The sequence below is a fragment of the Posidoniimonas polymericola genome (genome assembly GCF_007859935.1).
Lineage (GTDB): Bacteria > Planctomycetota > Planctomycetia > Pirellulales > Lacipirellulaceae > Posidoniimonas > Posidoniimonas polymericola.
The window spans coordinates 1-84,871 of the sequence record NZ_SJPO01000016.1 but is presented as its reverse complement, the minus strand read 5'-3'; the positions used below and the strand labels follow the sequence as shown (position 1 = coordinate 84,871).

General features: G+C 66.8%; 78 protein-coding genes. 37 read left to right on the top strand and 41 right to left on the bottom strand.

Translation table 11 applies throughout. The annotated features are described in order from the left end of the window. Window positions 1–449: 449 nt before the first annotated feature. From Pla123a_RS23430 to Pla123a_RS23420, 3 genes are all read right to left on the bottom strand, one after another. Complete coding sequence (locus Pla123a_RS23430; RefSeq protein WP_146591601.1) at window positions 450–1,529, bottom strand: hypothetical protein; 1,080 nt, start codon at window positions 1,527–1,529, stop codon at window positions 450–452. Window positions 1,530–1,745: 216 nt separating this feature from the next. Continuing rightward, window positions 1,746–2,849 (bottom strand): serine/threonine-protein kinase, encoded by a 1,104-nt coding sequence (locus Pla123a_RS23425; protein ID WP_146591599.1) that lies wholly within the window; start codon window positions 2,847–2,849, stop codon window positions 1,746–1,748. A gap of 163 nt (window positions 2,850–3,012) precedes the next feature. Then, window positions 3,013–4,005 (bottom strand): D-2-hydroxyacid dehydrogenase, encoded by a 993-nt coding sequence (locus tag Pla123a_RS23420; protein WP_146591597.1) that lies wholly within the window; start codon window positions 4,003–4,005, stop codon window positions 3,013–3,015. A 319-nt stretch (window positions 4,006–4,324) separates the two neighbouring features. On the opposite strand from Pla123a_RS23420, the gene Pla123a_RS23415 reads away from it, so the two are divergent. Further along, the gene (locus Pla123a_RS23415; protein WP_146591594.1) at window positions 4,325–5,434 is read left to right on the top strand and encodes a DoxX family protein; all 1,110 of its coding nucleotides are present in this window, start codon (window positions 4,325–4,327) and stop codon (window positions 5,432–5,434) included. 66 nt (window positions 5,435–5,500) lie between these two features. Then, on the top strand, window positions 5,501–7,306 hold the full coding sequence (locus Pla123a_RS23410; RefSeq protein WP_146591592.1) for a Gfo/Idh/MocA family protein: 1,806 nt from the start codon (window positions 5,501–5,503) through the stop codon (window positions 7,304–7,306). A 359-nt stretch (window positions 7,307–7,665) separates the two neighbouring features. On the opposite strand, the gene lipA is transcribed toward Pla123a_RS23410, so the two are convergent. The 3 genes from lipA to cysK all read right to left on the bottom strand — a co-directional run bounded on the left by lipA (window position 7,666) and on the right by cysK (window position 10,133). Beyond that, window positions 7,666–8,577, bottom strand: a complete 912-nt coding sequence (gene lipA / locus Pla123a_RS23405) for a lipoyl synthase (RefSeq protein ID WP_197528231.1) — start codon at window positions 8,575–8,577, stop codon at window positions 7,666–7,668. 71 nt (window positions 8,578–8,648) lie between these two features. Continuing rightward, window positions 8,649–9,146: a hypothetical protein gene (locus Pla123a_RS23400; RefSeq protein ID WP_146591588.1), complete on the bottom strand. Its 498-nt coding sequence runs from the start codon at window positions 9,144–9,146 to the stop codon at window positions 8,649–8,651. A 45-nt stretch (window positions 9,147–9,191) separates the two neighbouring features. Beyond that, window positions 9,192–10,133, bottom strand: a complete 942-nt coding sequence (gene cysK, locus Pla123a_RS23395; RefSeq protein WP_146591586.1) for a cysteine synthase A — start codon at window positions 10,131–10,133, stop codon at window positions 9,192–9,194. Window positions 10,134–10,659: 526 nt separating this feature from the next. On the opposite strand from cysK, the gene Pla123a_RS23390 reads away from it, so the two are divergent. The 5 genes from Pla123a_RS23390 (at window position 10,660) to Pla123a_RS23370 (ending at window position 14,932) form a co-directional block, all read left to right on the top strand. Further along, complete coding sequence (locus tag Pla123a_RS23390; protein WP_146591584.1) at window positions 10,660–11,718, top strand: DUF1559 domain-containing protein; 1,059 nt, start codon at window positions 10,660–10,662, stop codon at window positions 11,716–11,718. A gap of 117 nt (window positions 11,719–11,835) precedes the next feature. Beyond that, entirely contained in the window at window positions 11,836–12,129 is a 294-nt protein-coding gene (locus Pla123a_RS23385; protein ID WP_146591582.1) for a hypothetical protein, read from the top strand. A gap of 151 nt (window positions 12,130–12,280) precedes the next feature. Next, window positions 12,281–12,817 carry an RNA polymerase sigma factor gene (locus tag Pla123a_RS23380; RefSeq protein ID WP_197528230.1) on the top strand — a complete coding sequence of 179 codons (537 nt, stop codon included), beginning with the start codon at window positions 12,281–12,283 and terminating at the stop codon, window positions 12,815–12,817. A 3-nt stretch (window positions 12,818–12,820) separates the two neighbouring features. After that, entirely contained in the window at window positions 12,821–13,735 is a 915-nt protein-coding gene (locus tag Pla123a_RS23375; protein WP_146591580.1) for a hypothetical protein, read from the top strand. Window positions 13,736–13,867: 132 nt separating this feature from the next. Then, window positions 13,868–14,932 carry a hypothetical protein gene (locus tag Pla123a_RS23370; protein WP_146591578.1) on the top strand — a complete coding sequence of 355 codons (1,065 nt, stop codon included), beginning with the start codon at window positions 13,868–13,870 and terminating at the stop codon, window positions 14,930–14,932. Window positions 14,933–15,003: 71 nt separating this feature from the next. On the opposite strand, the gene Pla123a_RS23365 is transcribed toward Pla123a_RS23370, so the two are convergent. Continuing rightward, window positions 15,004–16,032: a hypothetical protein gene (locus tag Pla123a_RS23365; protein WP_146591576.1), complete on the bottom strand. Its 1,029-nt coding sequence runs from the start codon at window positions 16,030–16,032 to the stop codon at window positions 15,004–15,006. Window positions 16,033–16,632: 600 nt separating this feature from the next. Here Pla123a_RS23365 and Pla123a_RS23360 point away from each other — a divergent pair. Then, window positions 16,633–18,141, top strand: a complete 1,509-nt coding sequence (locus Pla123a_RS23360) for an alkaline phosphatase D family protein (protein WP_146591574.1) — start codon at window positions 16,633–16,635, stop codon at window positions 18,139–18,141. A gap of 13 nt (window positions 18,142–18,154) precedes the next feature. Here Pla123a_RS23360 and Pla123a_RS23355 read toward each other — a convergent pair whose 3' ends face one another. After that, entirely contained in the window at window positions 18,155–18,877 is a 723-nt protein-coding gene (locus Pla123a_RS23355; RefSeq protein ID WP_197528229.1) for a sialate O-acetylesterase, read from the bottom strand. Window positions 18,878–19,378: 501 nt separating this feature from the next. Here Pla123a_RS23355 and Pla123a_RS23350 point away from each other — a divergent pair. Continuing rightward, window positions 19,379–20,701: a reverse transcriptase family protein gene (locus tag Pla123a_RS23350; RefSeq protein ID WP_197528228.1), complete on the top strand. Its 1,323-nt coding sequence runs from the start codon at window positions 19,379–19,381 to the stop codon at window positions 20,699–20,701. Between the two features lie 632 nt (window positions 20,702–21,333). Here the strand turns inward: Pla123a_RS23350 and Pla123a_RS23345 are convergent. The 9 genes from Pla123a_RS23345 to Pla123a_RS23305 form a co-directional block, all read right to left on the bottom strand. Continuing rightward, window positions 21,334–22,497 (bottom strand): glycoside hydrolase family 172 protein, encoded by a 1,164-nt coding sequence (locus Pla123a_RS23345; RefSeq protein WP_146591570.1) that lies wholly within the window; start codon window positions 22,495–22,497, stop codon window positions 21,334–21,336. A gap of 52 nt (window positions 22,498–22,549) precedes the next feature. After that, a complete protein-coding gene (locus Pla123a_RS23340; protein ID WP_146591568.1) occupies window positions 22,550–23,953 on the bottom strand; it encodes a Gfo/Idh/MocA family protein in 1,404 nt (467 codons plus the stop codon). 49 nt (window positions 23,954–24,002) lie between these two features. Further along, the gene (locus Pla123a_RS23335; RefSeq protein WP_146591566.1) at window positions 24,003–24,944 is read right to left on the bottom strand and encodes a glycoside hydrolase family 43 protein; all 942 of its coding nucleotides are present in this window, start codon (window positions 24,942–24,944) and stop codon (window positions 24,003–24,005) included. Between the two features lie 28 nt (window positions 24,945–24,972). Further along, entirely contained in the window at window positions 24,973–26,367 is a 1,395-nt protein-coding gene (locus Pla123a_RS23330) for a BNR-4 repeat-containing protein (protein WP_146591564.1), read from the bottom strand. Between the two features lie 114 nt (window positions 26,368–26,481). Then, window positions 26,482–27,444, bottom strand: coding sequence for a hypothetical protein (locus tag Pla123a_RS23325; protein WP_146591562.1), 963 nt, complete (start codon window positions 27,442–27,444; stop codon window positions 26,482–26,484). 147 nt (window positions 27,445–27,591) lie between these two features. Continuing rightward, window positions 27,592–28,059: a CbiX/SirB N-terminal domain-containing protein gene (locus Pla123a_RS23320; RefSeq protein ID WP_146591560.1), complete on the bottom strand. Its 468-nt coding sequence runs from the start codon at window positions 28,057–28,059 to the stop codon at window positions 27,592–27,594. Window positions 28,060–28,155: 96 nt separating this feature from the next. Continuing rightward, window positions 28,156–29,391 (bottom strand): M16 family metallopeptidase, encoded by a 1,236-nt coding sequence (locus Pla123a_RS23315; protein WP_146591558.1) that lies wholly within the window; start codon window positions 29,389–29,391, stop codon window positions 28,156–28,158. After that, window positions 29,378–30,622 (bottom strand): M16 family metallopeptidase, encoded by a 1,245-nt coding sequence (locus Pla123a_RS23310; protein ID WP_231956611.1) that lies wholly within the window; start codon window positions 30,620–30,622, stop codon window positions 29,378–29,380. The genes Pla123a_RS23315 and Pla123a_RS23310 overlap by 14 nt, the downstream gene beginning before the upstream one ends. A gap of 50 nt (window positions 30,623–30,672) precedes the next feature. Next, a complete protein-coding gene (locus tag Pla123a_RS23305; RefSeq protein WP_146591556.1) occupies window positions 30,673–31,233 on the bottom strand; it encodes a GNAT family N-acetyltransferase in 561 nt (186 codons plus the stop codon). Between the two features lie 313 nt (window positions 31,234–31,546). On the opposite strand from Pla123a_RS23305, the gene Pla123a_RS23300 reads away from it, so the two are divergent. The 4 genes from Pla123a_RS23300 to Pla123a_RS23285 are packed head-to-tail and all read left to right on the top strand — an operon-like array spanning window position 31,547 to window position 36,008. Next, entirely contained in the window at window positions 31,547–32,584 is a 1,038-nt protein-coding gene (locus tag Pla123a_RS23300) for a metal ABC transporter solute-binding protein, Zn/Mn family (protein WP_231956610.1), read from the top strand. Next, window positions 32,581–33,348 carry a metal ABC transporter ATP-binding protein gene (locus tag Pla123a_RS23295; protein ID WP_146591552.1) on the top strand — a complete coding sequence of 256 codons (768 nt, stop codon included), beginning with the start codon at window positions 32,581–32,583 and terminating at the stop codon, window positions 33,346–33,348. The genes Pla123a_RS23300 and Pla123a_RS23295 overlap by 4 nt, the downstream gene beginning before the upstream one ends. Beyond that, window positions 33,348–34,679 (top strand): metal ABC transporter permease, encoded by a 1,332-nt coding sequence (locus tag Pla123a_RS23290; RefSeq protein WP_146591550.1) that lies wholly within the window; start codon window positions 33,348–33,350, stop codon window positions 34,677–34,679. The genes Pla123a_RS23295 and Pla123a_RS23290 overlap by 1 nt, the downstream gene beginning before the upstream one ends. Before the next feature lie 51 nt (window positions 34,680–34,730). Then, a complete protein-coding gene (locus Pla123a_RS23285) occupies window positions 34,731–36,008 on the top strand; it encodes a metal ABC transporter permease (protein WP_146591548.1) in 1,278 nt (425 codons plus the stop codon). A gap of 12 nt (window positions 36,009–36,020) precedes the next feature. Here Pla123a_RS23285 and Pla123a_RS23280 read toward each other — a convergent pair whose 3' ends face one another. Further along, entirely contained in the window at window positions 36,021–36,881 is an 861-nt protein-coding gene (locus Pla123a_RS23280; RefSeq protein WP_146591546.1) for a deoxyribonuclease IV, read from the bottom strand. 581 nt (window positions 36,882–37,462) lie between these two features. Here Pla123a_RS23280 and Pla123a_RS23275 point away from each other — a divergent pair. The 4 genes from Pla123a_RS23275 (at window position 37,463) to ndk (ending at window position 40,308) form a co-directional block, all read left to right on the top strand. Next, window positions 37,463–37,696, top strand: a complete 234-nt coding sequence (locus Pla123a_RS23275) for a hypothetical protein (RefSeq protein ID WP_146591545.1) — start codon at window positions 37,463–37,465, stop codon at window positions 37,694–37,696. Window positions 37,697–37,779: 83 nt separating this feature from the next. Beyond that, a complete protein-coding gene (locus Pla123a_RS23270) occupies window positions 37,780–39,231 on the top strand; it encodes an alpha-L-fucosidase (protein WP_146591543.1) in 1,452 nt (483 codons plus the stop codon). 100 nt (window positions 39,232–39,331) lie between these two features. Then, on the top strand, window positions 39,332–39,721 hold the full coding sequence (locus Pla123a_RS23265) for a DUF4345 family protein (protein ID WP_146591541.1): 390 nt from the start codon (window positions 39,332–39,334) through the stop codon (window positions 39,719–39,721). Window positions 39,722–39,849: 128 nt separating this feature from the next. Beyond that, entirely contained in the window at window positions 39,850–40,308 is a 459-nt protein-coding gene (gene ndk, locus Pla123a_RS23260; RefSeq protein WP_146591539.1) for a nucleoside-diphosphate kinase, read from the top strand. A gap of 89 nt (window positions 40,309–40,397) precedes the next feature. Here ndk and Pla123a_RS23255 read toward each other — a convergent pair whose 3' ends face one another. Further along, window positions 40,398–40,934, bottom strand: coding sequence for a chemotaxis protein CheX (locus Pla123a_RS23255; protein WP_146591537.1), 537 nt, complete (start codon window positions 40,932–40,934; stop codon window positions 40,398–40,400). A 168-nt stretch (window positions 40,935–41,102) separates the two neighbouring features. Next, the gene (locus tag Pla123a_RS23250; RefSeq protein ID WP_231956609.1) at window positions 41,103–43,151 is read right to left on the bottom strand and encodes a sigma 54-interacting transcriptional regulator; all 2,049 of its coding nucleotides are present in this window, start codon (window positions 43,149–43,151) and stop codon (window positions 41,103–41,105) included. A 411-nt stretch (window positions 43,152–43,562) separates the two neighbouring features. Here Pla123a_RS23250 and Pla123a_RS23245 point away from each other — a divergent pair, with 411 nt between their 5' ends. The 5 genes from Pla123a_RS23245 (at window position 43,563) to Pla123a_RS23225 (ending at window position 50,236) form a co-directional block, all read left to right on the top strand. Continuing rightward, window positions 43,563–44,897 (top strand): DUF1598 domain-containing protein, encoded by a 1,335-nt coding sequence (locus tag Pla123a_RS23245; RefSeq protein ID WP_197528227.1) that lies wholly within the window; start codon window positions 43,563–43,565, stop codon window positions 44,895–44,897. Window positions 44,898–45,046: 149 nt separating this feature from the next. Continuing rightward, window positions 45,047–45,304 carry a hypothetical protein gene (locus Pla123a_RS23240; RefSeq protein ID WP_146591533.1) on the top strand — a complete coding sequence of 86 codons (258 nt, stop codon included), beginning with the start codon at window positions 45,047–45,049 and terminating at the stop codon, window positions 45,302–45,304. A gap of 32 nt (window positions 45,305–45,336) precedes the next feature. Continuing rightward, the gene (locus tag Pla123a_RS23235) at window positions 45,337–47,655 is read left to right on the top strand and encodes a hypothetical protein (protein WP_146591531.1); all 2,319 of its coding nucleotides are present in this window, start codon (window positions 45,337–45,339) and stop codon (window positions 47,653–47,655) included. After that, window positions 47,652–48,596 (top strand): ABC transporter ATP-binding protein, encoded by a 945-nt coding sequence (locus Pla123a_RS23230; RefSeq protein WP_231956608.1) that lies wholly within the window; start codon window positions 47,652–47,654, stop codon window positions 48,594–48,596. Before Pla123a_RS23235 ends, Pla123a_RS23230 begins: the two co-directional genes overlap by 4 nt. After that, on the top strand, window positions 48,593–50,236 hold the full coding sequence (locus tag Pla123a_RS23225; RefSeq protein ID WP_146591529.1) for a hypothetical protein: 1,644 nt from the start codon (window positions 48,593–48,595) through the stop codon (window positions 50,234–50,236). The genes Pla123a_RS23230 and Pla123a_RS23225 overlap by 4 nt, the downstream gene beginning before the upstream one ends. Here the strand turns inward: Pla123a_RS23225 and Pla123a_RS23220 are convergent. The 14 genes from Pla123a_RS23220 to Pla123a_RS23155 all read right to left on the bottom strand — a co-directional run bounded on the left by Pla123a_RS23220 (window position 50,233) and on the right by Pla123a_RS23155 (window position 61,644). Further along, entirely contained in the window at window positions 50,233–50,685 is a 453-nt protein-coding gene (locus Pla123a_RS23220) for a hypothetical protein (RefSeq protein ID WP_146591527.1), read from the bottom strand. The genes Pla123a_RS23225 and Pla123a_RS23220 overlap by 4 nt on opposite strands. A gap of 139 nt (window positions 50,686–50,824) precedes the next feature. After that, window positions 50,825–52,843, bottom strand: coding sequence for a secretin N-terminal domain-containing protein (locus Pla123a_RS23215; protein WP_146591525.1), 2,019 nt, complete (start codon window positions 52,841–52,843; stop codon window positions 50,825–50,827). A 32-nt stretch (window positions 52,844–52,875) separates the two neighbouring features. Next, window positions 52,876–53,487: a hypothetical protein gene (locus Pla123a_RS23210; protein ID WP_146591523.1), complete on the bottom strand. Its 612-nt coding sequence runs from the start codon at window positions 53,485–53,487 to the stop codon at window positions 52,876–52,878. After that, window positions 53,471–55,048: a hypothetical protein gene (locus tag Pla123a_RS23205; RefSeq protein WP_146591521.1), complete on the bottom strand. Its 1,578-nt coding sequence runs from the start codon at window positions 55,046–55,048 to the stop codon at window positions 53,471–53,473. Before Pla123a_RS23205 ends, Pla123a_RS23210 begins: the two co-directional genes overlap by 17 nt. Before the next feature lie 12 nt (window positions 55,049–55,060). Then, window positions 55,061–55,435: a hypothetical protein gene (locus tag Pla123a_RS23200; protein WP_146591519.1), complete on the bottom strand. Its 375-nt coding sequence runs from the start codon at window positions 55,433–55,435 to the stop codon at window positions 55,061–55,063. Between the two features lie 11 nt (window positions 55,436–55,446). After that, on the bottom strand, window positions 55,447–55,932 hold the full coding sequence (locus Pla123a_RS23195; protein WP_146591517.1) for a hypothetical protein: 486 nt from the start codon (window positions 55,930–55,932) through the stop codon (window positions 55,447–55,449). A 10-nt stretch (window positions 55,933–55,942) separates the two neighbouring features. Continuing rightward, window positions 55,943–56,401, bottom strand: a complete 459-nt coding sequence (locus Pla123a_RS23190; RefSeq protein ID WP_146591516.1) for a type II secretion system protein — start codon at window positions 56,399–56,401, stop codon at window positions 55,943–55,945. A gap of 94 nt (window positions 56,402–56,495) precedes the next feature. Continuing rightward, entirely contained in the window at window positions 56,496–56,993 is a 498-nt protein-coding gene (locus tag Pla123a_RS23185) for a type II secretion system protein (RefSeq protein ID WP_146591514.1), read from the bottom strand. 13 nt (window positions 56,994–57,006) lie between these two features. Further along, entirely contained in the window at window positions 57,007–57,336 is a 330-nt protein-coding gene (locus Pla123a_RS23180; protein WP_146591512.1) for a competence type IV pilus major pilin ComGC, read from the bottom strand. 145 nt (window positions 57,337–57,481) lie between these two features. Beyond that, a complete protein-coding gene (locus tag Pla123a_RS23175) occupies window positions 57,482–57,811 on the bottom strand; it encodes a type IV pilin protein (RefSeq protein ID WP_146591510.1) in 330 nt (109 codons plus the stop codon). A gap of 2 nt (window positions 57,812–57,813) precedes the next feature. Continuing rightward, on the bottom strand, window positions 57,814–58,980 hold the full coding sequence (locus Pla123a_RS23170; protein WP_146591508.1) for a type II secretion system F family protein: 1,167 nt from the start codon (window positions 58,978–58,980) through the stop codon (window positions 57,814–57,816). Between the two features lie 14 nt (window positions 58,981–58,994). Further along, complete coding sequence (locus Pla123a_RS23165; RefSeq protein WP_146591506.1) at window positions 58,995–60,683, bottom strand: GspE/PulE family protein; 1,689 nt, start codon at window positions 60,681–60,683, stop codon at window positions 58,995–58,997. A gap of 37 nt (window positions 60,684–60,720) precedes the next feature. Beyond that, a complete protein-coding gene (locus Pla123a_RS23160; protein ID WP_146591504.1) occupies window positions 60,721–61,113 on the bottom strand; it encodes a response regulator in 393 nt (130 codons plus the stop codon). 135 nt (window positions 61,114–61,248) lie between these two features. Then, window positions 61,249–61,644: a CBS domain-containing protein gene (locus tag Pla123a_RS23155; RefSeq protein ID WP_146591503.1), complete on the bottom strand. Its 396-nt coding sequence runs from the start codon at window positions 61,642–61,644 to the stop codon at window positions 61,249–61,251. A gap of 222 nt (window positions 61,645–61,866) precedes the next feature. Here Pla123a_RS23155 and Pla123a_RS23150 point away from each other — a divergent pair, with 222 nt between their 5' ends. The 7 genes from Pla123a_RS23150 to Pla123a_RS23120 all read left to right on the top strand — a co-directional run bounded on the left by Pla123a_RS23150 (window position 61,867) and on the right by Pla123a_RS23120 (window position 68,999). Then, window positions 61,867–63,012, top strand: a complete 1,146-nt coding sequence (locus Pla123a_RS23150) for an ACP S-malonyltransferase (protein ID WP_146591501.1) — start codon at window positions 61,867–61,869, stop codon at window positions 63,010–63,012. Window positions 63,013–63,059: 47 nt separating this feature from the next. Then, window positions 63,060–63,848: an SDR family NAD(P)-dependent oxidoreductase gene (locus tag Pla123a_RS23145; RefSeq protein WP_146591499.1), complete on the top strand. Its 789-nt coding sequence runs from the start codon at window positions 63,060–63,062 to the stop codon at window positions 63,846–63,848. Between the two features lie 22 nt (window positions 63,849–63,870). Next, window positions 63,871–65,277 carry a DUF6513 domain-containing protein gene (locus Pla123a_RS23140; protein ID WP_146591497.1) on the top strand — a complete coding sequence of 469 codons (1,407 nt, stop codon included), beginning with the start codon at window positions 63,871–63,873 and terminating at the stop codon, window positions 65,275–65,277. An 81-nt stretch (window positions 65,278–65,358) separates the two neighbouring features. Then, window positions 65,359–66,798, top strand: a complete 1,440-nt coding sequence (pabB, locus tag Pla123a_RS23135; RefSeq protein ID WP_146591494.1) for an aminodeoxychorismate synthase component I — start codon at window positions 65,359–65,361, stop codon at window positions 66,796–66,798. Next, window positions 66,795–67,391: an anthranilate synthase component II gene (locus Pla123a_RS23130; protein ID WP_146591492.1), complete on the top strand. Its 597-nt coding sequence runs from the start codon at window positions 66,795–66,797 to the stop codon at window positions 67,389–67,391. The genes pabB and Pla123a_RS23130 overlap by 4 nt, the downstream gene beginning before the upstream one ends. A 4-nt stretch (window positions 67,392–67,395) precedes the next feature. Continuing rightward, window positions 67,396–68,022: a DUF447 domain-containing protein gene (locus Pla123a_RS23125; RefSeq protein ID WP_146591490.1), complete on the top strand. Its 627-nt coding sequence runs from the start codon at window positions 67,396–67,398 to the stop codon at window positions 68,020–68,022. Then, the gene (locus tag Pla123a_RS23120; RefSeq protein ID WP_146591488.1) at window positions 68,019–68,999 is read left to right on the top strand and encodes a beta-RFAP synthase; all 981 of its coding nucleotides are present in this window, start codon (window positions 68,019–68,021) and stop codon (window positions 68,997–68,999) included. Before Pla123a_RS23125 ends, Pla123a_RS23120 begins: the two co-directional genes overlap by 4 nt. On the opposite strand, the gene dapA is transcribed toward Pla123a_RS23120, so the two are convergent. Then, window positions 68,984–69,871: a 4-hydroxy-tetrahydrodipicolinate synthase gene (dapA, locus tag Pla123a_RS23115; protein WP_146591486.1), complete on the bottom strand. Its 888-nt coding sequence runs from the start codon at window positions 69,869–69,871 to the stop codon at window positions 68,984–68,986. The two genes, Pla123a_RS23120 and dapA, sit on opposite strands and share 16 nt — an antisense overlap. Window positions 69,872–70,033: 162 nt before the next feature. Next, window positions 70,034–70,759: a pyridoxine 5'-phosphate synthase gene (locus Pla123a_RS23110; RefSeq protein WP_146591484.1), complete on the bottom strand. Its 726-nt coding sequence runs from the start codon at window positions 70,757–70,759 to the stop codon at window positions 70,034–70,036. A gap of 490 nt (window positions 70,760–71,249) precedes the next feature. Here Pla123a_RS23110 and Pla123a_RS23105 point away from each other — a divergent pair, with 490 nt between their 5' ends. Further along, entirely contained in the window at window positions 71,250–71,585 is a 336-nt protein-coding gene (locus tag Pla123a_RS23105; protein ID WP_146591482.1) for a hypothetical protein, read from the top strand. A 17-nt stretch (window positions 71,586–71,602) separates the two neighbouring features. On the opposite strand, the gene mgtE is transcribed toward Pla123a_RS23105, so the two are convergent. Further along, on the bottom strand, window positions 71,603–73,012 hold the full coding sequence (gene mgtE, locus Pla123a_RS23100; RefSeq protein ID WP_146591480.1) for a magnesium transporter: 1,410 nt from the start codon (window positions 73,010–73,012) through the stop codon (window positions 71,603–71,605). 413 nt (window positions 73,013–73,425) lie between these two features. On the opposite strand from mgtE, the gene rnc reads away from it, so the two are divergent. After that, window positions 73,426–74,169: a ribonuclease III gene (gene rnc / locus Pla123a_RS23095; protein WP_231956607.1), complete on the top strand. Its 744-nt coding sequence runs from the start codon at window positions 73,426–73,428 to the stop codon at window positions 74,167–74,169. Between the two features lie 191 nt (window positions 74,170–74,360). Continuing rightward, window positions 74,361–75,602, top strand: coding sequence for a hypothetical protein (locus Pla123a_RS23090; protein WP_146591476.1), 1,242 nt, complete (start codon window positions 74,361–74,363; stop codon window positions 75,600–75,602). Between the two features lie 13 nt (window positions 75,603–75,615). Here the strand turns inward: Pla123a_RS23090 and Pla123a_RS23085 are convergent, their stop codons facing one another. The 4 genes from Pla123a_RS23085 to Pla123a_RS23070 are packed head-to-tail and all read right to left on the bottom strand — an operon-like array spanning window position 75,616 to window position 78,915. After that, window positions 75,616–76,506: a hypothetical protein gene (locus tag Pla123a_RS23085; protein ID WP_146591474.1), complete on the bottom strand. Its 891-nt coding sequence runs from the start codon at window positions 76,504–76,506 to the stop codon at window positions 75,616–75,618. Between the two features lie 6 nt (window positions 76,507–76,512). Next, window positions 76,513–76,764 (bottom strand): hypothetical protein, encoded by a 252-nt coding sequence (locus Pla123a_RS23080; RefSeq protein ID WP_146591472.1) that lies wholly within the window; start codon window positions 76,762–76,764, stop codon window positions 76,513–76,515. Next, entirely contained in the window at window positions 76,761–77,336 is a 576-nt protein-coding gene (locus Pla123a_RS23075; protein ID WP_146591470.1) for a hypothetical protein, read from the bottom strand. Before Pla123a_RS23075 ends, Pla123a_RS23080 begins: the two co-directional genes overlap by 4 nt. After that, window positions 77,329–78,915 (bottom strand): hypothetical protein, encoded by a 1,587-nt coding sequence (locus Pla123a_RS23070; RefSeq protein WP_146591468.1) that lies wholly within the window; start codon window positions 78,913–78,915, stop codon window positions 77,329–77,331. The genes Pla123a_RS23075 and Pla123a_RS23070 overlap by 8 nt, the downstream gene beginning before the upstream one ends. A 229-nt stretch (window positions 78,916–79,144) precedes the next feature. Between Pla123a_RS23070 and Pla123a_RS23065 the strand changes: the two genes are divergently transcribed. From Pla123a_RS23065 to Pla123a_RS23045, 5 genes are all read left to right on the top strand, one after another. Then, complete coding sequence (locus Pla123a_RS23065; RefSeq protein ID WP_146591466.1) at window positions 79,145–80,341, top strand: FtsX-like permease family protein; 1,197 nt, start codon at window positions 79,145–79,147, stop codon at window positions 80,339–80,341. Between the two features lie 224 nt (window positions 80,342–80,565). Further along, on the top strand, window positions 80,566–81,750 hold the full coding sequence (gene devC, locus Pla123a_RS23060) for an ABC transporter permease DevC (protein ID WP_146591464.1): 1,185 nt from the start codon (window positions 80,566–80,568) through the stop codon (window positions 81,748–81,750). A 280-nt stretch (window positions 81,751–82,030) separates the two neighbouring features. Next, window positions 82,031–83,176 (top strand): ATP-binding cassette domain-containing protein, encoded by a 1,146-nt coding sequence (locus Pla123a_RS23055; protein ID WP_146591462.1) that lies wholly within the window; start codon window positions 82,031–82,033, stop codon window positions 83,174–83,176. A gap of 432 nt (window positions 83,177–83,608) precedes the next feature. After that, complete coding sequence (locus Pla123a_RS23050) at window positions 83,609–84,169, top strand: hypothetical protein (protein ID WP_146591460.1); 561 nt, start codon at window positions 83,609–83,611, stop codon at window positions 84,167–84,169. A gap of 127 nt (window positions 84,170–84,296) precedes the next feature. Further along, window positions 84,297–84,758, top strand: a complete 462-nt coding sequence (locus Pla123a_RS23045) for a VOC family protein (protein WP_146591458.1) — start codon at window positions 84,297–84,299, stop codon at window positions 84,756–84,758. The last annotated feature ends 113 nt before the right edge of the window (window positions 84,759–84,871 follow it).

Genomic DNA, 84,871 nt, shown 5'->3' with positions numbered 1-84,871 from the left:
CCAGGGCGCAACCTCGACTAGATCGCCTCGCAGTGACGAATTGGCGTGCGCAAATCGCGTGCCGAACAGTATTGGGACAGTCTTGACTTATGACCGAGCGGACAAGCGTGAGAGTCGGACCTGTACGCCCAGTTTCCGTCCAGTGCGTGGCGAATCACCAGCAAATCCACCACGCCCTTTCAGGGCGTGCCACCCGTTCATTGCAGCTTGGCGCCTTGGAGGTTCACCCGTTTTACCTTGGCCAGCGCGCTGGCGTCCGGTTCTTTGGGCGTGAAGAGCAACGCAGGCCGCTGCGGCGGTGAGCGCCGAGCCGGCGGCTTCCGCTGGCATTGGCTGGGCGGGGGCTCGCCGTGCTGGACGCTTCGGACCGGGGGGCTAACGCCCTGCGGCTGGTGGCCGCGTCGCGGGTCCGCGTGTGCCGGTAGTGACAAGGTTCAGGCGGGACGCGGCTACTGCAGCCCGCGGCGGAAGGTTTGCGGGCGGGTGGGCGGCATGCCGGCCGCGGAGGACTGGGCCGAAGAGGTCTGCGGCGCTGACGCTGTGCGGGTGCGTTCGACCAGCATCGCGACCAGCCGGCCGGTGGCGATGTTGCCCGGCGTCGAGAGCTCGGTGTAGCGGGTGATCTGGCGGTTGTAGTCCTTGGCGATCTGCACGAACGCCCGCCGCTGCAACGCGAGCAGCTGGAACGCCTTGAGCACGCCCTCACCGCCCACGCTCTGCTGGTTGACGTCCTGCAGGAAATCCTGCAGTCGGCTCACCTCGGCCGCGGCGGATGCCAGTTCGGCGTAGCGGAGCGGGATGAGTTGGTCGAGCACGCGGGCCTCCTGCGAATCGCGGCCGGCAAACGCCTGGGGGTATTTGGTGTTGTACTCGCCGCACAGCGGGAGGTCTCCGGGCAGCGGCAGCGAGCTGGCGCCCATCAGCGCCGCCAGCCGGCGCTGGGCGGCGACCGCGGCGAGCTGCGACGTGCCGATGCGGGTCTGCCACTGCTGCGCGGCTTGGCTGATCTCGGCGTTGCGGCCGCCGAGTCGCTGCTGGTGCCGGTTGAGTTCGCTGGCCTCGTGCAGGCCAAGGTAGTAGTCGGCGACCGACGAGCAGAGGTCCCAGTAGGCGTTGATCCGCTGCGTCTGCTGCGAGCGGTCGCCGCCGCTGGCGACCACCTGCTCGAGCCGAACCGGCGTGCCGGAGAGGTTCGAGGAGCCGGGCCGCTTCATGATGCCGGTCATCAGCTCGTCGGTGTGGTAGACACGCGACGCGGATGAGCCGGAGCCGCCAGTGGGGGCGGTTGCCGTGGGCGTGCGGGTGACAGGCGGGTACTGCGTCGCGGGCCGCTGGGCCGGGGGCGTCGCGGTGGCGGGGGGCGGCGAGCTGGTCGTGCTTGGCAGTCCGGGGACGGGAAGCGGCGGCGAACCCGCCTGGCCACCGCCGTAGGGCGAAGCGCCAAACGGGGTCGATAGATCGGAATCGCCGGGCGACGCGGCCCCGCTCGCGGCCGGCAGCCCTTGCCCACCGGAAAATGCCTGGCTCATCGGGGGAAGCTGGGGCGAATCGCCGTACCGCTGCGCATACGAGGAAGCGCTGATGAGAAGCAAGAGTAAGCAGGCGGCAGTGGTTCGCATCGTGCGACTCCATGCGCGGTGAGGCGGGTTTGTCCATAAACCGCTCACAACGTGCCAATTGCTGGCACTGGAGTCAAGATCAATCCGCGGCTGCCTGCAGGAAGGCGTGCTAGCAGCGACGAGCGGTCAGTCGAGCTCTTCGAGCCAGACCCGCAGCTCGTTCTCGTACTCGCTGGCCAGGTCGCCGCGGACGAGCGTGCGCTGGAACTCGGCGAGGCCGTCGAGGCCGGTGTCGGCGTCCTCGGCGCTGACGTAGCGGAGGGTCGGGTCCGGCGCCGTGAGCCGCCGGCAGATGGTCATCAGGAGGTCGCTGTGGCGGACCTCGTCAGGGAGGATCTTCTTGAGCCGCTGCGGCAGCGTCCGCTTGGCCTCGAGCAGCTTGGCGAAGTCGTTGATGCCGGCGAACAGCGGCTGCCCGGCGAGGATTTCGATCAGCACATACCCCAAACTGCACAGGTCCGAGCGGGGCGACTGCTCTTGCCGCTCGAGCACCTCGGGCGCCGCGTACTGCGGGGTGCAGGTGCGGTCGAGCGGCAAGTTCTTGAGGTCCACGGCCGAGCCGATGTCGATGATCTTGGCGTTGCCGGTCCGCTTGACCATGATGTTCGACGGCTTCATGTCGCCGTGGACGATCTCCTCGCGGTGCAGCGCGGCCAGGCCGGCCAGGCACTCGCGGATAATGGCGACCGCCATGCCGGGCTTGAGCCGCGGCCGGACCGGGCCGGCCGTGACGATCACGTTGTTGATGTACTCCCAGCGGCGGTTGCTGACCCGCTCGCGGGCCCGCTCGAGCATGCCGGCGGTGAGCAGGATGTCGAGGTCGTAGCCGTCGATCCACTCCATCTGCAGGATGCGGATGCGGTTCCGCTCAATGAAGTTCTGCACGTCCAGCAGGTTGTCGTGCTGGATCTGGGCGACGCGGCTGTTGATGGCCGCCATCTGCCGCATTGCGTCGACGTAGGCCCGTTCGTCGAGGTACCGCTCGGGCGAGAAGAACTTGAGGGCCACCGGCAGGGTGAACTGGTCGGAGCCACGCTGCTCGGACAGGTACACCACGCCCTGACCTCCGGACCCCAAGATCCTCTTCATCCAGAGGTGCTCGGTCCAGCTGAGCTTCTCTTGCTGGATGAGGTCGTCGTAGCGGGCGTACAGCTCATTCGGGCAACGGTTGCCCTTCTGATCCCCTTGGAAAGAGATCGTCCGGGTTTGCTGCAGAATGGTGGTGGTCATGAAGAGAGATCTCCGCCGGGGGGTCGTTGTCTCCGTACCAGGCCAACTCTGGTGAGGCCTGAATCGTCGCGTGCGCTTCCTTGCTAGTCGACCTCGACTGCCCTAATTCTAGTTCTCCTAAAACTGCGCCGTCTACATAAGATTTGTCACAAACAGGTCCGATTTAAATGCAATTCCGCATGAATGTCCGCAAAGAGTCCTCTGGCGTCGGGAATCCGAGCCGCTTGTCGACCAGATTGACGAGCCGCTCCCCAGCGAAGTACCGCTTCAGGTTCAGGCAGAAGAGATCGGTCATGTCGTCGATGCGGGACGCCTTCTGCCCACCCACATGGGGAGTGATGAGCGTGTTCGGCGCGTCCCACAGGCGGCTGTCCTGCGGAAGCGGCTCGATTTCGGTGACGTCGACCGCGGCGCCCCCCAGGTGACCCGACTCGAGTGCGTCGACCAGGTCCGACTCGACCACCAGCGGGCCGCGGGCCACGTTGACCAGCACCGCGCCTGGTTTCATCTGGGCGAGCTGCTCAGCGGCGATCATGCCGCGGGTCTGGTCATTTAGTGGGGCGGTAAGGATGACGATGTCGCAAGCCGGCAGCAGCTGGTCGAGCGCGTCGTGGGGCAGCAGCTCCGCCACGCAATCCGGTTTGTCGCGGGGGTAGTAGTCGGTGGCAATCATCGTGGTCTTGAAGGGCGCGAGCACGTCGGTCAGGCGGCGGCCATTGGCGCCGAGCCCGACGATGCCGACCTTTGCCCCGCACAGGTCGCGGGTCGGCAGGCGGATGAATTCCCGCTTCTTCTGGGCCTCAACGAATTCTGGGATCGAGCGCAGCAGCCCGAGCAGCAGGGCCATCGTGTGGTCGGCCACCTGGTCGGCCAGCACGCCCGACGCGCTCGAGACTGGGATCTCCGTGCCAATGACCTCGGGCGTCAGGCAGTGGTCCATCCCGGCCGCGGACGATTGGATCCACTTCAAGCGGCCAGCCGCGACGACCTCGGGCCAGGGGACCGGCACTTTGGCGTGACCGCAGTAGATGTCGGCGGTCGGGAGCAGCTCGGCGATCCGCTCCTGGCCGGCGTCGACGATCTCACAGTCGGCCGCGGCGGCTTGGATCCGGGCGACGTGCTGGGGTTGGACTGGGTAACAGAGGACAATTCTCACGGCGGTTTTGCGTTTTTGGGCAATCGGCTTCGTTGTAAAACTTCGCCGACTGCGGGTATGTGTGGTTTTCTTGCGTTTGTTCGACTACAATCTTCGATTGACGCAAGCAGCCGCGGTGGGCGGTTTCTTGGCGTCGAACGATCCTACCTGCCTCGGCGAAGCTCGCCTAGCGACTAGAGTAGTAGGTGCAGGGCGCAAACGAGTTCTGGCAAAGCTCGGACGGGCGGTCCTCTTGCCATTTGGCGTCGCACCTTGGGTCCGCTTCGCGCGGCTGCCCCCCTAGCCGAGGCAAATAATCCTGGGAGTGAAACGGTTGGGCATGACTAAGGCTCAATTAGGCGGCGCTACCGTCTTGTGCATCGTGCTGATGCGGCTCGCGGCTGGTTACCACTTCTTCTCCGAAGGGATGAAGAAGTTCGATCCCAACTACGTCAAGGTGACCGAGGGGTTCCTCCGCGGCGCTACCGGGCCGCTGGCAGATCAGTTCCACTCGCTCGCGCCCGGCCCGCACCAGGTCTACGAGCTGCTCGCCGAGCCTAAGAAGTGGGACAGCCTGGCCGAAGAGGAACAGGCCGAGATCAACAAATGGCAGGGCGAGTACTCGGCGTACCTGGCCGAGGTCCGCAAGAAGAACGCCGAGATTGAGAAGAAGAACAAAGCCGAAGAGACCAACAACCCGCTCGAGCTAGTCGACACGCAGTTCCCGCCGCGGGGCTCCTACTCGAAGTGGGCCAACCAGATCGCCGCCGACTGGCAGGACCAGCTCGACGCCTTCGCCAGTGAGGCCTCGCTCGACGACGAGCAGAGCGAGCGGGCCCGCCGCGCCTACCTGCGGGCGAAGATCAAGCTCGGGCAGTACTTTGAGGACACGGCCGAAGAGATCGAGGAGTACCAGCACGAGCTGTGGCGGCTCGAGGAGCTGAAGGCCGAGGTCCAGAACGAGGGTGGCACGCTCCCCTACATCGACGACCGGATCGCCCAGCAGGAGGCGGAAGCCAACACGGCGCCCCGCCCCTGGATTTCCGAAGTCGCGGCCATCGAAGACCGCTACCACGGAGAGCTGCGTGACTTGGCCGCCGACGCCGACCCCACAGAGGTCAACGAGGCCCTCAACCCGCCGAGCGAACTGAGCCGCGTGAACGCGATTGTCACCTGGGTAGTGGTCGGCTCGGGCGCCCTGCTCTTCCTGGGGCTGTTTACCCGGGTGGCGGCGGTCGTCGCGGCCGGCTTCCTGCTGTCGGTAATCGTGACCCAGCCGCCGTGGGTCTACGGCGCCAACACGCAGTACTTCTTCTACCAGCTGTTTGAGGTCACCGGCCTGCTGACGCTGGCCGCTGTTGGCGCCGGGCGGTGGCTCGGCATCGATGGCCTGCTTGGCGCGTGCTGCTGCAGCGGCGGGCGGAGCGGTGACCAAAACAAGAATTCCTAGCGTAGTACACCTAACTCACCTCAGGCGGTCCCGCGGCCGCTTTCCTGGCTCCCCGGAGGCTAAACGATGCATCTGACCGACGAAGAACGGAAGATCGGCAAGGACAACTACGACCGTGTCGTGGGCACGACGCGTCGCGACTTCTTCAAGAACGTCGTCGGCGCCGGCGCCGTGTCGGCCGGCGCCGCGGGTGCGTACTACTTCAACTACGGCGACACCATCGGCGGCGACCGGGTGCGGATCGGCGTGATCGGCACCGGCGACGAGGGCAACGTGCTGATTGGCGCCCTCAACCCCGAATACGTCGAGGTCAAGGCGATCGCCGACCCGCGTCCCTACAGCCAGCACCGCGCTTTCCACGGCGACCAGTACAGCCCCTCGGCCGCCGCGGCCCGCAAAGGTCTGATGGCGGTCTATGGCTGGAAGTCCGAGGACGAGGCCCGCAAGAACGTCGACGTCTACTCCGACTACAAAGAGCTGCTCGAGCGCGATGACATCGAGGCGGTGATTATCGCCACGCCGCTCTTCCTGCACGACGTCGTGGCGATCGACGCGATGCGGGCCGGCAAGCACGTGCTGACCGAGAAGCTGATGGCGCACAGCGTCCGTCAGTGCAAGGAGATGGCCCGCGTCGCGGAGAAGGAGAACAAGCTGCTGGCGACCGGCCACCAACGCCACTACAGCATCCTCTACGCCAACGCGGTCGACACCATCCGCAAGGGCGTGATCGGCGACATCCACCACATCCGCGCCCAGTGGCACCGCGGCAACCTGCCGGGCAACGACAGCTGGCGGCCCGACCTGCCGACCGAGATGATGTCTCCCCAGCAGATTTCCGAAGCCGAACGCGCCGCCAAGGCGGCCGGCGGCGCCGCCGGTCTGGCGGCTTGGCGGGACGAGCACCACATGCTGCGGGAGCTCGCCGCCTGGCAGAAGAAGCTGAGCGAGCTGAAGGACAACCCGAAGTCCAAGGAGTCCGACATCCTGGCCTGGGAGAAGAAGGTCGCCCAGAAGGAGGCCCAGATGGACGACTACGGCCTCGAAGCCACAAACTACGGCTACCGCAAGTACCAGGTGCCCGAAGGGGGCTACGTCTGCTCGCCGATCGAGGAGATGATCCGCTGGCGGCTCTGGAACCGCACCGGCGGCGGCCTGATGGCCGAACTCGGCAGCCACCAGCTCGACGCGTCGGGCATCTTCATCAGCTCGCAGTTCGACGGGCACACCAAGGTCCGCCCGCTGAGCGTCACCGCGGTCGGCGGCCGGCACATCTTCCCCCCCAACCGCGACGTCGACGACCACGTCTACTGCTCGTACGAGTACCCGGGCCGCGGCTACTTCGAGGGCGACGACCCGGCCTCCGAGTCGATCGCCGATGAGAACAAGAAGGTGGTGGTGACCTACTCCTCCATCAACGGCAACGGCTACGGCGGCTACGGCGAGGTCGTGCTCGGCACCGAGGGCACCCTGATCCTCGAGCGTGAGCAGGAGACCCTGCTGTTCGGCACCCGCGGCGCGTCGACCAAGGTGAGCGTCGACAAGGACAACGCCCTGACCGCCAGCTACGAGACCGGCGGCGCCGCGGTCGCCCAGGCGACCGGGGCCCTCGCCTCGGCCGACGTCAGCCGCGGCTACACCGAGGAAATCGAGCACTGGGCCTACTGCATCCGCAACGGCCTGCCGCCCGAGACCCTGCACTGCCACCCGAAGGTCGCCCTGGCCGACGCGGTGATCGCTCTGGTGAGCAACCAGGCCATCCGCGACAAGACCCGCATCGAGTTCGACCCCGAGTGGTTCGACCCCATGAGCGACGCCGTCCCCGAGGGGCCGGCGCCCAAGAAGGCCGACGACGTGAAGGTGTCCGTGACCTGATCGTTGGGCTTGCAGAACGCTGAAACGACGAGAGGCCCGGGCGGTTCGCCCGGGCCTCTTGTTGTTGGCCACGAAAAGGCACAAGAAGACACAAGAGCATCTTGCCTGTGGAAGGTGTCTCTGAGGCCGCGGGCGGCCAATCCAGTCTGCCTCTTGTTGCTTCGCAACCCCGACTACCGCTCGAACGACTCGGGCCCGCTGGCGGCGCCAACCGCTCGTGAAAGTCGCGGCCACACAGGTCTTTCTCTTTGTGCTCTTTCGTGCCTTCTTGTGGCCAAACAATTGCCAGGAAAAGGCACGAAAACATCTTGCCTGTGGGAGCCCCCCCTCCGAGGCCGATGATGCGTGCCGAAGCGACGCTAGGCCGAAGCCTTCCGCAGCAGGTCGCCCGCCTTGTACGAGCTGCGGACCAGCGGGCCGGAGGCGACCCCCTTGAAGCCCAACTCGCGGGCGGCGTCGGCCCAGGCGTCGAAGGTGGCGGGCGGCACGTAGCGGTCGACCTCGACAAACCGCTCGCCGGGCCGGCCGGGGGCCAGGTACTGGCCGAGCGTCACGAGGTCGACGTCGACCTCCCGCAGCCGCCGCATGGCGTCGACGATCTCGTCGTCGGTCTCGCCGAGGCCGACCATCAGGCTGCTCTTGGTGATCATGTCGGGCCGGATCCGCTTGGCGCCGCGGAGGATCGCCAGGCTCCGCTCGAACGACGCCCGCGGGTCGCGGACGTGCTTGTCGAGCCGCTCGACGCACTCCACGTTGTGGGCAAAGACCGAGAGCGGCGAGCCGACCAGCAAGTGTTCTAGCGCGGCCTCGTCGCCGCCGAGGTCGCTCCCCAAGAGCTCGATCGTGGTCTGGGGGCAGCGCTCGTGCACCGCCGCGACGCACGCCCGGTAGTGCTCGGCGCCGCCGTCGGGCAGGTCGTCGCGGTTGACCACCGTAATCACGACATGAGCCAGGTTCATCCGCTCGACCGCGGCGGCCAGGGTCTGCGGCTCGTCGGCATCGGGCGGCTCGGGCGCCTTGAGCGTCTGCACCGAGCAGAACCTGCAGCCGCGGGTGCACTCCTTGCCGGCGACCATGAAGGTCGCGTCGCCGCTGGCCCAGCACTCGTTGAGGTTGGGGCAGCGGGCTTCCTCGCAGACCGTGTGCAGCGCGTTGGCCTGCACCACGTTGAGTGTCTTGTTGTAGATCGGCAGGCCGCCGCCATTAGGGGGCTGCCGGCGGAGCCACTCGGGGAGTCGCGGGCGGGGCGACGCTTCTGGTGTAGTGTTCACCTCGACATCGTAGAATTGTTTTCGTCCGCCGCCAAGACGCTTAGGCCAAGGGGAGTCTTTGCGCAAACTGGCTAGTTCTCTCTTCGCCCTTCCCACTCCGGCTCGCCGGGAACCACGAAGATGCGGTATCGTTCGAGGTCGTGCCGGGCAGCCAGCTCACTGTCCGATAGGTTGGATTCTTCGCCCAGTGAAAGCTGGTCGACGCCGAGATTGTTTGCGGCTACGTAGAGAGCGAAGTCGCCCTGGCCGCAGTCAATCGACAACATTGCTTCCGAGTCGACGATGGACTTTACGTACGCGTAACCGGTGTCCGAATGAAACGAGCAGCACGTGACCCGTTCCCACTTCGACGCATCTGGAGAGCGTTCCGAGAGAACTAGCTCAACCCAATGGTCATTTAGGTCCGCTTCGGTACCCACCATGCGAAAGCGTGGGCTGCCGGCAAATCCTGCCTTGGAACCGGTGTCCCCCCAGTTATGCCCTTCGTCGAATGACCCTGATGGGTCATCACAGATCACAAGCTGGTAGTGGCTCGCAAAGACACGGCCTTGGGCGTTCGAACGTGCCATGGTGCCTCGTTGACGCAGTAATTCGCCGATCCCGCTCCTAACCGATTAGCCCGTCAGCCCCTCAAACAGCGGGGTCGACAGGTACCGCTCGCCGAGGCTGCACATGATCGTGACGATCCGCTTGCCGGCCATCTCGGGGCGGGCGGCCAGCTTGGCGGCGGCGCACATGTTGGCGCCGCTCGAGATGCCCGCCATGATGCCCTCTTCCTTGGCCAGGCGGCGGGCCCACAGGAACGCCTCCTCGTTGCTGACCTTGATGACCTCGTCGACGATCGAGGTGTCGAGGTTCTTGGGGATGAAGCCGGCGCCGATTCCCTGGATCTTGTGCGGGCCGGGGTCGCCGCCGGAGATGACGGGCGAGTCTTCCGGCTCGACCGCGATCGCCTTAAAGGCCGGGTTCTGGCCCTTCAGGTACCGGCTGGCGCCGGTGATGGTCCCGCCGGTGCCCACGCCCGCCACGATGGCGTCGATGTCGTGGCCGCTGTCTTCCCAGATCTCGGGGCCGGTGGTGGCCTCGTGGATCGCCGGGTTGGCGGGGTTCTCGAACTGCTGCGGCAGGAAGGTGTTGTCGCCCTCGGCCGCCATCTCGGTGGCCTTGTTGATGGCGCCCTTCATGCCCTCGGCCGCCGGGGTCAGCACCAGGTCGGCGCCCATCGCGCGGAGCAGCGCCCGCCGCTCGAGCGACATCGACTCCGGCATGGTCAGGGTCAGCTTGTAGCCCTTGGCGGCGCAGACAAATGCTAACGCGATGCCCGTGTTGCCGCTGGTCGGCTCGATGATGTGGGTGTCGGCGTTGATCTTGCCGTCCCGCTCGCCGGCCTCGATCATCGCGGCGCCGATACGGTCCTTGACGCTGTTGAGTGGCTGGAAGAACTCGCACTTGGCGAACACCGTGGCGTGGCCCTCGGGCACCAGCCGGTTGATCTTGATCATCGGCGTGTCGCCGATGCAAGTGGCGGCGTTGTCGTAAGTGCGATTGCGTGGCATGGCAGACAGTCCCTTATAGTTCGATGAGTCCGTGTCGTCTCGAGCCCGAGATTATCGGGTTTTTGCCGGTGCTGACAAGGCGGCCGCCTTGCCCGAACGCAGCCGTCCTGACGCGGAGGATACACGGCGCCGCGACGCCCAAAACCTAGCGGTCGGGGCGCGTGTGTCCGGCCCCCGGCCTCGCACGCTGTGGCGGCCGGCTCGACCCGCGCCACCCGGAAGAGGCGCCAGGCCTGGCAGCCGGCGCCCAAGCGTGGCGGCGGGAGGAATGCGGCCGGAGTGTCCGGCCTCCGCCAAGTCCGGCTCGGCCCGGGCCGTTACAGCCGGCAGACCTTCACCCAGCGGGAAAAAGCCGATTCGGGGGTGCGTATCTGCGCGAAATGCGTGCGCACAATCGCGTAGGAGCGCAGCGAGTGTACGCCTAGACTGCAAGGGTAGAAGAAGTTCGGAGCAATCGGACAGGACACGAAGGATTTGCGGTCAGGGGCTCACCCCCCGACCGGCATCACTTAAATAGGAATGCCCTATGTTTGGCGCCAACAAACGACACCAACGTGGATTCACGCTCGTCGAGCTGCTGGTGGTGATCGCCATCATCGGCGTGTTGATTGCCCTGCTGCTGCCGGCAGTCCAGTCGGCCCGCGAGGCTGCCCGCCGGATGAGCTGCACCAACAGTCTTAAGAACATCGCGCTTGCATGTTTGAACTACGAGTCGGCCAACGGGACGCTTCCGCCCGGCAGCGTCAACACTTCGGCCAAACAGACCAGCGGCCTAGGCTGGCCAGTGCACATCCTGCCCTACGTTGAAGAGGCGTCCGTCAGCAAAGAGGCGATCGACCGCTACACGGCCGCGCCGGACGCCTACGGCAGCAATATGGACGCACTCAACATGCTGTTGCTGCCAATGTACCTCTGCCCGTCGGACCCGGAGTTGGCGAACCAGCAGGAGAAGTACGGCAACGCGGCCCGCAAGGGGATGAGCTACGCGGGCGTCTCGGGTTCCTACTACGCCCGGACCAACCAGTGCCCCACACTCCGCGAGCCCGACCATTACTGTGTCAGCCAAGACCTGTCATTCTTGGGCCCTAATAACTACGACGGCCTGATCGTCATGGACTGGAAGATCAAGCTCGCCAAGGCGACCGACGGTCTCAGCAAGACCTTCATGATCGGCGAGCGGACGTACCAAATCCGCGCATGGATGATCGGAGCCTACTGGAACGGCAATACAATCCCGCCGAACCCGGGTGGGCGACGCGGCAGTGCTGAGTTTACCCCGACGGGGCCGCAGCCCACGGCCGCTTGCTTCGCGATGAAGAATCTCAGCGACGTGTACTTGCTTAACCACGACCCGCTCACCGCCGCCTACGCGGGCCACGACAACAACGCCGGCGACCGCCCCGCGATCCTGCCCGACACGCCGAAAACCATCGCGGTGAACGACCTGCCCTTCGCGAGCCAGCACACCGGCGGCGTAAACTTCTGCTACGGCGATGGCAGCGTTCACTTTGTCCAAGAGAACATCGACGTGCCCGTCTACCTCGCCCTGGGCTCCCGCAACGGCGGCGAGACCGTTTCCGAATAGCCCGAGTTGGGATGACTGCTTGCTATGTATCTTTGTCGAGTGCTGGCTGGGATCCCGCTGCTGGTCTTTGCCTTGGGCTGTGCCGATGGGTCTAGTACCCAGACGGTCACCGGGTCCGTGAGCTACCAAGATCAGCCAATCAACAGCGGCGCAATCGCCTTTTACCCCGGTGAGAGCCGGCCGATCCAGGCCAAGCTGAACCCCGGCGGGGGCTACTCCGCCGAGTTGCCGCCCGGCGACTACAAGGTCACGGTCATCGTTGGCATCGATCTGCCCGAAGGCTGGAAAGAAGGGGACCCTACGCCGCCTCCCGCTGTCAGGCTCCCGCCGCAGTTCACCAGCCGCCTCCGCACGCCGCTGACCGCCACCGTCGCGCCGGACCAGTCCGAGCCGATCGACTTCAAGCTGTAGCGGCTGAAGCGTCACTCCGGGGCCAACCCGGCTCTCGACCCCTACCGGGGGAGAAATCCCCTGCTTTTTCTGTCCCCTCTGGGCCCGCGGCGCGCAAGGATAGGTAGGGCCACCCCGTGTCGGCCCGCTTACCCCTTGGTGGATTCCGACGTTGGCCATCGACGCGAAGCAGCTGTTTGAGATCCTCGTGCGTGAGAACGCCGACATGCTCATTGCGTACCTGCGGGCCGCGGTGCGGGACGCCGCGGTCGCCGATGACCTCTTCCAAGAGACCATGCTCACCGCCTGGCGGCGCCTCGAGGACTACGACCGCGCCCGGGCCTTTGGTCCCTGGCTACGCGGCATCGCCGCCAAGCTGATCCTCGCCCACTACCGAGCCTCGGTGCGCGTCGCGGCTCCGCACGAGCCGGCGGTGCTCGAGCACCTCGGGCAGCGGCTCGACCAGATCCACACGCTCCAGGGCGATGCGTTCAATGACAAGCTCGACGCACTCCGCAAGTGTGTTGACGCGTTGCCGGACAAGTACGGCGCGGCGGTGCGGATGCGGTACCACCGCGAGCTCGGCCTCGCAGAGATCGGCGAACAGCTGCAGCTCACCGCCGAGGCGGTCAAGAAACGGCTGCAGCGGGCAAAGGCCCGGCTGACCGACTGCGTTGAGCGTAAGCTGGCCGTAGCGGAGGGCGCCTGAGCGATGGCCGATTCCACCCCCACACCGAACGACCCGTTCTCCGAGGCCAACGACGCGCTGCTCGACGAGCTGCTGCGGCAGTCGCTGCAAGGGGCCGCCGACGGCCAGGACGCGCGGGTCGAGCGGGTGATCGCCAGCCTCGACGATTTGCCGGCGATTGCCGACGCACCCGCTGCTGCGCAGGCCGTGCGGCGGCGGACGATGTTCTACCGGCTCGCCTCGCTGGCGGCGGTGGTGCTGATCGGCCTGTTTGTCTGGGGCTCTGCCGGCGGCGACGCCCAGGCGACCGTGCTGCGGTGCCTGGAGCAGGCGACCCGTTTCGGCGTGCGGTGCTACCAGCAGACCACGGTGATTCAGCGGCCGCTCGTCGGCGACCTCGAGCGCCAGTCGGAGCTGTATGTCGATGGCGCCAACCGGTTTGTCATCCGCCGCGACGCCTTCCGCCCCGGCGCCCAGTTGTGGCTCGGCTGCGACGGCGAGCAGTGCTGGCTAGCCCCGCCGCGGGGGCCGATCATCCTCACCGACGGCCCGGCGATGGAGCGCTGGCTCGAACGGGGCGCCCCGGACGACCCGCCGCTGCAGCTCGCCGGCATGCTGCGGCGGTTGTCGAACCACTACGACCTCCAGCAGCTGCCCGACGAGTCGATCGACACGCCCGCCGGTGAGGCGGCCTGCGAGCGAATCGCCGGCCGCGTGCAGGACGACGCGCCGCTGCAGCTGCCGGCCACTATCGAGCTTTGGGCCGACAAGCACTCTGGCGTCGCCCGCCGGATGGTGCTGGACTGGGGGTTGGGCCCGGGCGACCGCGGCCGGTCGCGCGTCACGATCGAGCTTGCGCCCACGCCCGAGCTGCCCGACGACTGGTTCGAATACTCCGCCCACAGCGACGGCCGTCCTGTCCGCCGTGAGCTGCCGTAGCCGACCGGTTGCGACCCCTGGTCAGAGTTTGCCGGATTCTCGTCCCCTTTCGGACCCGCGGCGACAACTACTCCTGTAATGCGGTACCAGGCGTCCGCTCAGGGGCTGTTCATTTTGCCAGAGGAGTCAGGCATGCGTTGCTTTTCGTTGTTGTGTAATCATGACGCCAGCCGCAAGCCGGCGTCGGCTCGTCGCGACCGACGGACTTTCGAATCCCTCGAGAGCCGCGAGCTCTTGGCGGCCGACCTCGACCTCGCCGAGACGCTAGCCAGCCGCCGCGACGCCCTGCCGGACCGCCCGGCCGAGACCCGCGTCGAGCGGGGGCTGTTCCGGGCGGCGCCACGGGTCGCATTCCCCGACCTAAGCTCGCTCCGCACGCCCCACATCAGCGACGCGCAGAAGGAGAACCTCAAGCAGCTCCGCGCCGACCTGCTGGCGATCCGGGCCGACTCGGAAGTGACGCCGGAGATGGTCGAGCGGCTCGCAACGGACCTGGCGGCCGCCGCGGAGGTCGCTTCACGCCCCTCGGAAGAATCGGTCGCCACCCTCCGCGCGGCCATCGCCGAGGTGGTCGAGGATCAAGAGCTGACGGCGGTCGAGGTGAAACAGCTGCAGGCCTCCTTCGCTGACGTGGTCACCAGCACCGGGATCACCACAGAATTGGCCGAGGCCATCAAGACCGATGTACAGGAAGTCTTCGCGGCCTCGGGCGTTGACCAAGCGGACGTGAAGATCATCCTCGCAGACTTCCGAGCGATCGCCGCCGAGTTGCAGAACCGCGACCCGCTGATCTCCGACGCGCAGCAGGAGAACCTGCAGAAGCTGGCCGACGACCTCGCCGATGTGCGGTCGCAACTGACATTAACGCCCGAGCTGGTCGAGGAGATCCAGTCCGACCTGGCCGCTATCAAGCACGGCGCGACCCCGCCGGAGCGTTCGCTCGTGCGGGCGCTGGCCACCCAGGTCCGCGACGCCCGGGCCGATGGCCTGGTGACCGCCGAAGAGCGGGCGGGCATTGCCAACGCGTGGGACGCGGTGCTCACCAGCGCCACTATTCCGCCGGAGGAACGCGACGCTTTGTGGGAGGACCTTTCGGCGACCGGTCTCACCGCGGCGGACGTGCACCTGGTCGCGTCCGACCTGGCCGCGATCCGCGAAGAGTTCGGCGCCAACCACCCGCGGCGTGGGCGGCGGTAGACATCGGGCATGGCGGTCGCGTCCGGGCTCAACGGGCCGCGCCGCCATGCCGTTTCGATGTCGCGTTCTCGTTAGCGGCGACGGGAGAAGATCCCCCAGCCGCTGGTTTTGTTGCTCCGGCTCGAGCCGCCGCTCGCCACGTTCTGCCGCGAGCCACGCTTGCGGTACAGGTTCTCGACCGTCTGGCCGGCGGGCGGCTGCACGAAGATCTTCGGGTCGTCGATTACCCAGGGCGTCGACCAGCTGCGGCCGTTGTCCCAGTTCGCGACGTTGAAGAAGAAGTTGTTGAACGTCTGGCACCGCCAGCTGTAGGCGTACGCGCTCATCAGGTGGTCTTCTGCGGTCAGGTCCTCGGTGCCCTCGTGGGCGTAGTAGTGGACCATGCCGTCCGGCGTGAACGACATGCCCATCGTAATCCAGCCCGACTCCTTGATCTCAAAGCTCCGCGCGTCCTGACCACGGTTGTTGGCCCGCACGGTGATCTGAGCGTAGTCGGCCTCGACGTTACGCGATGTTTCGCTGCGGAACAGGATGAACATGCCGGGCCAGTAGGGCTCGACGTCGCCGTCCGGCTTCTGGCCGCGGCAGTCGGCCCGCATCCCGAAGGACGCGCCCGAGCGGTTTTCCCACTGGTCGAACGGCGGCAGATAGACCCGCACCGTGCAGCTCGGCTGCCAGCTCACGGGGATCGATCCGCCGAGGCGGCGGTCAAACTTCATCAGCAGATCGTCCTGCATCTGCTCGTTCGACAGCTTGCCCGGCACGCCGGACAGGCGGGTCTGCATCATCAGGGCGCCGGTGCTGCCCAGCAGGCCGCCCGGCGGGGTGTCGACGCGTTTCACGACGTCGGGGGTGCCACGCTTGCCCCCCTCGTGCCACAGTTTGTTGTTCGAAAAGCCGCCCGGCGAACGCTGCCGCTCGTCCTGCTCGTAGCTGCTCTTGGGCAGGTTGAGCGTGTAGGACCAGTCGGGGTCCTCGAAGTCGTCCGAGCACTTCTCGAGCCACACGCCCGTGCCGGGGACGAAGGTTTCGGCGGCGGCCGGCCAGGCGATTGCAGCGGCGGCCAGCGTTAGCAACAAACGGTATTGGTACTGGCGCATCCCTGCGTTCCCCCCAGATTCGCGTATCACGGCGGCGCCCTGTGATGCATCCATGCACCGGCGCCGTTTCTCCTATCGGCACAAAGCGACCGTGGTTTGAGCCCTGTCGGCCGGAACGGCAAAAGCCGGCCACGCTAGCACGACAGCTTGGCGGCGTCCGCAAGCGGTGGAACGCTGGTGATCCCGGGGAGAAGCTGCGGAGGTTGTTGGAGCTGCTCGACCGGGATCGCTGAAGTGGGCTGTCGGTCTGCACCGCACAGAAACCGAGGTAAGAACACGCACGCCATAGGCATAGGTCCGCGCCGGCGGGTTCTTCATCTTCAATCTGCCGCTGGACCAAAGAAACGCGGTCTTTGGGTTCTCCTCTAGCGTGGCGGTCGAGCAAGTCGCGACAATCTCACAAACAGCGAGCAAGGATGGTGGCTAGCCGACCGATCGGCGACTATCATCTCGCTAGGCCCGAGTTCTTCTTCGGCATCTGCATCCACCGTCGCCGGTCTGAAGCTGACAACGCGGGCGCCAAACGGCATCTTCATCGCGGATGAGGGTCGACGCTGCTTCCGGTTGCACGACGTTTGCCAGCTCAGGAGTAAACAAGGCATGTACAAGGCAGTCGTTCTGTCGTTGGTCTCACTCGCGCTGACTAACGGATCGCTTGCCCCGCGGGCTTGTGCTGAAGCGATTGTCGAAGAGCCGATCTACGAGGTGACGATCGGCCAGGCCCATCAGGGCTCACTCAAGTTCGATACGCTGCTGCTGGACAGCTACGGGCGGCCTTCTGATCCGCAGCGAGAGTTCTACCTCGCCGCTCGAAAGATCCTTACCACCTCGGTCAACACAAGCCCGTGGGATCCGCGGATCGTTCAGGCGGCTCAGGAGCAAGAACTGCCGCTGATCAGCGGCCCTATGCTGGGCAATCTAACTTCGAGCGGCGTGACGGTTTGGGTGCGGCCCGCCCGACTCGACTCGTTGAACGTGCAGGTTCGCCCGAGAGGCGGAGAAGAGCGGGTCTTCACCGCCGCCGCCGACCGTCCCGGTGCGGCCACGCGAATCGACCTAACCGGACTGCCTCCCGACACGCCGCACGAGTACCGGATCCTGAGCGGCTCTGGTCGGGAGTTGGGCAACGGCGCCTTCCGCACGGCCCCTGCTCCGGACGCCGCTGAAACGGTTCGCATCGGATTCGGGTCGTGCTTCCACAAGATTGGCGTTCAGAACCCGAACCTCATGCGGCGGGTCGCCGAGCGAGGCAACCACGCCGTGCTCTTGCTCGGCGACCTGGCAGTCGACGATCGCGACGCGGATCTCAATCTGCATCAGGCAGACTACCTGCTTCGGGACGCCTCGAAGGCGTGGCGGGCGTTCTCGGCCAGCATCCCAATCTACGCGAGTTGGGACGATCACGACTACCTAAACAACGACAAGTCCGGGCTGCAGGAGGGCCAGATTGACGACGCTCAGCGCGACGCTCTACGCAAGCTCTGGGAGGAGAACTGGGCCAACCCGCCCACCACCGTCGAGGGTCGAGGAATCTACTTCAACACGGTCATCGGCGGAGTTGAGGTGATTATGCTCGACACCCGCTCCTGCAGGCGTTGGGATCTGCGGAATCAACGAGGCTCCTACCTTGGCGATGCCCAGAAACAGTGGCTGCTGAGAACGCTAAAAGCCTCCACCGCCAAGTTCATTGTCCTGACGAGCGGCACGATGTGGAGCGACTGCATGTCGAAGGGCAAGGACTCTTGGGGGACGTGGGATACGCAGGAGCGGGAAGAGCTGTTCGGGTTCATCGAAGCGAACGGCATCGGCGGGGTCGTGCTGCTGAGCGGCGACCGGCACGGGGCCCGCGGGTTCCGGATCGAACGGCCCTCGGGGTTCACCTTCTACGAGTTCGAGGCCGCCACGCTGGGCGGCGTCCCCGGCCCGGAGGCCTTTGCCCCGGACGCGTCGACGCAGATCTTCGGCTACGCCGCCGGCCTGAAGGCGTTCGGCGAGCTCGAGTTCAACCTTGGGAAGCCCGATCCGGAGCTGACCTTCTGCCTGGTCGACGAGCAGGGCGAGGAACTCGAGAAGCACACCCTCACCCGCTCGCAGATGACGCCCAAGTAGACGCCGTCTGGGCTTAGGGCTGGGGCTCTTCCTGAATGAGCTTGATCGCTTGCTCCGCAAACCGCTCGCCCAGGATCTTGTACCCGTCGGGCGTGTAGTGCAGGTCGTTCTTGAGCAGCTTGCCCTTCTTGCTCAGGCCGTCGTTCAGGTCGTCCGTATCGACCCACGCTGCGTGTGGGTCGCTTTCGGCAACCTCTACTTGAGCATCTCGAACGACCGTCCAGTGCCGGTACCTTGTGTTGCTCAGGTCAAAGTCACTAAGCCGTCCGATCACAAGATTGACGTGGTCTCGCCCGAGGTCCTTGGATAGCTGATCGACCAGCCCCCTGAGGCTCTCCGCGTAGACCTCGCCATGCTGCTCTTTGGCGTCCCGCTCACCCTGCATCCACACAAGCGTAACGGTATCGAAACGCCGCTCCTGGATCGCTTCGTGAACCTGCTGCATCAACCGGTCGTAGAGGTCGCCAGTTGAACCTGGAGGGGCGCCGTGAGCGGGCTTCCACCCCTTATACCATCGACGGATCGGCTGCCCGCTTTGGGCGTCCTTTACGACAACGACGCGTTCCCTGCCGAAAGCGGCTTCGACTGTTGGCGTGAAGCTCAGGCCCGGGTCGAGCCTTTCCATGTTCGACTGGCCGGAAAGGATAAGCAGGTGATTCTCGGCCGCGTTCAGTGATACGCCAAACTCAAGAACTACAAGCCACGCAAGGCACAGCGTCTTCATTTCGAATGCCATGGGTCGATGATCTTGAGACAAGGAGGCAGCCTCCGATTGAGTCTAGGCTGCTTTGCCGGCATGCGTCGATCGCATCCTACACTCTTCGTTCTCCTTCGCCTACGCTCCGAAGTCATCGCGAGGTTAGAGACGCGGCAGGCGCCTTGCCGCGAAGGCTCGGAGCGGCGTGATCAAGGCGGCGCTAGCGGGGCCCTGAAATTGGGTTCCTGGGGCCGCGCCGAGTGCACGCCAAACCGATGTCCACGGTCAGAGGCCACATTCGCCCGCCGTCGCCGGCTGTGCTACCATGGCGCCACGCGGCGGGACGCCTCAAGCTTGCTGATCGTTGGTTCGTCCGCGGCTCGGCTCTCTGGGGCTACCCCAGGGGAGGTTGAAGGGTTCGACGTTCGTCGCGTGAGGCGCCATGCCCTCCGGTGCATGATTCCTCACGCCAGACCAGACTCGTTGGGCGTCCCGCCGTATGTTTTGCGTCGCTTACGACTACGAGGGGACCCCTTCCGCGTGGAGACCGACATCCAGAGCGTCGCCCGCGCGCTGGCCGCGGCGTTTGCGGCCGGTCCGCTGACCGCCGACCGGCTCGTGGGCTGCGGCGAGCGGACGCTCGGCCGTCGCTACCGTTGGCTGCGTCCGCTGGCGTGGCGGGTCGAGGCCGAGTTCGCCTATGGACCAAGGCCCCGTGCCGACCACATCGCCGACTTCCTGCTGCTCGACGAGCGGTTCCGTGTCTACGCGGCGCGGCACGACGCAGCCGCCGTCAGCCGCGTGCACGACCCGGTCGAGTTCTGCCCCTTCCCCGCGGCTCAGGCGTGGCCGGTCGCCCGGCTGCGGACGCCGGGCCAGCTCGCCGGCTGGCTCGACACCCCACCCCAGCAACTCGCCTGGCTGGCCGATGTCCGCGGGTGGGAGCGCCGGCGGCGCCGCGGGCCGCTGCGGCACTACCACTACCGAGCGCTGGCCAAGCGGTTCGGCGCCACCCGCCTGATCGAGGCGCCCAAGCCCCGCCTGAAGGCGGTCCAGCGGCGACTGCTGGCAGAGATCCTACACCACGTCCCGCCGCACGACGCCGCGCACGGCTTCCGCCCGGGGCGTTCGATCCGCACGTTTGCCGCCCCCCACTCTGGGCAACGCGTGGTGCTCAAGCTCGACCTGGAGGACTTCTTCCCGTCGACGCCGGCCGCCCAGGTGAACGCCCTGTTCCGCTCGCTCGGCTACCCCGAGGCGGTGGCCGACCTGCTGACCGGGCTCTGCACCAACACGGCGCCCGCGGCTGTGTTCTCCCCGGACTCAGCACGAGACTGGCGGGCAGCGCTGCAGCGGGCCCGCTACGCGCAGCCGCACCTGCCGCAGGGCGCGCCGACCTCTCCTGCCCTAGCCAACCTGTGTGCGTACCGCCTCGACTGCCGGCTGGCCGGCCTGGCGGCAGCGGCGGGCGGCGTGTACACCCGCTACGCCGACGACCTCGCCTTCAGCGGCGGCGCCGAGTTCGCACGCTCGGTGCACCGCTTCCGCACGCACGCCGCGGCGATTGCCCTGGAGGAAGGCTACCGCGTCAACCACCACAAGACCCGCGTGATGCCCACCGCCCAGCAGCAACGCATCGCGGGGCTGGTCGTCAACGCGCAGCCCGCCGTCAGCCGCGCGGAACGCGACCGCCTCAAAGCCGTACTAACGAACTGCGTGCGCCACGGCCCCGCCAGCCAGAACCACACCGGCCACACCGACTTCCGAGCGCACCTGGGCGGCCGGATCGCGTTCGTCGAGATGGCCTGCGCGCGGCAGGCGGCCAAGCTGCGGCGGGTGTTCGAGCAGATTGAATGGGGGTAAGCGGATAGAGGCTTGCGACCGGTTCCGACAGCGATTCGGGTCTGGCGGCTAATTGCGGCCGAGCAGGTAGCGTCTGCGCCCCTGAGTTTTGCTCGCGGAACAATTGTCGCCACCGATTGATGGCAATCGGTGTTCGTAGTTGTTCCTCCGTGAAACATCGAGCCGGCAAGCGTTGGCGTCCGGTTTTTCAATCGCAATCGGCTGCGATCCCAGCCCCGTCGATGCCGCCTTCTCACCGGTTTTCAATCGAAATATGCCACGCCCTGTGATCCAATAGTGGTTGGGCACGGGGCTTCGACCGCGCGGGGAACTAGCTATTCATGGCTGCGCGGCGAATGAACCCGCCGCATTGAGCCTGCTCACACGGAAACCGGCCTTGCGTTGGTCGGCCTCGGTCCATTGGCGGCGCAGGGATCAATAGTACGCCACGCGAGAGTTTTGTCCCCTGAAGCGTGCAGAATCGGACAAAAGTCCGACGGCCGCTAACACGGCGGTCGCCACAACGTGTTGTATTGTTGGGGCTTAGGGAATGCAGGGCCCGAAACGGGCTACGACTTTTGTCCCTATGAATCGATGTCGCTACAGGGGACAAAACTCAGCGGGGGCAAAAGTCGCGCGGATGACGCGTGCGGCTACGGGTCGAGCAGCGGCGCCAGGTCGGCGGTTCGATCCTCGTTCGAGGGGAACGGGCCGAGCGGCTCGCTGGGGACCGGCTCGTACCAGAACGACGCGGTGGACCAGTCGTCGTCGCGTTCGTAGTAGCAGCAGCCGATCTGCTGGATCGTGATCCGGCACTCCGTCTTCCAGTAGATCGGGTCGGGGAGGTGCCAGCGGTACATCGAGATGTACTCGGCGGGCGTCTCGACGGTTTCGTTCTGGGGGATATCGAGCTGCGGGAACTTGGCCTTCGATTTCTCAAGCAGGCTGCAGCCGTGGTAGCGGTGGGTGGTGTTTTGCATGCCGTACGAGAGGCCGACGTAGTCCTCGCTGCCGGTGCCGCAGATGGTAGGCAGCTTGTCGTCGCCGTCGAGGTAGGCCTTCATCTCGCCTTCGCCCCACCAGCCGGGGTGCAGCGTGCGGACGCCCATCACGGCGCCGAGGAAGCGGCCCTTGCCGGTCCGCTTGGGGAGGAGTTCGAAGTCCTCGCCGGGCGTGGTGGGGTTCGCGCGGCGGAAGTTGGCGTGCATCCGCCCAACGTTGTCGGGGTGGTTGTCGCCGAGGGTGTAGTCGACTTGGTAGTAGATGGTGACGTCGAGGTCGCTGTCGTTGGTGATCGTCAAGCGGGCGCGGCTGGTAAACGGCATCGGCAGCCAGAAGTTGAACGCGGCGCTCTCGCCGACCGAGTGGGCCGCCGACTGGTAGGCGACCGACTTGCTGTGGGCGCCGCCCATGAAGTCACCGATGGGGCACTCGATGCTGGGGTGCTCCTGGCCGTCCCAGTACCCGCGGAGGACGACCGAACGGAGCACCGTAGTCCTACGCTGGTCGTCCTGCTGCCAGGAGCCGGTCATCCAGATGTGCCGGATCGAACCGTTTCCCTCAATGTCGCAGAGCTGATGGGTCTCGCCGGCGGGGAGCCTGAAATTGGGAGCGCCCTTCCGGCCGGGGCCGAGGGCGCTCGCCGCCTGGCCGCCGGCGCCCGGCTCGCCGGTGGGGTTTTCGGCCGTGACCGCCCGGGACACCAGCGGCGTGCTGAGGTCGTACAGCGCGAGCGGCTCCGGCGGCTGCGCCGAGGCCGGACCGGTCGTCGGCGCCAGCGAGACAAACAGCAACAGCGTCGTCAGACTCGATCTCATGGCAAGCACACTTGGGGGATCAATAGAAATGAGCCGATTGGGGCCGCATGGGCTAGGCCGTTTCGTACCCCTTGCGCTGCTCACGGGCGACAAACGAGTTGGCCTGCTTGTCGCCGACAAACGACTGGGTCGCCGGGTCGTAGGTCAGCGTGCGTCCGAGCCGCATCGCGATGTTGACCGCGTGGCAGACGTTCAGCATGCGGTTGTGGCTGGGGACGTCCGAGATCGGCTGCGTGCGGGACTTCACGCAGTCGAAGAAGTGGTCCATGTGCGACTTCGGTTTGGCCTGGCCGTAGAGCGTCTGGAACGGGTCCGCGGGCAGCGGCCGGTCGCCGAGCGCCTCGACCGGGGCGCCGACCAGCTTGCCGCGGTTCACCAGGAAGCGGCCCTTGTCGCCGGTGAACATGACGCCGTTGTCGAAGCCGAGGTCGTCAACGGCGTTGTCGCGGATGTCCATCTCGATCCCGTCGGCGAACGTGCAACGCACGTTGAACGCGGTGGCGGCGTTGAAGCGGTCGTCCTGGGCGGGCATGCCGTCGACGAACTCGACCGGGTGGGTGACCGAGATCGGCTCGATCTTCACATGCCCGATGTCGTCGCGTTGCTTGTCGAGCGCGAGCATCGCGATGTCGACGTGGTGGGCGCCCCAGTCGGTCAGCTTGCCGCCGGAGTATTCGTACCACCAGCGGAAGTAGTGGTGGGTGCGGCTGAACGGGTGGCCCGCCCCCCAGCCGCTGGTGTCGGTGATGGTAGGAGACTCACGGTAGTCGACCATCGGGCACTGGCCGAGCCACTTGTCCCAATTAAGCTGCTTTGGCGGGGCCGTGACCGGCAGTGGCTCCGCGTCGCGCGAACCGCCGATGCAGACGGTCACTCGTTTGACGCCGCCGACGCGGCCGTCGCGGACCATCGCGGCGGCGGTGGTGAACATCTGCCCAAACTCGGTCCGCTGCTGCGTGCCGACCTGCACGATGCGGCCGGTGCGGGCGATCGCCTCCTCGATCTGCCGCCCCTCGGCGATGGTCAGCGTCAGGGGCTTCTCGCAGTAGACGTCCTTGCCGGCGTCGACCGCGTCGATGACGTGCTTGGTGTGCCAGTGGTCGGCCGAGCCTACCACCACGACATCGATGTGCTTGTCGTCGAGGACCCGCTGGTAGTCCTCGTGCACGGTCATATCGATCGGCCGGCCGAGGTCGCGGTGCAGGTCCATCACGGTCTGCCAGGCGCGGCCCGCCTGGGCGGCGTCGACGTCGGCGATCTTGGCGCAGGGGCCGAGGGCGGTTGCCTGATGGCCGAGCGCTGTGTGGAACCGGATGCCGGTCCCGATGAAGCCGACCACCGGCTGCTCGTTGGGCGAGGCGGTCGCCGGCGCCGCCAGCGAGACGCCCGTGTGGAACAGGTTGGCGGCGGCGACCGCGCCGGTAGAAGCCAGGAAGCCGCGTCGGTTGATGCCCATTTATTTGCTATTGCCTAAGGAGCCACGGGGTAGTTGGAGTTGACTTCGATTAGTTGTCGAGGCCTTCGGAGGTCTGGACGATGCGTTTCATGAGGCCGTTGTCGTCGTAGTACAAGCGGTCGATGCAGACCGAGCGGCGGAAGCTGCCGCCGGTATTGGGCGCCTGGACCATGCCGTTGTGGTAGAAGAAGTAGTCGGCGCCCTGGAAAGAGATGATGCCTTGGTGGATCGTGTTGCTGTTGGGGGCCCCCTCGGAGAGCAGCCCGCGGGGCTCCCACGGCCCAACCAACTGCTTGGAGGTCGAGTAGGCGATCTTCTCCGGGAAGCCGGTCGCGTACGAGAGGTAGTACGTGTCGCCCCGCTTGTGGATCCAGGGCGCCTCGGTGAAGGCGCCAAGCTGCTCGTCCGGGATCACGTGGATCTCGCCGTCGAGCTCGGTCATGTTCGGCTTCAGTCGGGCCCAGTAGCACTTCTGGTTGCCCCAGAACAGCCACGCCTGGCCGTCGTCGTCGATCCAGACGGTAGGGTCGATGTCGTCCCAGCTGATCTGGGTCGCCTTGGTCATGTCGTTGGTGACGAGCGCCGAGCCGCGGGCGTCAACGAAGGGGCCGGTAGGCGAATCGGACACCGCGACGCCGATTGCCTTGCCGTGGTGCGACTCGTTGTGCTGCACCGTGGCGTAGAAGTAGAACCTGCCGTCGCGCTCGATGACCTGCGAGGCCCAGGCGTCGCCCATGGCCCACTCGAAGTTCTTTGGCGCGAGCGGCGAGCCCTCCGGCTTCCAGGACTTGAGGTCCTGGCTCGAGAAGCAGAGCCAGCGGAACATGCGGTAGTGCTCGTCCGGCTTGGCCTCGTCCTGACCGCAGTACAAGTAGACGGTGTCGCCGACAACCAGCGGCGCGGGGTCCGCGGTGAAGACCTCCGTGATGATCGGGTTGGCCGCGTTGGCGACCGCCGCCCAGCTTAGCAGTATGGCAGAAAACAGCTTCATAAGGTGTGAACACAGCTTGAGGAGAGCTCTAGTGCGACGAGGGATCCTGCAGCGGGTCGATCAGCAGCACCACCTGCTGATCGTAGTTCTGAGAGGTCCGCATGGTCCCGCGGTTCCAGATCAGGGCGGTCCGGCCCGGCTTCCAGCGCGGGATGATGGGGCGGAGGTTGTCGGCCTTCGAGTCGTGGGTCACCGCCCGCCACCGCCAAGATCTGCCGCCGTCGGGCGTGCGGCCCTGGAACAGCTCGTGGTGCGCGAGTCGGTCGCTGCTGTTAGGGTCCACCGAAGTCGAGATGTACACGGTGCTGGGGTCGTTGGGATCGATCGCCGCCAGGCCGGTGTAGTCCTCCTCGTTGCGGAACAGGCGCCCGCCCGCCCTGGCGAGGGGGAAGGCCCGCCATTGGCCGTCGCGGAAGACGCCGTAGAAGAACTGGTGGTCCTCAATCGAATCGTCGACGCGCGCCTTGAACAGGGCGACGACCGCGCCGTCGGCGAAGCGTTCGAAGTCGAGCATCCAGCAGTGCGTCATGGGGACGCCGTCGACATTGGTCCCGGCGGCGAACACCTGGGTCAGGTCGGTCGCCTGGGCCGCGGCGTCGGCGTCGAGCTGAGTGTCGACCGCCTTGCCATCGGCGGCGTGCAGCACGCCGCCCTCCAGGTAGCCGTGGTACAGGCTGTTGTTGAAGTTGCGGGGGTGACGCTCGGTTGCGATGAGGTCGACGCGGTCGCCCCGCTGCGAGTACTTCAGGTAGCCGTTAACGTACAGCCCGGTCGCGCCGTCGGCCTCCGAGGCGCGCACCAGCTGGCCGGCGTACTCCCACGTCTGCCCCATATCGTGCGAGACAATCGCGTTGGGGCACCGCTCGTGATTTCGCGAGATGTTGTAGATGGCGCCATCGGCAGGCAGGTAGAACAGGTTGTTGTAGGTGCAGTTGAACGTGCTGCCGCCCGGGATCGCGGCGTTCCAGTCGAACACGCGTTCGGAGTCCCACTGCTGGGAGTCGGGGTCGTAGGTGCGGAAGTAGGTCTGCGAGTTGTTGTTGTGCCCGGTGTACGCCGCCAGCACCCGCCCGTCGGGGAGCAGCAGCAGCGAGGGGACGTTGTGGTCGTCGCCGCCGCCGTAGGAGGTCAGGGCGTCACGGAGCACATCGGTTGTCGCTTCGCCGCTGGAGAGGTCGACCCGCGTCACCTCGACGTCGCCGTCCTTTTCAGGGCCGCCGTAACCTGCCCGGTTGGCGAGCGAGCCGACGTAAAGCAGGTTGCGGTCGGCGTCGACCACCGCCCGCTCGTCGCCGAACCAGCTCCAGCCACCGTTCGGGTTGATGACGACCGGACCCGGAAGCGTCGTTCTGTTGAGCGTCTCCTCGGCTACTGCAAGCGGTGGCAACAAGAGCGACAGCAGAATAGCGAACAAGCAGAACATCGTGGGGACAGCCGGATTGCTGGGAAGAGCGGTCCAGAGAAAAGCACCTGCGCAATCCACAGCATAGTTGGCTGCGCCGTTCGAAAACAGCCCCGTCCTGCGGGGACCCGAGCCTCAGAACCAAATCCTCAGCCCCAGCATCGGCCCCTGGAGCTCGGCCTCGCCGACGCGGCGGTAGTCGTAGCCGCCGAACAACTCGAGGCGGTCGGTCATCACGCCGACGGTCGCCGCCCCGTGGAGGGTCTCGGCGTGGCCGACGGTCCCCATGTCGAGTTCCGTCGACACGACCACCGGACGCCATGGGGCGAAGTCGGCCTTAATCGTAAAGTTGACGCCCGTGTCCGTTTCCACAGCGTCGCCCAGGAAATTGACGCCCATGCCGACGCGGATCAGCGACCGCTCGGTCTCGACTACCCGGTACATGGCGTTCACGTCGGCGATGCGGAGCTCGTCGTAGCCGCCGCCGGGGAGCGATTCTCGGTAGGTGTCGTACTTGAAATCAAGCGCCCAGCCGAGGCTGCCTTCGAGCTGCACGCCGAGCCCGGAGCGAGACAACCCGTCCAGGTCGCTGCCGATTTCGAACCGCACAGCGCCGAGCCATGGTTTCGCAAAACCCACCGGCTGGAGGTCGGCGAATCCTTGGTCGCCGGCGTGCGGGAAGCGGGCGAAGGTGCGGCGCAGCTCGGGCGTGATCGGCTGCTGAGGCGCCGGCGCCCAAGCTGCGGGAGCGGGCGCCGCTTGAACGATGGTCGGCTGCTCAATGATGCAGGTGGTGTGGCGAGGGATGCTCCACAGTCCCGCCCCGGCGAAGGACCATGCGCCGCAGTAGGGCGCCGCGTGGCCATGCGACGGACGGCGGAGGTCGTCGTGGTGCTCCGAACGCGGAGGACGAGCGGCCTGGCGGGCGTTGTCGAGCTTGCCGCTGCTGGGCTCCGCCTGCGGCTTTGGTGCGGATTCGGATCCGCGGGCCGCGGTGCGGGCCTTAGCGAGTTGCCCGGCGCCAGCCTGCCCGGCAGTCGTAGCGACGAGCGCGGCGAGGTAGCAGACTTGAATCAGCAGAACCTTGTGACGACGCATGGCAGCACTCCGTTGCCCGACCAAACTGTGAATGCTTGGTGTATGGCAACTAGCGCGCCATTGGCGGCGGTGCACGAAATCCTCGTATTATACACAGGTCTCCGTTCATGCTGCCGCGCGCGTGTCATCACCCGGAGGACGGGTGTCTCACGGCAGGCGGCCGCTAGCATCGACCTGCCCGAGCACGCCCGCGATGCGGCTTGCTAGCACCTCGGCCATTGCCGGGTGCTGGCCCATCGGCTCGGCGATGGCGAACGGGGTCCCGCCCTGTTGAGCCGCGGCGGCGCGGGTCAGCTCGGGGATGTCCTCGTTCCAGTGGCGGCCCGGCGCCAGAAAGAAGGGGGCGACAATCACCCGCTTGGCGCCACGCGCAACGAGCCGGGCGAACGCGTCGGCGATGCTCGGCTCGGCCAGTTCCATGTGGGCCGGCTCGACCAGCTCGACGCCGGTCTGGCCGCTGAATGACGCGACCACCTCCAGCAGCAGGTCGTTGCTTTCGGGGCGGCGCGAGCCGTGGTCGACGATGATCACGCCGATCGGCTCAGCGGCGCCAGACTGCTGGAGCAGGTCAGCCAGGCGGCGGGCGGCGTGCTGGGGAGCGGGGTCGGAGGTCATACGCGGGTGACACTACAGACTGGGCAAACGGCGGGGCAGCAGAGCCATATTGTTACCAGCGAGTCCGCCATGACCAGCCGCCACGAGCTGCGGCGATTAAGGCCAAGCGATTTTTTCACGCGGACCAACCGTCAGCGTCGCGCCGGAGGTCAGCGGGTACCGCTGCAGCACCCGCCGTACGTCGGCCGCCGTGACCGCCTCGAGCGCGTCGAGGTCTTGGCGGGCCGTGCGGTACTCGCCGCGGTGGATCCAGTTGACGCCAACGCTGAACAGCCGGCTGCGGGGCCGCTCGTTGCCGATCACCACCCGCGACTTGATCTTGCTGCGGGCGCGGTCGATCTCGTCGTCGGTGAGGCCCTCGTCCTGAGCCTGCTGCAGCACGTCGTCGAGCCGGGCGAGGTTGGCCTCGAGGTCCTGCGGCGCGCAGCTCATCCAGGTGTAGTACATGCCGAGGTCCTGGTACTCGTAGTGACCCAGGCTGGCCGACTCGACGTGGCCCGGGTCGACGAGCTCCCAGTACATGCGGCTGCCGGAGTCGTCGCCCACCGCCATGGTCAGCAGCTTTGCTGCGTAGCGGTCGTCGTCCGACGCATCAGGCCCGGCGGTCAGCTTCAGCAGGTACTGCTGGGTCGCGGTCGCCTGGGTGACGTGCTGGCGGCCGTCGGCGACCTTGGTCTCGTGCGGCGTGCGGGCGCCGTCGGTGGGGTCCCAGCCACCGCAGGCGTCTTCGACCTGCTTGACGAGGTCGTCGAAGTCGACCTTGCCGCTGGCGACGAACGTCACGGTGGACGGGCCGTACCGGCCCTCGAAGTAAGCCCGCATCGCATCCGGCGAAAGCCCACTGACGCTTTCCGAGGTCCCCAGCACGCTCCGCGCGATCGGGTGGTCGCCGAAGCAGAGCAGCTTGACCTGCTCGTCGGCCCCGTAGGGCGGCTGGTCCAGGTACATCTGGATCTCTTCCAGGATAACCTGCTTCTCCATCTCGAAGTCTTCGGTCCGCAGGCTCGGGCGGACGATGTCGGTCAGGAGGTCGACGCACTGCCGCTGGTACTCGGGCAGCACGGTGCCGTAGTAGACCGTGTGCTCCTCGCTGGTGTACGCGTTGTAGTGGGCGCCGATCTCGTCGAACTCGCGGTTGACGTCCTCGGCCGAGCGGCGCGGCGTGCCCTTGAAGGCCATGTGCTCCAGGAAGTGGCTCACGCCGGCGACCTCGTCGGTCTCGTCCCGCGCGCCGGCGCAGACGAAGGCGCCCAGCGCAGTAGACAGCGCCAGCTCGTTGCACTCCGCGACGATCTGCAGCCCGTTGGGCAGGGTGTGGCTACGAAATTCCAACGGGCGACTCCAGGGGTTCGGGGCCGAGCGTCACCAGGGTGAAGTTCTCGGGGGGCTGCTTCTCGAGGAACTGGTTGATGCTCTCGGCGGTGATCGCGTCGACAATGGCGGACAGCTCGTCCACTGGGCGGACGCGGCCCAGCCGGTACCAATCGTGGGCGAGCGAGCTGCTGCGGCTGCTCGACGATTCTTGCTGCAGGATCAGGCTGCTCTTGATGCGGGCCTTCAGGCAGTCGAGCTCGTTCTGCTTGATGCCGTCGCGCAGCTTGACGAGCTCCGCGTGGGTGACGTCGAGCGTTTCCTGGGCCCGCTCGGTGGTGGTGCCGGCGTAGCAGAACACCGCCGCGCGGTCCTTCTGTGACTGGAGCGATGCGCTCACCGTGTAGCACAGGCCGCGTTTCTCGCGGACCTCGGTGAACAGCCGGCTGCTCATGCCGCCCGACAGCACGCCGACCGAGGCCCACGCCTGGAAGTAGTCTTCGTGGTTGTACGGCACCGAGTCGTAGGCCAATCCGATGTGGCACTGGTTGGAGTCGTACGGGATGTGGCTGACGGGCGTGATCTCCGGCGCCGTGGGGGCTTCGGCGTCAGCGGGCGCCTTCCAATCGCCGAACAGCCGCTGCACCAGGTCGGAGATCTCGTCCCAGTCGAAACCGCCCGCAACGGCCAGGATTGCGCCGTCGGGCTGGTAGCGAGCGCGATGGAACGCCTCGACGTCGTACGGGGTAAGCCGCTCGACGGTTTCTACCTCGCCCTGGCTCGGCGTGCCCCAGGGGCTTGGGTAGTGCTGCCGCCGCAGCTCCTGCATCAGCTTGTGGCTTGGTTCGTCCTCGATGCCGCGGAGCTCCTGCAGGCAGACCATGCGGCCGGCCTCGATCTGCTCAGCCGGCAGATGCGGGCGGCGGAGGATGTCCGCGTACACGCCCAGCGCGGGGGCGAGGGCCTCGGCCAGTCCGCACGCACGGAACGACGCCTGCGAGACCCCGACCGACTCGCCGCGGTCGATGCCCAGGGCGTCGAGGTCGTTGATCAACGCTCGCCCGTCCCGCTCGCCGGCGCCACGCAGCGCCATCTCACAGGTCAGCGACGCCAGCCCTGCCCTGCCTTCGGGGTCGTGCCGACACCCCGCCGGGACGAGCATCGTGAACGCCGCCGACTGGAACGACGGGTTGGGCTCGCCCAGCAGCACCAGGCCGCTGGGGAGCTCGAGCTTGTGCGTATCGAGAGACAACAGGATATCCCAAGGCAGGAGGAAGAATCGCTAGCCCAGCAGCGTAGCCGCTACCCCAGCGAGTACGCAACCTCGACGGCCTTGTAGAGCGTCTTGGTGCGGCGGAAGCCGAGTCGCTGGTAGAGCCGCACGGCGGCCGTGTTGGCCGCGGTGACTTCCAGGCAGACCCGACTCAATCCGGCCTGCTGGAACCCGACGGTTGCCGCCGACACCAAAGCGGCGCCCAACCCGCGTCCGCGGTGCATTGGCGTGACGCCGACGTTCTGGATGGCCCCGGCCCGCGGCGAGGTCCTGATGCCCTGGATCGTGCCGCAGGGCTCGATCTTGCTGGGGCTCGCGACATACTCCACAAGCCAGGTAGCCTCGGGCAAGAAGCCTGGCTTGCGGGCGATCTCCCGCATCAGCCGCTCGCAGCCCTCGGCGGTCCGCAGGCAGTCGAACAGCTGGGCGTCGAGCTCTTCGCCGAAGGCCAGGTGCTTGGCCTCGGTGTGATCGAGCAGCCGTCCCGTCGACCAGGGGGCGAAGCGATAGCCAGGGGGCAACGGCGGCAGACTGAGCTCGGCGCCGATCCGCCGCTCCATCTGGAACCGTTTGTGGTAGGTCAGGCTCATCCGATTTGCATTGGTCGAGGCGCACCCGGGATAGAACCTCCCGCAGCCGCAATCTAGCCCTATTGTCCACGTGGGTCAAATCAATCTAAGCCCTCTTGCACGCAGCGTTTACGTCGGCGCGGCATTGGCGCCGATCGCTCCGGTTGTGCAGGCCTGGCGATAGGCTCTGCGCGGTTCGGGCAAGGATCTGCGGCGTGGTCAACTCGCGTCGGCCCAACACGCGGAAGCGGATGCTCAGCGAGACCATAATCGCGCTGGGTTTTTGATTCGTCAAAAAGTCTGTTATCTTGTTGGCATGAAAACACTTACTGCCTTGGCACAGGGGTCTGCCCAGGGAGCAACATCGGGCTGGCTTTTCCGCCGCACAGGCCGGCTGCTGGGGGGCATCAGCCTGTTGCTGACGGGCTTCGCTGCCTTCAGCGTGGGCTGCGGCGGTCGTCCGACTGCGGTCGACGACGGACGCACCTTGGTGGTTTGCACAACCGGTCCGGTCGGCGATTTGGTCCGCAGCATCGCCGGCGACCACGCCCGGGTCGAGGTGCTGATGGGCCCGGGCGTCGACCCGCACCTGTACCGGGAGCAGCCCGCCGACATCGACCTGCTGTCCCGCGCGGACGTCATCTTCTACAACGGTCTGCACCTGGAAGGCCGGATGGGCGACACGCTCGCCAAGCTCGGCAGACGCAAGCCGGTGCACGCCGTCGCGGAGGTGCTTGAGCGGCAGTTCCCCGACCGGTTGCTGACGCCGCCCGACTTCGCAGGCCACGCCGATCCACATGTCTGGCACGACGTCGCGCTGTGGGCCGAGTGTGTGCCGGCGGTCGCCGACCAGCTCGCCGAGGCCGACCCCGACAACGCCGACGCCTACCGCAAGGCGGCCGAGTCCTACCGATTGGAGCTGGAGGCGCTCGACCGCGAATGCCGCGACCAGCTGGCGTCGGTCCCGGCCGAAAGCCGCGTGCTGGTCACCGCGCACGACGCCTTTGCCTACTTCAGCAAGGCCTACGGGCTCGAAGCAGTGGGCCTCAAAGGCATCAGCACCGAGGACGAGGTCGACCTCAAGCACATGGACGAAGTCATTAGGCTGGTGGTCGATCGCAAGGTTCCCTGTGTGTTTGTCGAGTCGGCCGTGGCCCCGCAGATCATGGAGGCGCTCGCCGAACCGTGCCGCGACGCCGGACACGACGTCTACGTTCCTAACCGCGAAGAGCAACAGCTGTACGCCGACGCCCTCGGCAAAGCCGGCTCGGGCGCCGAATCGTATGTGGGGATGATTCGGGCAAATGTGCGGACCATCGTGGCGGGGCTTACCGGTACGCTGGCCGAGCAGCAGGAGCCCGCCGCCCCATGAGCCGAATCGCCCTGGAAGCCCACGACCTGACGGTCGCCTACCACCGCAAGCCGGTGCTGTGGAACGTCGACTTTGTGATGCCCGAGGGCAACCTGGTGGCGATCGTCGGCCCTAACGGCGCGGGCAAGACGACGCTCATCAAGGCCGCGCTCGGCCTGACGCCGATTGCCAGCGGGCACGTCGAGATCTACGGCCAGCCCTACCGCAAGCAGCGGAGCATCGTCGGCTACGTGCCGCAACGGGAGTCGGTCGACTGGGAGTTCCCGGTAACGGTCCGCGATGTCGTGATGATGGGCCTGTACGGCAAGGTCGGCTGGTTCCGCCGCCCCGGCAAGGCCGAGCGTCTGATCGCCGAGCAGCGGCTCGAGGAGGTCGGCCTCAGCGACTTCGCCAACCGCCAGATCCGCCAGCTCTCCGGCGGGCAGCAGCAGCGGGTGTTCCTGGCGCGGGCGCTCGCCCAGGACGCTCAGGTGTACTTCATGGACGAGCCGTTCGCCGGCGTCGACGCCGCGACCGAGGCCGCCATCATCCAGCTGCTGCGGACGCTCCGCCAGTCGGGCAAGACCGTTTTTGTGGTGCATCATGACCTGCAGACCGTGCGAGACTATTTCGATCAAGTGATCCTGTTGAACATGCGGTTGGTGGCGAGCGGCCCGGTGCCAGAGATCTTCACCACCGCCAACCTGCAGCGGACCTACGGCGGCCGGCTGACGATCCTCGAGCAGGCGGCCGAGGCCGTGCGGCAGGGAGAACCGGCCAAGTGATGCTCGCCTCGTTCGTCGCGAAGATCACGCTTGGCGCCGCTCTGCTCGGCGGGGTCGCCGGCGTGGTCGGCGGCCTGGCTGTGCTGCGGAAGCGTTCGCTGATGGGCGACGTGCTGTCGCACGCCGCGCTGCCCGGCATCTGCATCGCGTACCTGGTGTTCAACTCACGGAGCCTGCCGCTGCTGTCGCTCGGCGCGTTGTCGACCGGGCTGCTGGCGGCGGCGGCGATCGCGTTGGTGACCCGCTGGACCCGCACCCGCGAAGACGCCGCGATGGCCCTGACGCTCAGCACCTTTTTCGGCGCCGGCGTTGTGCTGCTGACCGTGGTCCAGCAGCAGGCGCGAGGCAACCAGGCGGGGCTGGCGTCGTACCTGTTCGGCGAGATCGCGGCGCTCCGCTCGCAGGACGTTGTGCTGATCGGCGTCGTGGCCGCGGTGTTGCTGGTGGTCGTGACGCTGCTGCACAAGGAACTCAAGACCCTCTGCTTCGACGACGAGTTCGCCCGCTCGCAGGGCTGGCCGACGCTGGCGATGGACATCGGCATGATGGCCGCGGTGGCGGTAGTGACCGTGGTCGGCCTGCCCGTGTGCGGGGTGGTGCTGATGGCGGCGATGCTGATCATGCCGTGCGTCGCCGCCCGGTACTGGTCGAACCGCTTGGGAGTCGTGCTCTCGGCCAGCGGCGTGATCGGCGCCGCGTCCGCCGCGTGCGGCGTGCTCGCCGCGGCGCCGGGCGGGTTGGCGGGAACACCGCTGGGGCGATTTACCCAGGGGATGCCGCCCGGGCCGCTGATCGTGGTGGCCGGCGGCCTGGTGTTCGCTGCCTCGGCGCTGCTGGCCCCCGAGCAGGGCCTGCTCGGCCGGGCCCGACGCACGCTCGGCATGCGGGTCCACATGGCCCACGACCACCTGCTGCGGCTGATGTTCGAAGCGGGCGAGCCCGCGCTGCCGGCGCGAGAGCCGATCGCGTTGGCGGGGGTCCTCGGACGCATGAGCGCAACTCCTGTCACTAAGTACCTCGCCCGACTGCGGGCCATCTGGCAGGGGCAGATCGAGCGGACCGGTCCCGCCGAGTACGCCCTGACTTCCAAAGGCCTGGCGGCCGCCGCCCGCGTCACCCGTGCGCACCGACTGTGGGAGCAGTTCCTCGTCGAGCACGCCGACATCGCGGCCGACCATGTGCACCGCTCGGCCGACGATATCGAGCACGTCCTGCCGGCGCACCTGGTCGACGAACTCGAGCGCGAACTCCATTACGCGGGCCGCCTGCCGCTAGCAGCGTCGGGGGTGGCCGTGCCGCAATCGCCCCACGTGATCCCGCCGCCGCGTTAGCTGCCGGCCGCAGCAAGCCAATGTTTGCCTACCCGCTTACCCCCTGAATCCGTGATCGCCGACCTGCTCGATTCTGTCGCCAACCGCGCTATGCTGGTCGCCCTGACCTGCAACGCGTCGTGCGCGCTGGTCGGCTGCTACCTGGTGCTGCGGCGCGTCAGCCTGATGGGCGACGCGCTGTCGCACGCCGTGCTCCCCGGTTTGGTGATCGCCTTCGTGATTTCTGGCAGCACCGGCCCGGGCGCCATGCTGGTCGGCGCCCTGGCCGCCGGGGTCGCCACGACGTTCCTCACGCAGACCGTGCAGCGGTTCGGGCGGCTCGCGCCGGACGCCAGCCTGGGCGTGGTCTACACGACGCTGTTCGCGGTCGGCGTGCTGCTGGTGAAACGGTTTGTCTCGGAGATCCACTTCGATATCGCTTGCGTTTACGAGGGGTCGCTGCTGCAGGTCGCGCTCGACACGTTCGAGTTTGCGGGCGCCGAAGTCCCCAGGGCGATGATCTCATCGGGTTTGGTCTTGCTGATCGTGCTGGGGTGCCTTTCGCTGTTCTGGAAGGAATTGAAGATCAGCTCCTTCGACGCCACGCTGGCGGACACGCTTGGGCTAGCGCCGGGGTGGATGCACTACCTGCTGATGCTGCTGGTCTCGTTGGCGACTGTCACCTCGTTCGAGGCGATCGGCTCGATCCTGGTGGTGGCGATGCTCATCGCGCCCGCGGCTGCGGCCCAGCTGCTGGTCAACCGCCTGGGCCCGATGCTGCTTGTATCGGTGGTGCTATCGTCCGCGGCGACCGTGCTTGGCTACCAGGCGGCTGTTTACTGGAATGTCTCGCCCGGCGGGGCGATCGCGGTCGCCGCCGGGCTGGTCTACGTGCTGGCGGCCGTGTTCAGCCCCACCGAGGGCTTCCTCGCCCGGCTGCTCAACAACGCCCGGCTGGCGCTGCGGGTCCGCCGCGAGGACGTGCTGGCGTACTTGTACCGTCAGGACGAGGCCGCCTCCGACGCGTTCTCCCGTCTGGCCGACGTGCTGTCCGCCGCGGACGGCGGGCAGATGGCTCGGGTCGCGGTTTCGCAGCTGCGCCGCGAGTCGCTGGTTCAGATCACCGCGGACCGCGTGCGGCTTACTCCGGAGGGCAGGTCCGCCGCCGCCGAGCTGGTCCGCGCCCACCGGTTGTGGGAGTCGTACCTGGTCGACCGCGTCGGCATCCAGACCGACCACGTGCACGACGCGGCCCACGTCATGGAGCACGTGCTCGACGCGGGCATGCGGGAGCAGATCGCCAAGCAGCTCGGCGTCGAGACCGACCCGCACGGCAAGGAGATCCCGTAACGCAGCCCTCAATCAATTTTTCTCGATCAGCCCTCGCAGCGTCCGCAAGTTGATCACGTCGAGGTCCTCGCCTTCTTCTTCGCCCTTGGGAGTTTCTAGGTACATCGGTTTGCGGGCAAAGCGGCGGTCGTTCATGAGGTGGCGGAACGGGTTGAGGCCCATCTCGCCGCGGCCGATGTGCTCGTGCCGGTCGACCCGCGAGCCGAGCGGCTTCTTGCTGTCGTTCAGGTGGATCGCCTGCACGCACGCCAGGCCGACGACCAGGTTGAGCTCCTTGACCGTGGCCTTCCACTCGTCCTCGGTGTCGAGCGGGTAGCCGGCGGCAAACGTGTGGCAGGTGTCGATGCACACGCCCATCCGGTCGGGGTGGCGGCACTTGTCGATGATGGTCGCCAGGTGCTCGAAGCGGCGCCCCAGGTTGCTGCCCTGCCCCGCGGTGTTCTCCAGCAGCACCTGCGATCCGACGCCCGGCGTCTGCTTGTGGATCTCGTTGAGCGCCTTGGCGATCCGCTTGAGGCCGGCCTCCTCGCTGCTGGTGGTGAATGACCCGGGGTGCATCACGACAAACGGGATGCCCAGCAGATCGGCCCGCTGCAGCTCGATCACCATCGCGTCGATCGACTTCTTCCAGAGCTCGTCATCGGGGCTGGCCAAGTTGATCAAGTACGAGGCGTGCGATATCGGCTGGCGGATCTTCTGGCTCTTGAGCGCGCCGCGGAACCGGTCGACGTCGTCGTCGGAGATCGGCTTGGCCCGCCACTGGTTGTTGTTCTTGGTAAAGACCTGCACGCAGTCGCAGCCTGCGGCCGCGGCGGCGTCGACGGCTTTGTAGTAGCCGCCGGCGATCGACATGTGAGCTCCTAGGTTTGGCATGGCGGCCATCGTAGCAGCCAGGCCAGGCATGCGGTATCGGGCCGCTCGGCGCCGGGCGGCGACTTTTGTCCCCAATTCCGACATCGGTTCGTAGGGACAAAAGTCGGGCGCTATCGCCGGCCCCAAGGGCCGGTCTACGCTTCTCTCGCAGTGTCTGCGTCGCTAACCGCCGATTTCGAAGCCCGACTTTTGTCCCTTTCTGCTCGTGCGGGGGGACAAAACTTCTGCGGGGTAAGGTCGCGAGCCATGCCCCGTTAGCCGGCTGCGTAGCCGTCCCCCGGAAGGAGAGCCGCGTGTCCCTATTTGAGCACTGCGGGTGGCTCTTTTCCGCTGCAAAACCGGTGCCTTGGCCATAGCCCTCCTTTCTTCCCCCGCCGCTATGAGCACGCACGGCTTGGTTCGGGCCCGACGGGTCGGGGGCCGCCCGAAAGAGCACTTTGGTGTAAGCGGATTGCCCCTCAGCAGAGTACACTTAGGGTAGGTGCCCCGAGCCGGTCGGGCCGTGGCGTATGCTCCGGAGGCCGCCGCCCAGTGAACGCGGCCCCGCAGGCTCCTCCTCTCCTCGTTCAAGGGACGCGACCATGCAAGGTCTCGCAGGCTTCCTGGTGCTGATGGGCGCCGGCTCGTTCGTGCTGAACATGCTCAACCGCGAGTTTGTGCTGCTCGGTTGGATCGACAACTGGGGCGCCGCAACCGGAACGCTGATCCGCGTTGGGATGATCGTCGCCGGCATCGGCCTGTTCGTAGTCGGCGCGATGATGGAGCCCGACGAAGAGGACGAAGAGCTCGCCCGCGACGCCACGCGGCACTTGTAGCGGCGTGCGGCGAACGGCCTGGGCGGCTACAATCGGGCGTGCTGCATTTTGCCACCCGTCCCCTCAGCCACCCGAGACCGACGATGCGCCTGCCTGCTGTTGCCGCTCTGCTGGTTGCTTCGACTGCTGCTTTCGCCCTCTCGGCCGAGCCACCCGAACCGTATGGCCCGACGCCATCGGAGCGGCAGCTCCGCTGGCATGAGCTTGAGGTGTATGGGTTCGTGCACTTCACCGTGAACACGTTCACGGACAAAGAATGGGGCTACGGCGACGAGTCGCCCGGCGTGTTTGATCCCTCCGACTTCGACCCGGACCAGATCGTCACCGTGGCGAAGCAAGGCGGTCTGCGTGGTTTGATCCTCACGGCCAAGCACCATGACGGCTTCTGCCTGTGGCCCACGGCCTACACCAACCACAGCGTCAAGAACAGCAACTGGCGTGACGGCCAGGGCGATGTCGTCCGCGAGATGGCCGACGCGTGCCGGCGGCACGGCCTCGAGTTTGGCGTGTACCTCTCGCCGTGGGACCGCAACCACCCGGACTATGGCAGGCCCGAGTACCTCACCTACTACCGCAACCAGCTCCGCGAGTTGCTGACCGGCTACGGGCCGCTGTTCGAGGTGTGGTTCGACGGCGCCAACGGGGGCGATGGTTACTACGGCGGCGCCCGCGAGCGGCGCTCGATCGACAACCGCACCTACTACGACTGGCCTGCAACCCATCAGATCGTGCGCGAGCTGCAGCCCGCCGCCTGCCTGTTTAGCGACGCCGGCCCCGACATCCGCTGGGTGGGGAACGAGAAGGGGCACGCCGGGCCGACCTGCTGGAACACGGTTACGGGCAAGGGCGTGTGGCCCGGGCACGCGGACACGGCCATTCTTAACCAGGGCGAGCGGGACGGCCAGTTCTGGCGACCCGCGGAGGTCGATGTCTCGATCCGGCCGGGCTGGTTCTACCACGCCAGCGAAGACAGCCGGGTAAAGTCCCCCGACGAGCTGATGGAAATCTACTTCAAGTCGGTGGGGCGCGGGGCCAACCTGCTGCTGAATCTGCCGCCAGACCGGCGGGGGCAAATCCACGAGCAGGACGCCGAGTCGCTGGCCGACTGGGGCGCGCAGCTGAAGCAGACTTTCGCGGTCAACTTGGCCGCCGACGCAACCGCTACTGCGACCAACACCCGCGGCGACGATTCTGCCTTCGCGCCCGCCAATGTCGTTGACGATCGACGCGACACCTACTGGTGCACCGACGATGCGGTCACTACGGCCGAGCTTGAGCTGCGGCTCCCTCGGCCGGCGAGCTTCGACCTCGTGCGGATCCGCGAGCGCCTGCCGCTAGGACAACGCATCGATGCCGTCGAGTTCGACGTCTGGGAGGACGGCCAATGGCGCACGGTAGGCGAAGCGACCAGCATCGGCGCCCAGCGGCTGATCCGCATCCCCGAGGTTACCGCCGACCGCGTGCGGGTAAGGGTCACCCAGGCCGCCGCCTGCCCGGCGATCTCGGAGTTGGGGCTCTTCAAGCTGGCCGAATAGGCGGGCCCATTCTCTGTGGGCATTCGGGCTCTCTGGGCATTTGGGCTGGCGTCGCTAGAATCATCCGCACGTCCCGCTCAACCTTTGGAGCCCACGCCCGATGCTTATCGCCCGTATCTATCTCGCCCTGGTTGGCGTGCTGTACGCCGCTCTGGCGTTCTACTGTTCGCTCAAGCCGGGCGAGGCCGCCCAGAAAGTCGGCTTTGAGCGGCTGGGAGACTCCGGGAAGTCGGAGTTCCTAACGGTCTACGGCGGGCTCGAGTTTGGCCTCGCGTTGCTGCTGCTGGCGCCGGTGGTGCGGCCCGCGACCACCGGCTACGCGTTGTTCGCGTGCATCGCGGTGCACGGCTCGCTGGTGGCGTTCCGGGCGGTGAGCGTGGCGTTCTACCGAGATATCTCGCCGTTCACGACCCGGCTGGCGATCGGCGAGTGGGTGATCTTCCTGCTCTCGCTCGGCGTCTGGTGGCTGCTGCGGCGGAGCGAAGCCTGAGGGCGGAGTGCTGCAGCCTCGAAGACGCGACGGGGCCGGATTGAGGACTTGGGGGCCTTGGCCTAGAATCTGCCTTTTCGACAGGCAATCCATCCCCCCACCCCAACCCACTCCCCCCGACGACTTCCATGGAACGCACGCTGATTCTTCTCAAGCCCGACGCCGTCCAACGCCGTCTGATGGGCACGCTGATCTCTCGCTTCGAGGAGAAGGGCCTCAACTTCGTTGCGATGAAGCTGCTGAAGATCACGCCCGAGCTGGCCAAGCAGCACTACGCCGAGCATGTCGAGAAGGGGTGGTACCCGACCCTGGAGAACTTCATCACCGGCGGCCCGGTCGTGGCCGCGGTGCTCGAGGGCCTCGAGGCAATTCAGGTGGTGCGCGACATGCTGGGCGCGACCAGCGGACTGAAGGCGGCGCCCGGCACGATCCGTGGCGACTTCAGCTCGAGCCGCCAGATGAACCTGGTGCACGGCTCCGACGGCCCGGACGCCGCGGACCGTGAGATCAAGCTCTATTTCAAGCCGGAGGAGATCGTCGAGGGCGACCTGCACCTCACGCCGTGGCTGCGGGCCGGCGACGAGTAGTCTGCTAGGCTCCGCGGACTACAAGACGAATAAACGCCGAGGGCCGTCGCAAGACGGCCCTCGTGCTGTTTGCGGAGTCGGTGGCGGTCTTACTGACGCAGCAGCGAGACGCTCACCTGCATCAACCGGTCGCCGAGCAGCACGGCCTCGGGGTCGTCGTGCTCGAAGGTGACGTTTAAGAATTCGAGGCCCCGGGCATACGCGATCGAGTAGCCCTGGCCAACGATCACCGACGGGACCGTGATCTGGTTGAACGCCCAGTCGGTGCGGGCGAGCGACGACTTGACGCCGCCGACGATAATGTTGGTGATCTCACCGGCGCCGTCGACAACCTGCGAGGTGAGTTCGGTGTAGGTGTCGCCGAGCAGGCCCTCAACCGCCTTGATGGCGAAACGCTCGGCCAGGTTGACGGTCACGAAGCCCGACACGGCCCCGTGCACGCCGATCATGCCGGTGATGTTGCCGGTTTCTCGCGCCGGCACCGACGACACGCCCACGCAGCGGGCGGTGACGCCGCACATCTGCAGGCCCTTGGTGACGGCCCCGACAACGGAGTCGAGCAGGTCGGTGTTGGCGCCCACGTGACAGGTGGCGGGCGAAGCGTTTTCGGCGACAGCGGCAGACATGCGTGAGTTCCATCCAGGGGCGTACCCCGGTCGTCACTAGCGGCGACCGGCACGCGAAAGTATGGGTCGCAAAGCAGACAACAACCTCGCCTACGCCGAGATTTGCACCAGTCTGCCGCGGCCGTCTGCCCGACTTCCTGCCCTGGCGTTGCAACCGTCACAACCGGACTACGACTCGGCGGCGACGCGGTTGGTGGCCAACCCGTACCGCTTGATCTTGCGGTCGAGGGTCGAGCGTTCGATGCCGAGGATGCCGGCGGTCTTGCTCTTGTTCCAGCCGGTGGCGATCAGGGTCGCGAGGATGTGGTCCTTCTCCATGTCGGCCAGCGAGGTGGGCTCGAAGCCGCGTCGGCCGTCGTTCGACGAGGCGCCGACCTCCGTGTCGCCGGCCGTTTTGAGGGTCGACAGGACCAGGTCCGAGGCGTCGATAAACTCGCCGCGAGTCAGCACCACCGCCCGCTCGATGACGTTCTTCATCTCCCGCACGTTGCCGGGCCAGCGGTAGCGGAGCATCTCCTCCATCGCCTTGGGCGTGAAGCCCTGGATCCGCCGCCCGGTGTCGGTGTTGAACCAGCGGAGGAAGTGCTCGGCCAGGAGCGGGATGTCCTCGGGCCGCTTGCGGAGGCCGGGCACGATGATCTCCAGCACGTGCAGCCGGAAGTAGAGGTCGCGGCGGAAGTTGCCCTCGGCGACCTCCCGCTCTAGGTCGCGGTTGGTGGCCGCGATCACGCGGACGTCGACCTTGATGGCCTCGCTGCCGCCGACGCGCTCGAACGGGTGGCCCTCCAGCACGCGGAGGAACTTGGCCTGGATGGTGGGGCTCATCTCGCCGATCTCGTCGAGTATCAGCGTGCCGGTGTGGGCGGCCTCGAACTTGCCCTTCTTCCTGTCGGTGGCGCCGGTGAACGCGCCCTTCTCGTGGCCGAACAGCTCGCTCTCGAGCAGCGTCTCGGAGAGGGCGGCGCAGTTCAGGCAGACGAACGGGCCCTTGCGGCGGGGGCTGGAGAAGTGCACCGCCCGCGCCACCAGTTCCTTGCCGACGCCCGACTCGCCGCGGATCAGCACCGTGGCGCGGCTGGGCGCCGCACGGGCGACCTCCTGGTTGACCTTCTGGATCGCCTCGCTAGAGCCGATGATCTCGCTCTGCACGCCGAGCTGCTCGCGGAGCTGGACGTTCTCGTCCTTGACCTGGCTGAGGTCCTGAGTCAGGGCCGCCCGCTGATTGAGGTTCTGCAGCGCCACCGCGATGGTGTCCGCGACCGCGAGCGAGAACTCGAGGTCGTCCGGGTCGATCGGCTTCGCGGAGTCGGTTGTGTACAGGTGGACGAGCCCCAGCACCTCGCCCTGCCAGCGGATTGGCGCGCACAGCACGCCGGTGGCGAGGATGTCGCCGCTGGAGTCGCGGGCGCCGAGCTGGCTGTCGTCCATCACGTTGCGGGCCAGCACCCCCTGCCCCTCGCGGAGCACGGTGCCGCTCAAGAACGACGAGACCCGCTGGTAGCGGTGGCTGGTCTCGGTGCGCGAGGCGACGACCTCCAGCTTGTCGTTCATCTCGGTCCCGGAGGCGGCCCCGCCGCGGAGCAGCACGGCCCCGGCGTCAACGCCAACGCTATCGAACAGGCCGTCCAGCGCGGTGTTGGCTAGCGAGGCGACGTCGGTCGCCTTGGCGAGCGTGAACGCGATGCGGCAGAGCGAGGCCGCCGCGCGGCCCACCTTCGGGATCGGCGCGTCGGCGTCGCTGACCGAGGGCTCGAGGTACCGGCTCTGCTCGCGGCGGTGGGTGATCTGCGTCGGTTCGACGCTGTCCAGCAGCACGCTCTCGTCGTCGTCGTACTCGAGCGTGTGCTGCGGCGAGTCGTTCTCGACCGAGCGGGCGGTCCGCAGCACGCTGCCCGAATCGGGGAACGCCTGCGACAAGTTGTCGACGAACGCCAGGTGCGAGCTGCCGATCCGCACGATGTCGCCCGGCGTGAGCACGCGGTCCTCGCTGACCCGGTCGCCGTTGACAAAGGTGCCGTTGCGGCTGTCGAGGTCGCGGAGTGTCCAATTGCCCTGCGAGAGGAAGACCTCGCTGTGCACGCGGCTGCAACGCTCGTCCTTGATGCAGATGACGTTGGTTGGGGCACGACCAACCGTAACGCTCTCGCCCTCTACCAGGCGGAAGACGTCGGTCCACTTGGACCCTTCGCGGATTACGAGGTACGCCGTCAGGCTCATGGACATTCTGAGGTGAGCAGGCCCGCCCCGTCGGGTGGACCCAGTGGCCCGGCCAGCAAAGGAGGCCTTGTGTAGCAAAACGCAACACTTCGCACTCTCTCAAGGTACGGTCAGCCCCTTGGAAATTCAAGCGAGATCGGTCGGAAATAGTGAATTGCCAGAGACTTACGGAGCGTCGAGTCTGATCGGCAACCCGCGGTCCCAGCAGGCGAGAGCCGTTATTCCCGGAAACGGCTTGGGGCGCCCGGATTCAACCGGCAAGGAGGCCGACTTAATTGCGGTCTTCTAAACGAAAGCGTTTGATAGCTCTAGACTTAGCAACTATTCTGGAGTCTTGCGGAACAAATCGCCCGCCACAATGCGAAGAGGCTGCTCTGGCGGGGTCTCTATTTTATTCGGAGGATGCGTCCGATGCGTCGGTGTCTAAACGCCCAGAGTGTCTCGACCTACGCCGCAATCGCGGTGATGGCCCTGTGCTGCAACCCCAGCCAGGCGCAGTTCTTCCGGGGCGGCGCCGTTGGTGGCGTGAGCATTGACGCCCACGGCGTGCTCACCGCGCCCGAGGTAGGCCAGAACGAACAGATGATGCAGGCCTGGCAGAAGGGCCTGAAGCCCGCGCCGGCCGATCTGCAGCAGTACACCGACATGCGATACGTGTCGCTGCGGCGGCTCGAAGAGCAGGTCGCTAAGAGCCGCGCCGCGGGCGAGCAGCTTCCCGAGGGGGTCGCCTGCATGGCCGGCCTGCTGCGGGTCGAGTACGTGTTTGTTTACCCCGAGCAGGGCGACGTCGTCCTGGCGGGCCCGGCCGAGGGCTGGAAGGTCGACCGGCTCGGCAATGTGGTCGGCGCCACGTCGAACCGCCCGGTGCTGATGCTCGAGGACCTGATGGTCGCGCTGCGGTCCAACAAGGTGAGCGGCGGCCCGGTGATCAGCTGCTCAATCGACCCCACCGAAGAAGGCCTGCGTCGGGCCCAGCAGGTCGCGTCGCGTTTCACGTCGGCAACCACGTCCGCGGCCGCTGGCCGGCGGATGGAGGAAGCCCTCGGCCCGCAGGTGATCACGGTCACCGGCGTGCCGGCCACGAGCCATTTTGCCCGCGCGATTGTGGCGGCCGACTTCCGCATGAAGCGGCTGGCGATGAACTTCGAGCCGGCGCCGATCGACGGCATGCCGAGCTACCTGCACCTCGCCGGCAAGAACACCGACGCCTTTCCGCGGTGGTGGCTGGCCGCCAACTACGAGCCGCTGCTGCAGGACCCGCAGGGCCTGGCGTGGCAGCTCCGCGGTCAGGGCGTGAAGTGCATGACCGAAACCGACTTTGTCGACGCCCAGGGCCGCCGCACCCACAGCGGCAAGGCGAGCCCCAACGCCCAGAAGTGGGCCGACCTGCTGACCGAGCGGTTTGAGGACCTGGCGAATGAGGACTCTGCCTTCGGCCAGCTCCGCAACGTGATGGACCTGTCGGTCGTCGCGGCGCTGCTCCACAAGGAAGGCCTGATCGAGCATGTCGGCCTTGAGCTGCCGGAGATGATGACCGGCTACGAGCTAGAAGAATTCCCCGCACCCCGCGAGGTTGCCTCGCAGGCGAGCTTCCTCAACAAGCGTGGAAAACGGATCGTCACCGCGTCGGGCGGCGTGCAGCTGACCCCGTGGCACGTGGCCGAGAACCTCCAAGAAACCACCGAGCTGGCCCCGGCCCGCGAGCAGGCAATCGCCAAGGCGGGCGCCGCGTGGTGGTGGCAGTAACCCAGGCCACCCGCGGCTGATCGACAGCCGGCGGGCAAGTCTGACGTCAATAACAAAGGCCGGCCGACGCGAATCTAGCGTCGGCCGGCCTTTCTCTTTTCTCGCCGGACAAAGGTTGCCCTCGCAACAGCATTTGCGAGAATCATGCGATGAACTTCCGCTTTTCCATCCGCACGGCATTGATCGGACTGACGCTGGGCGCCGGGTTTTCGCTGGTGCTGGCGCAGGCCGCCCGGGGCGAGGACTGGGCCCTGGGCGTGGTAATCGGCGCCGTGGCCCTGCCGGCCGCGCTGCTGCCGTGCGCGGCGTGGACGCTGGTGATCAGGGGGACGTCGGCGCTGCTGGCAGCGCGAGCCACCGAACCACGCACAAACCCGACCGACGCCCCCCACCCCGCGTCTGATTAGCCCCGCGTCCAACCACCAACGAAGCCTCGCCCATGCCCCACCCCCTGCCAGCAACGCCGCGCTGCCGCACGACCCTCTCGGTCGCGGCAGTGACGGCGGCCGTGCTGGCGTTGTCGGCCAGCGGCGCCGCGGCGCAGGAGGTCACGTTCATAACCCCGGTCGCCGGCGTGACCAGCATCAACGGCCTGCGGGCGACGCTTACCTACGAGCCGTTAGAGCAGTTCGGCTACCAGCGGCTCAACCTGCGTGTCGAGGCGGCGAAGCCGGCCAACGCCGACCGGCAGATCACGGTCCGCTTCTACGGCGACCGTGGCGTGCTGGGACAGGACTCCGATCGCTACGACACCGCGGTCGAGCAGGACGCCGAACTGCCGGCGGGCGCCAAACGCGTCGAGCTCGCGCTCACCGTTCCCAAGCTGCACGACTGGGGCATCATCCGCTGGGAGCTGTGGGTCGACGGCGTGAGGGACCCCGCGCTCTCCGGGGTTCGGCCGCAGAGCAACCTGGGGGGCGGCCCACGGATCGAGCTCTTTGCGCCCCAGGGGCTGCGTGACCAGCGGCCGATCAATTTCTATCGCGGTGTCACGCGCGAACGCGGATCCGAACCGTACTTCGGCGGCCTGGGCCCAGAGCTTGTAGCGGTCCTTGATTCCGAGCCGCTGCCGAGCGACTGGCGGCTCCTCGAGTCGTACCACGCGGTTGTTGTCTCGGCCGAGAAGCTGGCGGACGCAGCCGAGCAGGACCCCGCAGGACTCGCGGCGCTGCAGCGTTGGCTCTGCCTGGGCGGCCGCCTGCTGGTGGAGGACGCGGGCGATGACTTCGAGCGCCTCGATCGGATCGACCAGATGCTCGCCCAGTCCGCGCAGCCGTTCGACAAGCAGCTCGCCCGGGTGCAGCAAGACGAAGTGCGGGACCAAACAGCAACGAAAGAAGAGATTGCACCACGGCCGGGGGCGGACGGGCAGGACGAGCAGGATGAACTTGCCGACGAAGCCCCGCCGCCTTTCTCAGAGCACCCGGCTTGGCGCTGGGGCCGGCTCCTCCTGCCTGTGAACGCGGTTGACCAAGAAGCGTCCGAAGCCGAGGCGCCGTCCGAGCCCCGCGGGCGCCGCCGTCGGGTCGAGACCGACGCCTGGTTCCTGGAGTGCCCGATCGGCTTCGGCGTCGCGACCGCGTTCCCGGGGCGGATCGACGACCTCCCGCAGCAGTCGCCAACCACCGGCAGGCAGGGAGACCCGCTCGCCGCCAGCCCGCGTTGGCTGATGCGGTCGGTCTCGCGGCGCCTCGCCCAGATGGACTGGCGCGAGCGGCACGGCATGGTCCCGAACCGCGGCGCGGCGGAGTTCGCCAACTGGTTGGTGCCGGGCGTGGGGGCCGCGCCGGTCGACGCCTTCCGCTGGATGATCACGCTGTTTGTGCTGCTGGTTGGTCCGGCGAGCTTCTTCTTCCTCCGCGCGTACCACCGCACCCAGTTGATGGCGCTGACCGCGCCGCTGGCCGCCGCGGCGTTCACGCTCGGCCTGTTCGCCTACGCGACCCTCTCGGACGGGATCGGCCTCCGTGTGCGGTCGCGCAGCCTGACCTTTATCGACCAGCACAGCCAACAGGCGTGCAGCTGGTCGCGGCAGAGCTACTACGCCGGGCTGGCGCCGGCCGAGGGGCTGACGTTCCCCCGCTCGGCGGCCGTCTACCCGACGCTGCCCCCCTGGGACATGGCCAGCCGCGACCCGTCGAACCCCTACATGCGTGAGGTGCTTCTCAGCGACAACACGCAGCAGCTTAGCCGCGGCTGGCTCGCTTCCCGCGACACGTCGCAGCTGCTTGTCCTGGACGGCGGGCCCGCCACCGCTCGGCTCGAAGTCGACGCGACCGGCGACGGCGTCCGGGCGGTGAATCGCCTGGGGGTCGAGCTCGACCAGCTGCTGGTGCTCGACCGTGAAGCCCGCTGGTGGGTCTCTAGCGGCTTGGACTCTGGGGCCGAGGTCGAGCTCGAACCGACCACCCGCCGCGACGTGGTCGAGCTGGTGCGGAACGCGTTCTTCGAGACCGCGCCCAGCTTCCCGGTCGGCATCGGGGCCGACGACTCTGGCCGTCAGAACACGCTGCTCGGCCCGGTCCGGGCACGCGACCGGCGTTCGAACTCCACTCCCGACTCTTTCCTCGAAGGAAGGCTGGCCATGCTCCTCAGCGATATCGAGGGGCGCAACGACGGCCTCACCGCGGCGCTCAAGCCCGGTAGCTACCTGGCGCTGTCGAGCAAATCGACCTGCGCGCCCATCGGCCACGCCGACGCCCGCGAGCTGGGCAGCTTCCACGTCACTGTCGGCGTGTGGGAGGCGACCCGCCCGTGAAGTCCGACCGCCCCCTGATCGAACTCCGCGGCCTGCACCGGGTGTTTGGCGACACGCACGCGGTGCGCGGGGTCTCGTTCCAGGTGATGCCGGGCGAGGTGTTCGGGTACATCGGCCCGAACGGGGCCGGCAAGACCACCAGCATGCGGATCCTGGCGACCCTCGACGAGCCAACCGCCGGCGACGCGTTTGTCGACGGGCTGTCGGTCACCGAGGACCCGGACCGCGTCCGGCGGCGGCTCGGCTTCATGCCCGACTACTACGGCGCCTACCGCGACGTTAACGTGCGTGAGTACCTTGACTTCTTCGCCCGCAGCTACGGCCTGCGGGGCGACGAGCGCCGCCGCGCGTTGTCGCACGCGATGGGCTTCACGGGTCTTGACAAGCTCGCCACCAAGCCGATGGACGGCCTGTCCAAGGGGATGAAACAGCGGCTGGCGCTCGGGCGGACCATGATCCACGACCCCGCGGTGATGGTGCTCGACGAGCCGGCGGCCGGGCTCGACCCGCGGGCGCGGATCGAGCTGCGCGAGATGATCTCGCAGCTGGCCGACCTCGGCAAGGCGGTGCTGATCAGCTCGCACATCCTCACCGAGCTGGCGGCGATCTGCCACAAGGTCGGCATCCTCGAGCAGGGGCAGCTGCTGGCGGTCGGGTCGGTAGACGAGATCAGCCGGCAGGCCCAGCCGCATTCGGTGATCACGATCAGGGTGCTCACCGACCCGGCGTCGGCGCACGACTGGCTCGCCGCCCGGGCCGACGTCGAGCGCGTCGAACGGGTCGAACAGCGGCTGACGGTGCGTCACGCCGGCGACGACGTCGCGCGGGCCGACCTGCTGGAGTCCCTGATTGGCCAGGGCGTGCGGGTGGCGGAGTTCCGCTCTCAGGAGACCTCCCTCGAGGACCTGTTCCTCCATGTCACCGAGGGCCGTGTGCAATGACCGACAACCCATCCGAACCACCGGACCCCGCCGCGTCCGCTACCTCCCGCATCGGGCGGGCCTTCGCTTGGATCGATCAGCGGCTGGAGTTGGTGAGCGACTACATCAACCCGATCCTGGTCAAGGAGACCCGCCAGGCCCTCAAGAGCCAGCAGTTTGTCATCTGGTACCTGCTGCTGCTGGGCGGGTGCTGGATCGTGACGATCGGTGGCCTGGCGATGATCGGCCCGGCGGCCTACTACGGCGCGTTCGGCGGCCAGCTCTTCCAGTGGTACGCGTGGATCTTGTCGTTCCCGCTGCTGGTCGTGGCGCCGTTCTCGGCGTTCCGCTCGCTGGCGAGCGAGCAGGAAGAGAACACCCGCGACGTGCTGACGGTCTCTGCGCTGTCGCCGTACCAAGTGATCAACGGCAAGCTCGGCAGCTCGGCGCTGCAGGTGGCGATGTACCTGTCGGCGATGGCGCCGTGCCTCGCCTTCGCGTACCTGCTGCGGGGCGTCGACGCGCTGACGCTGGTGCTGCTGCCCGGGATGGGGGTGGTCGCGTCGCTCGGGCTGTCGCTGGTGGGGCTGCTCCTGGCGTCGCTGGCGCGGGTGCGGTACCTGCAGATCATGATGAACGTTGTGTTTATCACCGCGCTCTTGCTGCTGTTCTACAACTCGTTCGAATTGATCGAGGAGCTCGTCGAGAACGGCTACCGCTCCTACCAGCAGACCAGCTTTTGGATCGCGATGGGGGCCATCGCTACCGCGGTCGCCACCACGTTCCTGCTCGCCTACGCGTTGGCGGTGGCCTGCAACACATTCACCAGCGCCAACCGTTCGACCCCGCTCCGGGCGGCCATGCTGGTGCAACAGGCCGCGTTTATCGGGTGGATGGCGGCCGTGTGGCTGGTCTCCAGGGACCCTGAGATCGCGGTCGCGATGTTCATGGTTGGTGTATTCTACTGGACTGCCATGGGGATGTTCCTGACCAGCGAAGAGCCGGTCCTCTCGCCCCGCGTCCGCCGCACGCTCCCCAAGACGGCGATCGGCCGCGCCGCGTTCACGCTGCTCTCGCCCGGCCCGGGAACCGGGTTCTTTTTTGTGCTGGCCAACCTGTGCTACCTGCTGCTGCTGGCCTGGTTCGTGCAGGAGTCTGGCAGGTCGAGTGGTCCGGGCGGGCTGTCGCTGCTCGTGACGTACTTGGCGGCCGTGGCCTACGTAGTTTCGTACCTCGGATTTGGGCGGATCGTGATCATGCTGCTCCGCAAGATTGCCGCGTTGAGCCTGATCGGCGGCTTCCTGGTGCACCTGTTGTTGCTGCTGGCCGGCAACGCCCTGCCCTACGCCATCGACGCGTCGTTTAACAGCGTGCGCCGGGCCGGCTTCAGCTACTGGGATGTCGTCAGCCCGGTCGCCATGCTGGAGCAGACCGCGCGGGGCAACGTTTCTGAGGTCGAACTGCTGACCACCGGTCTGATTGTGTTTGGCGTCGCGGCCTGCTCGCTGCTGATCAACCTGTTCCTGGCGGCCGCGGAGGTCCGGCAATCACGGCTGACGACGCCCCAGCGGATCATCGAAGACGAGCTGGCGAAGATCCCGGCCCCGGGGCCCACCAACCCCTGGGGCGACTCCGAACGCCCCGCGGTTGAGGCGCCCTAGTCTAGCGAAGCCGTCCAGCGGTTGCGTCCGCGTTGCAGCACCACCTCGGGCGGCGTGATCGCGATCACCTCGATGCCGTACTTCTGAGTCCCCGCCGCTACGGAGGCGATCACCCCGTCGATTGACAACACGGCCTTGATCTCGTCGACAGTCACGAAGCCAATCAGCTGAACCGACTCGTCATCGTCGCCGCCGCCGCTCCGACGTGCGGTAGAGCGGCTCCGCTGCGGTGGAGCAAAAAGTTCTTCACGCTGCGGGTAAGGAGGGGTCCACTGCGCCACCCGGTGCGGCGTTGCCTCAGCGTCGTCAGGGGTCTCGGGCAGCCGGGTGCTTGGCTCGCGGACCGGCGTAGGCAGCGTTGGTAGCGGGGCCGGCTCCTCCGCGCAGCCGGCCACAACGAGCATGGCCACGGCGGCGGCCGCGAGCGATTTGTGGAGCGGCAGGGGCATTAAGATCAAGCGGGCGGAAGTACGGGGCATCCACATAAATTGCGGGCCCGTCAACTCTAGCACGCCTGAGAATGTGCGGCGGATGCCTCGATGAACGGCTGTCGCCTGCAGGCTGATCGTGCGGGTTGTGCGGGCGGCGCTAGCGCCAGAGTCGACCGATGAAGCTGGAACGCTTGCCCTTTTCCTCTGGCTCCGGCGTGGCCGGTTGGGGGGCGTTGGCGGCTCGGTAACGGGCGTCGTAGCCGCGGCGCAGCCCGCCCGCGAAGCCGTCGGCAGGCTGGGCCTGCGCGTCGCCGATGGGCGGCAGCCGGCGGAGGGACGGGTTGTGGGGCATGGTCCGACCGTAGGGCTCGCCGCCGGCTTCGGTCGGGTAGTACGGCTCGGGGCCGAGCGATGCTGAGCCGCAGTCAGACGCAGACGCGCACCCGCCGGGGCAGCCCTCGGCCGCCGGGATCCGCTCGAGCCGGCAATCGACCGTGTCGGCCGTGCGCTGCTCCCGCTCGCACAGCGGCTCGGCGCACCCGACAATCGTTGGCCGGATGAACACCATCAGCTCGCTCTCGCGGATGTCGGTCTCGTGGGAGCGGAACAGCGGCCCGATGAACCGCACGTCCTTGAGGAACGGGATCCCCTTGAAGTCGCCGACGTCGCTCCTCTGGCGGAGGCCGCCGATGACGAACGTGTGGCCGTTAGCGATCCGCACGTGCGTGGTCGCGATCCGCTTGTCGATGATCGGCTGGTTGTCGCCGGGCGTGAAACCGGTCAGACGGCTGAACTCGGGCGAGACCTGCATCTGGATGGTGCCGTCCATGCCGATCTTCGGCGTCACGTTGAGGGTGATGCCGGCCTCCTTGAAGGCCGTGGTGCCGATGTTGCCGCCCGCCGCGGTCTGCGTCAGCTGCTGGTAGGGGATCTCCGAAACGCTTTGGATGGTCGCCAGCTCGTTCTCGACCACCGTTACGTTGGGCGAGGCGAGCAGCCGCGAGTCGGCCGCGTTCTGCAGCGCCATCGCCACGGCGGCCATGCTGAAGTTGTTGCTCAGGTTGTACAGCGTGAACGCCCCGCCAGCCGCGCCGTCGGCGAACGGGACCTTGGTCACCGAGTTGATGAGCGTGCCGGTCCCGGCGTTGAGGGCGCCGGACCCCGCGACCCCTCCGCCACCGCTGATGGTCGCCCCAGCCAGGTTGCCGTTGCTGACGCTGTGCCAGTTGAGGCCGAGCTCCTCCAGATCCTGCAGGCTGATGTCATAAATTAGGGCCTGAATCACCACCTGAGGGCGTGGCCGGTCGGCGTGGGCGACCACCTCGCGGACCATCCGTACGTTCTCTGGGTAATCGACCACCAGCAGCCGGTCTTCGCGCGGGAGTACGGTCGCCTTGCCGGCGGAGCTCATCACCGCGCTGAGCAGCTCGAGCATGTCCTGAGCGGTGACGTGGTGGGTCTTGAGGTAGGCCACCTCGAGCGGACGGTTGGGCGACGCCGCCGACGTGCCGTTCGAGCGGGCGGTCGCCGCGTCAATCGCCTTGATGAACTCGCGGATCTTCTCGACGCGGTCGGCAAAGTCGAGCACCACCACCGCGCGGGCCGAAGGAATCGCCCGCACCTGGCCATTGGGCGTCGACAGCAGCGAGGCCCCCTGCACGACCTCGTTGACGTCCGCGACGGCGATCGGGATGGTCTCGGAGACAAAGAACGGGTTGACCTGCCCGAGCTCGCTGAGCCGGGTCACAACCAGGCTCTGGCCAACGGGCCGGTAGCCGTAGCCGTTGCTCAGCAGGATGGAGTCGAGGATCTCACGGAGCGGGGCGTCGCGGAACACGCCGTTCACGGCGCCGTCGATCTCGCCGGTGACGATATTGATGCCCCACTGTTCGCCGATCGTGAACAGGGCCGACTTGAGCGTGCCGTTCTGCAGCGTCAGGTCGCCGTGGGTCTCGAGGGCCTCGACCAGCGAGCGGCTTGGCTTCTCGGCCGCAAGGGCGGGCCCGGCGGCGTCCGCCATTGGGGGCGACGGCAGCGTCGGCATGACCGGCAGCGGCTCTTGGGCGTCTCCTACCGCAGAGGCGCACCCCGCCCACACGGCGGCCAGCAAGGCGGCGCGTTGCACCCACGCGATACGACGTGGGCGGGTCGGGTAGTCTGCTCGGCCCGCTGGCATGCGTCCTCCGTGACGCGGTAGTTTCGAGTGTGCTACACGCTGGCGAGTGAGTAGCACCACAACTCTATGTCTAGTTGCACCGACTGCCGGTTCTTGCCCGACGATCGCATCTCTAGGAATTTCACATGCTGCATGACGCCGTCACTGCGGACGCGGCCGATCAGTTTTCTCACCGACGCGGTGCTCCCGGTGACCGACAGCGACACCGGCCGGGTTTCTACCGCAAAGGGCGTCTTCTTCCGGTCCGCCGCCGAGGCGTCGGACGCCATGACGTTGTCGTCCTCGTACCACTGCCGCGACCTCGTCGAGCCGAAGCTGATCCGACGCACCCGGCAGCCGGTGTCGCGTGCGATCGCAATCAACCGGCTGCGGAAGTCGCTCACCGCCTCTTCGTCGACTGTCCGGCTTTCGACTTCGTTGAGTTCGTTCAGCTTCTCTTTGAGCCTCTGATCGAGCTTGGGCAGGTTGTTCGCAACGCGGAGCGAATCGGCCAGCTCCTGCTCGAGCATGGATCTTTCCTCACAGAGCGCACCATACTCATCGGAAAGTGGCAGCACGGTCAGAAGGCCAATCAGAATCGTAACGGCTGTAACGATTAGCCAGCGACGCTTGCTAGCACAGAACTTGTCAATGAGATCGTTCATCGTCGGCCTCCAATTTGGGGCTCTGTCCCCCGGATAGGTCGAATTCGACCGTCATATTGAAGCTGGTTACTGGCCCTTGAGGCGCCTGACGGACGCCGGTTTCCTGCAGCGAGGCGTTGTTCGCACCGGGCATTGACTCGATGTGACCGACAAACTCAAACACCCCGCTCTCGGTGAAACCAGAGCCCGATATGGTCGTTTCCACCTGATTGGTCACCGCCAGGCGATCGACCCACACATCGCCTGGCAAGCAGTGTCCGATCCGCTGCACGACCTCGTCGACCGGATTGCTCGGGAGCCCGTCCGCTAGACGCCTGAGCGAGGATAATTTCGCTTCGGAGGCCGACAGCTCTGCCCGGAGCTGGTCGTAGCGGGTTCTTACCGGTTCGGCCTCCGCGACGCGGTCGACCAGGCTCTGGTTCCGCATCGACACCGAGAGATTCATCCCGAGCATCACCGCGGCGATCAGCAGCACCGCCGCTAGCGGAGCGGCGGACCGCAGCAAGATGGGGCGGAGGTGCTTGCGGCTCTCGCGGATCCAGTTCTCCAGCAGGTTCGGGGCGTCGTCGAGCTGGTCGGGGTAGCGTTTCACCATCGACGCGCCCAAGCCCGCGGCAAATTCCTCGCCCGGCTCGCCGTCCCGCAGCCGCCAGTGCCGGTCGGGCGATGCGACGAGGGTCCTGACGTTCAGACTCGGGGTCTTCTGGAGGGCCGCCACCGCGGCCTTGCACGCCACTGGCGAGCCGGTCACGTACGCGGTGGTCAGCTCGTGCTTATCGCCCACTATCGCCCGCTGGGCGACCCGCTGGAAACGGCCCAGGTGCTGGTCGAGCATCTGGTGCGCCTGGTCAGAGGTCTGCGACCCGCCCGGCAAGTACTCCAACAGCAGACGCCCGTTGTGGGTAACGCCGATCGACAGCCCCTCTTCGTGCGCCGAAACGAGCAGCGCTGGCGCCTGCTCGTCGGGGTGCAGCATGCGGTGCGCCCGGCACAGCGAGACCATCGACGACTCGACCCGCCGCAGGTTCAAACCGGCCTGGTGCGCCGCTTCGGCGACCGCGTCGACCACGCGTTGGCTCGCCATCGAGACCATCGCGTGCCGGTGCCGGGCGTCGATCGCCGCGACGCTCTTAGCGATGCAGACGTCGCCTCCGCCGAGGGCCAGGTACAGCTGGCCACGCTCCTCGAGCTCCTTGACCTGCCGGTCGGCCTCGCTCGCGCCGCCCGTGGCGGTCCGCGTAACGCAGAGGCGGGCGCCCAGCAGGACGACCGCCTCGGAGCCGCTGAGGCGTTCCTCGGCCGCGAGCGTCTTGAACGCCGCGGCCAGCTCGGTCGGGTCGACCGCCGACGCCGGCGACGAGGCTTCGTCCCGCCACGGGTGCAGACGGGTGATCAGCAGCGGAGGCTCGTCTGACGAACCTCGCACCGTGATCACCGCACGCAGCTTAGTGTCGCAGACCTCAATCACGACATGCCTGTCGTCCGAGTTGCGGCGACGCTCGCCGCTGCCTCGGCGTTCGCTGGCCTGTCGGCGGTCATTGGTGGAAGTAGATAAGCTCATAATTGCGTGAGGTTAAAACTCGATGGTGGCTTGGACCGTGCGGGTGGCTTCGCCGGCGATCCCCACAGCAAGAACATCCACCTGCCCGGCGGCGCCGTCGGCGATGGAGATCGTGAACGAGTCGTCGCCTGGGTAGCCGCCGTCGGTCAGCAGGCCGCGGAAGTTGGGGTCGGCGATAAGCTCGGCGCAGCCCTGGTGGACGCCGGCGTTGGCCAGGTAGAGCGCGCGTTCGTAGTCCCGCACGTTCCGCGCAACCGCCGCCTGCTGGGTCTCGGTGACCAGGACGTTGAGCGTCAGCGAGCTCACCATGAACACCACGAACATCACCACCAGCAGGGCGGCTCCGCGTCGCGGCGGGCGGCGATGGGTGCTCGTAGCCATCAACATGCGGCGGGCTCCTACCATGATCGGATCCAGGCTGAACAGGTGACCGTGCGGTCGCCGCCCGACGGCATGCCGAACCGGGCCCGCACGCGGACCAGCTGCACCAACGACGGGTCGGACGCAACGGTCACGCCGTCGGCCTCCAGGCCGGTGAAGACCAGGCTGTCGACGTCGCGTGTCAGGGGCGAGCCGACCGGACCCGGGTAGGTCCAGTACCAAACCGAGCCGGGCGCGTCCGCGGTGTAGGCGATCGTGTCACCCGAGGCGAGCACTACCGCCAGCTCGCCGGCGTCGTCGGTGGGGCCGGTGATGCTGGTCACGGCGGTCGCCTGGCGGAGCGTCCGCACGATGTGCCGCAGCACGCCGTGGGCGTTCTCGGCCTGCTCGTGGTCGGCGTCGTGGGCCTGCCAGACGGCGTAGCTCGAGCGCAGCAGCACCACCGACGACGCCATCAGCGCGCCGGTAATGGCGGCGGCGGCCATGACCTCGATGAGGCTCATCGCCGCGCGTCTAGTTGGTGGCTTTATCGACATAGCTCTGGAGCGAGGCGACCTTGGTGCGGAACGAGCAGCTCGGCTCGCCGGTGTCGTAGGTGGTGTTGGCGTTCTCGTCGACGTAGGTCGTGACGTGGATGTGCATCAAAGCATTTGGCTCGCCGCCGTCGGTCGCCGAGTCGGACGCGGTGGCCGTGTAGCGGATCGAGGCGAACCCGTCCGCGGCGAAGCTCCCGCTGGCCGCTGTGTCGTCCCAGCTCGCCGAGGCCGCCGCCATCCGTTCCTCAAGGATCTGTATCGCATAGTTGGTCAGCAGCAGCTGCTGGTCGGTCTCTCGACTCACGGTCATCCCGTCGCGCAGCAAGGCCAGGGCGGGCGCTAGCGTGCCGCCGGCCAATGCGATGGCGAGCACCAACTCGAGCAGCGAGTACCCAGAGCGGCGGCGCGGTTTCGGCGGTGTGCTGTCGGGTGGCATAGCGGCCAAGCCTGGAGAACCTGCGGCGGGAGCGGTAAGTCTCTGTGGAAGCGTAGGTTACGCCGCCCGCCGGTCAACGTCGTGGAGCGATCGATCACGGGGCAGCCTGCTTCACGCACTCCACCAGCCCGGTGGGGTGGTAGCAAGTAACGACCCACTGGAAGGTGTCGCTGGTGATGGTTGCGGCGGTGCTGCCGCCTACGCCCTGCAGGGCGCCGTCGAAGCCGAAGGTCCACGTGTCCGAGGCGGTCGCGACCGTCAGCCCCGCCGGGATGGGCCGGGTGTCGTCTTCTGGGTCGCCGCCGCTGCGGCAGAGCACGAAGCCGACCACAGCGCCGCCAGAGCGGTTGAACTGGACATAGTGGTCGACGCCGGTGGTGATGGTGCGGCGGCGGGCCTGCCGCAGGTCAAGCGTCAGCTGGCGCGCCAACCCCTCGCCGTCGGTCACCGCCAGGGCGCCGTGGCCGAAACGCGTGACCGCCATCGTGCTGAGCAGGCCCAGCACGGCGAGCACAAGCATCATCTCCAGCAACGAAAACGCACGCCGCGGCCAGGCCGGGCGTGCGCCGTTGTTTGTGGATTGGGTGCACATTGGCTAGCCTGGCTCACGGAGGGGGCGAACCAGAGTCCTGGGCGCGGTGGTCCGTGTTGAGCTCGTAGAGGTTGCCATTAACCGGGTTGAGCGGGATGCCGTCCGGGAAGTAGTTGGTGTCGGCGGCTAGGGTGGCTAGGTCGGCCGGCCACGAGCCCTTCTCGATATACCAACGCTCGACGGCCGAGTTGATCGTGGCGAGGTTGTGGCTGTTGACCTTAGTCTTCGCGGTGGAACTTGAGACGCTCACACGCGGCACGATGATCGCCGCGATGATGCCGAGGATGGTCACCACGGCCAGCAGTTCCATCAGCGAGAAGCCTGGTCGGCGTTTTGTAAACATCGTTCTACTCCAGAAAGCACTTAGGGAGTTGTCGTCGGGGAGTTGATTCTTAATCCGCATCGGGAAGGGTCTCCCCGGCACGTTAAAAGCTAGGTCAAGAACCGGGGGCAGCAAGACTGTCTAGACGGAATTCCGAAAAGCTTTGTTAGTGACTGTGGCCTAAGACCCTGCCGGTGGCCGTGTCGATCGTGTAAGCCGAACCATCTACCGGACAAACCGGCAGCCCGTCCGGGAAATACGACGTCAGGGCGCCAATGTCCGACAGGTTAGCCGCAGGGAACGAGCCGCTGGCCCGCCGCCAGAGCTGCACCTGCAGCTCGATCTCACCGCGGTTCAGGTCGCAGGCGACGGTCTTACCCCTGGAGGAGTGCTCGCTCACCCGCGGGATCAGCAGCACCGACAAAATGCCGACAACCGCCACCACCGCCAGCATCTCGATCAGGGACAGCCCGCGCCTGGTCCGCGAAGTGTTCATGGTCAGGCGCCAATCGTGTTGATCATGTCGAACATGGGCAGGTAGATCGCAAGCAGGATCACCGCCACCGCAGCCGCGAGCGTGATGGTCAGCGCGGGCTCGATGAACCCAACCAGCGCGTTCGCCTTCCGCTCGATCTCGTCCTCCAGGTGACGCTGGATGTGGCGGGCGGCGTTGAGCAGGTTGCCGGTTCGTTCGCCCACGATGATCAGCTGACTGACCATCGGCGGGAACAGGTCGGCGTGCTCCTCGACCGTGCGGCTGAAGCGTTCGCCGCGGTCCACGCCGGCGTACAAATCGCGGACGCACAGCTTGACCGCCCGGTTGCTGACCGAGGTGCGGGCCTCCGCCAGCGATTCCACCAGCGTGTAGCCGGAGCCCATCAGGTTGGTGAGCGCGTCGATCAGCTCGAGCACGGCGATGTTCCGCAGCCAGGGTCCGAACAGCGGCGTCCGCAGCATCCACTGGTCCATCGCCAGGGCGACGTTGTCCCGCTCTCGCAGCTTCTTGAACAAGAACGCCAGGGCCGCCAGCCCGAGCAGCAGCCAAGGACCGTAGCTCTGAGCAAAGGCCCCCACGGCGATCATCAGCCGGGTCACCCCAGGGAGCGGCACCTTGGCCGAGTTGTAGGTCTCCTCGAAGACGGGCACCACGTACCCCAGCAGGAACGCGATGACGCCGCTGCCAACCAGCATCAGCATGGCCGGGTACGCCAGCTTCTTGGTGACCTCGGCGCGGAGCTTGCCCGACTTCTCCCGCTGCATCGCGATGTGGTCGAGGGTCGAGGCGAGCGCGCCGGTGCGCTCGCCCACCTTGATCTGGTTGACCGTAACGCGGTCGAAAGTTTCCGGGTGCGTCTGCAGGGCGGCGCTGAAGCTCGAGCCGTTCTCGAGGCGCCGCTGCAAGTCCTTGACGACGTGCTGCGAGCGCTCCATCGCGCGTTCTTCGGCCAGCGCACCGAGCGACTTCGGCAGCGACACGCCGCTGTCGACCAGCGTCGCTAGGCTGCGGAACAGGAACGTGATGTCCGCACTGCTAAGGTGGTCGCGCCGCATCCATTTGGCGAGGCTCTTCCGCAGGTCGTCGAAGCCGGCCAGCCAGCCTTCTTGGCCGGCGCCCGAGCGATTGCGGCGGGCGGACGCGGGCAGCGCTGATGCTCTGGCGTTCATGTGGCGAGCCTTCCCTAGCTAGAGATCTTGTAGAAGACTTCTTCGAGGGTCGTCCGCCCGGCCGCGACCTGCTCCAGGCCGGCGGTCGTGAGCTCGACCATCCCCTCGCTGAGGGCCAGCTCGCGGATGCGGCTGCCGGGGACGCCCTTCTCGATCGCCGCGGCGACCGCCGGGGTGACGGTCAAGATCTCGTAGATCGGGATCCGGCCGGAGTAGCCGGTGCCGAGGCACTTCTTGCAGCCCCGCCCGCGGTAGAACAGCCCGTCGTTCTCGAGGGGCTGCCCCTTGGTCATGGCGTCCAGCAGCTTGCGGTTGGGCTCGACCGGCTCCTTGCACTCGGCGCAGATCGAGCGGAGCAGACGCTGGGCGACGGAGCCGAGCAGCGCGCCGCCGCTCTTGAACCCGTCGATGCCGAGGTCGGCGAGCCGCGCCACGGCGCCCACGGCGTCGTTGGTGTGCAGGGTGCTGATCAGCAGGTGGCCCGTGAGCGCCGCCTGGACGGCGGTGGCCGCAGTCTCGTGGTCGCGGATCTCGCCGACCATGATGACGTCCGGGTCCTGACGCATGATGTACTTCAGCGCGTTGGCGAAGCCGAGCCCGTGCTCGTTGTCCGACGCCACCTGGTTGATGCCGGGCAGCCGGTACTCAACCGGGTCCTCGACCGTCACGATGTTGCGGCTCACGGCGTTGAGCTTCGAGAGCATCGCGTACATCGTGGTGCTCTTGCCGGAGCCGGTCGGCCCGGTCACGACGATCATGCCGTGCGGCTTGTCGATCAGCGCCTGGATGGTCGCGACGTCGCGCGACTTTAACCCCAGACGCTCGAGGTCGAAGATCTGGTTGCCCTCGTCCAGCAGCCGCATCACGACCTTCTCGCCGCCGACCGTAGGGATCGTGCTGACGCGGAAGTTGACCCTCGATCCACCCTCGTCGACAGCCAGGCGGCCGTCTTGCGGGCGGCGGTTCTCGGTGGTGTCCATGTCGGCCATCACCTTGATGCGCGAGACCACCGCCTCCTCGATGTGGCTGGGGATGGTCATCACCGGCTGCAGCTCGCCGTCGACGCGGTAGCGGACCCGCATCTCGGGCGTGTGCGGCTCGAGGTGGATGTCGCTGGTGTTGGCGTTGATGGCGCCCATCAGGATCGCCCGCACGAGCTTGACGACCGGCGCCTGCTCCTCGTCGGACTTCACCTCGGCGGTGAGGTCGTCGTCGTCGATCTCCTCGGCGGCCTCGAGGTCGGCCATCTTGAGGTCGACCAGCGTCTGCCGGGCGACTAGCCGGTCGTCGAAGCCGCGGTCGATAACCGCCTGCACCGGGCTGTCGAGCGCGACGAACGGCTCGACGCGGTAGCCGGTAATCAGCTCGGCCTCGGAGATGGTCTCGAGGTCGTCGGGGCTCGCCATCGCGAGCTGCATGGTGTCGCCGTGGACCGCCACCGGCACGCAGCCGCGAGAACGCACGAGCTTCTCCGGCAGCAACCGCGCCACCTGCGGGTTGACCATCTGGGGGGTCAGGTCGAGGTACGGTGTGCAGTACTGCTCGGCGAGGGCGTCGCCGAGTTGGTCGAGCGTGATCAACCCGCGGCGGACCAGCAGCTGGCCCAGCCGGCCGCGTTCGTCGCCCTGGGCGGCGAGCGCACTCTCCAACTGACCCGGGGTGATCAGGTGGTCGCGGATCAGGATGTCGCCGAGTCGGGCCATTCGTCAGAGCAGCGGGCGGGGATTCTGTGTAGGGGGCCTAGGTGGCCGTGGGCCTGCGCGAGGCGAGCTTGTGGATCTTGTCCTGCAGCACCATGGGGTCGTAGGGCGCGACAAGATACTCCTTGGCGCCCGCGGTGTAGGCGCGTTGCACGTGGTCGAGGTCCGCGTTGGGCGAGAGCAGCATCACCGGCACCGAGCTGGTGCGGATGTCGTTGCTGACGCGGTCGATCAGCTCGATGCCGCTCATCCCCGGCAGGAAGTGGCCCACGATCATCAGGTCGGGCAGCTCGCCGGAGAGTCGGTCCAATGCCTGCTCGGCCGACTCGACGCACTCGACCCGGTAGCCGAGCAGCTCGAGCCTGAACGAGGTGATCTCGCGCAGCATCGGCTCCTCTTCGATGAGCAGCACATTGATGGGTTTGTCTTGCATAGCGGGCGCCTGTTGTCTGCGCGTAAAGCGTCAGCAATAGGTACTTCCGCCAGGATGCAAGTCAATGTTCTGGTCGAAAACCAGACGGGTTGGCGCGCCGCTCCCGCGGTTTGTGCGGGCGGCGACCGGCGCGGGTCACGCCGTGCACACGGGCGCCCGCTCCGAGATCAGCGCGTTGAGGATGTCGTGGCGTGACAGCAGCCCGACAAGGCGTCCCCCCTCGACAACCGGCAGACGGCGGACGCGGTGCAGGATAAACAGGTCGGTCGCCCGGCTAATCGAGTCGCTCGAGTCGACCGTGATCACGTCGCGCGTCATGTGACGCTCGATCGGGTCGTCCTGGAGATCCTGGTCGTAGGCCATCGCCAACAGCGCGAACTCCGTAATGATGCCGACCAGCTGACCCGTCGGACCGATCACCGGCAGGCCGCTGATGCGCCGACGCACCAGCAACTCGATGGCGTCCTGGATGGTCGCCGTCGACGAAATGGTGACCACGTCGGTCGTCATAATCTGAGCGGTGGTCAGCATCTTGGGCGCCCCGGGAGGGTCTCGGTGATGCGGTCGGCGCCGTCGTGGCGCAGACCCAGCACCCTAAACTCTAGGTCACGGCCCCCCCTCAGGGCGGAATTGTTGCGGCGGTCCGTCCGGAGCCGGCGATCCCGTGCCGGCACGGCGCCGGTTGGCATGAATGCGCCGCCGTGGGCGCGTTTCCGCGGCCCGCTTGGGCGTCAGGAGGTATCCTAGAAGGTGATGACGACTCCTCTCGAAACGCTGCTCCCGCGGTCGGCGCTAGCCTTCCGCGGCTACAACACGACCAACCTGGGTCGCACGCCGGAATTGATCGAGCGACCGGCCTACCGGGAGATCCTCACACGCCGCTTGGATGAGGTAAGCCACATCGCCAGCGACGAGCTGCAGCGGTCGGTCGACCTTGTCGACCGCGTGGTCTGCCGCAGGCCGACCGGGTTTGACGACTACGCCGATTCCGTGGCGTTGATCTACGCGGTGGAGCTTGGTCATGTCGACCTGCTCCGCGAGGTGCACGGGCTCGATATTGGGCAGGCGCAGATGGCCTACGGTTACAGCCTGGGCGAGGTGGTCGCGTTGGCGGCCGCCGGGGCGACTCCCCAGAGTGAGGCGATCCGCGCCCCACTAGCGATGGCCACCGACTGCGCCGCTCTGGCGGAGGACGTCACCATGGGGGTGGTGTTCTCGCGGAAGCTCGCCATCAGCGAGGTCGAGGCCCACCGCCTGTGCGCCGACATCACCTCCGAGGGGCACGGCGTGATTGCCGTCTCCGCGGTGCTGTCGCCCAATACGCTGATCGTCCTCGGGCAGGACAACACGCTCGATCGGTTCCGCGCCGAGATGAAGGTGCTCAGCCCGTCGCGGGTGTACTTGCGGCAGAACGACTCCAAGTGGCCGCCGCTGCACACCCCTATTGTCCGGCAGCGCTGCGTCCCCGACCGGGCCTCCGTGATGATCCAGACGATGCGGGCCGACGCGTCCGTCGCCCGGCCGCCGGTGTTCTCGCTAGTCACCGGTCGGATGACCGCCAGCGAGCCGAGCCTGCACGAACTGCTCCGCGCATGGATCGACCACCCGCAGCGGCTGTGGGACGCGGTCTGCGTCACGCTGAGCTCGAACGTGCGGGGCGTGATCCACATCGGCCCGGAGCCCAACCTGATCCCCGCAACCTTCAAGCGGCTGTCGGACAACGTCACGCAGCAGACCTCGGGGACGACGGTCTCGGGGCTCAGCATGCGGGCGCTGAAGCAGCTCGCCGGCCGGCCGTGGCTGGCGTCGATCGTGCCGCAGCGGGCGTCGCTGCTCCGCGCGGCCGAGGTCGAGCACGTGATCCTCGAGGACTGGCTGCTCGAAAACTCGCCCGATTGACCGGCGGTCGCCTCCCCTGCCCTGTTCGTCACGGGTAGAATGACGCGATGGCCGAACCGACCGCCCCCCTAGCTCAGACGCTCGCCGGAAAAACGGCGGCGGTTACCGGCGCCTCGTCGGGGATTGGTCGAGCGGTTGCCTTAGCGCTGGGCGGCCTGGGGGCGGACCTGGTGATCCAGGCCCGACGCAACGCGGCCGGCCTCGATGAAACCGCCGCCGCCCTGCGGGCGCTGGGGCGGGACTGCCACTGCCTGCTGGGCGACCTGTCCGAGCCGGCGGCCTGCGGGCGGCTGGCGTCCGACTCGTGGGCCTGGCGGCCGATCGACATCTGGGTGCAGAACGCGGGGGCTGATGTGCTGACCGGCGAGGCCGCCCAGATGCCGTTCGCCGAGAAGCTGGACCTGCTCTACCAGACGGACGTTCGCGGCGGCATGCTCACCTGCCGTGAGGTCGGCAAGCGGATGCAGCAGCGCGGCGAGGGCGTCATCCTCACAGTCGGCTGGGACCAGGCCGAGACCGGCATGGCCGGCGACAGCGGCGAGATGTTCGCCGCCATCAAGGGCGCCGTGATGGCCTTCACCCGCAGCCTGGCAAAGTCGCTCGCCCCCCAGGTCCGGGTCAACTGCTTGGCGCCGGGCTGGATCCAGACCAAGTGGGGCGAGACCGCCCCCGACTACTGGCAGGACCGCGCCCGCCTCGAGTCGCTACTCGAGCGTTGGGGCGCCCCCGACGACGTCGCCGCGGCCGCCGCCTACCTGGCGTCGCCGCAAGCGGCGTTTGTCACCGGTCAGGTGCTGAACATCAACGGCGGTTTCGCCGGCTCCGCCGACTCCTAAGAAATCGACCTCGCGCCGCTCTATGCCTGAACATCTGCATCTCGTCACGGGCCGGTTGGCCGAACCGTCGCTGCGGCGGGTGCTGGCGACCCTGTCGGACGAGCTGCCGCTGGGTTACTCGGTGGACGTGCTGCCGATTACGGTCGCGGCGTTGATGACGCCCGACTGGATCGCCAAGCGGGTGGCGGCCCCGGCCGCCTCGAGCAGGGTCATCGTGCCCGGATACTGCGAGGGGGACCTGAGTCCGATTCAGCAAGCAACCGGCAAGCCCGTGGAGCGCGGCCCACGCGACCTGCGGGACCTGCCACGGTTCCTGGGGGGAACCAATCGCCCCCCCGAGTACGGCGCCCACCGCATCGAGATCATCGCCGAGATCAACCACTGCCCACGGCTCGAGCTGGCCGAGATCGTGCGGATCGGCAAGCGGCTCGCGGCAGAGGGCGCGGATGTCATCGATATTGGCTGCGAGCCAGGCGGCGCCTGGGCGGGCGTCGGCGACGCCGTGCGGGCGCTGCGTGACGCAGGCCTGCGGGTGTCGATCGACAGCCTGAACCCGCAAGAGATTGCCCCCGCCGTGGCGGCCGACGCCGAGCTCGTGCTGTCGGTAAACAGCTGCAACCGAGAAGCCGCGGCCGACTGGGGCTGCGAGGTGATCGCGATCCCCGACGAACCGAAATCGCTCGCCGGGCTCGACGAGACCATCGACTTGCTGGCCAAGCAGGGCGTGCCGCTGCGGGTCGACCCGATCCTCGAGCCGATCGGGTTCGGCTTCGCCGCGAGCCTCACCCGCTACGCCGACGTCCGCCGCCGGTACCCCGACGCCGAGATGCTGATGGGGATCGGCAACCTGACCGAGCTGACCGAGGTCGACTCGGCGGGCGTCAACACGCTGCTGCTCGGCTTTTGTGAAGAACTAGGGGTCCGCAGCGTGCTGACGACCCAGGTCATCCCGTGGGCGGCCACGAGCGTGAAGGAGTGCGACCTGGCCCGCCGACTCGTGCACCACGCGGTGTCGCAGCAGACGCTGCCAAAGCACCTCGACTCGGGATTGGTGACGCTCCGCGGCGGCCAGACAACAGAGATTGCGCCCGAGTTGCTCGACCAACTAGCCAGCGAGATCCGCGACCCCAACTACCGAGTGTTCGCCGCGGCGGGAGAGATTCACCTGGTCGGCAAGCAGCTCCACCTGCACGACCGCGACCCGTTTGTGGTGTTCCAGCAGCTGCTCGACGCGGTGCAGTCGGGCGCGGTCGACCGGCCGATCGACGCAAGCCACGCGTTCTACCTGGGCCACGAACTCTCCAAGGCGGCCACCGCGCTCGCCCTCGGCAAGTCGTACGAGCAGGACGAATCGCTCGACTGGGGGTACCTGACGCAGCCGGAGTCGAGCCACCGACTCGCCCGGTACGCCGACCGCCCTCGGGGTTGACGATCAGCGATTGACGACCAGCGATTAGTGGCGATTGCAAGAGGGCTGCCGGTCGGGCGCCGGGTCGGCCATAATCGCCTAATGCCGCCTGCCCCGCTACAAACCACCGCTGAGGGCGCCTGCTGGCTTCAGCAGCCCCTTGCCGATGCGCCCACGACGCTCGACGTGTTCGCCGCGCTACGCGGACTGCCTGGGTGTGTGTTTTTCGATAGCTCTATGCGCGACGAGCAGCTCGGTCGCTACTCCTACGTAGCCGCCGATCCGTTTGCGTGGATCACCGCCGACGGTGACACCGACGGGTTCGGACGCGTCGCCGAGCAGCTCTCTCCGCATTCCACCGCGACCATCCCCGGACTCCCGCCGTTCCAGGGGGGCGCAGCGGGCTACTTCGGCTACGAGCTTTGCCACGCCCTGGAAACCCTTCCCACGGCCAGGCACTCGGGGTTGGATACGGCAACTATGGCGGTGGGCCTGTACGATGTGGTGTTCGCGTTCGATCACTTCGCGCAGGACCTCTTTGTCGTCTCACAGGGCCTGCCCGAGCACGATTCCGCAGCCCGCGCCGAACGCGCGCGGGGGCGTTTGCAGTCGTTCTGGAAGCTGGTCGAGGCGGGGCCGCCCAAGTTCACCGGCGCACCGCCGGATACTGCGGGCGTGCTCGATCTCCCGCCGCAATGCCCTTTGCAAGACCAGCCTGGCGTCACCAGCGACTTCACACGGGAGGGGTACCTGGCCGCCGTGCAGCGGTCAGTCGACTACATCCACGCCGGCGATGTGTTTCAGGTCAACTTGACGCAGCGTCTGCTCGCCCCCCTCAGCGAGCTCCCGTCCTCCTACTACTTGCGGCTACGCGAGCAGAGCCCGGCGCCGTTTGCGGGGTACTTCGACGCCGGCGACGCCGTGCTGTGCAGCGCGTCGCCCGAGCGGTTCCTCCGGATCGACAACCGCCGGGTCGAGACCCGCCCCATCAAGGGAACCCGCCCCCGCTCTGCCGACCCCGCGGTCGATCAACGGCTGGCCGCCGAGCTGGCCGGCTCCGTCAAGGACCGGGCCGAGAACACGATGATTGTCGACCTGCTCCGCAACGACCTCTCGCGTGTTTGCACCGACGACTCGATTGAGGTCCCGGTGCTGTGCGGGCTCGAGTCGTACCAGCAGGTGCACCACCTGGTGTCGGTGGTGGAGGGGCGTCTGCGCGACGACGCCGAGCCACTCGACGTGCTCAAGGCGTGCTTCCCTGGCGGGTCGATCACCGGCGCGCCGAAGGTGCGGGCGATGGAGATCATCGCCGAGCTCGAGAGCTCCACCCGCGGCCCGTACTGTGGATCGCTGGCGTTCATCGGCTTCAACGGGGCGATGGACAGCAGTATCCTAATCCGTACCGCGGTGGCGTCGCACGGCTGGCTGCAGATGTCGGTTGGCGGCGGGGTGGTGGCCGACTCGGTCCCCGCCGACGAGTACGAGGAAACCCTGCAGAAGGCGGCCGGCATGCTGGCCGCCCTGCCCCGCGAGACGCGATGATCCTGCTGATCGACAACTACGACAGCTTCGTGCACAACCTGGCCCGGTACTTCCGGCTGCTCGGCTGCGAGACCGTGGTCGTCCGGAACGACGCGCTGACCGTCGGCGAAGTGCGAAGGTTGGCGCCCGCCGCGGTGGTGCTCTCGCCCGGCCCGTGCACGCCCTGCGAAGCCGGTATCTCCGTCGATCTGGTCCGGCGATTGAGTGGCGAGCTGCCAATCCTGGGCATCTGCCTGGGGCACCAGGCGATCGTCGCGGCGTTTGGCGGCGAGGTCACGGTCGCCCAGCGGCCGCTGCACGGCCAGGCAACGGCGGTGCGGCACGACGATCAGGGAGTCTTCGCCGGTCTGCCGAACCCGATGCCGTGCGGCCGCTACCACTCGCTGATCGCCGATCCAACGAGCCTCCCCGACGCGCTCGTCCCGACCGCCTGGACCGACGACGGCGTGCTGATGGCGGTCCGTCACCGCGGGCACCCAACGGTCGGGCTGCAGTTCCACCCCGAGTCGATCTTGACCGAGCGGGGGCTCGACCTGCTGCGGAACTTTGTGAGCCAAACCGCGGCCCGCCCGACCTCAATTGGGAGGGCATAGTCCGATGCCGCCCTGGCCGACCGACACCGACGACGCGCCCTCGCTGCCCGACGGCCTGCTGCTGGAGTGCCTGGTCACAACACTCGATCAAGACGGCGCAGTCCACTTGGCGCCGATGGGGCCAATCGTCGACGCCCGGTTCGAGCGGCTGCTGCTGCGGCCCTACGCCCCGTCGCGGACGCTGGAGAATCTCGAGTGGACCGGCTGCGGCGTGCTGCACATTACGGACGACGCCGCGCTGCTGGCCCGCTGCGCGATCGGCGTTCTGCAAGCGCCGCCTGCCACGCACCCGACGCCCGATGGCCGAGGCGCGGTGCTGGCCGATGCGTGCCGGTGGCGGCAGTTCGAGGTCGAGGCATTCGACGCCGCCCCGCAGCCGGCCCGGGTCGTCGGTCGACTCACGTCTGGGGCCACGCTCCGCGATTTCGTCGGCTTCAACCGTGCCAAGCACGCGTTGATTGAGGCCGCGATCCTCGCCACCCGGCTCGATTTCCTGCCGCACGATGAAGTGCTCCCGCAGTTTACCGCACTCGAATCGCCAGTCATCAAGACCGGCTCGCACTACGAGCTGGCTGCATTCCGAGAAGTCCAGGACTTCGTGAACCGAAGAATCAGCGGGGCTTCGTCATGACGACTCCGCTCGCGGTTGAGGTCCGCGCCCCTAGCCGGCTGCACTTCGGCCTGTTCTCGTTCAACGACCCGCGCTGCCCGCTCAGCTACGGCGGCGTGGGGGCGATGGTCGACACGCCCGGGGTGCGATTGAACGTGGCGGTTGACGACCGCGTGGTAGTGCCAGACGGTCCGCTCGCCGCTCGCGTGGGCGAGCTGGCCGAGCGGGTGCTCAATCAGCCGGGCATCTCGATCAACGGCTGCCACGCCGAATTGGAGGGCGAACCCCGCCACCACATCGGCTTGGGGGTTGGGACCCAATTAGGGATGTCGGTCGCGGCGGGGTTGTTTGCCCTGTCGGGGCGAGGTTCTAGCTCCGCTGATCAGCTCGCCGCCGCCAGCGGCAGGGGGCAGCGGTCGGCGATCGGCGCCCACGGGTTCTGCCGCGGCGGGCTGCTGATTGACGGCGGGCACCAGCGGCCCGGCGTGCTCGGCTCGCTGGCCCAGCGGGAGGACCTGCCCAATGAATGGCGGTTCGTGCTGGTGATTCCCATCGGCGAGACCGGCCTCGCCAACGAGTCAGAGCGGCGGGCGTTCGCCAGCCTGCCGGCGCCTTCCGAGGCGACAACCCGTCGGCTGCACCAACTGGCGGTGGCCGAGCTGGCGCCCGCCGCTGCGGAGTCCGACTACGAACGCTTCGCCGAATCGCTGTACGACTACGGCCTGACCGCGGGCGGCTGTTTTGGGCCGGTCCAGGGCGGACCGTTCGCGACAACGGCGATCGAACGCCGCGTCGATCTCATCCGCTCGCTCGGCTTCCCGGGCTGCGGGCAATCGTCTTGGGGACCCACCGTTTACGCGTTGGCGCCGGACGAAGCATCGGCGAAACGGCTGGTTGATCTACTCGGCGCCGAGCCCGCGGCCGAGCGCTGCGAACTGATCGTCGCGGCTCCGTGCAACACGGGCGCGGAGGTCCGCCCGACCTACAGCAGGCCGTAGGCGGTCAGCGACTGCTTGAGCTGTACGCGTCCGGCGTCGTCGAGCGGGGTCATCGGCAGCCGCATCTCGCCGGTGTCGCGGCCGAGCATTTCCATGGCGGCCTTGAGAGGGATCGGGTTGGTCGCCAGGCCGAGCATCTCGCGGCAGAGGGCGAACAGCTTGTGGTGCTGCGCACGGGCGGCGGCCATGTCGCCGCTGGCGGCGGCGTTGACTAGCGCGATCATGTCCCGCGGCACGATGTTGCCGACCACCGAGATAACGCCCTCGCCGCCGACCGCCATGTACGGCAGGGTCATGCTGTCGTCGCCGCTGAGCAGCGTCAGGTTGGTGGTGCCCAGGATCTGCGAGGCCTGGTCCATCTGGCCGGTCGCTTCCTTGACCATCGTGATGTTCTCGAGCTCCGCCAGCCGGGCGATGGTCTCGGGCTCAACGTTCTTGCCGGTGCGTCCCGGGATGTTGTAGACGCACTGCTGCAGGCCGGTCTCCTCGGCCAGCGCCTTGAAGTGCTGGTAGAAGCCCTCTTGGGTCGGCTTGTTGTAGTACGGGGCGACCTGCAGAGCGGCGTCGGCGCCTGCTTTCTCGGCCGACTTGGTCAGCCGCAGGGCCTCGGCGGTGCTATTCGAGCCGACGCCCGGCATCACTTTGATCCGGCCGGCCGCCTTCTGAACGACAAAGTCGATGACGCGGTCGTGCTCGTCGTGGCTGAGGGTCGGCGACTCGCCGGTGGTCCCGACCGGGACCAGGCAGGTGGTGCCGGCCTCGATCTGGAACTCGATCTGGGCGCCGAAGGTGTCGTAGTCGACCTCGCCCTGCTTGAAGGGGGTCACCAGTGCTACAGAAAGGCCTGCGAAGTCCTTGCCCTTGGTCGCCATCGTTCCGTCCGCTGTGTTGGTATCTGTCTGAAAAACGTCAAAAAATCTCGCGGTTGCGAGAACTCGGCATGATAGGCCTCGCTAGGCGTGCTTTCAAGCGGCCCGAGCCGCACCGCCCGCCCGCCGTCCAGCGCTGTGCAGTCGCTTCTGCGGCGAATCCGCCTACTTGGCCGCTTCGCGGACCAGCCGCTTCATGTCGCTGACTGCCTGCTGCAGGCCGATCATGATCGAGCGGGAGATAATGCTGTGGCCGATGTTGAGCTCCCGCATCTGTGGGATCGCCGCCACGGGCTGGACGTTGCGGTAGGTGAGGCCATGCCCCGCGTGCAGCAGCAGCCCAGCGGAGGTGATGTCGGACGCGGCTTTATGCAAGATCTCGAGCTCTTTGTCCCCCAGCGCCGAGCCGGCCGCGTGCGCGTAGGCGCCGGTGTGCAGCTCGATCGCCTCGGCCCCGGACTTGATCGAGGCCTCAATCTGGGCCGGGTCGGGATCGACGAACAGGCTGACACGGATGCCGGCGTCCCGCAGCTGCTGCGAGGCGTCGACGATGCGGTCCTTGCTGCCCACCACGTCCAGACCGCCCTCGGTGGTCACTTCCTCGCGTTTTTCGGGCACCAGCGTCGCCTGTTGGGGTCGGCAATCGACCGCGATGTCGAGCACGTCTTGGGTGCATGCGAGCTCGAGGTTCACCGGCGCCGCGACCGTCTGCAGCATGATGCGGAGGTCACGCTCCTGGATGTGGCGGCGGTCCTCCCGCAGGTGCAGTGTGATGCCGTCGGCGCCACCGAGCTCGGCCAAAGTTGCGGCCCAGACCGGGTCGGGCTCGTTGGTCTTGCGGGCCTCGCGCACCGTGGCGACGTGGTCGATGTTTACGCCGAGAAGCACCATTCGGGGGGAATCCGGTGGGTGGGGATGGCGGCGGCTCTGCGTGAGAACGCCGGGAAACGCCTATTCGATCCGAATTCGGGCGGCAGCTCAACGGTCGAGGCTCTTAACGGGGCCCCCGAGCCGCCTGGGCCGGTTAGACAGGCTGCGCCGCAAGGTGGTTCACCGAATCCTTCCGGGGAGTGTTGCCTACGGGCAGCATCGGCCGCCCGAAAGGTTGGCCCCACGCCACCACGGCGGGCCCCGACGCGTGGCCGAATCACGACATCCAACGCCCCGTTTCCCGCCGATCGTACTGACCCCGCTGACCGTACCCACGGGGCGGTTGTAACGCGAGACCGCGCCGCTTGGTCGCCCTCATGGTAAGCAACACGTAAGCTACGTTCTGACAGAAGCGTTCCCTCAGGGACGCCGCGGCTTGAAGCGCCCCCACCACACGGCGACACCCTTCAGGCGCCTTACGACTCTGCCCGCCAAGACAGAACTACCTGCCATGACGTGTCGCGAACTCGCACAACACATCGAACAACTCCAGCCCGAGGCCTCTGCTCAGGACGTCGCGCGGCTGTGCCTGCTGCTCGCTAATGGCGAGGACGACCTCGACGCCCTGGCCGACCGTCAGACGCTGCGGGCGGCGTGGAAGGATGTTGGTCTGCGGCTACAACTGGCGACCGACCAGCACGCCGCGATGACGGGCGAGCTCGAAGACCTCGCGCAGAGCGACCCGCAGTCGTTCACCAAGGACCAGATCTGGGTGCTGATCCGCGCCATCAAGGTGCAGAGCCAGATCCTGCAGATGTACGTCGGCCAGCCGCTGCTGGACGTTTAGCCGCTGCCGCCGGCCGGCTACCACAGCCCCGGCACCATGATCATCGCGACCGTCATGTAGATCAGGATGCCGGCGATGTCGACGATGCCGGCCACAAACTGATTGCTCATCAACGCCGGGTCGAGGCCCATCCGCTGGAACAGCAGCGGCAGCAGCCCGCCGGTCATCGTGCCGCACATCACGACCAGCAGCAGCGTGATCGGCACCACCAGCACCTCCCACAGCGTGGGCACGGCGTTCACCGCCGAGGCCACGCCGTCGGCCGACTCGGGCACGCTGCGGGTTAGCATCACCGCGCACAGGTAGCCGATCGCCGCCAGCGAACCGCCCAGGCAGAGGCCCATCGCTAGCTCCTTGCGGAGCACCCGCCGCCAGTCGCGCAGGTTGACGTCGCCGGTGGTGAGGCCGCGGATCACCAGCGTTGCCGACTGGCTGCCGGTGTTGCCGCCGCTGGAGATCACCAGCGGGATGAACAGCACCAGCCAGGTCACCTTCTGGAAGTCCTCCTCGTAGCCCCGCAGCGCGAGCGCCGTGAGCAGAGCGGCGACAAACAGCACCGTCAGCCAGATGCCACGCTTCCACGCGAGCTGGTGCCAGACGGTCTCGAGATAGCCATCCTCGAGCGGATCGACCGACGCGCTGCGGTGGGCGTCCTCGGTGGCCTCTTCCTGCAGGACGTCGATGACGTCGTCGTGGGTGATGATGCCCAGCAGCTTGCGGTGGTGGTCGACTACCGGGATGGCGATGAAGTTGTAGTTGGCTACCTTCTCGGCGACCGCCTCCTGGTCGTCGGTCACCAGCACGGTCACCACGTCGCGCTGCATGAGGTCGCTGATCGGCGTGTCGGGCCGCGTGAAGTTGACCACCAGGTCGCGGGCCGAGACCAGCCCCAGCAGGTGATCCTGGTCGTCCACCACGTAGTTGTAGTAGACGGTTTCGAGGTCCTGCGACTGGCGGCTGATCGCCTCGAGGGCGTCGTGCACGGTAAGCGTCTGGGACAGCCGGGCCACCTCGGTGGTCATCAGCGCGCCGGCGGTCCCCTCGGCGTATCCGAGCAGCCGCAGGGTCTCGCGTCGGTCTTCCTGCGGGAGCAGCGGCAGGGTCTGCTCCATCACCTCCTGGTCGACCTCGCTCAGCAGGTCGACCCGGTCATCGGCCGGCATGTCGGCGATCAGGCGGCTGATCCCCTCCGGGCCGACGGTCTCGACGATCTCTACCTGCTTGGCTTCCTCGACGAAGCTAAAAATGTCGGCCCGCACGTCCGGTTCGGTCGCCTGCAGCACCTGCCACATCTCGATGGCTTCGAGGCCTTCCATGAACTCGGCGACCCGCGCCGGGTGCAGCGCCCCGCAGAACTCCTGCAGCCCGGTCCGGTCGTTCTCGGCCAGCATCTCACGTAGTTCGGGCAGGTAGAGCGTGTTGATCATCGTTTCGCGGGGGCGGGGCGTGGGGCTAGGGGGGCGGGGTGGCCGCGGGGCGAGCAGGCCGGCTTGGATTGACGCAGTGCTAGCTGCGAGTTAGTTTGACTGCACAGAAGTAGAGTTGTCACATGGGTTTGCGCCTAGCGTCGGCAGCACTGCCGGCGAACCACGCGTCCCTGGGGCGCCTCACCACGGCGACCCACCGCGGCGAAGCAGCAGGTGGGTGAGGCGACACGGTGGTCGGACACGGTAATCGATGGCCTGGTGGTCGATCGCTTGGCGGTCGACGGCTTGGCCCTGGCCTGCGTGGCGCCGGCCTGCGGGCGGCTCAGACTCTCGGCTAACAACGCCCACCAGCACCCAGTGCGGACGGCGGCAAGGGCGATCAGGCGTAGTGGACGCTCATTAAGCATATCATGGTGGACACGGACAAGCCCGAGGAAGACCGCCTGGTAGCCTGTCAGGCGAAGCTCAGCTACCAGTTCGCGGATCTCAACCTGCTCGAAGCGGCGTTAACGCACGCTTCCGGTGCCGATCACCGACTCGAGTCGAACGAGCGGATGGAGTTTCTCGGCGACGCGATCCTCGGCGGCGTCGTGTGCGAGCGGCTCTACCACATGTTCCCCGACTACCTGGAGGGGGACCTCACGCGGCTCAAGTCGGTCGTGGTTAGCCGCCAGACCTGCGCCAAAATTAGCCGCGGGCTGGGGCTCGACGCCTACCTGATCCTCGGCAAGGGGATGACCACCAACCCGGAAGTCCCCATGTCGGTCCTGGCCGACGTGTTCGAGTCGCTGATCGCGGCCATCTTCCTCGACGGCGGACGCGACGCCGCCGCCGAGTTTATCCTGACCCATGTGACGCCCGAGATCGAGTCGACCGCCTCGGGCGAGACCGGCGGCAACTACAAGTCGCAGCTGCAGCAGTTCGCCCAGCGCGAGCACGGCGTGACCCCGACCTACTCGCTGATCGAAGAGCGGGGGCCCGACCACTGCAAGTGCTTCAAAGTGGCCGCCCAGGTCGGCAAACGCCGCTTCCCGCCCGCCTGGGGACGCAGCAAAAAGGAGTCGGAGCAGCGGGCCGCCCAGAACGCCATCTGCGACATTTGCGGGGAACCCGCTCCCCACCCGCCCGACGAGTTTGCCGAACTGGACGCCGAGTAACCGGCCACGCGGCCGTGCGGGCGACGCGTTGTAGCGGCAGGTCCGGTTCTGCGGGCCAGCGGGCCCCTCGATTGCTTGACAGGCCCCGGTAGGCAGCTCATTCTCGGGTCTTGGGGCCGCTAGCTGCCGATGAGAAGCCTGAGGCGGTCCGCGCCCGCTATGCCCTCGACACTCCCTGGCCCGCCCCAGCAATGCGTATCTCTCCCCGATCCTCGGCAGCCGCGGCGATCCTGCTGCTCGCCGCGATGCAGATCGGGTGCGACCAGGGCGCGCGACAGCAGGGCAAGTCCGCCGAGCTCGGCCCCCGCAGCGTCTACGCCTTGGGCACGCTCCAGCCAACCAGTGGCGTGATCAGCATCACCGGCACGCCTGGCGACAAGCTCAAGTCGTTCGACCCGCAGGTGGCCGAGAACGAGCTGACCCCCGCCGACGGCAGATTGGGGGTCCTGGCGAGCTACGACGCCCGCCACGCCCAGCTCGAGGCCCTCCGCACCCGCCGCCGACTCGCCGAAGAGAAGCAGCAGGTTGACCTGCTGCTCGCCCAGGCCCAGCTCCGCGGCGCCCGCGCCAAGGTCAAACAGGCCGAGGCAAACCAGGCCGAGGCCCGGCTGCAGTCTGCCCAGGTCAAGAACCTAGAAGAGGCCGCCGCCATCGCCCGTGACGAGCTCGAGTCGATCGAGGACCTCCGCGAGTCGGACCCCGAGTTGGTCACCGAGCACCAGGTCCGCAAGCAGCGCAACCGGGTCGCCCGCGCCGAGTCGGAGGTCCAGCTGGCCGCCCAGCGGATCGCGCCGATGAGCGAAGCGGCCGAGGCCGCGCTGCAGGCCGCCCAATCGAGCGTTGAAGCGGCCGAGGTGAGCGTCGAGAGCCTGAAGAAGAACGGCACGCTTGACGCCATCGACACGGAGATCGCGGTCGCTCAGCAGTCGCTTGCCCAGTCGGTCCTGTGGGCGCCCGGCGCCGACACCAGCCACGCCGAGGGCGACGCCCCCACCGCCGCTCCCGACGAGCCCCAGCCAGAGCCGCAGCGATACACCGTCTTAAAGATTTTCACCAAGCCGGGGGAGATGGTCTCTCAGTTGCCGGTCATCGACCTGGCCGATGTTAGCGAGATCGAGTGCATCGCCGAGGTCTACGAGGCCGACGCCCAAGAGATCACCCTCGGCCAGGGGGCGACCATCACCAGCCCGGCGTTCAGCGGCCAGCTGAGCGAGGGCCTGCGGGGCGAGGTGCAGCACATCTCGCGGATGGTCGGCAGCCCCGGCCTCGACGCCCGCAACCCGCTGGCCCCTAAGGACCGGTCGATCGTCGAGGTGCGGATCGCGATCACCACCACCGACGAGGCCAAGCTCGCCGAGGCCGCCAAACGCATCGGCCTGCAGGTAACCGTCCGGTTCGATGCGAACGAGTCGGCGAACGAGGCCAAGGAGTAGCGGCTTCGGCCGGTTACTCGTCTTCTGCTTCTGCCTCGGGCTTGAACGCCAGGAGTTCGGCGATCGATGGGATCTCTGGTTTCGAGTTCATATAGCCTTTGAGCTGCGGCCACGTGACGTTCTGCGTGGACGTTTTATAGTCGTCACCGTGGATCTCGATCAGATTCACCGCGCCTGGCAGCGAAAGCACGTCACTGTTCGGCAATTCCACTGTCCCGGTGTGGTCGATATCGTCGCTCGACCACCTCGTGGTCACACGCGAATTCAGCGACCCACTGGTGCTGCGCTGGATGACGACAAAGTCGACCAGGCGCCTCGAAGCGTCGGTCCTGTCTTTCCGCGTTCCGTAAGTGTACGAGAAGACGGCGCCGCCATTCGTAGCGCCTGTGTGGCTTTCTATTTCTCGCGGCCCATACGACGCGTCGGACCACTGCACACCAGACAGCGCAATGGCGAGAACCGTGGTCGCAAGCAAGATTGACCTAATCCCAAACCGGTAGGGTTCGCTGGCCCGTCTTCTCTTGTCAAACCAATCGTTGGCCGCCTGCGTGTGCAGGCCTCGTAGGAGATAGATTGCCGAGCCAATCGCGAGCACCCCCAACGCGGCCCCGGGGAGATTTACTTCCCAGTCCTCCCATCCGAACAGCATCCACGGTAGCAGGGCGACCGCAGGAACGAGGATCAGCCCTGCGCACAGATCAACCAGCCAACGTGCGATCCAAGACCCCCGCCGCAGGCCATACCCGACGCCAAACGGCGCCATTGCCCACAGCAATCGAACGAGGCCATCCCCGCCCGACACGCCAAACTTCAACAGCGACTCAATTGCTGAACCAAGCGACAGGGCGCCGATCAGCAGACAGACGAGGAACGCGACGTAGACCGGCAGAGGTATTGGTTGCATAGTCGCCTAAGGCTCTTGCTGCGAGGGCCCGGTGGCGTGAGCAGACCGTCGTCCGGCCTCCTCGCCCCAGCGGCGGCCGGCAATCGTGACGTAGAGCTGTCCATATACTAGTGTGAACGCCGCCACGAAGACGCCGACCAGGATCGCCCAGCAGAACACCACGAACAACGCCAGCGGACCGCCCGGCAGGGCAAGCAGCGGGCACAGGGCGGTCGTGAGCAGCAGCAACTGCCGCAGCGAGAACTGTTTGGGATTCATGCCTGGTCCTCGTCCGCAGCGGCGCCGGCGATCGGTGGCGGCGTGTACGCGTCCCGCTCGGCGTTGTAACGCAGCCGGTCGAGCCCCGCGATGATCCGCTTGGGCCCGGCAAGGACTACCAAACCGAGCGTCACGTAGACGGCGGTCGAGATCAGCTCCCGCGGACCCGAGGCGGCAAGCTGCTGCCGCCACGACACGTTCGAGTAGGCCGCAACGGCGATGGCATTGGCGACGTACGTCAGCAGCGTGTGCACCGCCAGGACCAACAGGTACGCGCCGAGCAGCCGCAGCCCGAGCTCCAACATCCGGTCGGGCAGGTCCTGGGCGGTCGGCCGCGACTCAGCAGCGGAACCAGGATAGAACCGGGCGGCGATCGCCGGAGCGAACAGCAGCAGGAACAGTCCTAATCCGGTGTAGACGACTACCCACAGCAGGACAATGAAGAACTCAAACGGCGTATTCCCCCCGCTCGCCAGCGACGCAACCAGCATCGCCAGGTACGGCACGACGCTCGACAGCTGCCACACGCCCATCACCCGCAGGGCCAAACAAAACCACTCGCGGCTATTCATCCGACTCCTCGGATTCGCCGGTTTTCGTTTCGTCGATCTCGGCGAGGTCAAGCCGCGTCAGCGGCACGGATGAGAAGGTCTCGGTCTGGCCCCAGATCTCGGTGACTTCGGCGTCGGCCTCGAATAACTCAGGGGCCGGGGTCAGCACCAGATCGACCTTGTTGACCTCCGCTGGCAGCGAGTCGAGCTCCGCGGTCAGCAGGAACGGCGCCGACTCGTAGTCTTCGTCCTTCATAGTGTGAGCGATCCCCTTGCCAAGCGGGATCGACTGCTCGTCGATCTTCATCTCGACCGTGAAGGCGCAGGGAATCATCGGGGTCTCGTCGCCGAAGCACCCCGACATCCAGGGCGACCAGCAGCCGAGCAACTCGACACGTCGACGCTCGTCCTCCGCCCGCCAGACCCGCACCGATGAGACCTGCAGCACCTCGCCCACGCCCGGGTCCCGCGCGGCGTCGGTGACCAGCGCGAGGGCCTCGCGTTCTAGCGCTGCGACCTTTCCGAACTCCTTCGTGACGGTCGCCCGCCAGCGGCGGTGGACCTCCGGCGGCGCCTGGTGCGTGAGCGATCCAAGCGTTGGGCCGCCGTAGTCGTTGACGTCCCACAGCGACTCCACGTACGCGAGGTCCAGGTCGGCCGCGAGCTCGACCGCCTCGGTTCCCGGCGGCAGCTCGCAGGCGTAGACCCGCCGCGAGGCGGCGCTCGAGTACTCGTCGGCCAGGGCGGCTTCGGCCTCAAAAGGGGTCGCCGCGCCGTTCACGCGGACCTCCAGCAGGTTGATGGCCAGGTCGAACGGGGCGCCGGTCATCTCGCCGAGTTCGTTCCCCAAGTCGATCGTGAACCGGACTCGCCTCGCATTCAGGTCGACCGGCTTGGCGAGCCGGATCGTTGGGGTCTGGCCGTAGTACTCGTCGCAGATCGACAGCACCACCGGCTTCTGCACCAGGCGCCTCTTAAGCGAAGTCGCGAAGAACCCCGACTGGTAGCTCACGGTCTCGTCCCAGCCGCTGTTCTCGTCCTGGATGTGGTCGAGGAACAACGAGGCCACGTGATCCGCCTGCTCGGGCGTGAGCTGGTCCGACGCCGCCCGGCGCTCTAGCTCGTCCCAGACGTCGGAGTTGTAGTCGAGATCCTTGGGCAGCTCGGTGTGCACCAGGTAGCCGGTGCTAGACGCCAGGTAGGGCGAGGGCCGGTTGTCGATGAACCACTCAAGGGCGACAACCGATGACAGGCCCACCACTGGTATTAGCACGGTCACGGCGATGAGCCCCGCAAGCCAACCCCAACGCTGCTGCCGCGTCCGACGCCGCCAAGCCAGCACGGCGTAAGTTGCCAGCGCAATCAGCAGCGGCGCGACGAGCGACCCCATCGCTAACACGCCGAGGAACACGTAGTGGTCGTACATCCACAGCCGCCCCATCAGCCCCATGCCGGCGCCCAGCACCACCAGCGAGATCAGCCACCACTTCAGGCTGACGCGGAAACCGCCCGGGGATTCTTCCATGGCGTCGCCGGGCGGGGCGGCTTCGGCCGCTGCAGACGAGGGCCATTCAGAGGCGGTCCAATCGGATTCGGTCATGGCGGCGTCGGGTGAGGAGCGGGGCCGGGATTGCCGTTATGATAACAGCAACCCGCAATCCGATCGAACCAGCACGCCGCAGCAGGCGGCCGACACGGCCCCTACGACCGGCGTTCGCGGAACTACAATAGCAGATTAACGCGCCGCGACGCCGATCTGCCTCGACGGCGCCCGGTAGGACGCAGATACTGTTAAACGCGTCCTTTCGAAATCGCCCCATTCGCTCCCCATGCTCAACCAACAGCTCGCCTGGAAGAACCTGCTGCAGAACCGGGTGCGGACCGCGGTCGGCATGGCCGGCGTGGGGTTCGCGGCGATGCTGATGTTCATGCAGCTCGGCTTCAAGGGCGCCATCGAAAAGACCGCCACGCAGATCTACGACGCGGTCGAGTTCGACCTGATGCTCCGCTCGCCGGCCTACCTCCACCTGACCGAGGCCCGGGACTTCCCCCGCGCGCGGCTCCACCAGGCGGCCTCGCTGCCGCAGGTGCGGCGGGCGCGGCCGTTCTACATCGGGCTGAGCGTCTGGCAGGCGCCGAGCGAATCGGCCTACCAGCCGGGCGACCTGCAGAACGTCCCCGGCATGGGCCGCAGCATCATCACGATGGGCGTCGAGCCGGCCGACCCGCCGTTCTCGCGGCCCGACCTCCGCGCAGCGGCCGCCAGGCTGACCAGCGAGGAGTTCGTGCTGGTCGACTCCAAGAGCAAGCAGGAGTACGGCCCCAAGGACGGCAAGCGGTTCAGCGAGGAGGACGTCGGCACGGTCACGGCACTCGGCGCTCAAACCGTGCGGGTGATTGGGCTGTTCGAGCTCGGCACTGGCATGGCCAGCAACGGCGCGTGCATGGCGAGTCTCGACGGCTACCTGCGGGCCAACCCGTGGCAGGACCGAGAGGACATCACGCTCGGGCTGCTCTCACTCGCCGAGGGCGCCGACCCGCTGCGGGTGCGTGACGAATTGCAGACGCTCTTCGCCGGCGAGGACGTCGAGGTGCTCACCCGCGACGAGGTCCGGGCGCACGAAGAAGAACGCTGGATGGTGCAGACGCCGTTCGGGCTGATCTTCACGTTCCTGGTGGTGGTCGCGGTGCTGGTCGGCGTGGCGATCGTCTACCAGGTGCTGTCGAACGACATCGCCAACCTGATGAGCGAGTACGCCACGCTCAAGGCCATGGGCTACAGCAACCGCTACCTCTGCACGGTAATCCTGCAGCAGTCGGTGCTGCTGGCGCTGGTCGGGTTCGCCCCCGCCCTGCTGCTCTGCTGGCAGCTCTACGCATTGGTGGGTGGCTACGCCGGCATCCCAATGGTGATGACGCCCGGCATCATGCTCGGCGTGCTCGGCCTGTCGGTCGGAATGTGCGTCGCGTCGGGCGTGTTCGCGCTGCAGAAGTTGTTCAAGGCCGACCCGGCCGAGTTGTTTTAAGTTTCCAATTGCCACGAAAGCCATTAGCCGCGGGGCGTTAGCCCCCGGTTGAACGACCAAACCACCGCTGACACCCGAACGCAGTACAACTGCAGAGCTGAACATCAACTAACCGGGTGCTAACGCCCTGCGGCTGAAAACGGCCCCGAAGCAGCAAATACTTTTTGTGCCTTTTCCTGGCCGTCAAACTACCCAGAAACACGTCACGACCCCTCTTACGGCCTGTGTACAAGACCCCGCTAGCCTGGAAGAACCTGATGCACGACCGCCGGCGGCTCGCCACGGCGATCGCGGGCATCGGGTTCGCCGTGCTGCTGATGTTTGTGCAGGTCGGCTTCCAGAACGCGCTGTATGACAGCCAGGTGCGGCTGGTCGACGCGCTGGGTGGCGACCTGTTTATCACCAGCCGCGACCGGTTCGCCATCGCCGCCGAGACCCGCTTCCCGGTGCAGCGGCTGCTGCAGGCGCGGTCGCTGCCCGGCGTCACCGGGGCCTACCCGCTGTACAGCGAGCTTACGACCTCGGTCTTCAAGAACTTCGGCAGCCGCGCGTCGAGTAAGGGGCACCAGATCCGCTCGATGGCGATCGAGCTCGGCACGCCCGTCTTCCAAATGGATGGGCTCGCCGAGAGCCTGCCGCGTCTGCGGGGCCCGTTTACGGCGATTGTCGACCGGCAGAGCAAGCCGACCAAATTCGCCGTCCCAACCGACGACGACGCCCTGCTGGCCGAGGCCAATGTCGAGGTCAGCGACCAGCGGCTCAATCTTGTTGGCACGTTCGAGCTGGGGACCGACTTCGTCAACGAGGGCAACCTGATCATGAGCACCGCGACCTTCGCCAAGCTCTTCCCGCACCGCGTCCCCGGTGGCGACCCGCTGAGCGTCGTTGACCTCGGGATCGTCGACCTGGCCGAGGGCGCCAACCCCGAAGAGGCCCGTGACGCGCTGGCCGCGATGCTCGGCGAGCAGGTCAGCGTCTACACCCGCGAGGGCTTCCGCGAAAAAGAAATGAAGTTCTGGCGGAGCACCACGCCGATCGGCGCGGTGTTCTCGGCCGGCAAGGTGATCGGCTTCGTGGTCGGCGTGGTGATCTGCTACCAGGTGATCTTCAGCGGGATCTCCGACCACATGCCCGAATTCGCCACCTTAAAAGCGATGGGCTACCAGCGGTCGTACTTTGTCGGCCTGATTGTGGTCGAGGCGGTCTGGCTCGCCGTGTTCGGCTTCCTGCCGGGCGCGGTGCTCAGCACGGGCCTGTACCACTGGCTGGCAGACCAGACCGGGCTGTTGATGCAGATGACGCTGTCGACCCTGCTGTTCGTGTTTGTGATTACCGTGATAATGTGCGTCGCGTCGGGGCTGCTGGCGGTCCGCAAGCTGCTGACCGCCGACCCGGCAAGTTTGTTCTAGAGGCTTCGTCGCTGTGAGCGTCCGTATCATCAACCCAACGCCGAAGGCCGCGCCGTCTACTCCCCTCCCTTCCGGGGAGGGGCCGGGGGGAGGGTCTAACTGTCACAGGATGAGTTGCACAGCGGAGCAGAATCGACACCCTCCCCTAACCCCTCCCTAAAAGGGAGGGGGATTTGCTTCATGCCACTTGTGAGCGGCGTCGCCCCGAACCAGTTTTTGTGTCTTCTCGTGCCTTTTCGTGGCCATCCCCAGCCTTCAAGCTTGCGATAATCAAACCTAGATGATCACCGAGACCGACCAATCCGGCCTCCACACCGCCTACGGCCAGACCGGCAGGCCGACGGTCGCCGTGCGCGAGCTGAACCACTTCTTCGGCTCGGGCGAGCTCCGCAAGCAGGCCCTGCACCAGAACAACCTCGAGGTCTGGCCCGGTGAGATCGTCATCATGACCGGCCCGTCCGGCTCGGGTAAAACCACGCTCTTGACCCTGATCGGCACGCTGCGGACCGTGATGGAGGGGAGCCTCGTGGTGCTCGATAAGGAGCTGCTGAATGCCAGCAACACGCTGATCACGCAGCTCCGCCTACAGATGGGCTTTATCTTCCAGGCGCACAACCTGTTCGAGTCGCTCACGGCGTACGAGAACGTCAACATGGCGGCCGAGCTCGCCGGCATGGACCGCAAGCAGGCCGACGAGCGGATCAAGTACCTGCTGACGCGGCTCGGCCTCGGCAAGCACATCCACAAGAAGCCAAAGCAGCTCTCCGGCGGCCAGAAGCAGCGGGTCGCGATCGCCCGCGGGCTGGTGCACGGGCCGCGGCTGGTGCTGGCCGACGAGCCGACCGCGGCGCTCGACGCGACCAGCGGACGCGAGGTAGTCACGCTGTTCCAGGAGCTGACCCGCCAAGAAGACCACCCGTGCACCATCATCATGGTGACGCACGACAACCGCATCCTGGACGTCGCGGACCGGATCGTGAACATGGTCGACGGCCGCATCTCGTCGGACGTGTCGGTCAGCGAGGCCGAGGAACGCTGCGGCTTCCTCCGCAATATCACGCTGTTCCAGACGCTCACCCCGTCGACCATGCTGCAGGTGGCCGACAAGATGCAGGTGCAGGAGTCGCCCGCCGGCGAGACCGTCATCCGCCAGGGCGACCCGGGCGAGCTGTTCTACCTGATCCGCTCCGGCAAGGCCGACGTCGTGGTGCGCGACGCGCAGGGCGAGCGGACGGTCGCCAACCTGGGCGAGGGCGACTACTTCGGCGAGACCGCCCTGATCACCGACGAGCCCCGCAACGCCACGATCGTCACCCGCGAGGACGCCGTCTACTACACGCTCGGCAAAGAAGACTTCCGCTCGGTGCTCGACACGAGCCACACGTTCGAGGAGGAACTGCGGCGGGCGTTGTTTAGCCGGCAGTAGGGTCGCATTGCCAACTTGCACAGGACGATGAAGCCGGTGCAGGTTGGACGGTCCTTATTCTCGCCAAGGTCGTGACAACCTCAGCGCGCTAGATGCCTGCCCGATTGCCGTAGGAGCGTGCCAACGCGGTCGAAAAGCAGGTAGCTTGAGAAGGCCCGCGGCAGCCCGCTGGAAAGGCAGCCTGCTTACTGAAGGTCTCCTTCAATATGCCGGGCATACTGAAGAAGTTTCTGTCTAATAACAAGTTAGGCCATGAATACCAGAGCCAGAGCCAGAGCCAGAGCCAGAGCCAGAGCCAGAGCCAGAGCCAGAGCCAGAGCCAGAGCCAGAGCCAGAGCCGTGTTGGCGTTTCGCCAAAACGTGGCGTGGTAGCGTCCTGCGGTATCGTGACTCTGTCGGCTGCGTGCTCCTCACCCTTTGTGTTGCGCGAAAATGACAACTGAGTGCGGCGGGATCGATTCGGTTCGAGACAACTACCTTCAACGTTACGGCGAAGCCATACGCTCCTACCAGCGTGCGGGACGCAACGTATTCACGGAACTCTGCCTGGACGTTACGTCCGCAGTGCGCCGTCATTCCGTCTATCGCCTGATCGTGGTGGATTGCCTCGAAAAACTGCCTGACGGACAGACGAAGGTGATCGAGATCAACGTCGACCCAATTGACGCAAAGCTACCGGGACTCCCAATCGATGCACCCATTGTCTGGAATGGTGTCGAATTCCGCTGCGATATGGAGGAGTTCCCGGAAGCGTCCGTAATCTCCTGGGCTGAGCGGTGGATCTCGGACGAAAGCCCCCCTCTTGGCCCTCAAGGGCCTTGGACTGGAATCATCCACTCCGTTACCGAACCAACGCAGCGAGGAGACAGGATCGAGTTTTCTGTTGATTTTGGCAGCGCTCCAGTGACTGCCTTTTTCGAACTGGTCGGAATCCTGGCTGGGAGAATCCAAGCAGTCGGTAGCTATGCAATGGCCGCGGGAGGAGAGGCCTAACCAAGCGTTGGAGCAGACTTGCGATAGCGTCCTGCGGTATGGTGAGTCTGTTGGCTGCGAGCTGCTCAACTTTTACGTTCTGCCACTAACACGAAATTACTTCAAACTTCGCGACTAGATCAACCATATGCCATCACCGACACCCAGCGAACTCATCCCATACCTCAGCATCACCGATGCCGCAAAGGCAGTCGCGTTTTACGCCGATGTGTTTGGCGTTGCCCCATACATTCAGCTCAACATGCCCGACGGGCGTGTGATGCATTGCGAATTTCGCATTGGCAACGCTCGCTTCTTCCTCAGCGAAGAACTCCCGGAACATGGAGGCACGCCAAGCCCAACGCGACTTGACGCTACAAGTGTCGCGATTCATCTCTACGTCGACGACTGTGATGCAATGATCGAAACGATGAAAGACAATGGCTCGACTGTTCTAATGGAACCCACTGATATGTTTTGGGGTGAACGATTTGGACGTGTACGTGACCCATTCGGCCACGAATGGGGAATCGCAACTCAACTTCGTGAAATGTCGCCTGACGAAATTCAAGCAGCTGTCAAAAAGATGTTTGAGGAGATGTCTGAGTAGTTCGTGAGACATCAGCCGCAAGCACAATGTGGCATAACCGGGTAAGGGCCACCGTTGCCGGTGACCCTCCCCACACCACCTAGCATGCGGGTCCGCACTAGGCGGTTCGACGA

What these genes read in the sequence shown, in the direction of transcription:
- Pla123a_RS23430 (WP_146591601.1), bottom strand. Translation starts at nt 1,529, where the DNA reads ATGAGCCAGGCATTTTCCGGTGGGCAAGGGCTGCCGGCCGCGAGCGGG.
- Pla123a_RS23425 (WP_146591599.1), bottom strand. Translation starts at nt 2,849, where the DNA reads ATGACCACCACCATTCTGCAGCAAACCCGGACGATCTCTTTCCAAGGG.
- Pla123a_RS23415 (WP_146591594.1), top strand. Translation starts at nt 4,325, where the DNA reads ATGACTAAGGCTCAATTAGGCGGCGCTACCGTCTTGTGCATCGTGCTG.
- Pla123a_RS23410 (WP_146591592.1), top strand. Translation starts at nt 5,501, where the DNA reads ATGCATCTGACCGACGAAGAACGGAAGATCGGCAAGGACAACTACGAC.
- Pla123a_RS23400 (WP_146591588.1), bottom strand. Translation starts at nt 9,146, where the DNA reads ATGGCACGTTCGAACGCCCAAGGCCGTGTCTTTGCGAGCCACTACCAG.
- cysK (WP_146591586.1), bottom strand. Translation starts at nt 10,133, where the DNA reads ATGCCACGCAATCGCACTTACGACAACGCCGCCACTTGCATCGGCGAC.
- Pla123a_RS23390 (WP_146591584.1), top strand. Translation starts at nt 10,660, where the DNA reads ATGTTTGGCGCCAACAAACGACACCAACGTGGATTCACGCTCGTCGAG.
- Pla123a_RS23375 (WP_146591580.1), top strand. Translation starts at nt 12,821, where the DNA reads ATGGCCGATTCCACCCCCACACCGAACGACCCGTTCTCCGAGGCCAAC.
- Pla123a_RS23370 (WP_146591578.1), top strand. Translation starts at nt 13,868, where the DNA reads ATGCGTTGCTTTTCGTTGTTGTGTAATCATGACGCCAGCCGCAAGCCG.
- Pla123a_RS23365 (WP_146591576.1), bottom strand. Translation starts at nt 16,032, where the DNA reads ATGCGCCAGTACCAATACCGTTTGTTGCTAACGCTGGCCGCCGCTGCA.
- Pla123a_RS23360 (WP_146591574.1), top strand. Translation starts at nt 16,633, where the DNA reads ATGTACAAGGCAGTCGTTCTGTCGTTGGTCTCACTCGCGCTGACTAAC.
- Pla123a_RS23355 (WP_197528229.1), bottom strand. Translation starts at nt 18,877, where the DNA reads ATGGCATTCGAAATGAAGACGCTGTGCCTTGCGTGGCTTGTAGTTCTT.
- Pla123a_RS23345 (WP_146591570.1), bottom strand. Translation starts at nt 22,497, where the DNA reads ATGAGATCGAGTCTGACGACGCTGTTGCTGTTTGTCTCGCTGGCGCCG.
- Pla123a_RS23340 (WP_146591568.1), bottom strand. Translation starts at nt 23,953, where the DNA reads ATGGGCATCAACCGACGCGGCTTCCTGGCTTCTACCGGCGCGGTCGCC.
- Pla123a_RS23335 (WP_146591566.1), bottom strand. Translation starts at nt 24,944, where the DNA reads ATGAAGCTGTTTTCTGCCATACTGCTAAGCTGGGCGGCGGTCGCCAAC.
- Pla123a_RS23330 (WP_146591564.1), bottom strand. Translation starts at nt 26,367, where the DNA reads ATGTTCTGCTTGTTCGCTATTCTGCTGTCGCTCTTGTTGCCACCGCTT.
- Pla123a_RS23325 (WP_146591562.1), bottom strand. Translation starts at nt 27,444, where the DNA reads ATGCGTCGTCACAAGGTTCTGCTGATTCAAGTCTGCTACCTCGCCGCG.
- Pla123a_RS23320 (WP_146591560.1), bottom strand. Translation starts at nt 28,059, where the DNA reads ATGACCTCCGACCCCGCTCCCCAGCACGCCGCCCGCCGCCTGGCTGAC.
- Pla123a_RS23305 (WP_146591556.1), bottom strand. Translation starts at nt 31,233, where the DNA reads ATGAGCCTGACCTACCACAAACGGTTCCAGATGGAGCGGCGGATCGGC.
- Pla123a_RS23295 (WP_146591552.1), top strand. Translation starts at nt 32,581, where the DNA reads ATGAGCCGAATCGCCCTGGAAGCCCACGACCTGACGGTCGCCTACCAC.
- Pla123a_RS23290 (WP_146591550.1), top strand. Translation starts at nt 33,348, where the DNA reads ATGCTCGCCTCGTTCGTCGCGAAGATCACGCTTGGCGCCGCTCTGCTC.
- Pla123a_RS23280 (WP_146591546.1), bottom strand. Translation starts at nt 36,881, where the DNA reads ATGCCAAACCTAGGAGCTCACATGTCGATCGCCGGCGGCTACTACAAA.
- Pla123a_RS23275 (WP_146591545.1), top strand. Translation starts at nt 37,463, where the DNA reads ATGCAAGGTCTCGCAGGCTTCCTGGTGCTGATGGGCGCCGGCTCGTTC.
- Pla123a_RS23270 (WP_146591543.1), top strand. Translation starts at nt 37,780, where the DNA reads ATGCGCCTGCCTGCTGTTGCCGCTCTGCTGGTTGCTTCGACTGCTGCT.
- Pla123a_RS23265 (WP_146591541.1), top strand. Translation starts at nt 39,332, where the DNA reads ATGCTTATCGCCCGTATCTATCTCGCCCTGGTTGGCGTGCTGTACGCC.
- ndk (WP_146591539.1), top strand. Translation starts at nt 39,850, where the DNA reads ATGGAACGCACGCTGATTCTTCTCAAGCCCGACGCCGTCCAACGCCGT.
- Pla123a_RS23255 (WP_146591537.1), bottom strand. Translation starts at nt 40,934, where the DNA reads ATGTCTGCCGCTGTCGCCGAAAACGCTTCGCCCGCCACCTGTCACGTG.
- Pla123a_RS23250 (WP_231956609.1), bottom strand. Translation starts at nt 43,151, where the DNA reads ATGAGCCTGACGGCGTACCTCGTAATCCGCGAAGGGTCCAAGTGGACC.
- Pla123a_RS23245 (WP_197528227.1), top strand. Translation starts at nt 43,563, where the DNA reads ATGCGTCGGTGTCTAAACGCCCAGAGTGTCTCGACCTACGCCGCAATC.
- Pla123a_RS23240 (WP_146591533.1), top strand. Translation starts at nt 45,047, where the DNA reads ATGAACTTCCGCTTTTCCATCCGCACGGCATTGATCGGACTGACGCTG.
- Pla123a_RS23235 (WP_146591531.1), top strand. Translation starts at nt 45,337, where the DNA reads ATGCCCCACCCCCTGCCAGCAACGCCGCGCTGCCGCACGACCCTCTCG.
- Pla123a_RS23225 (WP_146591529.1), top strand. Translation starts at nt 48,593, where the DNA reads ATGACCGACAACCCATCCGAACCACCGGACCCCGCCGCGTCCGCTACC.
- Pla123a_RS23220 (WP_146591527.1), bottom strand. Translation starts at nt 50,685, where the DNA reads ATGCCCCTGCCGCTCCACAAATCGCTCGCGGCCGCCGCCGTGGCCATG.
- Pla123a_RS23215 (WP_146591525.1), bottom strand. Translation starts at nt 52,843, where the DNA reads ATGCCAGCGGGCCGAGCAGACTACCCGACCCGCCCACGTCGTATCGCG.
- Pla123a_RS23210 (WP_146591523.1), bottom strand. Translation starts at nt 53,487, where the DNA reads ATGAACGATCTCATTGACAAGTTCTGTGCTAGCAAGCGTCGCTGGCTA.
- Pla123a_RS23205 (WP_146591521.1), bottom strand. Translation starts at nt 55,048, where the DNA reads ATGAGCTTATCTACTTCCACCAATGACCGCCGACAGGCCAGCGAACGC.
- Pla123a_RS23200 (WP_146591519.1), bottom strand. Translation starts at nt 55,435, where the DNA reads ATGTTGATGGCTACGAGCACCCATCGCCGCCCGCCGCGACGCGGAGCC.
- Pla123a_RS23195 (WP_146591517.1), bottom strand. Translation starts at nt 55,932, where the DNA reads ATGAGCCTCATCGAGGTCATGGCCGCCGCCGCCATTACCGGCGCGCTG.
- Pla123a_RS23190 (WP_146591516.1), bottom strand. Translation starts at nt 56,401, where the DNA reads ATGCCACCCGACAGCACACCGCCGAAACCGCGCCGCCGCTCTGGGTAC.
- Pla123a_RS23185 (WP_146591514.1), bottom strand. Translation starts at nt 56,993, where the DNA reads ATGTGCACCCAATCCACAAACAACGGCGCACGCCCGGCCTGGCCGCGG.
- Pla123a_RS23180 (WP_146591512.1), bottom strand. Translation starts at nt 57,336, where the DNA reads ATGTTTACAAAACGCCGACCAGGCTTCTCGCTGATGGAACTGCTGGCC.
- Pla123a_RS23175 (WP_146591510.1), bottom strand. Translation starts at nt 57,811, where the DNA reads ATGAACACTTCGCGGACCAGGCGCGGGCTGTCCCTGATCGAGATGCTG.
- Pla123a_RS23170 (WP_146591508.1), bottom strand. Translation starts at nt 58,980, where the DNA reads ATGAACGCCAGAGCATCAGCGCTGCCCGCGTCCGCCCGCCGCAATCGC.
- Pla123a_RS23165 (WP_146591506.1), bottom strand. Translation starts at nt 60,683, where the DNA reads ATGGCCCGACTCGGCGACATCCTGATCCGCGACCACCTGATCACCCCG.
- Pla123a_RS23160 (WP_146591504.1), bottom strand. Translation starts at nt 61,113, where the DNA reads ATGCAAGACAAACCCATCAATGTGCTGCTCATCGAAGAGGAGCCGATG.
- Pla123a_RS23155 (WP_146591503.1), bottom strand. Translation starts at nt 61,644, where the DNA reads ATGCTGACCACCGCTCAGATTATGACGACCGACGTGGTCACCATTTCG.
- Pla123a_RS23150 (WP_146591501.1), top strand. Translation starts at nt 61,867, where the DNA reads ATGACGACTCCTCTCGAAACGCTGCTCCCGCGGTCGGCGCTAGCCTTC.
- Pla123a_RS23145 (WP_146591499.1), top strand. Translation starts at nt 63,060, where the DNA reads ATGGCCGAACCGACCGCCCCCCTAGCTCAGACGCTCGCCGGAAAAACG.
- Pla123a_RS23140 (WP_146591497.1), top strand. Translation starts at nt 63,871, where the DNA reads ATGCCTGAACATCTGCATCTCGTCACGGGCCGGTTGGCCGAACCGTCG.
- pabB (WP_146591494.1), top strand. Translation starts at nt 65,359, where the DNA reads ATGCCGCCTGCCCCGCTACAAACCACCGCTGAGGGCGCCTGCTGGCTT.
- Pla123a_RS23130 (WP_146591492.1), top strand. Translation starts at nt 66,795, where the DNA reads ATGATCCTGCTGATCGACAACTACGACAGCTTCGTGCACAACCTGGCC.
- Pla123a_RS23125 (WP_146591490.1), top strand. Translation starts at nt 67,396, where the DNA reads ATGCCGCCCTGGCCGACCGACACCGACGACGCGCCCTCGCTGCCCGAC.
- Pla123a_RS23120 (WP_146591488.1), top strand. Translation starts at nt 68,019, where the DNA reads ATGACGACTCCGCTCGCGGTTGAGGTCCGCGCCCCTAGCCGGCTGCAC.
- dapA (WP_146591486.1), bottom strand. Translation starts at nt 69,871, where the DNA reads ATGGCGACCAAGGGCAAGGACTTCGCAGGCCTTTCTGTAGCACTGGTG.
- Pla123a_RS23110 (WP_146591484.1), bottom strand. Translation starts at nt 70,759, where the DNA reads ATGGTGCTTCTCGGCGTAAACATCGACCACGTCGCCACGGTGCGCGAG.
- Pla123a_RS23105 (WP_146591482.1), top strand. Translation starts at nt 71,250, where the DNA reads ATGACGTGTCGCGAACTCGCACAACACATCGAACAACTCCAGCCCGAG.
- mgtE (WP_146591480.1), bottom strand. Translation starts at nt 73,012, where the DNA reads ATGATCAACACGCTCTACCTGCCCGAACTACGTGAGATGCTGGCCGAG.
- Pla123a_RS23090 (WP_146591476.1), top strand. Translation starts at nt 74,361, where the DNA reads ATGCGTATCTCTCCCCGATCCTCGGCAGCCGCGGCGATCCTGCTGCTC.
- Pla123a_RS23085 (WP_146591474.1), bottom strand. Translation starts at nt 76,506, where the DNA reads ATGCAACCAATACCTCTGCCGGTCTACGTCGCGTTCCTCGTCTGTCTG.
- Pla123a_RS23080 (WP_146591472.1), bottom strand. Translation starts at nt 76,764, where the DNA reads ATGAATCCCAAACAGTTCTCGCTGCGGCAGTTGCTGCTGCTCACGACC.
- Pla123a_RS23075 (WP_146591470.1), bottom strand. Translation starts at nt 77,336, where the DNA reads ATGAATAGCCGCGAGTGGTTTTGTTTGGCCCTGCGGGTGATGGGCGTG.
- Pla123a_RS23070 (WP_146591468.1), bottom strand. Translation starts at nt 78,915, where the DNA reads ATGACCGAATCCGATTGGACCGCCTCTGAATGGCCCTCGTCTGCAGCG.
- Pla123a_RS23065 (WP_146591466.1), top strand. Translation starts at nt 79,145, where the DNA reads ATGCTCAACCAACAGCTCGCCTGGAAGAACCTGCTGCAGAACCGGGTG.
- Pla123a_RS23055 (WP_146591462.1), top strand. Translation starts at nt 82,031, where the DNA reads ATGATCACCGAGACCGACCAATCCGGCCTCCACACCGCCTACGGCCAG.
- Pla123a_RS23050 (WP_146591460.1), top strand. Translation starts at nt 83,609, where the DNA reads ATGACAACTGAGTGCGGCGGGATCGATTCGGTTCGAGACAACTACCTT.
- Pla123a_RS23045 (WP_146591458.1), top strand. Translation starts at nt 84,297, where the DNA reads ATGCCATCACCGACACCCAGCGAACTCATCCCATACCTCAGCATCACC.